Source organism: Curtobacterium sp. PhB136 (assembly GCF_004346855.1).
In the GTDB taxonomy this organism is placed as follows: Bacteria; Actinomycetota; Actinomycetes; order Actinomycetales; family Microbacteriaceae; genus Curtobacterium.
Map to the genome: position 1 here is coordinate 1 of NZ_SMGH01000009.1, position 110,105 is coordinate 110,105.

Consider the following 110,105-nt stretch of genomic DNA (forward strand, 5'->3'; position numbering starts at 1 on the left):
CTGCATCACTACAATCACCACCGACCACACACCGGCCTCGGCGGCCAAACCCCATCAGATCGCGTTCATAACCTCACGGGGAACTACATCTAGCGCTCCCGCACCGCTCAGAGTGCGGTGTCGGGGCGCTTGCTCGTCCGGTCGTGCGTGCTCGTCGTGCTCGTCGTGCTCGTCGTGTTCGCCTCTGGGTCGTCCTTGCCGCGGCGGCGCCACGGCAGTTGACGCTGCCGCGGGGCCTTCGGGGCCTTCGGATCCAGCAAGAAGGGGAAGTGCGCCGGCGGCAGGCCGAAGCCCGTCCGTGATGCCTGGATCACCTTCCGCCCCAACGCGTGGTTCCCGAGTCCACCGACCGCGGCACCGATCCCGAACGGCAGCGCGCGGCCGAGCATCGACGTCCCCTGTCGCGCGGCGAACCGCTTGACGAACGAGTCCCGGACCTGCTTGCCGATCCCCGTCACCGCCTGCTGCGGGAGCGAAGACGTGACCATCTCGCCCCAGAAGGCGGTTCGCACCTGCCCACCGGCTGCCTGGCCCGCGAGCTGCTTGATGAGCTGGGTACCTGGCGTGCCGAGGATCATCGCCATGACCAGCGTGCGAGAGCGCTCCGGGTCGTCCAGGGCGATGCCGTGCACCTCGGTCACGGACTGCGCGAAGAGCGCCGTCGTCTCGAGGAAGCCGACCGTCTCCGCCCCGCTCAGTCCGAAGCTCGCCGCGATGCCGATGCCGGGGACCACCGCACTCGCACCCACTGCTGCGCCGCCCGTCGTCACCGCCGTCAGGTAGTGGCGTTCGAGGATCTGGATCACCTCTGCCGGGGAGGCGTTCGGGTTCCGCCGCCGGATGCCGTTGACATGCGCGACGACGACCGGTCGCTGCACGTCGAGGACGCGGTCGAGCCACTTGGCCCAGCCCTTCGCCGTCGTCGGGAGTGCGGTGTCCGGGGCCGTCTGGTCGACGGGGGCGAGCGGCAGCGGAACGATCGCCTGGTCCCGCTGGTCCGACCGGTTGTTCTGCTTCGGGGCCATGCCGCCACGCTACGCCGGGCATGTGGGAGGCTCGCTGGGTGGCTCCAGAACACGCACTCGACGCTGTCCGCCGCGCAGCGGGCTTCCGAACGGTCACCGAGGTCGCAGCGCTCGCGCCCGGTGTCCTCGTGCTCGACCCGGGGTCGGTGCTGATCGGGCTCGGCGTCTCGCTCGGCACCGGTGTCGTGCTGTACCCGGGAGCGGTGCTCGAGACGCGCGACACCGGCACGATCGAAGTGGCGGCAGGCGTGCGGGTCGGACCCGGACCGGTGACCATCGTGGCGGACGGCGCATCGGTGTCGGTGGGCGCGGACGCGGAGCTCGGGCCGGGCGGAGTCACAGTCAGCGCCGTGTCGGCGGACGTCGTGGTCGGTGCCGGTGCTCGTCTGCGCGGTGGTGCCGTCGTCGAGGGACCGGCACACCTCGGGCCGGGCGCGCAGGTGCTCGGCACCGTCGCCGCTCGGGACGTCGTCCTGGAGGGTGGTGGGACCTTCACCGAGCCGGATCCGGACCGGCGCGCGGCCGTGCTCAAGGGCGCGGGGCGGGTCCACGGCGTGCGTGTCGCGGCCGGTGAGGTCATCGCCGCCGGTACCGTCCCGCACACCGTCGAGCGGCAACGCAAGTACCACCCCGCGGCGCCGTCGCTGCCCTGAGCGCAACCCGGGAACGGGGCACCAGCGCGGCTCTGACCGCCCGCGTCGCTCCGGGGTTCAGCGGCACGGGATGCCGGCGCGGGCGAGCTTCGCACGGACCACCTCCGGGTCCATCAGGTCGGCCCACGTCAGTCGCACGAAACCCCGGACACCGTCGAACGAGCGGACGAAGTCCTCGCGTTGCTTCTCACGCCAGTGGGCGTCGGCGGTCGAAGCGCCAGCGAGCATCGCCGTGTCTTCGTACTTCGCGCGCCCGTCGACCTCGACGACGACACCCTGGTCCGGGAACCAGAAGTCGACGACCGCGCGCCGGTCCCCGGGGCGGGCGAACTCGTGCTGCTGGATCGGCTCGGGGGCTCCGATCTGTCGGAACCGCACCCGGCAGATCGACTCCGCGGGCGACCCCGACAGTGCCGACCCCATCTCGACGGCCGTCCGTGCTCGTGCATGCGCCTTCGGCCCCACCCACGACAGCTCGTCGACGAGCATGTCCGGGAGGACGAGCCGCCGGGCGAGTGCGTGATCGAGCATCGGGAGGGACGACGCCAAGGGTTCGGTGGCCGCGACGTCGGTCAGCGTCCGAACGAGGGACGTCACCGGGGCGCCGCAGAAGTCTCCGTCGCCGGTGACCGGCAGGCCGTCGTAGCGCCTGGTCACCGACGGACGAGGTTCGTCGGTGTGCACTCGAACGAACCGTGTCGTGTCGGGGTTCGAGCGTCGGGGATCGCTGACCTGGACCTTGTCGGGCGGTGGGGCCACGAAGGGCAAGCCGTACACGGCTGCAGCAGAGACGTGGGAGATCCGCCGTGGCGCAGTGATGTGCGGCGCTGTCGCGCGGACGAGCAGGAGATGGCGTTGTTCCGGACGAAGTGCGGTGAGTTCTTCGGGCCGGACCAGCACGCCGGGACGTACCGCGGTGAGGTCCCCTCGGCGCACGCTGCGTTGCATGGCTCGCCGCTCGGCGCTCTCATGGTGGGCGGTCCGGATGAGCGGGATGGTCAGAACTGGTGCGTGCATGCGGACACGATCGCGCCGTGGAGCTGCCGTCTGTCGTCCGTCGGTCGATCTGTGGATGATTCGCCGAGCCTCCAGGCTGTGGAGGGGCGGCCCCTGTGTCGGGCGCGACGAATGCGCTGTCGTACGACGATGCGTTTGTCGTCCCGGTGCGCTTGCAACGGTTGCTCACGCGGCTGAGCGATGAAGTCGCTGTCGTGCGACACCGAGGTCGTCGTTCGGGGGCGAGGGCGCGGGCGCGGGCGAAAGTGGGGCGCGGGCAGGGGCGGGGCCGAGCGGGGCGACCGCGCGGCCCGGGTACCCACGCCCCGACGCCAGGCGGACGGGTCCCACCGAGTGTCATGGACAGGGGAGTGCGGTGTCTCCCGGCCGCCCAGCGCGTGCAACTTGCGACAACGGAGACGTCGTACGACAGCGAGTTCGTCGGTGTCGAGCGCGTGCAACTGTTGCGGCCGCGGGACAGCGACACAACCGATGTCGTACGACAGCGAGCGTGTCGTTCCGAGTCGGGAGGAGAGCGAGCGCAGCGGGAGGCAGCGCACCGGGCAGCGCAGCGCGCAGCGCAGCGCGCAGCGCAGCGCAGCGCGCAGCGCAGCGCGCAGCGCGCAGCGCAGCGCCGCTAGCGCCGCGCGAGCTCCGCGCGCAGCGGCTGGTCCTGGTCCTCCAGGATGAACTGGGCGCCGACGCCCGTGCGGGCGTTCACCACGACGGGGGCGAGCAGGTTCACCGTGGTGCCCGCCGCACCGGGGTTCGCCACGACGAGCAGCATCGCGTCAGCGGGATCAGCGAGCCCGATGGACGCGGCCTGCGCGTCGGAGAGCGACGGCGCGTACGAGGGCAGGTGCGACGCCGCGTCGAGCAGGAACAGCCGCGGGTCGGTGACGCCGGACGCCGTGACCCCGGCGCCGACCAGCGTGAAGAGCCCGTCCGCCCCGGCGACCGGGACGAGCGTGAACGACACCAGCGGCTCGAGGCCGAACGGCGCGACGGTGAAGGTCAGGGGGATGTTGCTCATGAGAGGTAGTCCATCAGGGTCGGCTGGAGCACCTTCGCGGTGACGGCGAGGGCTGCCTGGTAGTTGGTCTGCTGCACCTGCAGGTCGAGGACGGCCTTCGCGAGGTCCTTGTCCTCGATCGAGGACCGCCGGGACTCCAGCGAGACCGCACCGGACGCCAGCGACGACTGCGCCGTGAGTGCCGCGGCGTGCCGGACACCGACGTCGGCCTGGACGCCGCGCACGGTGGCGATGTGCGCGTCGACGTCGTTGAGTCGGGGGTTCACGTTCACGCCGTTCTGCAGGTCGGAGACGATGGAGTCGATCATCGAGAACACCGACGAGGACCCCGATCCGAACACGTCGGTGCCGGGCGTGTCGACCCGCAGCGTGGTGCCGTCCCCGATGCGCCGGTCGACCGGCGCCGTGGCCGACGACCACCCGGAGCCGGGAGTCGACGGGGTGCCCGCGTCGTAGGCGACTGCTGCGGTGGAGGACCCGGCGAAGACCGAGCGGGTCCCGTACGTGGCGTTCGCACTCGTCGCGAGGTCGGCGGCCAGCGCCTGGAACTGCGTGACGTAGGCGTCCCGGTCGGTGTCGCTCATGGTGCCGGTGTTCGCCGCCTGCACGGTGAGGTCGCGGACCTTGGACAGCACCGAGTAGACGTCGCCGAGCGCGCTGTCGGTGTTCGCGAGCCACCCGACGGCGTCGTCCGCGTTGCGGGTGTACTGCGCGTTCGCAGCCTGCTCCTTGCGGACCTGCATCGCCGACGCGGTGCCGACGGGGTCGTCGGAGGGCTTGCCGATGTTCTTCAGCGTGGTGGCCTGGTCGGTGAGCTGCGCGAGCTTCGCCGCACCGGCCTGCAGCCGCGCGGTCGCGGCCGCCATGGACATCTGGGTGGTGACCCGGGTGATCATCGTCATCCCCTCCCGACGAGGCCGACGCGGTTGATGAGGGTGTCGAGCATCTCGTCGACGGCCGTCAGGACGCGCGCCGCGCCCTGGTAGGCGTGCTGGTAGCTCAGCAGGTTGACGTTCTCCTCGTCGAGGTCGACGCCGGCGCTCGACTGCTGCTGCGTGCGGGCGTTGGTGAGCGCGAGTCCGGTGAGCGTCGATTCCGACGTCGCCGACCGGGAGGCGGTGCCCACCCCCGCCACGAAGGTCGCCCACGCGCGGTCGGGTGCGTCCAGGGCCGCGCCGAGCTGCCCGATGGCGTCCGCGACCGAACCGTCGTGGTCGCCCGCCGCGTTCCGTGTCGCGATGCCGCTCGCGTCGGTGGGGACGACGGTGAGGCCCTGCGCTGCGGGGACGCCGGCGGTGAGGGCGAAGAAGTCGACGCCGGTGGTGCCGGCGGGGGTCGTGCCGGCGTGGTGCGCGGCGTTCACCTGCGCGGCGATCGTGGTCGCGACGGCGTCGTAGGCGGCGGACGCCTGGGCGAGCGCGCCGCCGGTGCCGTTCGTGTTCGCCGGGGCGAGCAGCGAGACGTTGCCGGCGATCGAGCCGCCGTCGAGGGCGACCGCGGAGCCGGAGCCGGACGCCCAGGTGAGCGTCACGGCCGAGCCGTCCCCGAGCCGGGTGCCGCCGCCGAGGGCGACGGCGCGGGCGTCGGTGCCCTGCACGAGCGGGTTGCCGCCGATGAGCACGTCGACGGTGCCGTCGGCGTTCGTCCGGGTGGTGCCGCCGGCGAGCGAGGCGATCTGCTCGGTGAGCTGGTCACGCTGGTCGATGAGCTCGTTGGCGTTCCCGCCGCCGGCGAGCGTGGCGCGGATCGTCCCGTTGAGGTCGGCGACCTGCTTCGCGGCGTCGTTGAGCTGCGAGACCTGCCCGGCGACGGTGTTCCGGACGCTCGTCCACTGGGCGTCGACGGCCTTCGAGCCGCTCGCGAGCGCCGCGGCGACGGTGTTCGCGGCACCGATGAGCGCGGTCGCCGCACCCGGGTCGTCGGTGTGCGTTGCGAGGTCGCTCCAGGCGGACCAGAAGTCGTCGAGCTTCGCGGAGACGCCGTCCGAGCCGGGCTCGTTGAGGCCGGTCTCGAGCTGGTCGAGCGCGGTCGCCCTGGCCGTGGCGTAGGCGGACGACCCGGCAGCGGCGCGGACGCCGGCGTCGAGGGTCAGGGACCCGAGGCGGGCGATGCCGTCGACGGAGACGCCCTGTCCCGCGAGAGCCGCGGTGCCCCGCATGAACCCGGTCTGGACGGTGGGGACGGAGGTCTGGGTGACGCGCTGCCGCGTGTAGCCGGTGGTGCCGGCGTTCGCCATGTTCTGGCCGGTGACGTCGATGCCGGCGCGGGCGGCGGTGAGGCCGGAGTACGCGGTCGCGAGCGAGCCGAAGGTGCTGACCACGGTGCTACAGGCTCCCGTCGAAGAGGCGCGCTTCGCCGGCGGCACGGCCGGAGGACCCGGTCGCGTCGTAGGTCGCCGCGTCGCCGACGGTCCCGGCGAGGGTCTCCTCGGTCGCCTGTGCCGCGGTGCGCAGGAAGCGGTCGTTCTCGTCCCGGAGGGCGCCGATCTGCGTGGTGAGTTCGAGCATGGCCTGCAGGTGGGCGGCGAGGATCTCGCCCCATGGGCCGTTCGGCGCCGCTGCGACGACGTCACGCAGGGGAGCTGCGGGGTCCACGCCCCACTCCTCGGCGACGGCGGCGCTCTGTGCGCTGCGCTCGAGGCCGGTGGTGCGGAGCCGTTCGAGCACCTGCTCGACCTCGCGGCTGGCGTGCGACACCCAGCGGGAGCGGCCCGCGGCGAGCAGCAGCTGCTCCTCCTCGAGCTTGAACGTGAGCAGTTCGAGCAGTTCTCGTTCGCGCCAGAGCACGGCGGACAGGTCGTTCACGCTCATCATCTCCTCCCGGTGTCGGTCATCCTGTGGACACCGAGGACTATCGGCCGGGTCGGGAGCGCCGTAAGCGCGGCGGTCCGCCCGCAGGGCGTGACCCCTCCTCAACGGGGGTCAGGAACGAGCGTTCTCCGGCTCGTGTCCTCCCAAATGCCGACCGGGATTGCCCCGTCGTCCCCCCGCACTGGGGACGCCTGCGGGGCTGCTCAGGGGATTGCCAGCCGATACATTCAGAACCGCACCCCGGGGGACAACCCGGAGCGCGTCACAGGGGCGCAGGTGCACCGCTCGGAGGGACCCGGGCGGTTCTTCGGCGTACCACCCGGCCTCCACGCGGCCGGTGATCGTCGTGCCCACGCACAGGGTGGGCCCCAGGGACGGGGTCAGTCACAGCGAGACGACCAGGGGAAGCGCATGGACCGCACCGAACGCAACGCGATGATCACCGAGCACCTCCCGCTCGTGGGGTACATCGTGTCCGACGTCCGTGCCCGCGCCACCCACCTCGACCGCGACGACCTCGCCGCCGTCGGCTCGCTCGCACTCGTCACCGCCGCCGACGCGTTCGACCCCACCCTCGGTGTCCCGTTCGGCGCCTACGCCCGGACCCGGATCACCGGTGCGATCGCCGACGACATGCGCTCGGCGGACTGGGCGAGCCGCGGCACCCGGAAGCGCATCCGCGAGGCGCTCGCCACGCAGGAAGCGCTGTCCTCCCGGCTCGGCCGCAGCGTCTCCGTGCAGGAGATCGCGGACGCGATGGGCGTCGACCGCCAGACGGCCGCCGACGCGATGAGCGACGCCGGACGCACCGTGACCCCGATCGACGAGACCGTGCACGACACCGTCGCCGCGGAGATCCCGATGCCGGGCGACGACCTCGTCGAGACCGAACGCCGTCGCTACCTCCGCGCCGCCGTCGAGGCGCTGCCCGAACGGATGCGCTTCATCGTCGAGGCCGTGTACTTCGGCGACCGCTCGGTCACCGAGGTCGCCGCCGAGCTCGGGATCACGCACTCCGCCGTGTCGCAGCAGCGCTCCGAGGCGATGCGCCTGCTCCGCGACGGCCTCGCCACGCACTACGGCGACGGGGGAGCCGTCCCCGAACCCGCCTCGCGCACCACCGCCGCGCGCCGGAGCGCCTACCTCGCCAAGGTCGCGGCGAACGCCGCGGTCGGCGTCGCCCGCGCCGTGCAGGACGTGGCATCCGGCCACCAGGTGGTCGCGAGCTGAGACGTGGGGACCGACCCGGACGGAGAAAATCCGGGACGGTTCTCCTAACGCCTCCGGCCGCCCGGCCGACAGGCACCGTTGCCAGCCCACGGACGGGCCGGCGAAGACCCAGATTTCACGGAGGAAACCACCATGGGTATGTCCATCAACACCAACCTCTCGGCACTCAACACGTACCGGAACCTCAACTCGACGCAGAACGACCTGTCGAAGTCCCTCGAGAAGCTCTCGTCGGGTCTCCGCATCAACCGTGCTGCCGACGATGCGGCCGGTCTGTCGATCTCCGAGGGGCTGAAGTCCCAGGTCGGTGGCCTCACGGTCGCCGCCCGCAACGCGCAGGACGGCATCTCCGTCGTGCAGACCGCTGAAGGTGGCCTCACCGAGACCCACTCGATCCTCCAGCGCATGCGCGACCTGGCGGTGCAGGCCGGCAACGACTCGAACAACGAGGACTCGCGCACGGCGATCACCACCGAGGTCGGGGAGCTCTCCAAGGAGCTCACCCGCATCTCGCAGTCGACCAACTTCAACGGCATCAACCTGCTCGACGGCTCCGCCGGCACGGACGGTGTCCTGAAGTTCCAGGTCGGCGCCAACGGTGACGCTGCGAGCCAGATCGACGTCGACCTCTCGAAGGCGAACGTCAGCGACGTCGCGACCGCCGTGGGTGCCCTCACCTTCGACAGCGCCGACAACGCGCAGGCCGCGATCACCGAGATCGACAAGCAGATCAAGTACGTGTCGTCGGCTCGTTCGAACATCGGTGCCATCCAGAACCGCTTCGACCACGCCATCAACGTGACGAACGTGGCCAAGGAGAACCTCACCGCTGCGTCCTCGCGCATCACCGACGTCGACATGGCGGAGGAGATGGTCAAGTACACGCGCGACAACATCCTCAGCCAGGCCGGCACGTCGATGCTCGCGCAGGCGAACCAGAGCACGCAGAACGTCCTCTCGCTGCTCCGCTAGTCGCGTCGTGCCGCTCTCCGGGACAGTTCAGGCGTCCCGGGGAGCGGCACACCGCACCGCTCGTGCGGCACGCCCACCGGCGTCGCCCTGACCGTGACCCCAAGGAGCCACGATGACCACGTCGTCCGTGTCGTCGACCAGCGGTAACTTCGCCATCGACGGACTCGTCTCCGGCCTCGACACCACGAGTCTGATCAACTCGCTCATGTCGATCGAGACGGTGCCGCAGACGCTCCTGAAGAACAAGGTCACGACGACCAACTCGTTCATCTCGTCGCTGCAGACGATCAACTCGTTGGCCCAGACCCTCGCGACGAAGGCCACGGCGGCCGCGAAGGCCTCCTCGCTCGACGTGTTCAGCGCCACGAGCTCGAACGCCGCCGTCACCGTGGCCACGGGGGCGAACGCCAGCGCCGGGTCGCTGAGCTTCACCGTCGCGTCCACGGCAGCCGCGCAGGTCGGGGTCACCGCGGCGATGTCCACCTGGTCCGCCGACGCCCAGCCGATCACCATCACGAAGGCCGACGGCACCACGACGACGGTCACGCCGAAGTCGGGCTCGCTCGACGACGTCGCCTCCGCGATCACGAAGTCCGGCGCCGGGGTCACCGCCACGAAGGTCGCGGCCGGCACGGACACGGACGGCACGAAGCTCTACCGCCTGCAGCTCACGTCGACCACGACGGGTGCCGCCGGCGCGTTCACGATCTCCCGCGGCACGGCCGACGACGTCGCCGCCGGGACGGCGACGAACGTCCTCACCGAGATCGGTGCGGCCGTCGTCACGCAGGCGTCGGACGCCTCGGTGACGCTGTGGGCCGGCACCGCCGCCGCACAGACGGTGACGAGCGCGTCGAACACGTTCACGGACCTGGTCCCCGGCCTCACCGTCACGGTCACGAAGCCGACGACGGACCCGGTGACGGTGACGGTCGCCCAGGACACGACCCAGGCCCAGGCCGTCGCGTCCGGGCTGGTGGACGCGATGAACGCGATCACGTCGTACTACAACTCGAACACCAGCCTGACGAGCACCACGAGCGCGACGACCGGCACCACGACGACCACGGCGGGCGTGCTCCTCGGCGACGCCACCACGCGCGACGCCGTGCAGCGCCTCACGAGCACGATGTCCGCGCCGGTGAACGGCAAGTCCCCGTCCTCGATCGGCATCTCGATCACGAAGGACGGCGACTTCACCTTCGACGCCGACGCGTTCCAGAAGGCCCTCGCCACCGACCCCCAGGGCACCCAGGACATCCTCTCCGGGCTCGCGACGACGGTCGGGTCCGCGGCGACCGCCATCTCGGACAAGTACACCGGCTCCATCACCACCGCGATCACCGGACAGCAGTCGGTGGTCAAGGACCTCAACGACCAGATCGACCGCTGGACCGACCGCCTCGCATCCCGCAAGTCGGCACTGCAGACGCAGTACGCGGCGCTCGAGACCAGCCTCAGCAAGCTCCAGTCGCAGTCGAGCTGGCTCACCAGCCAGCTCGCGAGCACCTCGAGCTGATCGGGAACCCCATGACCTACGACAACCTGGCCCAGCGCCGCCGCGCGCAGTACACGAACGAGGCCGTCCTCTCCGCGACGCCCGCCCAGCTCGTCACGCTGCTCTACGACCGGCTGCTCCTCGACCTCCACCGTGCCGAGGCCGCGCAGGTCGCGAGCAACTGGGACGGCGCCCGCGAGCAGCTCCTGCACGCACAGGCCATCGTCGGTGAGCTCTCCGCCACCCTGCGCATCGACGCGTGGGACGGTGGCGAGGGCCTCCTGGCGATCTACAACTACGCGTCGACCTCGCTCATCACCGCGAACGTGCACCGTGACGTGCAGGCCACCCGCGACTGCATCCGCATCCTCGACCCGCTGCGCCAGGCCTGGCACGACGCGGCCGCGTCGATGCCGGCCACGCCGGCGCCGGTGCAGCACACGACGGGTGGGGCCCTCGGTGTCGCCTGAGCAGGACCACGCGCAGGTCACCGCTTGGGAGGCCGTGCTCACGTCCCTGGAACAGGCGGCGGTCGGCGACGACCCGACCCCCTGGCACGAGCCGGCCGGGCTGGGTCGGATCCCGCGGGAACTGGTGGGTCGGGCCTCCCGGCTGCTCGCCGCACAGCGGGACCGCATCGCGGTCCTGGAGCAGGACCGGCGCGCGACGCTCGACCACCTCGGCGCACTGCGCCAGGTCGACGCGACCCGTGAGCCGCAGCGCGCGGTCTACCTCGACGCTTCCGCGTAGCCCCGCGCGCCCGCCCGTCGAACCGCGCGTAGGAAGTTGAATCGCGCGTAGGAAGTCGAATCGCGCGTAGGTGGTCGGAAGTTCCCACCTCCTACGCGCGAAACGACCACCCTCGCGCGGGGCGGAGAGTGGGAACGCGCGTGGCGAGTGGGAACGCAGGCCGGGAGCGACCCCGTGCGCGTAGGAAGTCGAATCGCGCGTAGGTGGTCGGAAGTTCCCACCTCCTACGCGCGAAACGACCACCCTCGCGCGGGGCGGGGAGTGGGAGCGCGCGCGGGGAGTGGGAGCGCGCGCGTACCCCCGTTCGGGGCAAGCACTAACGGCACCGGAGCAGCGCTCCGATAGCCACATCCGAGCACGGATCGCTCGACCACCCGGCCACGGATCGGCCACCACCGCACGGTGACATCGCACAGGGACGATGCCGCCATGACGAGGGGACCCTCCGTGTTCGATTCCGTGACGTCGGCGGCGCTGCAGAGCGCGCTCGACGGCCTCTCGATGCGCCAGCGCGTGATCGCGAACAACATCGCGAACATCAACACGCCGAACTACCACGCCGAGAAGGTGCAGTTCGAGGACGCCCTCGCGAAGTCGATCGTCGACGGGAGCGGCAGCACCACGCCGACCGTCGCCCGCAGCCTCGAGCCGACGAACACGAACGGCAACAACGTCGACCTCGACGAGGAGACGCTCTCCAACGTCGACACGGTGCTCCGGTACCAGTTCGCCACCCAGGCGATGAACTCCGAGCTGACCAGCGTCCGTGCGGCGATGCGGACCACCTCGTGACCACGTTCGACGCGATCGGGATCGCGAGCACCGGCCTCACCGTGCACCGGAAGTGGCTCGACGCGATCTCCGACAACATCGCCAACGTCAACACGGTCAAGTCGATGGACGACTCCGCCTTCCAGGCCCGCTACGTCGAGGTGCAGGAGGGCAACGGCGTCTCCGGCGCCTACGTCAAGGGCGCCGCGTTCGGCAGCGCCGCCGGCCGCGTGACCTACGACCCGGACAACCCGCTCGCGAACGAGGAAGGGTACGTCCGGATGCCGGACATCGACCTCGGCACGCAGATGGCGGACCTCATCATGGCCCAGCGCGGCTACCAGGCGAACGCCGCCGTGGTCGACCGTGCCAAGACCGCCTACGAGGCGGCACTGCAGATCGGGAAGAACTGATGCCCATCGACGGCGTGAACGGTGTGACCACCAACGCGATGACGAACGCGATGACGTCCGTCACCGGGACGAGCAGCGACACCGCGACGACCGGGACGACCGGCACCGACGGCAGCGGGTTCGCCGCCTCCCTCGGCAACGCGGTCGACGGGCTCCAGCAGCTGCAGAGCGACTCCAAGACGCTCGCGCTCAAGGCCGTCACCGGCAACCTCGACGACATCCACGACGCCACCATCGCGTCCACCCGCGCGCAGGTGACCCTCGAGCTCGTCGCCGCCGTCCGCAACAAGGGCGTCGACGCGTTCAACGAGATCATGAGGATGCAGGCCTGATGCCCGCCGCACTGCAGAACGTCTTCGGCCGCCTCGGCGCCTACGTCAAGGGCTTCTCCGCCGCACAGCGCACCATCGCGATCCTCGTGGTCGCGGCGCTCGTGCTCGGCGGGTTCGCGCTCGTGTCCTGGCTCGGCAAGCCGTCCTACGCGCCGCTGTTCACCGGTCTGGCCGCCGCGGACGCGAGCTCGGTCACCGACCAGCTCACCACCGACGGGGTGCCGTTCCAGCTCACTGACGGCGGCGCGACGATCCTCGTCCCGCAGTCGTCCGTGTACACCGAGCGACTGAAGGCCGCGTCGAACGGCCTGCCGTCGTCGAACGAGGGCGGGTACTCGCTGCTCGACAAGATGGGCGTGACGAGCTCCGAGTTCCAGCAGGACGTCACCTACAAGCGGGCGATCGAGGGCGAGCTCGCCAAGACGATCTCCGCGATGGACGGCGTGCAGACCGCGACCGTGCAGCTCGCGATCCCGGAGAAGTCCGTGTTCGTGTCCGAGGAGAAGGACCCGACGGCGTCGGTGTTCATCGCCACGAAGAACGGCACGCAGCTCACCACCGACCAGGTCCAGGCGATCGTGCACCTGACCAGCGCCGCGGTCGAGGGCATGCAGACCACCGACGTGTCCGTCGTCGACGCGAAGGGGCAGACCCTCTCCGCCGTGGGCACCGGCGCGACCGGGACGGGCTCCGACCAGGCCGCCGACTACGACGCCTCCACGTCGAAGAAAATCCAGGACCTGCTCGACACCACGCTCGGCACGGGGAACGCCAGCGTCGTGGTGTCGGCGACGATGAACCAGAACACCGCGACCCGCACGGCGGAGTCCTACGCGACCCCGACGTCAGGTCCGGTGGCACTCAACGAGTCCTCCACGACCGAGCAGTACGGCTCCGGATCGGGCGCGGCCAGCGGCGCGACGGGCGTGCTCGGCCCGGACAACATCGCCGTGCCGAACGGCACCGCCACCTCCGGCACCGGCGACGACGGGTACGTCAACGAGTCCGCGACGAAGAACAACGCCGTCGACCACACCACCGAGACCACGCAGATCCCTGCCGGCTCCCTCGACCGCCAGACGATCTCCGTCGCGCTGAACTCGAAGGCCGACTCGGTCGCGAACGCGAACCTGCAGAGCATCAACGACCTCGTGGCCGCCGCCGCCGGTGTCGACACGGCGCGCGGCGACCAGGTCAAGGTCGCGATGATGGACTTCGACTCCAGCGCCGCCGACGACGCCGCGAAGGCGCTCAAGGCGCAGCAGGCCGCCGACCAGCAGGAGGCGCTCTGGTCCTCGATCCGCACCGCCGGCATCGTCGTCGGGATCGCGCTGGCGCTCATCGCGCTCATCGTCTTCCTGGTCCGCCGCGGCCGTCGCCAGGAGCGTGAGAGCGTCGACGTCGGCGAGCTCGACGCCTTCGGCAGCGCCTTCGAGCTGCCGCTCGCGGTCGACGCCGCCGATGCCCGCGCCGGTCTGCTCGCCGGTGGTGCCGGGGACGCCCCGACCGTCGCTCTGCCGACGCTGCCCCACGACGACGCCCCCACCGAGGTGCTCACCACCGACGAGATCACCGCCGAGCGTCGCCGCCAGGACATCTCGAACCTCGCCGAGCGCGACCCGAAGCGCACGGCCGAGCTCCTCCGCGGGCTCCTCGACGACCGGACGTCGGTGTGAACGCCCCCGCCGCCGGCCCCGCCGACCGTGCGCTGACCGGCGCCCAGAAGGTCGCGCTCATCCTCATGCAGATGGAGACCGACCGCGCGGCCGAGGTGATGAAGCAGTTCTCCGAGCTGGAGGCTGAGGAGATCTCCGCCGAGATCGTCCGGATGCGCCGCGTCGAGGACGCCGTCGTCGACAAGACGCTCACCGAGTTCCACCGGATGACGCTCACCGGACGCACCCAGCGCCGCGGCGGCAAGGAGACAGCGCTCGGCCTGCTCGAGGCGTCGTTCGGCGCCGAGCGTGCCGCCGGCGTGATGGACCGCCTCGCGTCGAACCTCGCCGGGCAGTCCTTCGACTTCCTCGACGACGCCGAGCCCGGCCAGGTCATCACCCTCCTCGAGGGCGAGCTGCCGCAGACCATCGCCCTCGTCCTCGCCCACCTCAAGCCCGCACAGGCCAGCGCGGTGCTCGCCGGGGTCGACGAGCGCGCCCGCACCGACGTCGCGCAGGCCTTCGCCACGATGGGCACCGCCACCCCCGAGTCCGTCGGGATCGTCGCCGGCGTCCTGCGCCAGCGCGCCGGCGCCGTGGTCTCCCCGCGCGAGAGCGTCGAGGTCGTCGGTGGCATCGCGCCCCTCGTCGACATCATCAACCGCTCCGACGTCGCCACCGAGAAGGCCGTCCTCGACGGGCTCGAGGCACGCGACCCGGAACTCGCCGAGGACATCCGATCGCGGATGCTCACCTTCGAGGACATCGTCAAGCTCGAGTCGCGCGACATCCAGCAGGTGCTCCGCGGCATCGACTCGAAGGTCCTCGCGACCGCCATGAAGGGCGCTGCCGGACCGGTCGTCGAGACCATCCGCGCGAACGTCTCCGAGCGCAACCGCGAGCTCCTCGACGACGAGCTGCAGGCGATGGGCCCGGTCCGTGTCTCGCAGGTCGAGGAGGCACGCGCCGAGGTCGTCCGCTCCGTCCGGGAGCTCGAGGCGCAGGGCGTCATCACCGTCCACCGCGCCGAGGAGGACGAGCTCGTTGAGTGACACCACGTTCGAGCGCCTGGCGTTCCCCGTCGTCGCCGACGCCGGGCTCCAGGACCGCGTCGCCAGCGCCGAGGTGCGCGGGCACGCCGCCGGGTACGCCGCGGGACTCCGCGCCGCGCACGCCGAGACCGCTGCGCTCCGCGCCGAGCTGGACGCCCTGCACGCGCACCGCACCGCGCAGCTCGAGGCCGAGTCCGCACGACGCCTCGCCGTCCTCGGCGCGATGACCGACGCACTCGTCGCGCGCACCGTGCCGGTGCTGGAGTCGGCCGAGCGCTCGGTCGTGGAAGCCGCCGTGGAACTGGCCGAGGCCGCCGTCGGGTACGCGATCCGTGCCTCCCGTCCGGTGCTCGACGCGCCCACGACGACGACCGGTCTGGAGGCGCGGGTCGTCCCCGGCGCCGAGGCGACGGTCCGCCGCGCCCTCGCCGCCGTCGACCACACCGTCGCGATCGCCGTCCGGCTCAGCCCGGCCGACGCCGCCGCCGTCAGCGGGCTCGACCTGCCCGTGCCGGTGCGCGCCGACGCGTCGCTCCGCGACGGCGACGCCGTCGTCGACCTGCCGGACGGTGTCCTGGACGCCCGGATCGACGCCGCGTTGGCCCGCGCGAAGACCGCACTCGGGGTGACCGCATGACCGCCACGCTGCTCCGTCCCCGCGGACTCGACGCCGCCGTCGCCCTCGCCGCACCGCAGCGTGTCGGTGTCGTGACGAGCGCCGTCGGTCTCGGGCTGACGATCGCCGGGCTCGACGCCCGGATCGGCGAGATCGTCGTCGTCGGGCGCGAGGACGGACCGCAGACCACCGTCGAGGTCGTCGCCACCGATGCCTCCGGGGTCCGCTGCATGCCGCTCGGCCGCCTGACCGGGATCACCGCGGGCACGCCGGCCCGTCCCACCGGACGCCCGGTGCTCGTGCCGACCGGTCGCGGACTGTTCGGTCGCGTGCTCGACGGGCTCGGGCGGCCGATCGACGACCGCGGGCCGCTCGACGCCGATGCGTGGGTGGACCTCGACCACGCCACGCCGAACGCGATGGCGCGCACCCGGATCGACACGCCGATGCAGCTCGGCGTCCGCGTGCTCGACACCCTGACCACCGTCGGCCGCGGGCAGCGCATGGGCCTGTTCGCCGGGTCCGGCGTCGGCAAGTCCTCGCTGCTGTCGATGATCGCCCGGGGGAGCGACGCCGCCGTGAACGTGATCGCCCTCGTCGGGGAGCGCGGCCGCGAGGTGCGCGAGTTCCTCGAGGACGACCTCGGACCCGAGGGCCTCGCCCGCTCCATCGTCGTCGTGTCGACCTCCGACGAACCCGCGCTGATGCGCCTGCGTGCCGCGTTCGTGGCCACCCGGATCGCGGAGTCCTTCCGCGACGCCGGCCAGGACGTCGTGCTCATGATGGACTCGCTCACCCGCGTCGCGATGGCGCAGCGGGAGATCGGGCTGTCCGTGGGCGAGCCGCCGGCGACCCGGGGCTACCCGCCGTCGACCTTCTCCGTGCTCGCCGGGCTGCTCGAGCGCGCCGGGACGGACCGGGTCGGGAGCATCACCGGGCTCTACACGGTGCTCGTCGACGGGGACGACCACAACGAGCCGATCGCGGACGCCGCGCGCAGCATCCTCGACGGACACGTCGTGCTCGACCGGAAGCTCGCCGTCACCGGGCACTTCCCGTCCGTGGACGCCCTGGGGTCGATCTCCCGCGTGGCGTCGAAGGTCACCTCGCCCGCCGAACGCGCCGCCGCGACCGGGCTGCGGAAGGTGATGGCCGCCAGGAAGGCCGCGCAGGACCTCCTCGACGTCGGCGCGTACCAGCGCGGCTCGAACCCGCTCGTCGACGCGGCCGTCGACCACCAGGACGCGATCGACGCGTTCCTCCGCCAGGGCATGGACGAGCGGGCCACCGCCGCCGACTCCTGGCAGCGCCTCGGCGCGCTCGTCGCCCGGCTCGGAGGTGTCTGATGGCGCGCCGCTTCCCCCTCGCCGGGCTCCTCCGGCTCCGGCACGCCGAACAGGAGCGTGCCGCCGCAACACTCGCCGCCGCGAACGAGCGGATGCGCGACGCCGCCGACGCACGCACCGCCGCCCGCCGCACCCTCGACGACACCGCCTCGGCGATGCCCGTCGAGGACGCCGCGACCCTCAGCGCCGTCGCCGCCGCACGGGCAGCGACCCGCGGGATGCTCGAGGAGCTCGACGCCGTCGTCCGCACCCGCCGCGCCGACGCCGACCGGGCGCAGGGCGAGTACAACGCCGCACGCCGGTCAGCCCTCGGACTCGAGAAGCTCGAGGAGCAGCACACCGTGCAGGCCACCGCCGAGGAACTCCGCACCGAGCAGAACGCCCTCGACGAGATCGCGGCACGCAGCCGCGGGGAAGGCGGTGCGCGATGAGCCTCGACGCCGTGCTGAGCCGGATCTCCGAGATCCGCTCCCAGATCGACACGCTGCAGAGCGGCACCGCCACCACGAGCAGTGCCGCCTCCGCCGCGTCCTCCGCTGACTCGTCGTCCGCGTTCGCCGCCGCCCTCGCCGCGACCGGCACCGGGACCACCGCGACGAGCACCACCGCGCCGGCCACCTCCGTCGACGCCGGGCAGGGCACCGTCGCCACGGGCAGCGGCGCCACCGGGGACGACGTCGTCGCGGACGCGAAGAAGTACCTCGGCGTCCCGTACGTGTTCGGCGGCACCACGACGTCGGGCATGGACTGCTCCGGGCTCGTGCAGACGGTGTTCAAGGACCTCGGGGTGACCATGCCCCGGGTCGTCCCGGACCAGGCGAAGATGGGCACCGAGGTGGGTTCGCTCGCCGACGCGCAGCCCGGCGACCTGATCATCCCGAAGGGCGAGGGGCACGTCGTGATCTACGTCGGCGACGGCAAGGTGCTGCACGCGCCGCACCCCGGCAAGGACGTCCGGATCGTCGACAACTGGTACAAGGACTCGGACATCGCCACCATCCGGCGCATCGTGCCCTCGGCCCAGGACGCCGCCGCGACGAAGGCCACCGCCGCCACCGCCGCGACCTCCGCCGCCGGATCGGCGACGGACCTGCAGACCGCCGCCCTGATGTCCCTGCTGCAGTCCGGGAGTGCCGCATGAGCATGACGATCGCCACCAGCACGCCCGCCGCACCGAGCCGTGGTGCGTCGAGCAGCGCCGACGCCGCGGCGACGGGCTCCGGGTTCGACGCCGCGATGTCCGCGGTCGCCGGCGAGCAGCCGGGGCGCGGACGTCCCGATGCTCGGCACGCCGCCGGCACCGGCACGGGCACGGACCGGCGGGCGACCGCTGGCCCACACGCGGGCACCGCGCACGCGGCCGCCGCGGGTTCGGCATCGGACGACGACCGGACTCCGGCGGACTCGACGGCCACGGGCACGACAACGGCTCCGACCACCGGTAACGCCACGGCCGCGACGCCGTCCGGGCTGACCGCGCTCCTCGGCCTCGCACCGGTGCCCGCTGCTGCCGCTGCCGCTGCCGCCGCTGTCGCCGCCCAGCCCGGTTCCGCGCTCGCGGCGACCACGGGGGACACGTCCACGGTTGCCCCGACGGCGACCGACTCGGCTTCCGGCACGGGGACCGCGGCCGGCACCACGGCGGTCGGCACCCTCGACGCGGTCGCGGCCTCGGCAGGTGCCGCACCGACCGACGCAGCCGTGACCGCCCTCGGCACCGCCGATCTCGCGCTCGCTCCCGCAGACACCGCGCGTCCTGCTTCGCCGGCGCTCCGCCCGGGAGGCCGTGGTCCGGCCAGCACCGCCGCGACCACCACCGCCACGGCGGACGCCGGGGCAGCCTCGGCCGCCGTCGGGCGCGCCGGAGCCCCGGCCGGCAGCGACACCGCGACCACGACCCCGACCGCGGCCGGCGCCGGCGGATCGGAGCACGCGGCCGCGGCCGCGCAGACGTCCGCTCCGGCGACCGCGACCGCGACCGCCACGTCGGCGACGGCGTCGACCGCGACCCCGGCGACCCCGGGCGGCACGCCCGTCCCAGCCGCACCCGCTCCGACCACGACCGTCACCCCGGCGACCGACGCCGCAGCGGTCGGACGCCAGGCCGCCACCACCGACGCGACGGGCGCGACCAGCGCGACCGGGGCCCGAGCAGCCGGCCGCCCGACGGACGCGGGCGCGCCCGCCCAGGGCGATCCGAGCCTCCCGGCCGGTGGGACCACACGCGCGCCGGACGTGCCGTTCGCGCTCCCGACCACGCCGACGACCGCCGCCCCGGCGACCACCCCGACCGCCGCCGCGTCCCAGCCGGCCGCGCCCGCGCCGCTCGCGCAGCAGCTCGCCCGACCGGTGTTCACGCTCGCGCAGGCCGGGGCGGGGGAGCACGTCGTCACCGTCCAGGTGGTGCCGGACACACTCGGGCCGGTGACGGTCCGCGCGCACGTCACCGCGCAGGGGATGCACGTCGAGCTGTTCGCCGCCTCCGACGCCGGGCGGGACGCGGTGCGGCAGGTGCTGCCCGACCTCCGCCGCGAGGGCAGCGCCGTCTCCACGACCCTCGACCTCTCCTCCCAGAACCACCCCGGCCAGTCCGGGTCGGCCGGCCAGTCGACTGCTCGCGACGGGCGCCCGACCGGCGACCGTCTCGTGGTCGACGACCGCCGGGAGGCTCGACCCGGCACCGCGCACACCGCGCGGCCCGCCACCACCACCGTCCGCACCGCGGGACTCGACGTCCTCGCCTGACCGGCTCACGACAAGGAACTCACCATGCCCATCGACGGGATCACCGGCTCCGTGGACCAGGCCGCGCAGGCCGCCGCCCTCGCCGCGAACAGCACCGCGCAGAAGTCCCAGACCATGGACTCCGAGGTGTTCATGAAGCTGCTCGTCACGCAGCTGCAGAACCAGGATCCGTCGTCGCCGATGGACACCAACCAGATGATCAGCCAGCAGACGCAGCTCGCGATGATGGAGCAGATCACCAACCAGACCACGACGGGGAACGAGAACTTCTCGCTGCAGATGCGCATCGCTGCGGCGAACCTCGTCGGCAAGCAGGTCAGCTACACGGACGCCACCACGGGGACCTCGGTCACCGGGACCGCGACGGCCGTGTCCTACGCGCAGAGCGTGCCGACCGTGACCGTGAACGGGAAGGAGGTCGATCTCGACGTGATCTCCGGTATCAAGACCGCCTGACACCCCTCGTTCTTCCTTCCCCGTTCTGACCTCCTCGTCCTGACTTCTTCGTCCTGACGTCTTCGTCCTGACTTCCTCGTTCTGAAAGGAACACGTCATGCTCCGCTCGCTCTACTCCGGGATCTCCGGCCTCCGTTCCCACCAGGAGATGCTCGACGTCACCGGCAACAACATCGCCAACGTCAACACCGTCGGCTTCAAGGCGTCCTCGACCGTCTTCCAGGACACCCTGTCGCAGATGACCCAGGGCGCCGGCGGACCGCAGACCGGCGTCGGCGGCACCAACCCGGCCCAGATCGGCCTCGGCGTCCAGGTCGCCGGCGTCTCCACGAACTTCGCCCAGGGCTCGGCCCAGGCCACCGGCAAGGCGACCGACCTGATGATCTCCGGCGACGGCTTCTTCGTCACCCGCCTCGGCAACGACACCGTCTACACGCGTGCCGGTGCGTTCGACTTCGACGCGGACGGCCGCCTGGTCAGCTCCGACGGCAAGATCGTCCAGGGCTACCCGGCGACGAACGGCGTCGTCAACGACGGTGGCCAGCTCACCGACATCGTGCTGCCGCTCGACGCCGCCGCACCGGCCGTGAAGACCTCCGCCGCCGCCGTGACGGGCAACCTGCCGTCGGAGACCGCCGTCGGCGACACGATCACCCGCGACGCCACCGTCTACGACGCGAACGGCGCCAAGCACACGCTGTCCCTCGCCTACACGCGCACCGCCGACGGCTGGAACGTCGAGGCCAAGGACGGGCAGGGCACCACCGCCACCTCGTCGATCTCGTTCGGCACCGACGGGGCGATCGCCTCCGGCGGCACCGTCGCGGTCGGCGGCATCACCGTCGACATGTCCGAGCTCACCGGGTTCGCCGCGCTGAACACCTCGTCCATCGCGTCGCAGAACGGGCACGAGGCCGGGTCGCTCCAGGGCTACTCGATCTCGAAGGACGGCACCGTCGTCGGGACCTTCTCCAACGGGGCGTCGCTCGCCATCGGGCGGATCGCCCTCGCGACGTTCGCCAACCCGGCGGGGCTCGAGAAGACCGGGGCCTCCGGCTACCGTGCCACGGGCAACTCGGGCCAGGCGTCGATCGGTGCGCCGGGGTCGGCGGGGGTCGGGCAGCTGGCGTCCGGGACGCTCGAGATGTCGAACGTCGACCTGTCGCAGGAGTTCACGAACCTGATCGTGGCGCAGCGCGGGTTCCAGGCGAACGCGCGCATCATCACCACGTCCGACGAGGTGCTGCAGGAGCTCACGAACCTGAAGCGGTAGGGCGGGCGGCGCCGGCGCGCTGGCGCGCTTGTGTGGCTCGGCTTCGCACAACCGGGAACAGTCCGCACCACGGGAGTCCGTGGTGCGGACTGTTCTCCGTTGTGCGACGGGAATGTCTCGTCTCCGCCGGACGTCGTACTCGTCACCACATGCGAAGGAGCAACCGATGAGCCACGAACTCGACCGGACCACGACGACCCTCGACGACCGCGACTGCTGGCCGGCGCCGCGCGCCCTGCACGACGAGCCGAAGCCGCACTTCGGGCGGTACCTCGGGCTCATCAACGCGCAGGACTGAGGCGGCGTCTCGCCCGCTCGGCGGCCGCGCGGCCGGGGGGACCCGCAGCCCAGCCCGGCGGCACCCGCTCGGCGGCATCTCGCACAACCGGAAGCAGTCCGCACCACGGAAGTCCGTGGTGCGGGCTGCTTTTGGTTGTGCGGCGTACCGGGCAGTGCGCACTACCAGCACGCGGCGGCCGAGGTCAACCGTCTGCGCAAGTTGTCTATTACACCTATGATCTCGGGGCAGCCGAGATCCGGCTGGGCGCCCCAGGGAACGGGCGCCACCAGTCACGACAGGGAGTGACAGCTCATCATGCGCAACGGCACCAAGAAGCGGGCGACACTCGCCGCCGCCGTCCTCAGCACCGCGCTCGTCGCGGTCTCGCTGGGTTCGGGCACCGCTGCCTACGCGGGGGTCACCGCCCCGGTCGGCAACGTCGGGAAGTTCAAGCAGTCGTTCGTCGAGAACTTCAGCACCACCGCAGCCGCGAACGGCGCGTTCGCGAAGACCTACAAGAACTCGTGGCAGCCCTACCCGGACGCCGGGCAGTACTCCTCGGGCTCGCAGATCAGCTCGCACGACGGCCTCATGGACGTCAAGCTCGACGGGGCGAACGGCGCAGCCGGGACCTTCGGGACGCCGACCGGCGCCTGGAGCCACGTCGGCGGCAAGTTCACCGTCCGCGCCAAAGCGACCGGCGGCGACGGGAACGGCGCGGCGTTCATGCTGTGGCCGTCCTCGAACACCTGGTCGGACGGGGAGATCGACTTCCCCGAGGGCAACTTCGAGGCGACGCCGATGGCGTTCCAGCACTCGATGACCCCTGGTCAGGAGGCGAACTCCACCATGATCTCCTCCGGCGTGAACTGGCGTGCCTGGCACACCTACTCCGTCGAGTGGATCCCGGGCAAGTCGATGACCTACTCGGTCGACGGCAAGGTGATCCGGACGACCACCACGGACGTGCCGACCACCGCACACCGCTACATGTTCCAGGTCGGGAACTGGGGCGCCTCCGGGCACCTGTTCGTCGACTGGGTCAGCACGTACGACTACGTGGGCTGATCAGCGCTCGTCGCACTGAACGGAGGCCCCCGGGATCATTGATCACGGGGGCCTCCGGGCATACCGTGTGCCCATGGCAGACCTCGTCCTGAAGATGTCGATCTCGATCGACGGGTTCGTCGCCGCGGCGCGACCCGACTCGGACTGGATGTTCCGGGGGAGCACTCCGGACTCCGCGGCCTGGGTCCGGGACGTCCTCGCGGGAGCCGGGACGCACGTCGTCGGGCGCCGGCTGTTCGAGACGTGGATCGGCCTCTGGCCCACGTCGGAGAGTCCGATGGCGGCACCGATCAACGATGCGCCGAAGGTCGTCGTCACCCGGCAGGCCGACTTCGACCTCGCCGGGCTGAGCGCCGGGATCTCGCCGTCGAGCGGGCCGGCGAGCTGGGCGGAGACCCGTGTGGTGACCGAGCTCGGCGAGATCGAACGGCTCAAGGCCGAACCGGGGGACTACCTCCTCGCGCAGGGCGGGGTGTCGTTCGCGCGGTCGCTCATCGCGGCAGGCCTCGTCGACGAGTACCGTTTCGCCGTGCTGCCCGTCGTGCTCGGGAGCGGGGAGGCGCTGTTCGCGGGGCTGCCGGGCGAGCTCGACCTGCAGCTCGTCAGCTCCACCGTGTTCGCGGGTGGTGCGATGGGGAACGTGTACCGGCCGTAGGCTCTCCCGGGTGGAAGCACCGTTGCCCTCCGGTACGACGCGCCGACGCGTCGAACTCCGGCTCGTCCGCCCGTTCCTGACGTGGTTCGCCCGCCCGACCGTGACGATCGACGGTGTCGGGCACCCGGCGCAGTGGGGTGACGGCACCTGGGCCGTGCCCGACGCCGGCGGCACCGTCATCGGCGTGTACCTCTACAACCGCCTCTGGCGGTTCGGCACCGCGACGGTCGTGGTCCCCGCGGACGGGGCCGCGGACGCCTTCGAGTACCGGGGTGGGCTCCTGCCGGTCGGTCCCGGACGGCTCCGCGTTCGCCGGTAGTGGGGTGCCGGCGCCGTCAGGGGACGGTGCTCACGTCGCCCGTGCGAAGGACCGGAGCGCCTCCGCGTAGTCGTCCGTGGCGTCACGGGTCTCCGCAGTGACGAGGAGCGCGTGGTCGCCGATGCGCCGGGTGAACCGGCCACGGCACGGGATGACGACGACGTTCCGGAGACCTGCTCGCCACGCCGGTACCAGGGCTTCGAGCGCGTCCCGCTCCGGCTCGCGGCGCAGCCTCGACGGCGCCGTCTGCTCCTCGAAGCGTGCGGTCGTCCACGCGTCGTACGCGCTCGTGAAGGCGTCGTCCCCGAACGCATCCCGCCAGGAGGGGCCGAACAGCCCCGCGAGCAGCGCCTGCCGTTCGGGAGAACCGGGCGGCGTGCTGTCGAGCCGGTCGAACACGCGCGGGTCGCGCTCCTCGGCGACGTGCGTGAGGCAGGCGCGCCACATGTCCGGCCAGGCAGCGGACCAGGAACGGCGGTCGGTCGCATCCGCCGGCGGTTCGACTCCGGGGGTCGCGACGAGCCATGGGGGCAGGTCGTCACCCTCGACGTCCAGATCCCGTGCCTCCCGGATCCAGAGCAGCTCGAACAGCGAGTGCGAGCTGTCCTCGATGGTGATGACCATGTCGTGCGGCCAGGGGTCCCCGGGCATCGGTGTCGACGAGATCAACGTCTCCCCCCTCATCGTCCTCGTTCAGGGAACCACGGGAAGGAGGGCCTGACAAGGCGTTCACTCGTCGTGCCTCGAGCCATGGCGCTGGTGGGCTCCCGATGGCTAGCATTCGGCATGGCCACGCAGAGCCCGTTGGGTGCGTACCTCCGAGCACGTCGCAGCCTCACCGCGCCCGCCGACGTCGGGATCACGGTCGACGGTCAGGTGCGCCGGGTGGTCGGGCTGCGCCGGGAAGAAGTCGCCATCCTGGCCGGCATCAGCACGGAGTACTACCTCCGGCTCGAGCAGGGGCGGGAGGCGCGACCGTCGGACCAGGTCCTCGACGCCCTGGCCAGAGCGCTCCTGCTGAACGACGCCGCCCAGGCGTACCTCCACGAACTCGCGCGTCCGGCGAAGACCACGGCGACGGACGCCGCGCGTTGAGACGACGTCGACGAGGACGTGCGCTGGCTGATCGAGTCGTGGCCCCGCACCGCCGCGGTGGTCCACAACCGGTACCTCGACGTCCTCGCGACGAACCGGCTCGCGCCGGCGCTCAACCCCAACTACCGGATCGGCGTGAACAACCTCATCTCGCTGTTGACGGACCACGGCGAACGCGCCCTCCACGAGGGGTGGGAGGCGCTCTGCGCGCGGACGACCGCGCTCGTCCGGTCGATGTTCGGGCAGCGGCTCGGCGATGCCCGCCTCACCGCCCTCGTGGCGGAGCTCTCCGCGCGCAACACGCACTTCCGGGATGCGTGGCAGCGCAACGACGTGTCGACGTCGTCCAGCGGTGAGCACGTGCTGCGCCATCCGCAGGCCGGGCGTCTCGTCCTGCACTACGCACGGCTCCCGCTCCCCGGGACGGACGGTCAGAGCATCTGGCTGTACCAGGCAGAACCCGGGACGCCCAGCGCTCTGGCGCTCGAGACCCTGGCGCTCGCGGCACCGGTCGTGTGATCCCGTGCGCTTCCCTGGTAGGAGCGGGGACAGGCAGCGCCGCCCGGATCGCCCTACGGTCACGTGATGGACCTCCACCTCACCGGCAAGGTCGCCGTCGTCACCGGGGCGAGCAAGGGCATCGGTCTCGCGATCACCGAGGCGCTCGTCGCCGAGGGAGCACGGGTCGTCGCGGGTGCCCGCAGCATCACCGACGAGCTCGTCGCACTCTCCGACTCCGGGCAGGTGCTCGCGGTCCCGGTCGACCTCTCCACCCCGGACGGCCCCGCTGAACTCGTCGCTCGCGCAGCGCACTTCGGCGGTCTCGACGTCCTCGTCAACAACGTCGGAGCCGTCACGCCCCGGACGGACGGGTTCCTCGCGGTCAGCGACGAGGACTGGTCGCGCACCCTCAACCTGAGCCTGCTCGCACCCGTGCGCACCACCCGAGCCGCCATCCCCCTGCTGCTCGAGCGCGGCGGCGGCAACGTCGTCACGATCGCCTCGGTGAACGCGTTCCTGCCGGACCCCGGTGTCATCGACTACTCGGCGACGAAGGCCGCCGTCTGGAACCTCTCGAAGTCCCTCTCCAAGGAGTACGGACCGCAGGGCATCCGGTTCAACACGATCAGCCCCGGACCGGTGTCGACGCCGCTGTGGCTCGGCGACGGCGGCGTCGCGGCAACCGTGGCCGCGGCGATGGGCGTGACGCCCGAGGAGGCGCGGGAACGGATCATCGCGGAGGGCGGCGGGTTCTCGACCGGTCGCTTCACCGAGCCGGCCGAGGTCGCCGACCTCGTCCTCCTCCTCGCCAGCGATCGTGCCGGCAACGTGACCGGCGCCGACTTCCTCATCGACGGCGGACTGACCAAGGACCTGTGACCGCCCCGCGGACGTCGCCGGGCGCACCACCCACGAAGGAGCAACCATGTCGAAGACCCCGGTCGTGTTCATCCACGGCCTCTGGATCCACGCATCTGCCTGGCAACCGTGGATCGACCTGTTCGCCGAACACGAGTACGACGCGATCGCGCCGGGGTGGCCCGGCGACTCGGACACCGTCGCCGAGACGCGCGAGGATCCCGACCGGCTCGACGACGTCGGGATCGAACAGATCTGCCGGCACTACGCCGAGATCATCGACACCCTGGACACGAAACCCATCGTGATCGGGCACTCGTTCGGCGGTCTCATCGCCCAGGAGCTCCTCGCGAACGGGTTCGCCGTCGCCGGGGTGGCCATCGATCCGGCACCGATCAAGGGCGTCAAGATCCTGCCCTTCTCGCAGCTCCGGTCGGGCTTCCCCGCGCTCGGGAACCCGAAGAACAAGCACCGCACCGTCGCGCTGACCGCGAAGCAGTTCCGCTACGCCTTCGGGAACGCCATCAGCGAGGAGGAGTCCGACGCGCTGCACGCCGCGTGGGCGATCCCCGGGCCGGGTCGGCCGCTGTTCGAGGACGCGGCCGCGAACTTCTCACGCAACTCCCCGGCGACGGTCGACACCCACACCGCAGGGCGTGGGCCGCTGCTGCTGACGTCCGGAACCGAGGACCACACCGTCCCCGAGTCGGTCACGCGCGCCGTCGTCCGCCTCTACGGTGACAACCCCGACGTGGTCACCGAGTACCGGGAGTTCGAAGGCCGGGGGCATTCGCTGACGATCGACAGCGGCTGGCGCACGGTCGCCGACGCGACGCTCGACTGGCTGGCGGCGCAACGGCTCGAGGGTGCCGACGACCAGGTGACCGCGCAGTAGTCGCGCGGACGGTGCCGCGTGCCCAGCCAGCGGACGATCCTCGCCGTCGCGATCCTCGCCTCCTTCGTCGCCTTCCTCGACGGCTCGATCGTCAACGTCGCACTGCCCGCCATCGCCGACGAGCTCGGCGGCCGGGTCGGCACCCAGCAGTGGGTCCTGGACGCGTACCTCCTCGCGCTCGGTGCCCTGATCCTCCTCACCGGGTCGCTCGCGGACGCGTTCGGCAAACTGCGCGTCCTGCGGACCGGGCTCGTCGTCTTCGGCCTCGCGTCCGTCGCCTGCGCGCTCGTCCCGACCGCTGGGCTGCTCATCGCCGCCCGAGCCGCGCAGGGGATCGGGGCGGCGTTGCTCGTGCCGAGCTCGTTGGCGCTGATCACGGCGGCCTTCCCCGGCGACTCGCGGGGACGGGCGATCGGGACCTGGACGGCGTGGACGAGCACCGCGTTCGTCGTCGGACCGCTCCTCGGCGGCGCGCTCGTCGACCTCGTGGGGTGGCGATCCGTCTTCGCCATCAACGTGATCCCGATCGTGGTGACGCTGGCGCTCCTCGGCCGGTCGAGCGATCCGGAGCGCACCGACCGACGCCCGAGGATCGACGTGCTCGGCGCCGCCCTGGTCGCAGTGGGTCTCGCCGCTCTGGCGTTCGGTCTCATCGAGCAGCAGGGCGCCGGCTGGGGGAGCCCGGTCGTGGTGGTGTCCCTGGCGATCGGGGTCGTCGCACTCACGGCCTTCCTCGGGTGGGAGCGCCGCGCCCCGGAGCCGTTGCTGCCGATGGCGCTGTTCCGGATCCGGGACTTCCGGTTCGGCAACCTCGCGACCACCGGCATCTACGCGGGGGTGTCGCTCGGACTCCTCGTCGTCGTGCTCTTCCTGCAGGAGGTGGCGGGCTGGCCCGCCACCCTCGCGGGGCTGGCCACGTTGCCGATCGCGGTCGCGTCGCTGCTCCTCGCGCGGTTCGCCGGTGTGCTCGCCGGGCGCTTCGGGTCACGGGTGTTCGTGACCGCCGGGTGCGGGATCAGTGCGTGCGGGTTCCTGCTGATGCTGAGCGCCCGCCCGCCGGTCGACTTCCTCTGGCAGCTCCTGCCGGGGCTGCTCGTCTACGGCGTGGGCCTGGCGGTGACGGTCGCGCCGCTCACGACGGCGGTGCTCGCCGCGGTGCCGGCCGAGCGGGCCGGTGTCGCTTCCGCGGTCAACAACGCGGTCGCCCGTGTCGCCGGTCTCGTCGCCATCGCGTTCCTCAGCACGATCACCGGGCCGGCGATCGACACGGCCGGGTTCCACCGGACGCTCGTCGTGACCGCGTGTCTGTTCGCGGCGGCGGCCGTCGTCGCCGCGCTCGGGCTCAGCCGGCACGCGTCGGCGGCTCCCGGGGCGGGAGCGCCGGCGGCGGTCCCGGCGGACGCGACGGCGAACTGCAACGACCGCGCCGTCCCCGCCGGGCTGCACGTGCCGAGCACCCGAGCGCGCCCGTGACGGTACGGTCGGCGGTGTCGGCGGCCCCGACCCGTTCGGTGCCCGTGAGTGAGGTGGTGCACGATGCCAGACGACCGTGACGACCGTGACGACCCGGAGCGTGTGACACCGCTGCCCGAGGCGATGACCGGACGCGCGAGCCCGGCGAAGGCCGCGGAGGGGGACGAGCCCGTCTTCGCCTACCTCGCCTCGCTCCCGCAGCCGCAGCGCGGGATCGCCGAGGCAGTGGACGCGCTGGCGGCCGCCACACTGCCCGAGCTGCACCGCGCGGTGAAGTGGGGCATGGCGTACTACGGCGTCGGCGAGGGCTGGTGCTTCAGCTGCGGTGGCTTCGCCGGGGACGTCAAGGTGATGTTCATCAACGGGGCGACCCTGCTCGACCCGGTGCCGCCGATCACCCCGATCGGGATGGGCAAGGCGACGCGGGGCGTGGAACTGCGGACCGCCGACGAGCTCGACCCCGAGCAGGTCGCCGCGTGGATGCGTCAGGTCACCGCCGTCCCGGGCATCGGCGGCAAGCGACGCTAGCGGCCCAGCCCGCCCAGCCCGCCCAGCCCGCCCAGCCGGCGCAGCCCGCCCAGCCGGCGCAGCCCGCCCAGCCGGCGCAGCCCGCCCAGCCCGCCCAGCCCGCCCAGCCCGCTCAGTCGGGCAACCGCTCGGCGAGCCCCGCACGCTCCGGCGCCGCCGGGAACGGATCCGCGAAGTACTGCGTCTCGTGCACGACCAGGTCGCCGACGAACTCCATGATCGACACGGTCCGCGTCGGCACCGCGTCGTAGGTGATGACGCACTCGCTGACCCAGAGCGGGCCGCTGCCCACGATCCGGCGGACCGCGAAGTGCCGCTCGGCCGGGTGTCCACCGCGCTGTGCCGCGATCCGCTCGCGTCCGCGGAACCGCTCGCCGGACTGCGGGTAGTCGAGGACCGCCTCGTCGGCGTACATCGCGTGCTCCGCGGTGACGTCACCGCGCTCCGACGCGCGCCAGTGCTCCTCCACGATCGCCCGGCGGTCGGGCGCACCGTGGAGGTCCGTGCCGACGACGTCGTCGAGGTCCATGTGCACAACCTAGGACGGGGCGGGCTCGATCACCAGAGCGGGGCGGCAGCGGCGCGAAGACGGCTCCAGGTCACCCCTTCCGGGTGGGGCAGACGGCCGCGGAACGCAGTGGGATGCTCGTCATGAGCGACGCAGTGACGACCAGCGGCATCGATCGATCCCTCCTGACCAAGGCGTACCTGTACGGCTTCCCCCTGGTGTTCAACCTGGAACAGGTGCGGCGCTACGTCCGGACCGGGATCGGCGCGGTCCCGGCGGCACCGTGGAACACGTTCGGGCATGCCCGCACGCTCGCCGGTCCCGCCGACACCTTCGTCACCATCAACAACGACACCCTGTACTCGATGGCGCAGATCGACCTCAGCGTCGGGCCGGTCCGTCTGCGTGTGCCGGACACCGCCGGTCGCTACTACGTGCTGCAGTTCGTGTCGGCGTGGACGGACAACTTCGCCTACGTCGGACACCGGGCGACGGGGACCGCCGCGGGGGAGTTCCTGCTCGTCCCACCGGGCTGGAGCGGTGACGCTGCAGATGCGTCCACGGCCGATGCCGACCTCGCCGCGACGACCGTGATCCACTTCCCGACCACTGTCGCGTCCATCGTCGGGCGCTGGGCGGTCGCCGACGGTGACGACCTCAGCACCGTGCACGCGCTGCAGGACGCCACGACGCTGACACCGGTGGCCCCGGCTGCCGTTCCGGTCGGACTCGCCGAACCGGACGCCGGCGTCCCCGATGCGGTGGCGTTCCTCGAGGAGCTGCGCGTCTGGTCGCAGCAGTTCCCTCCCGCAGCGCGCGACCACGAGTTGCAGCGCTCGTTCGGCCCTGCCGGCATCACCGCGCCCTCGAGTCCCTACCTCGACCTGCCGGAGGCGACGACCGAGTCGCTCGCCGACGGGATCGCTGCCGGACACGCGGCGCTGGAACACGCACTGTCGTCGGGAGCGAGCCCGCAGGTCAACGGGTGGAAGCTCACCCTGCACGCCTTCGACTACAACCTGGACTTCTTCGAGGTCGGTGCCCTCGACGACGAACGGTTCGAGATCGCCGACCCGGAGCTCCGGATCGTCGAGCGAGCCGCGGCCGCGCTCGGTGGCCTGTGGGGGAACCACGCCTACGAGGCGGCGTACATCATGACGTACGTGGACGACCACGACGAACAGCTCACCGGCAGTCGGACCTACGCACTCCGCCTCGACCCCACGCCGCCGGTCGGTGCGTTCTGGTCGCTGACGATGTACTCGGTCCCCGACTACTTCCTCGTCGCCAACCCGATCGACCGGTACTCGGTCGGCGACCGCACACCGGGGCTGGTGCGGGACGAGGACGGCGCGCTGACGATCACGATCAGCCACGAGCCACCCGCCGACCCGAACGCGAACTGGCTGCCGAGCCCGGCGGGGGACTTCCGTCCGATCCTCCGGATGTACGAACCGGACGACGCGGTCCTCGACGGGGAGTGGACTGCGCCGCCGATCGTCCGGCGGACCTGACCCCGGCGGACCTGACCCCGGCAGATCTGACCCCGGCGGACCTGAACCCGCCGGCCCGGCCCGGCGTCAGGCGGTCGCCGAAGACCGACGCGTGCGGGCGCACACCATGCCGACCCCCACGAGCGCCGCAGCGATCACCGTCAGCACCACGCCGGCGACGGTGATCCCGCCCTCGAACGTCGCGAGCCGCTCCGGCGTCCACGACGTCGTCGCGATGCTCCCGGACACCAGCGCCGCGAGGATCGTGCCGATCGCCGCGATGCCGACCCCGTTCGCGATCTCGCTCGCGGTGTCGACCAGTGCGGCCCCGACGGACGTCCGGTTCGCCGGCAGCCCCTGGATCACGTTGTTCCCGGCCACCACGCCGACCACCCGCATCCCGGCGGCGACGAGCACGATCGCGACGACGATCCACCCGTACCCGGCGCGGCCGCCGACGGCGAAGACCGCGAGTCCGGCGACCACGGCGCCGGCGCTCATCCACGCGGCCCGCCCCAGTCCGACCCGCTGGACGAACGGCCCGACGAACCGCCCGCTCGCGAGCAGCACGACGACCTGCGGCAGCATCGCGAGCGCGGCCAGGGACGGCGCCCACCCCCACGCGAACTGCAGCTGCAGCGTGACCATGTAGGACAGTCCGGACACGGCCAGCCCGGCGGCGGCCTTGTAGGCGAGTCCGCTCGCGACGAGCGGGCGGGTGAGCAGCGTCAGGTCCAGGAGCGGCTGGGCCGCGGTCCGCTCGCGGAGCACGAAGGCGACGGCGGCGAGCAGGGTCACGGCCACACCGGTCCAACCCGGCCAGGAGGCTGGGCTCGCCTCGACGAAGAGGGTCGGGGTCACGAGTGCCCCGACCAGGGCCGTGGTCCCGATCACCGCGCCGGCCACGTCGATCCGGTCGGGATGGAGGTCCTCGGCCCGGTCGGCGGGGACGCCGAGCCGGATCCCGACGAACGCGAAGAGGGCGATCGGCACGTTCACGAGGAGGAGCGCCTGCCACGGGGCGACCGCCAGCGCGAACCCGCCGGCGGTCGGGCCGATCGCGAGGCCGACGAGCCCCGCGGTGGAGATCACGGTGAGCGCGCGGATGCGGAGCGACTCGACGTCGAAGAGCCGGAACGCCAGGGCCATCGACCCGGGCGTCGTCATCGCCGCGGCGATGCCCATCACGACCCGGACGGCGATGAGCTCACCGGTGGTCGTGACGAGGGCGGTCGCGAGGCTCGCGAGCCCGAGCAGGACGAGCCCGACGAGCATCACGCGCCGACGGCCGAACCGGTCGGCGACCGCGCCGAAGAGGAGCATCAGGGCGCCGAACACGACCGAGTACGAGCCGGTGACCCACTGCAGTGCGGTGGTCGACGCGTGCAGGTCACGGCCGATCGTCGGCAGCGCGACGTTGAGCACCGAGTTGTCGAGCATCTCGAACAGGAAGACGGCGGACAGCCCGGTGAGGGCGACCCAGGCGTCCTGGAGCCGAGGGGCGGTGGGGGTACCGGTGGAGACCGGGGTACGGGTGGACACGTGCACTCCTTCGATGAAGAAGTGGCGACTCGTCCGAGACCGCGTGTACTTGCCCTGCCGGCGAACCAGCGAGGCCTTTTGCCCTCTGCCAGAGAGGCTAGGCCCAGATCGCCCGGTTCACAACCCGAAGCCACCGTCCGACGTGAGGACCTGCCCCACCATCCAGCTGCCGGCGGCCGTTGCCAGCCACCCGATGAGCTCCGCCGGGTCCGCCGGCGTCCCGACACGACCGAACGGGGTGCTCGCGATGTACGCGTCGAGGTCCTCGAGCGAGCGATCGGTCGTCTCCGGGTCCATGTAGCCGGTGTTCACCGGGCCCGGGTTGATCGTGTTGAGGATGATCCCGAGTTCCAGGAGCTCCGCCGCGACCGTCGCGGTGACCCCGGCGAGCGCCGCCTTGCTGGCGGCGTAGGCGACCTCGCCGCGCATCGCGCCGGAGATCTGTCCGGAGGTCATCCAGAACACGTGTCCCTGCGCCTCGGCGTACGGGCCGTTGCCGACGATCCGGTCCCCGGGTCGCCGCGGTTCCTCGGGCTCGGGCGCTCGGAGTCGCGCGAACTCGGCGGTGAGCAGCAGCGTCGAGCGGGTGTTGACGTCCCAGAAGGCGCTGAGCCGTTCGGGCGTCATGTCCAGGATGCTGCCGTCGTCGCCGCTCTTCGCGTGGTTGCAGACGAGCACGTCGAGCGTGCCGGTCAGCGCGGTCGCCGCGCCGATGACCTCGGGGATGCTCGCGGGGTCGGACAGGTCGGCCGCGACGTCGGCGAAGCGCGCGCCCTCGGTGAGGTGTTCCCGGACGCCGGTGCGGACGGCGTCGAGGTCGTCACCGCCCCAGGGGAGGTCGAGGTCGTGCGGGCGGTGGTGGTGGATGACGACGCTCGCGCCGAGGGACGCGAGCTTGGTGGCGACGGCGAACCCGATGCCCCGGCGCCGTGAGACACCGGTGACGAGGGCGGTCTTGCCGTGCAGGGGAAGGTGTGCGGACATGGTGAACCTCTCGATCGCGCCCGGGACGGCGCAGGGATGGGAATCGGGGACGGTTCAGCGGCACTGCATGAGGAATACCCTAGCGGCGGACCGGTGAGGTGACCATGTCGAAGACGGTGCTCTACATGTCCATGTCGCTCGACGGCTTCATGGCCGGACCGAACGTGCGCGACGACAACGGGCTCGGCGACGGCGGTCCGCGACTGCACGAGTGGGTGTTCCCGCCGGAGGGCGAGCTGAACACCCGCGTCGTGGCGGAGTTCATGGCGACCGGCGCGGTCGTCGCCGGCCGCGGCACCTTCGAACCCGCCGGTGGCTGGGACGGCGACCACCACGACGGCGTCCCGATCTGGGTCCTCAGCCGGAACCCGGACCCAGCGTGGGCGGGGCGCTGGCCGCGGGTGCACTCCACCGACGACGTCGGGGAGGCGTTCCGCGCGGCGCGGGACGCAGCCGGGGACCGGGACGTCCTGGTGCACGGCGCGACCGTGGCGCAGCTCGCGATCCGGGCCGGACTGCTCGACGAGATGGAGATCCACCTGGTCCCGGTGCTCTTCGGCGGGGGACGGCGACTGTTCGAGCACCTCGGCGTCGGGCAGCGGGAGCTCGAACGCGTGCGGGTCCTGGCCGGCGAGGGCGGCGTCACGCACCTCCGTTACCGGCTGGCGTCCGATCCCTCGTAGCCGGCGGTGGTGAGCGGACCGGATGCCATGGTCGCGACCAGGAGACGGACGGGAGGCCCGGTGCCAGCTGGCACCGGGCCTCCCGTCCGTCGTGCAGCGCGTTCAGCGCGTTCCGGACGTCACTCGGTCGTCGCGACCCAGTCGATCAGCAGGTGGCCGGAGGCACCCCAGTTCCCGACCTGGAACATGTACCGGTGCGGGGTGGTCGGGACGTCCTTCGTGAGCGTCTCGAGGACCGTGCCGTCGACGCTGTAGGTGACCGACTTCCCGGGGACCCAGTCCACGGTGTACGTGTGCCAGTCGCGCCACGAGACGCCGGTGCCGACCTGGGCGCGGTCGGCCTCCTGCCCGGGGACCATCGAGTGCTGGAAGGCGGAGGGGACGTCCTCGAAGTTGCCCTCGGGGAAGTCGATCTCGCCGTCCGACCAGGTGCCGGACGTCGGCCACAGCATGAACGCCGCGCCGTTGCCGTCGCCGCCGGTCGCCTTCGCGCGGACCGAGAACGAGCCGCCGACGTGGCCCCACGCCCCGGCGACGGAGCCGAACGTGCCGGCGGTGCCGGAGCCGTTGCCGAGCGTGACGTCCATCACGCCGTCGTGCACCGAGACGGTCTTGCTCGGGGCGTAGATGCCGGACGTGCCGTCCGGGTACGGCTGCCAGGACTGCGGGTACGCGGCCGCGACCTGGCCGGTGGCGGCGTCGGTGTCGAAGGTCTCGACGAACGAGGCGTCCGGGGCGTCGGCGGCGCCGGTGTCGGTGCTCGCGTCGGTCTCGGGGGCGGCCGTCGCGCTGGGCTGCGGCGTCGTCGTGACCGTCGGGGCGATCGGCTGGCCGGTCGCCGTGGCGGATGCGGACGGGGTCGGGTCTTCCGAGGGCGTCGCCGTGTCGCTCGGTGTCGGCGTGGTCGTCGGTGTGCTCGGCGCCGAGGGGGAGGCCTTCGGTGGGGCGTGGTGGTGTCCGCGGCCGCCCCACCAGGTGTGGGCGGAGGCGGCGGTCGGGACACCGATCACGAGGGCAGCGGTGGTGGCTGCGGCGACGAACACGCGGCGGCGGGTCACCGGGCGGTCCGTTCGGGCATGGTGGCGGGGGTCGTGTCACGCATGGGCGTGCACGTGCTTCGAGTCGAGATGTCGGGCTCCTCGTGGGCTCGGGCGCGGGAAGCGGGCAGGTTCGGACACGTCGTAGTGGGTGACGCGTCCCCGAACATCTTGCCTCATCTGTGCCCCGTTCGGGGGCCGTCACGCGATCCGCGGCCCCGCAGTCCGGCGCGACGGGCTCACTCGCGCGGCGCTCGGATCACGCCGCCGCTGTGCACCGGACGCACCTCGACGCCACTGCCCGGGGTCCGTGCGACCGGGTTCGTCGCCGCGATGCGGACCGCCTCGTCGAGGTCGGTCGCCTCGATGACGTAGAAGCCGGCGACGATCTGCCCGGCGTCGACGAACGGCCCGGGCGTGGATCCCTCGACGCGGACCGACACGGCGTACTCCCGCGGGGTCAGTGCGTAGGCGACGAGCATCGAGTCGGCGGCCAGGAGCTCGCCGGCGTGGTCGTCGCACTCCTTGATGTCCTCGGGCGTCGCGTCGGGCGCGTGGGCGGAGTCGGGTGCGTAGATCAGGGCTGCGAAGAGCGGCACGTCATCGTCCTTCCGTGATGGGTGATTCCTACACCCCTCCGGCATCGCCGGTTGCGCGCGCCCGCTCGTTGATCGCGAGGATCACCGCGGTCTTCGCGTCCGCGTAGTCGTTCATGTCGTCCCAGTGCCTGCGCAGCAGGGCGCGCTTGGTGTCGGCGTACAGCGCGCGGTCGGCCGCGTCCCGGCGCAGGTGGTCACGGAGGAGCAGGTACTCCTGCACCGCAGCGTCACCCCGCTCGTAGACGTGCACGTGGACGTCACGTGCCGGGGTGCGGACGAGCCGGTGCCCGGGCTCCCGGACCCGGAGTTCGTAGCCGGCGGCGAGGAGCGGGTCGAGGTATCCCTGCTCAGCGGTGATGTCGTCGACCTCGACCACGATGTCGATGATCGGCTTCGCGGCCAGCCCGGGGACGGACGTCGAGCCGATGTGCTCGACGTCGACGTCCGTGCCCGCCAGTGCTCGGCTGATCCGCTGCCGATGCTCGGCGTACACGTCCGGCCACCGCTCGTCGTACTCGTGGAGCTCGACCGCGACGGGCTCGGGGCCGCCGACGACATCGACCGTGGTGACGTCCTCGTGCGCGCTCATCGGGGCATCATCCCAGCAGGGACGCGCGTGCTGCGTCGACGCCGTGTCGCTCGAGCTGCCAGTCCGGGCGGACGAAGTCGTCCCGGGCCACGCGGACACGGACCTCGTCGACCGTCTCACCGGGTCGGGTCTGCGACCGCGTGACGCCGTTCCGCTCGTAGCCGAGCTTCTCCGAGACGCGGAGCGAGCCGTCGTTCCACGCGGCGGCGCTCGACTCGGCCCAGTCGGCGTCGAGGTCGTCGAACGCGAAGGTCAGCAGTGCCGCCCGCATCTCCGTCCCGAGTCCGACGCCCTGGTGCGCTGACGCGAGCCAGGAGCCGCTCTCGACCGTCCTCCGCGCACCGAACCGGCGCGCGTGCAGCTCCTGGACACCGATGGGGGCGCCGTCACGGAGCACCGTGAAGGACACACCCCACGAGTCCGGAGTCACTCCGGCGCGGAGCTTCCAGTGGTACTGCGCCAACGACCGTGCCAGGGCATCGGGTTCGGCGTCCGTCCACGGGACGCCGAACGGCATCCGCGCCGGATCGTGCACCCCGGACAGCGCTGCCTCGACCAGGCCGGGCAGGTCCTCGTCCCGCACCGGTCGGAGCTCCAGTCGCGGCGAGACGAGCCGGAGCCCGAACAACGGCCACACGTGTGCAAGGTCCATCGACCAACGATACGAGGCCCGCGCGTCCCGTGACGGCGCGCCCGCGTGGGCACCTAGCCTGATGGGATGACCGACGCCCCAGCCGCATCCGTTCCCGCCGACGATTGGGAAGCGCAGGTCGCGGCGCTGTGGTCGGATGACTCGCTCGGCGACGAGGAACGGCTCGGCGCGATGCGCGATCTCGCTGCTCGCGCGCCGCACCCGGCACTCGGCGCGTTCGAACTCGGCGGAGCGTTCGACTCCGCGGGGCACGAGGCCGAGGCCGACGTGCAGTACGCGCGCGCCACGGCCGACGGCCTCGGCACGATCGACCCCGAGCGCGCCGCCCAGCTCGTGGTGCAGCACGCGTCGACGCTGCGGAACCTCGACCGCGTCGACGAGGCGATCGCGATGCTGCGCGACGCACCCGCCCATCCCGCGACCGGTGCTGCGCCGCGCGTGTTCCTCGCCCTCGCGCTGCACAGCGCCGGCCGCACCGACGAGGCGCTCCGTGTCGCGATCGAGGCCGTCGAACCGACGCTGCCGAGGTACCACCGCTCGGTCCGCGCGTACGCGGCGGCCCTGACGGACGGGTAGTGCGCCGGATGGGGGCTCGACGTGTTGCGCTGGTCGCCGGCGGGTCGGTGATCGTGGCCGCCGCCGCGGTGGCCGCGCTGCTCGTGTCGGGGATCGTGTGGCCGACGCGGGTCGCGGCGCTCCGGTACCCGGTGCAGGGCGTGGACGTCTCGGCGTACCAGGGCGCGATCGACTGGCCGGTGCTCGCGCGGCAGGACATCGACTTCGCCTACGTCAAGGCCACCGAGGGCGCTGGCACGCAGGACTCCCGGTTCGCGGCGAACTGGTCAGCTGCCCACGAGACGGACCTGCTCGTCGGGGCGTACCACTTCCTGAGCATCGACAGCTCGGGCGGTGCGCAGGCCGCGAACGTCTTCGCGACCGTCGATCGCCGGAGCGGTGACCTCCCGCTCGTCGTCGACGTCGAGTGCTACGCGGCCTACTGCGACGCGCCGCCGTCGCGGGCCGAGGTCCGTGCGGTGCTCGACCCGCTGCTGGCAGCGGTGGAGCGGCACTACGGACGCCCCGCCGTGCTGTACGCGACGCGGGACTGGTACGAGCGGTACCTCGCGGACGCCTACCCCGACAACCCGATCTGGTTCCGGTCGGTCCTGACCGCACCGCACATCGACGACGGCCGCGACTGGACGTTCTGGCAGTGGTCCGCCCGCGAGCGGCTCGACGGGTACGACGGCGACGAGGCGTTCATCGACCGGAACGCGTTCAGCGGCAGCCGGGCCGACCTCGACGCGATGCGGCTGCCGTGATGGACGCGTGGCAGGACCCGGGCGACGACGTCGACCTCTTCCCCGAACGCACGGATCGGGCCGCCGGTCCGGACGGCACCGCGTCACGGCTGCCGCTGATCATCGGGTGGACGGCCGCGCTCGTCTCATCAGTGGTCAACGTCGTGCTGCTGGCCGACACGCGGTCGCCGAGTGCCACGGCGATGTTGCTGGGCGGTGCCGTCCTGGCACTGGTCGCGATCATGGTCGTAACCGTGTGCGGCACGTACTCGAGTCGGGACCGGTGGTGGCTCGTGCTGGCGGGAGTGGTGCTCGCCTTGTCACCCGTGGTCGGTGTGGCGTTGGCTTCGATGGACGCCGCTAGCGTGCACTGAGCTCAGCGAGGACCACGCGTGTGATGCCGGCCCTGTCCTGACCCCCGCGGTCGATGAGGAGCGAGCGCATTCCGGCGGCTCGGGCGCCGTCGATGTCGGTCTTCGGGTCGTCGCCGACGAACACGCAGTCGGCCGGCGCCACGAACAGCGCGGTGGCCAGCGCGGCGAAGGCACGGGGATCGGGCTTCTGCACGCCGATCGACTCTGACACGCAGATCGCGTCGAACTCGTCGGAGAGCCCGATCCGATCGAGCTTGTCGCGTTGCTGCGATTCGATCCCGTTCGTCAACAGGCCCACTCGGTATCCCGTCGACCGGAGTTGGCGCAGGAGCGACCGGCTGTCCGGGAACGCCCGCCAGGCACCCCGGTAGGCGCGCAGGTACTCCTCGAACAGCGCATCCAGGTCGTCGTCGCCCGTCGGCAGCTCGACGCCGAGCGGTGGGAGGACGGCACGGAGCCGCGCCCGGCGTTGCTCCTGGAAGCTGATCCGCCCGCCCCGCCAGCGTTCGAACTCCCGCTGTTCCGCCGTGAACCAGGAGGTCACCGCCACTTCGGTCGGCTCCACGCCGAGCGATCGGAAGAAGGACTCGACCCCGTCTCGCGCCGACCCGAGGTGGTCGAAGAGCGTGCCGTCGAGGTCGAACCCGACGGCGCTCACGCCGACCAGAGCCATCGCAGCGCGTCCGGGAGGAGTACCCCACCGTGGTTCGGACTGTGACCACCGTCCCCGACGACGAGACGGACGTCGTACCCGGCTCGCGCCAGTGCCGACGCGGTGTCGAGGTTCTCAGCGAACCAGTTGTCCTCGCGCTGGTCCCAGTCCAGGTCGCGGTGTGCGGCCTGGAGGAAGATCTTGATCGCCCGCGCGTCCCCGTTGGCGAGCAGCGACGGGTACGGATTCCCCCCGGGCATCTGCGCGAAGCTCGCGTTGAACGTGATGACACGCCCGAAGCCGTCCGTCCGCCACCAGGCTGCGGTGAGTGCCGCGTTCCCGCCACTGCTCCCACCGCAGATGCCGCGCATCCTCGGGTCCGACGAGATCCGGAAGCGCGCTTCGACGAGCGGCAACACCTCGTCGAGCAGGAAGTCCGCGTACTCGGAGTCGAACGCGTCGTACTCGGCGTTCCGGTGCTTGGTCGCGACGCCGTCCGCGTTGCGCATGCCTGGGTCGACGAACACACTGGTCATCGCGGCGATGTCGTCCGCTGCGGCGAGGTTGTCGAGAACAGTCCCGCCGCGGACATCGCCATCGGGGTCGAGGTACCACCAGCCGTCGTTGAAGACCATCACCGCGGTTTCGTCCTCAGCTGACAGCCCAGCCGGCCGGTGCACCCAGATCCGGCGGGACGTGCCCGGGAAGCGACGGCTCGGCGGCATGTGCAGCTCGACGACCGTCCCCGGCGAGACCCCTGCGCGCGGCGCCGAGTCCGGGCCGTACTCGTAGGTGACGTCGACCTGGGAGGTCGGGATGGGGGAGTACCGCACCGTCGTGGCCACGCGTCGACTGTACCGAGCGGTCGTGCGAGGATCGAGCCGTGGGGGAGAAGATCGTGCTGCCGGCCGGGGCTCCGGAGCGGGTGGAACTGGAAGCAGGGGGCTGGACCGTCGTCGCCCGGTCCTTCGGGGCGCAGCTGGATGCGGACCGGATCGACCACGCGAGGCTCAGTGCGCTCGTGTCGCGAGCAGCCGGCCCCGTGCGTGAGCTCGACGCCGGCGACGTCGACGCGGTCCTGCGACTCGACGCCGTCACGGCGGACGACTACCCCGGGAGCATCGCCACCCAGCACGAGCCGCTCGACCGCTCGACGGCGATGCCGTCGGACTCGCGACGGGCCTTCGGCGCCTTCGCGACCGACGGGCCGCTCGTCGCGATGACCTACGTCGACGTGGACGGAGCCGCTGCTGAGACCGGCTTCACGGTGGTACACCCCGGGACTCGACGTCAGGGACTCGGTGTCGCGGTGAAGGCCGCCTCGGTGCTGCAGCTGGTCGCGGACGGGGTCGCACGATTCCGGACGGGTGGCTCACTCGAGAACACCGGCATCCTGCGCGCGAACGACGCGCTCGGCTACGTCCGCGACGAGGAGTGGGTCACCCTCGAGCGCCGCTGAGGCAGAAGAGCGAGGACGTTTCGTCAGCGACGGTGACGAATCCGGTTCTGCGAGCACGGGAATCCTCGACCGGATCCGTCAAACAGGATTCGGAACCTGCTGCTCCGCCGGCGTCGTCACGGCGTTCGGGGGCGTGACCGATCAGGTTCACGATGTCCGGCCCGCGCGAACCGGATCGGTCATCCCGCGATCTGAACGTGCGTGCCCGTCAAGCACGGGTGCGCTGCAGGAGTCGATCGCACGCGAGCACCGCGGCGCCGAGCAGGGCACCCGCGACGGCCCAGACCGCCACGGTGAGCGCGATCCCCGCCGGCGGCAGCGCGGTGACGGAACTGGCGAACCCGCCGGACGTCGGGAACTCGGTGATCGGCGCCGTGAGTTCGATGACGGGGAACATCACCCCGGTCACCGCCGAGACGAACGCCGCACCACCCGCGGCGACCGCGGCGAGGGGGACGAGGAGCACCGGGCGCCGGATCCACGTCGCGACCGTCGCCACCATCAGCCCGAGCAGCGCGCCGGTTGTGACGCCCCACACCCAGTCCTGGTCGAGGGGGACCCGACCGAATCCCGCGCCCACGAACGTCCCCGAGCTCGGCAGGCCCGAGAACCAGGGTGCGTTCCCGCGCCGGAGCCACCAGCCGAGGAGCCCGGCCGCGCCACCGAGCACGGTCGTGAGCGCGATGCGTCGGACGGTCGCACCCGTTGGCCGGTGGACGGGACGCAGCACCGCGGCGAGCGACGCAACGGTCCCGCCGACTGCTCCGACGGCGGTGAGGACCAGCGTCGCCGTGTTGAACACCGTGCTGTCCAGCGGCAGGAACATCAGGTACCGGGAGGGAAGGACGTCCGCGACGTAGCCCCAGCAGCAGAACGCGACCAACGCGAACGCGACGAGGAGCAGCTTCCGGGGGCCTCCGGTGCGCGAGAGCACCGGGGTGAACGGGGCGACCAGTGCTGCGAGCACCGTGCCGACCGCGGTCGCGACCAGGACCAGCGCCGGACCGAGGGCAAGCGCCCCGACGACGAGGAACCCCGTGTCGTTCCGCCCCGCGGCGGCGACGAACACGGCGACCGCCAGCCAGAGCGCTGCCGCGCCGACGATGCCGGCTCGGTACCCGGTGAGGGCGCCACGGCCGATGATCCTGCTGCGCATCCGACCATCCTGGCCGATGACCAGCCCCGCCACGGTCAGGCCGGCAGGACGATGACCTTTCCGGACACCCGCCCCTCGCTTGCTTCGGCGTGCAGTTCCGGCAGGGCGGTGAGGGGGATGCGCCGCGTGACCTCGACCGTGAGCGCGCCCTGGTCGACGAGCGTCGCGAATTCTGCGAGGCGGTCGCGGTTGCTCAGCACGAACACCGTCACCGACCGCACCCCGCGGGACGCGTCGTCCGGAGCGGCGATCCACGCCGTGGTGCTGACGACGACGCCGCCGTCCCGGACGAGACCGACGAGCGCCACGAACTGGTCGGGCTCGATCGGGGCGAGGTTGAGGAGCACGTCGACCTGATCCTCGACGGCGGCGAGGAGATCCGTCGCCGTGTGGTCGACGACCTCGTCCGCCCCGGCTGCGCGCACCGCGTCGATGCTCCGCGGGCTCGCAGTCGCGACGACGTGCACGCCGGCACGCTTCGCGAGCTGGACGGCGTACTTGCCGACGACACCACCGGCGCCGACGACCAGCACGCGTTGCCCGGCCTGGAGCCCTCCGTCGTCGAACAGTGCCTGCCACGCGGTGAGCGCCACGGACGGCAGGGCGGCCGCGTCGGGGAGCGGGATGCTGGTGGGCGCCGCCGTCAGGACCGATGCCGGAGCCACGACGAACTCGGCCGCTCCGCCGTCCAGCTCCATCGGGAGGAAGCCGAACACCGCGTCACCGACGGCGAGCCCGGTGGCGTCCGGACCCAGCGCGTCGACGGTGCCGGACACGTCGTAGCCGGGGACGTGGGGGAGGACGACCGGGATCGGGAGGAACCCGGCCCGCATGCCGTTGTCCGCCGCGTTGAACGCGGACGCGGCGACGCGGACGCGCACCTGACCCGCACCCGGCACCGGCTGGGGGACGTCCTCGATCCGCAGGACCTCGGGACCGCCCACCTCGTGGAACCGTGCTGCCTTCATGATCTGCTCCGTTCACTTGTGCTTCGAGTTTGAAGCAACTGACACCGACGCTAGCACTGCTTCGAACTCGAAGCAATGGGTAGGATGAGGTCATGGAACTGACGCCCACGCAGCTCTCGGCCTACTTCGCCTTCACGGAGGTCAGCAGCCTGCTCCGCCACGCGGTCGAGCGACAGCTGCGCGACGTCGGGGATCTCAGCTACGTGCAGTTCCAGCTCCTCGCGCGCCTCGGCGACACACCGGGCGGGCGGCAGCGGATGACCGACCTGGCGGACGGCGTGGTGATCAGCCGCAGCGGACTCACGTACCAGGCGCAGCTGCTCGACCAGCGCGGACTCGTCACGCGGGCGCCCTCGCCCGAGGACGAACGGAGCACCGTCGTCGCGATCACCGACGCCGGTCGGGACGTCCTCGCGGCGGTGTTCCCCGGCCACGTCGAGACCGTGCACAGCCTGCTCTTCGCGACGCTGTCGGACGCGGACGCCGACGACCTCGCGCGGATCCTCGGCCGGGCGAGCGAGCACCTCCGCGCCATCCCGCCGCGCTCAGCCGCACCCCGCAGGCGGAAGTGACGTCCTCGGCGAGCCGTCAGTCGTGCTGCGCGGAGTCCCACCAGTCGAGCACCCGCGTGCCGATCAGCGTGAGCCACGGCGACGCCTCGCCCGGCGGGACGTCCTCCGCGAACCAGACCCGGCCCGCGTGCACGCCGTCCTGCACCCAGCGTCCGTCAGCGCCCCGGGCGTCGCGGACCAGCTGGACCGCGTCCGCGAGTCGCGGGTCCGGAACGGTGCCGTCGACGAGCGCGGCGGCGCGGAAGTGGTCCAGCGCACGCAGCGCGCTGTAGACCCACCGGAACGGGTACGTGAAGTGCGCCGTCCACGGTCCGACCGGTTCGCCCGTCGACAGGCGGCGGAGCAGGTGTCGTTCGAGCAGGTACTCCTCACCACGGTGCCGTGAACGCCGGAGCGCATCGTTGCCGCCGGTCAGCTCCTCGTGCGCGAGCAGCCCCTCGATCACGTTGAGCGTCGAGTGGAACGAGGACCGTGTGGAGCCCTCGACCCACTCGCAGTTCCAGCCCCCGTCCTCGAGCTGGTGCGCCGGCAGCCACTCCGCGAGCCCGTACACATCGGCCCCGAGCCACGCCCCGTTCGCGAGCGTGAACCCGTTGATGCAGCAGTCGTCCTCGCCGTTCCAGTACGGCGCGTCGTTGTACTCCCAGCGGCTGTTCCGGGCGAGGAGCTCGGCGGTCCCGGCGAGTGCCGCCGCGTCGACACCCCACCGGCGCAGCGCGTTCAGGGACCAGGTGGTCGCCGTCCACGGCTGGCCCTCGGCGTCGTCCACGTCGCCCTCGACGTCGTGCCCGGCGTCCTGCGCCGGGAAGTACGCACCGCCGGCCCACTGGCCGTCCTCGTCCTGCAGCGCGAGGAGCCGCGCCCCGAACCCGGTGGTGGGCACGGTGGCGCGGGTCGCGCGCCATCGCTCCTCCGGCGCACGCAGCACGTCTCGCTCGACCTGCCAGCGCACCGCCGGGTCGGTCTCCAGCAACCAGTCGACGAGGGCGGGTTCCGCAGCCATGGACGGAGGCTACGCCGGACGGGAGGCTCGGTGCCAGGCCGATCCGAGCCTCCCGTCCGCCTGTCGGTCGCGTCTCGTCACCATGCCGGCCGGACTAGCGCTCGGTCGCCGCCCGCAGGATCCACGTGCGGAACTCGACGGCGAAGTGCTCCAGGTGCTGCTCGACGACCCTTGGTGCACAGGACGCCGGCAGCGTGACGGAGAGCCGGGCGGTGAAGCCGTCGGGCTCGTCGACGAACGTGTTCGCGATGGAGCCGATGACCGTCCCGTCGGCCAGCAGCATGTGCGACCGTCGACCAGCGGGTGGCTCCGCGACGGGGAGCTCCTGCTCGACGACCAGGCTGTCGTCCCACGGGTGCATGAAGAACGAGCACACGTACTCGTCCAGGGTCTCGACGATGTTCACGTGCCGCCCGGGGTCCGCGTGGATCGCGTAGTGCTCGGGGTGGCCCGCGAGCATCACGTCCTCGCGGGCGAACGCGGCACCGAGCCACGCGCCGAACTCCGCGGCCGTGATGCCGCGCGCACGGAGCGTGGTCGTGCCCGTCGTCTCCTCGCCGCAGGAGCGTTCGAGGTGGCCGCGGAGGAACGCGTCTCCCGCGGCGATCTCGTCGGCCAGGAGCTCGAGGAGCCGCGCGCGTCCCGCCTTCCGCTTCAGGAGCGCGAGTGCCCGGCGGGCGGAGAACAGCTCGAAGCCGTCGATCGTGGCGTCGGTGTCCTCGCCCGCCAGGCGGACCGTGGCGGCGGTCACCGCGCTGCCCGGACGGGGAGCTGCAGGTACGAGGCGTGGTCGCCGCCGGTGTGCACGACGTGCGCCCCGGAGTTCGCACCGACGTACTCGCGGATGGCCGGCATCAGCGTGCCGAGGAGGTTCCGCGAGCTGACGATGAACCGCAGCTGTTCCCCCGCGTGGAAGCGCAGCCCGACCGGGAGCAGGTCGATCTCGATCTCGGCGATCTCGCCCGGGGCCAGCTTCTCGACGCGGTCGAAGGTGTGCGCGGGGACGTCGTCGGTCATCAGCGCCTCGTCGAGGTGCCGGGCGGACACGCGGAGCCTGCCGTCGGAACCCTTGTAGCGGAGGATCGTCGCGCCGTGGTCGGTGAGGTCGTGTGCGATCGCGGACTGGTTCGGGGCGGTGAACGCCTGCAGCGGCGTGCCCCACCGGTCGGTCTTCTGAACGAGCACGAACAGGTCCATGTCGTCGGCGCCGCGTGCCTCGACGAACAGGTGCACCTTCGGGTGGCCGACCAGCACCGTCTCCTCGTCGAACCGGGTGAGGAACGAGACGGCGTCCGGGTTCGCGTCGACGGCGTACGACGCCTCCGCCGCGTCGGACGGCGCGCTGGTGGACAGGGTCCGGGTCCGTGCGTCGAGGAAGTACTTCGTGGAGGTGGCGTCGGACGGCGGGAACGAGTCGGCGGGGACCGCGACCTCGTCGCCGCCCTCGAGGTCGAGGACCGAGTACCGGACGGTGGGGGTCCGCTCCCACCCGTTGTCGACGCCCTTGAGGAAGTGGTCGAAGAACCGGCGGAGGTCCTCGACGTTCGCCTGGTCGTAGTAGTCCGGCCACTCCTGGCCGTTGTGGATCCGGAGCCACTTCTCGGTGCTCGCCATCCGGCGCCAGGCGCGGAATGTGCCAGCGGTGTGCAGGGTGTTCGAGTAGCTCGCGACGACGTACGCCGGGACGGCGATCTTCGCGAAGTCGGGGATCTTCTGCTCCCAGAGGTCCGTCATCAGCGGGTACGCCTCGACTTCGGCGAGGATGTCCTCCTTCTGGCCCTTCCCGAAGAAGCTGCCGTCCTGGAGTTGCTGCGCGAACCCGGTGTCGGGCATCCCGCCGCGCATCACGAGGTCGCGGTAGACGTCGCTGACGCCTTCCCACGGGTTGATCGCGACGAGGTGCGGGGGCTGCTCGGCGGCGGCGAACCACTGCGAGACGGCGAGGTAGCTCGTGCCGCTCATGCCGACCTTGCCGTCGCACCACTCCTGCTCGGCGAGCCACTCGATGACGTCGTACGCGTCGCGGCCGTCCTGGCGGTCCCAGAGCACGCTGTCCCCCTCGGACTGGTCGATCCCGCGGTGGTCGACGTTGCAGATCGCGTAGCCGTGCTCGACCCAGTACGCCGGGTCTGCTCCTTCGAACTTCTCGAGCCCGGACACGGTGCTGTTCGGCAGGCCGACGAGTCCGAACACGCCCATCACGCTGGGGGAGGTGCCCTGTGCCTTGCCGTAGGGGCTCCACGCGAGGATCACCGGGACGGGGGTCGGCGCCGTCCCGGTCGTGGTCGCGGGTCGGAAGACGTCGACGTGGATGGTGGTGCCGTCGCGGAGCTGCATCGCGACGTCCTTGTCGAACACCGTTTCCACCGGCAGCGGCGCGAACTGCGGCGCGATCCTGAACCCGGCCTGGAGCGTGCGGGTGCCGGGCTCGAACGGGGTGAGCACGCCGGTCCGGGCTGCGGGCAGCGGCGTCGACGGGGTCGTGATCCTCTGGTCGGTCATCGTGATCTCCTTCGTGCGGGAGTCCTCCGTGGGCTCGTCGTCGTGGCGAGCGTACGTCCGATCCCGCCGAAACTCAACAGGCGTTGAGAACGGATTCCGACGTCGGGTAGATTCGGCGCATGACCTCGGAGAACCAGCCAGCGCAGGCCGGCCGCGTCGGGCGTCGTCCCGGTTCGTCGAGCACGCGGACGACGGTGCTCGCCGCCGCCAGCGCGCGGTTCGCCAGCGACGGCTTCGCCGCGACGACGATCCGGCGGGTCGCGGCGGACGCCGGGGTCGACCCGTCCCAGGTGATGCAGTTCTTCGGGTCGAAGGACGACCTCTTCGCTGCGGTGATGGCCGTGCCCGCGACTGCGCTCCGGCGCTTCGACACGGCGTTCGAGGGGCCGGACGAGCGCCTCGGCGAGCGCGTCGTGCGGGCGTTCCTCGAGGCGTGGGAGGGGCCGGTCGAGGAGTCCGAGCCGCTGATGGCGATGCTCCGCGGGGCGGTGGTGAACGACGAGGCCAACAAGCAGCTCCGGGACTTCATCCAGGCGCGGCTCGTCGCCGGGGCGGGGCGCGGCGGGACCGAGGTGGCCGAGGACCGGGCGCTCCGCGCCGGGCTGGCTGCCGCGATGCTCGTCGGGATCGTGACCGGCCGTCGGGTCATCGGCGTCCCGACGCTCGTCGAGGCCGACCACGACGCCGTCGTCGCCGTGGTCGGGCCGGCGATCCAGCACGTCCTGGTGACCCCGGCCGACTCCTGAGGCGTGGCCGCGGGGCGCTCCCGGGTCAGGCGCGGTCGTGCAGGGTGACCTGGTAGCCGTCGGGGTCGGCGAAGGTGAACGTCCGGCCGAACGGGCCGTCGATCGGCGCCGAGACGATCGTGTGCCCGTCGGCGACGAGGGCGTCGTGGATGTCCTGCACGTCGGTGGCGTGCAGCCAGATCGCCGCGCCGATGCCCGGCTGCGGCACGGACGCGAGGTCGGTCCCGGGCACGATGTCCCGCAGCGCGAAGGCGATCGGGGTCGTCTCGAACACGACGGCGTGCGGCGGGCCCGCCTGGGAGCGGACGAGGCCGAGGTACTGCTCGTAGAACGCCTGCGACGCGTCGAGGTCGCGGGTCTGCAGGGAGATGAAGTCGGGACCGGTGACCGGCATGGTGTGCTCCTTCGGGTGGTGTCAGTCTTCTGACACGAGGCAACCTATGTCAGACTACTGACATGAGTCAAGACGGAGCGGCGATCGACCTCGAGACCTCGCTCGGCTACCTGCTGAAGGAGGCGTCGAGTGCACTGCGGGTCGCGATGGAAGCGGTGCTGCGGCCGCTCGGGCTGACCGTGACGCAGTACTCGTGCCTCGAGCTGCTCGCCCAGCGCCCCGGGTTGTCGAACTCCGACCTGGCGCGAGGCGCGTTCGTCACCCGGCAGTCGATGAGCGTGTTGCTGCAGGCGTTCGAGCGGGACGGCCTCGTGGTCCGGGCGGCCGAGCCCCCGGTCGGCAAGGCACTCCCGACGCGTCTCACCGACGCGGGGCGACGGACCCTCGGGCAGGCGAGCGCCGCGGTGCGCTCCGTCGAGGACAAGATGCTCACCGGCATGACGGGGGACGAGCGGACGGCGGCGTTCCGGAGCCTCCAGAGCATGATCCGCTCCCTGCGCTGAGGGCGACAGCGAGACCGGATCGCAACACTCGCTCGTCAGGAACGGCAGGAGACTGACACTGCATGGATAGGGGCGTCCTCAGGCGCCCCGTCCGGGAATCCGAGGCGTGGGTGAAGGTGACCCGCCACTGACGTACGGGGACGTGACCGGCGTGCTCCGGTTCGCGGTCGCCGCCGCCACGACCCCGGTCGCCACGCCCACGCCTGCGCCCACACCGACCGCGGTCGCGGCCGCCACCGGCACGGCGACCGGCAGCGGGACGGACACCCTCGCGTACACCGGCGCGGACGACACCGGCCTGCTCGCGTGGGCACTCGGCCTGCTGGCCGCCGGTGGTGGACTGCTGGTCTGGCGTCTGCGCCGACGCGCCTGAGACGCGACCGATCGACGGCCTGGAGGCCCGGTGCCGGACCGCACCGGGCCTCCAGGCCGTCATCCGGTTGCGACCACCGCCCGCGCGCCGACCGGCCGGACCGCGTCAGATGGTGACGACGTCGACGGCCCACGCCTCGACGGCGAGGCGCAGCGTCGCCGGCCCACCCGCGAGGATCGCGGTGGACAGGACGTCGGCCGTCACCACGTCGTCGGCGATCACCGTGACCTGCCGGTAGACGCGGTCCTGGTCGGTGCGCCAGACGTGCTCGCCGCGTTCGGAGGTCCCCGAGGTCGCGACGGCGCGCCGCGGGGCGGCCAGCCGGACCACGCGGAGGACCTCGCCGGCGCGGTCCGGGTCGGTGATGCCGGCGTTCCAGTCCCGGCCCGTGACCGTCCCGGAGACGAGCACGTCGCCGCCGACGTTGACGCACCAGTCCGCGTGCCCGGCACTCCGGAGCAGTGCACCGGCCCCCTCGATCGCCGCGGCCTTGACGATGCCGGTCAGGTCGACGCTGCGGTCCGCGCGGTGGGGCTCGAACGCCCCGCCTGTCGCGTTCCGCCACGCGATCGCCCGCGCGTACATGTCCCGGTGCTCGCTGCTCGCCCGGGTCAGCGCGAGCCGGCCGTCGGCGACCTGCGAGGCGGGGGAGTCGGGCCGGTACCGGCTGTACTCGGCGTCCATCCGGGCGAACAGGCGCTCGACGTCGTCGAGCACGGCGGGGGTCGCCTCCGTGCTGGCCCCGTCGACGTGCACGGAGGCGACGGTCCCCATGGTGTCGAAGACCCGGCGCACCTACATGCCCGCCTGGTCGAGTGCCGACTGCAGCGACTGGATGTACCCGTCGGAGGTGTACGTGGCTCCGCTGACCGTGTCGATCTGGGCGGACTGCGCGGTGAGGGCCTCCTGCCGGAGCACGGGCGCCGCCTGCGCACTGATCATCGACGAGCGCGGATCGTCGTCGGTGAGCTGCAGTGCCGTCACCTCGGTCAGCTTTCCGCCGGCGACGATCACCTCGACCTGGACGTCGCCGTACCGGGTGCTGACCGCGGTGCCGGTGTAGGTGCCGTCGGCGGCGGACGAGCCGGAGCCGGAGCTCGCGTTCTCCGTCCCCGAGGCGCCCGTGCCGGTGGTCCCACCGGCCTGGGTCGTCGTCTGCGTGGCCTGCAGGCTCCCGGCCCCGACGCCGGCGGCGATGATCCCGAGGGACACCAGCGCGCCCCCGATCACGATGCGTTTCCTCACCAGTCGAACCGCTCTCGGTGCAGGTGGTCGACGGGGAGCCCCGCGGCGAACGCGTCGCGTTCGACGAGGTCGCTCCACCGTCCCGGACCACAGATGTACAGGTCGGAGTCGGCGAGGTCGGGGAACACCGAACCCGCCCACACGCCGCGCGCCGTGTCGGACGCCGCCAACCAGCCGGCGGGGCCGGCACCGCGCGGGCCGATGCTCGCGAACACGCGGTGCCCGTGGAGGGCCGCCCAGTCGCGGATCTCGTCCCACAGGAAGGACTCCTGCTCGGACCGGCCGCGGAGGAGGATCGTGACGGCACCCGGAGGCGCGTCGAGCCGCTCCAGGAAGGCCCGCACCGGGGTGACCCCGATGCCGCTCGCCGCGACCGCGATCCGGGTGCTCGTCCGGGTCGCCTCGGTGAAGATGCCGTACGGGCCCGCGAAGCTCACCGGGGTCCCGTGCCGGAGCGCGGCGAGGTCCGCGCTGCCCCGGCCGAGCGCACGGACGGTGATCCGCATCGTCGTGTCCGTCGGCGCAGCGGACAGCGACAGCGGGTGCGCGTGCCACCAGGTCCCGCCCGTCCAGAACCGCCACATGAAGAACTGGCCGCCCGCCGCGCGCAGCCGGTCGAGGTCCCGCCCGCGGAGGTGCACGGACACCACGTCGGCGCCGACGCGCTCGATGCGGTCCACCGTGACGCCGTGCCGGAGGCTCCGGAGCGCAGGCAGCCCGAACCGGAACACCGCGACGGACCCGAGCGCGACGACGTAGAGGACCACCCAGTACACGCGCTCCCAGCTCCCCGCGGCGAGGATCCCGCCCGCGGAGAGCTGGTGCGGGATCGCGACCCCCACGGCGACGTAGGAGAGCAGGTGGACGGCGTGCCACGCCTCGTACGGCAGCACACGGCGGACCGCGACGATCGAGGTCCACACCACGGCGACGAACAGTGCGAGCCCGACGATCGCGAGCACCATGTCCGGGGTGTTCCAGAGCGCCACGGTCTCCGCCACGACGTTCGTGCCGTCCTCGAGCGAGTAGCCCACGATCAGGAGCACCGCATGTGCGAGGAGCAGGTACAGCGCCGGCTTGCCGAGCTTGCCGTGCTGCTGCATCGCGGCGTCGTGGCCGACGAGCCGGTCGACGAACGGCAGCCGCGCGGCGAGCACGAGCATCACGAGCACCAGGTCCGTGCCGACCAGCCCGGCGACGATCCCCGCGGCCGTGACCACGGGGTCGACGCCGGCGAGGTCGACGGTGCCGGAAGCCAGCCAGAGGGTGACGGCCATCGCGGCGGAGGCCCAGGCGGTGATGCCGAGCAGGTCCGCGACGCCGCGACGGCGTGCGACGCGGCGCCGGTACGGCCGGTCGTGGGGCAGCGGGGGCCGGCTGCGCGCCGGCGGGCGCGTGGTCGGGCGGGGGGCTGCGGCGGTCATGGGGTCGATTCAGCCGCGCGGCGCTATGGGGAGGCTGTGGTGCTGCCGTGGACTTGCCGCGCGGTTCGTGCCGTCTTCCGATGTCCCGGACGGCGCCGTCCGTAACGGTTGCGTAACGGCGCTTTGCGTCAAGACGTTTGACGTTCGTACGGTCACATCAATCGATTGACGAAGCCCGTCGATCGATCGACGTGAAGGAGCGCCATGCTGACGATGAAGGACATCGCCGCCCAGGTGGGTGTGTCGGTGTCGTCCGTCTCGCTGGTGCTCAACGACCGTGACGCCGGGCGGGTCAACCGCGATGTCGCGCAACGGATCCGTGAGCTGGCGGATGCGTTCGGGTACGTCCCGAACCAGTTGGCGCGGTCGCTGAAGTCGAAGCAGACGCAGACGATCGGGCTGGTGTCCGACCGGGTGGCGACCGTTCCGTTCTCGAGTGCCATGCTCGCCGGCGCGCAGGAGGCTGCCTGGCGTCGCGGGTACGTCCTGATGCTCGTCGACACCGGTGGGAACGAGGAACTGCAGACCCCGGCGGTGCAGTCGCTCCTGCAGCGCAACGTCGACGGGCTCATCGTCGCGGCGACGTTCCACCGCGAGGTCACGATGCCGGATGTCCCGACGTCGACGCCGGTCGTCCTGCTCGACGGACGTCCGGAGACGGACGAAGCCAGCGCCGACTTCGTCGTGCCGGACGAGGAGCGCGGTGCGTACGACGCGGTCACGCACCTCGTCGAGGCGGGACACCGGCGCATCGGGTTCTGCAGCGTCAGTGCCTACCCGATCGCGGACGCCCTGCGCTCCCGCGGGTACCGGCGAGCCCTCGCCGACGCCGGACTCCCGGTCGATCCGGCGCTCGTCGTGACCGCCGAGGACGCCGCGACCCGATGTGCGATCGCTCCTGCGCAGCGCCTCCTCGACCGGCCCACAGCAGCGCGACCGACCGCGGTCTTCTGCTTCGGCGACCAGATCGCCATGGGCTTCTACCAGGTCGCCAGGTCCCTGGGCCTCGCGATCCCTACCGACCTCTCCATCGTCGGCTTCGACAACCAGGAGTTCGTCGCCGAAGCGCTGGAGCCCGGACTGACCACCATGCAACTGCCGCACCGTGCCATGGGGGACTGGGCGGTCGAGCGGATCCTCGCCCGGATCGACGGCTCCGTACCGCGGTCGGTCGCTCCCGCCGGCATGCGCATGCACTGCCCCCTGGTGATCCGCGGGTCGGTCGCACCGCCGCGCGATCCCCCCTGATCCCACCCCTCCGTCTCGACCCACTCGTCCACGCCGTGCGCCCTGCACGTCGTGCTGGTCGAGCGCGCCTCGGCGCATCCCGAAACGCCATCAGCAAAGGAGCTGCACCATGCACCGAACACCACACCGCCGATCACTGCGCATCACTGCCATCGCCACCCTCGCCCTCGCCGTTGCAGCGCTGACCGGGTGCAGCAGCGCCGGATCGGCCTCGGGCGGCAAGACGTTCACGATCCTGCAGTACGAGGACAAGACGACCGCGCAGGGGCAGGGCTGGCAGCTCGCGCTCCAGATCTTCAAGAAGAAGCACCCCGACGTCGACGTCAAGTTCCAGACGACGAGCTTCGACGGGTTCCGGAAGAACGCGAAGCTCGTGCTCGGCGGCAACAAGGTCCCCGACGTGGTCGAGTTCAACAAGGGCAACGCCGACGGCGGTCAGTTGACCAGCCAGGGACTGCTGCAGGACCTCGACGACCAGGTCACGAAGTACGGGTGGGACGACAAGATCACCGGGTCGATGCAGTCGTTCGCGAAGTACGACCAGCAGGGCAAGGCCGGCAGCGGGAAGTGGTACGGCATCCCGAACGTCGGCGAGTACGTCACCTTCTACTACAACAAGGACAAGTTCAAGCAGGCCGGCATCACCGCCGAGCCGACGACCATGGCCGAGTTCGTCACCGACATGCAGAAGCTCAAGGGCGCCGGCACGACGCCGATCTCGTCCTCCGCGGCGGTGAACCAGGGCTTCAACCAGATGTGGATCTGGTACTCGCTCGTGTCGGCGGCCGCGGACCGGAAGCACATCGACGACTTCATGTTCCTCAAGGGCAAGGTCGACTTCTCCAAGGACCCGTGGAAGACCGGGACCGAGGAGTTCCAGGACTGGATCGACAAGGGGTACGTCGGGAAGGACCTGGGCGGCCTCAACTACGAGCAGGCGACGGTCAACTTCCTCAGCGGCAAGACGGGGATGCTCATCTGGAACAACGGCGTGTTCAGCCGGATCAAGGACCAGTCGACGTTCGGCTGGGGGTCCTTCACGCTCCCCGGTGCGTCCATGTCGATGGGCTCGTCCGGCCACCTCTGGGGTGTTCCCGCGAAGGCGGGCAACAAGGAACTCGCCTACGACTGGATCAACACCACGCTGAGCAAGCGCGTGCAGGACAAGATCGGCGAACTCGGTGGTCTGCCGCTCGCCGGTGACACGGACGCGATCTCCGACCCGGTGACGAAGGCGTACACGCAGCGCTTCGACGAGGTCGTCGCCGACGACACGCTCTCGTTCTACCCGGACTACCCGGTTCCCGGATTCCTGGACTTCATCCAGAACAACATGTCGGCGATGTCGAACGGCAACGAGACGGCGGACGAGTACCTCACCAAGCTGCAGCAGTTCTACGACGACGGCAAGAAGACCGTCAACCAGGGCTGAACCCGACCCCGTGGGGTGGGTGCCGTCGTGGCGCCCGCCCCACCTCCGAGGAGACCGCGATGACCGCACTCACGCAACGAACCACCGGATCTCCCGGCGTCCGACGCCGGGACCGCCAGCACTCGTACTGGTGGTACCTGGTGCCGATGATCCTCGGCACCCTCGCCATCGTCCTGCTGCCCTTCGCGATGAACGTCTGGTACAGCCTCTTCCAGTGGAAGGGCGGGCTCGCCCCGATGCGCTGGTACGGACTCGGCAACTACGTCGACCTGCTCGCCGACTCCCAGTTCTGGTTGGCGTTCAAGAACTCGGTCTTCATGATCGTCGGCATCGTCGTGGTGCCGACCCTGATCGGGCTCGTGCTCGCGGCGATGCTGTTCGACTACCTCGGCCGCGAGTTCGGACCGAAGGTCGCAGCGACGCTGCGCGCCATGTACTACCTGCCGCAGATCCTGCCGATCGCGGTCGCCGGGTTCGTCTGGAGCTGGGTGCTCGCGACCCAGAACGGGCTGCTCAACAGCGTCCTCGCCGTGTTCGGGGACAGCAATCCGCCCGACTGGCTCGGCAACCCGGACATCGCGATCTACGCCGTGATGCTCGTGCTCGTCTGGCTGCAGATCGGCTACCCGGTCGTGGTCTTCATGGCCGCGCTGCAGCGGGTCGACCCCGAACTGTACGAGGCGGCGTCGCTCGACGGCGCCGGGTGGTGGCGCCGGTTCACCGCGATCACGCTCCCGCAGATCCGGCCGGAGGTGTTCGTCGTGGTGATCACCGCCACCGTGGGCGCCCTCAAGGTGTTCGCTCCGATCCTCATCCTGACCGGTGGCGGACCGGAAGGCTCCACCGTCGTGCCGTCCTACTACTCGTACCGGAACTTCTTCGAGCTGTCGAAGGTCGGGTACGGCTCCGCCATCGCGACGGTCATGTCGATCGTCATCTTCGTCATCGCCGGCATCCTCATGTGGCTGCAGCGTCGCGATGCCGAGGGGAAGGAATCCGCATGAGCGCCCTCCTGTCCGATCCCACCGTGAGCACACCCGAGCAGCGCACGCCGGCTCCGCCGCGGCGGAGACGTGTGCGCAGGGGCCCTGCGCGATGGATCGTGCTGGCAGTGGCCGCGTTGTTCGCACTGCTCATGCTGGCACCCCTGCTGCTCCTGGTCCTCAACGCCTTCAAGACCGGTGCCGACTACTCCGCGCACGGCCCGCTGGCCCTGCCCCGGCACCTCAGCATCGAGGCGTTCCAGCAGTACCTCGAGATCGTCGACTACCCGCGAGCGCTCGTGAACTCGGTCGTGATCTCTAGTCTGGTCGCGATCCTCGGGACGGCACTCGCACTGATCACCGCCTACGGGATCGGGATCGGTCGGATCCGCGGTCGCGGGTGGCTGCTCGCCGTGTTCCTCCTGGCGACGATGCTCCCGCAGGAGTCGCTGATCTACCCGCTCTTCTACGGTGCACAGGCGACCGGCCTCTTCAACACCGTGTGGAGCGTGGTGATCGTCTTCACCGTCCTGCAGGCAGCGTTCGGCACCTACCTGCTCTCGAGCGTCATGAGCACGATCCCGGAGTCACTGCTCGAAGCGGCGGCCCTCGATGGTGCCGGTCGCTTCCGGATCCTCTGGTCCGTCGTCTTCCCGGTACTCCGACCCACGCTGTCCGTACTCGTCGTCTTCTTCTTCGTCTGGACCTGGAACGAGTTCTACATCCCGCTCGTGCTCCTCACGGACCAGTCCGCGCAGACCGTACCGATCGCCCTCGCGACCCTGCAGGGCCAGAACAGCATCAACCTGACCGCCCTGAACGCCGGGTCCCTGCTCTCACTGCTGCCGACCCTGGTCTTCTTCCTGATCTTCCAGCGCACCCTGAGCCGCGGCGTCACCGCCGGCGCGGTGAAGTGACCGCCCCGGAACCGACCACCCAACCGCTCTCGAACACCGGAGGCTCCATGCTCCCCACCATCACCGAACTCGCACCGCCCGCCGGCGTGCGGTCGCGGTCGATCAACGCCGAGAACCCCGCCGGGGCGTTCGGGGCCGCGGCGGCGGCGTCCTCCGCGCTCGGCCCGGGCCGGAAGGGCAGCGCGTGGTCGAGTCTGCCCGCCGGCGGCACGATCGACCTGGTCGACATCGACGGGCCCGGAGTGATCCGCCACATCTGGATCACCGTGGCGGACGCGACCGACGCCGGACCGTTCGTCCTCCGCGACCTGGTGCTCCGTGCCCACTGGGACGACGAGGAGACCCCGTCGATCGAGGTGCCCCTCGGCGACTTCTTCTGCAACGGCTTCGCGACCAGGGCCCTCGTCACGTCGGAGCCCGTCACGGTCGCGCCCACCGGCGGCATGAACAGCTACTTCCCGATGCCGTTCCGGAAGCACGCCCGCATCTCGCTGAGCAGCGAGCACGGCGCGGACCTCGAGCACGTGTTCTTCCAGGTCGACCTCACCACGGGCGACGAGATCGCCGAGGACACCCCCTACTTCCACGCGCAGTGGCGTCGGTCGAACGCGTCGACCGCACTCGGCGAGGACCACGTGATCCTCGACGGCGTGCAGGGGAGCGGGCGGTACGTCGGCACCTACGTGGCCCTCGCATCGCTGAGCAGGTTCTGGTGGGGCGAGGGCGAGGTGAAGTTCTTCATCGACGGGGACGAGGACCTGCCGTCGCTCTGCAGCACCGGACTCGAGGACTACGCCGGGGGCGCGTGGGCGTTCCAGGACGAGCTCCGCTCCGATCCGGAACCGGTCCCGCTCACCTTCAGCGCGCCGTACTTCGGGTACCCCTTCTGCAGCAGCAGGGACACCACCGGAGCGGCGACCTTCCTCCAGGCCACCGCGCCGATGCACGCGCTGTACCGCTGGCACCTGCCGGACCCGATCTGGTTCGAGCGTGACCTGCGCGTGACGGTGCAGCAGATCGGCACGTGGGACCACGGACTGTTCGAGCGTTCGGACGACATCAGCACCGTCGCCTACTGGTACCAGACGGAACCGCACCGCCCGTTCCCGGACCTGCCCGCCGCAGCGGGTCGCGTCCCGAGGTGAGCACGTGACGGACGGGAGGCCCGGTACCGGCCTGCACCGGGCCTCCCGTCCGCCCTGGGCACCACCGTCAGCCGTTCCTGGGAAGGTGGGCACATGAACCCCGTCGTCGTCATCGGTGAAGCACTCGTCGACGTGGTCGACCGGCCCGACGGCCGTGTCGAGCACCCGGGCGGCAGCCCGATGAACGTGGCGGTCGGGCTCGCGCGCCTCGGTGTGCCCGCCCGACTCGTGTGCGCGCTCGGCCACGACGAGCGGGGTGCGGTGATCCGCGCGCACGTCGGCGCGAGTGGCGTCGAGCTGGACGCGACCACGATCGACCGCACGTCCACCGCGGTCGCCACGATCGACGGGGACGGTGCTGCGACGTACGTGTTCGACCTGGACTGGCGACTGGATCCCGTGTCCGTCCCCGCGGGGACACCGATGGTCCACGTCGGGTCGATCGGTGCGGTGCTCGACCCGGGCGCCGCATCCGTGCTCGACGCGGTGCGGCGTCGCGCACCCGGGACCCTCGTGTCCATCGACCCCAACGTGCGGCCGTCGATCACGCCCGAGGCAGCGGCGGTGCGTCCCGCGCTCGCACCGCTGCTCGCCGAGGCGGACGTCGTGAAGCTCAGCGACGAGGACGCCGCCTGGCTCTGGCCGGACCGGGACGTCGATGCGGTGCTCGACGGACTGCTGGACTCCGGCGCGACGGTGGCCGCCGTCACACTCGGGGGGAACGGGTGTGCGCTCGCGAACGCCTCGCGCCGCATCGTCGTCCCGGCACCCCAGGTCGAGGTGGTCGACACGATCGGCGCGGGGGACTCGTTCACGGCCGGACTGCTCGACGGGGTCCTGGCTGCTGGGTCGACCTTCTCCGACGATCTCGAAGCGCTCGCTGCGCACGCGCTCGCTTGTGCTCGGGTGACGGTGTCCCGTCCCGGAGCCGATCCGCCGCGGCGGGACGAGCTGCCGGCCTGACCCGCGCTGCGCGGGTGGGCCTAGGGTGGCGGCATGTCGAAGGTCAGGGTGCACAACTTCGCGGTCTCGCTCGACGGGTACGGCACGGGGGCCGAGCAGTCGCTCGAGCGGCCGTTCGGCCACGCCGACGGTCGCCTCATGTCCTGGTTCGCGGCGACCGCGACGTTCCGCGCGATGCAGGGGGCACCGGGCGGGGACACCGGCCTCGACGACGAGTACGCGCGGGCCTGGGGTCCCGGCATCGGCGTGGAGATCATGGGCCGGAACAAGTTCGGGCCCGAACGGGGGCCGTGGACCGATGACGACTGGAAGGGCTGGTGGGGCGAGGACCCGCCGTTCCACACCCCCGTCGTGGTCCTCACCCACCACCCGCGCGAGACCCTGACGATGGCCGGCGGGACGACGTTCCAGTTCGTGGACGCGCCGCCGGCGGAAGCGCTGGCCGTTGCCCGCGCGGCCGCTCCGGGAACCGACGTCCGCATCGGCGGCGGGGTCGAGACGGTGCGGTCGTTCCTCGCCGCCGACCTGATCGACCACCTCCACGTGGTGGTGGTGCCGATCGTGCTCGGGCGTGGGGAGCGGCTGTGGGACGGGCTCGAGGGACTCGAGGACCGGTTCGACATCAGGACCGAGGCGTCACCGTCGGGCGTCGTGCACCTGACGTTCGACCGGCGGGGCTGAGCGCACCGCTGGTCTCCGGGCTCGCCGGTCTTCGGGTCGCCGGGCTTCCGGCTCGCCGGTCGTCGGGTTCTCAGTCCTCGGGGATGACCCGTTCGAAGCGTGACGTGTCGGCGCCGTCCGGGTCGGGCCCGTTGCGGCGACCGGTGTCGAGGGCGTCGACTGCGGCGAGTTCCTCGTCGGCGAGCGTGAAGTCGAACACCGCGAAGTTCTCCGCGATGCGACCCGGGTTCGTCGACTTCGGGATCGCGTTCCGACCCTGCTGGACGTGCCAGCGGAGCATCACCTGCGCCGGCGTCCTGCCGTGCGCTTCGGCGATCGCGCCGATCGTCGGGTCGTCCAGGACGCTCACCCGCTCGTCGCCGAAGCCCGGGTAGAACGTGATCCCGCCGATCGGGGACCACGCCTGGTCGAGGATGCCGTGCTCGGCGTCGGCGCGCTGGACGTCGGGCTGCGTGAAGTACGGGTGCAGCTCGACCTGGTTGAGCGCCGGGATGACGTCGGTCTGCTCGAGGAGGGAGCGGAGGTGGTGCGGCATGAAGTTGCTCACGCCGATCGCGCGGACCCGGCCGTCGGCGTACAGGCGCTCGAGTGCCCGGTACGCCTGCACCGTCCGGTCGAAGCGGTCGGGTGCGGGCTGGTGCAGGATCAGCACGTCGACCGTGTCGAAGCCGAGCTTGCGGGTCGCCTTCTCGAACGCGTGCAGGGTCTCGTCGTACCCGTAGTCGGAGACCCAGATCTTGGTCTCGACGACGATGTCGTCCCGGTCGACACCGGAGGCGCGGATGCCCTCGCCGACCTGGCGCTCGTTGCCGTACGCGGCGGCGGTGTCGATGTGGCGGTAGCCGACCTCCAGTGCGGTGCGCACCGCGTCGACCGTGTCCTCGGGGGAACTCTGGAAGACGCCGAAGCCGATCGGGGGGAGCTGGACGCCGTTGTTGAGCGTGATGTTGTCCATGTGTCTGACGCTAGGACCGCGACCGGCAGTGTGGAGGGCTCTGTCGGTACCTGTCTCCCCGGGGTGCCCTACTGCGCGTCGGCGCGCTGCCGGCCGGCGGCGGACGCGATCACGATCGTGATCGCCAGCAGCGCCGCGGGCACGAGCATCGCGACGCGCAACCCGAGGTGCTCACCGAGGAAGCCGAGTGCGGGCGGCCCGACGAGGAAGGCGATGTACCCGGCGGTGGCGACGACGGACACGCGCCGGTCGCCGTCGGTCGGGTGGTCGCCGGCCGCGGACACCGCCAGGGGGAAGCCGAGGGCGATGCCGAGCCCCCACACCACGGCGGCGCCGGCGGTCACGAACGGTGACGGGGAGACCACGACGACCAGCACCCCGACGACGCCGACCACGGCGCATGCGCGCACCACGGCGCCGCGGCCGAACCGGGTGACCAGCGGCGTCCCGGCGGAGCGGCCGATGAGCATGGCGAGCGCGAAGCCGGTGAAGACGAGGGAGCCGAGGACCTCCGGGGCGTCGTGGTCGCTCGTCATGAGGAGCGGGAGCCAGTCGCTCGCGGCACCCTCGGCGAACGCCATCGCCAGCGTGATCACCGCGATGAACACGAGCTGCATCGTGACGACCGACCTGCGGATGGTGGTCGTCGACCGCGGCGCATCGACGTCGACGGCGGGTTCCGCTCGGGGCAGCGGCCGGATGTTCGTCGCCGCGAACGCCGCGAGGCCCGCCATCACGAGCGCGGCGATCGGCAGGTGCACGATGACCGGGACGTGGGCGGCGGTCATCGCGATGCCGACGATGCCGCCCGCGACCGTCCCCAGGCTGAAGCACGCGTGCAGCACCGGGACGACCGGGCGGTCGGTGAGCCGCTCGACCGCGGCGGCCTCGACGTTCAGGCCGATCTCCGCGACCCCGGCGCCGAAGCCGACCAGGAACAGGCCGGCCCAGACACCCACGGTGACCTGCGCCGGCGCGGACAGCCCGACCAGCAGGATCCCGACCACCGGAAGGGCTGCGCCGGCCAGCACGAGTGGGCGGGTCCCGAGCCGGCGGATGAGCGCGCCGGCGCTGAGGATCCCGAGCATCGAGCCGATCGAGAGCCCGAAGAGGACGAAGCCCATCGCCTCGATCGACGCGCCGAGGTCCTCACGGACGGCCGGCGTCCGGGTGACCCAGGACGCGATGCCGAACCCGGTCATGGTCGACGTCGCGAAGAGCGCCAGACGGTGTCGTCGGGTCGAGGGCGGCGCCGCCGTGGTGTCCACGGCACCACTCTCCCACAGCGGGTCACGCTGCCGGGGGAGCGACCTCGTCGACGGCGGCCAGGCCGTTCAGTGTGCGGGGGTACCCGACGAAGGGCACCAGCACGGTGAGGACGTCGAGCAGATCGGCCCGGGTGTTCCCGACGTGCAGGTTCGCCGCGACGTGGCCCTTGACCTGGTTGTCGGCGCCGCCGAGCCCGACGAGCATCGCGAACGTCAGGAGTTCACGCGTCCGCACGTCGAGTCCGGTGCGTGTGTAGTGGTCGCCGAAGCAGTTCGCCGACAGGAACCGCTGGAAGTGCACGGCGTCCGCCGGGGCGTTCGCGTACATCGCGTCGACGCGGTCGCCCACGATCGCGGTCTGCTCGGCCCTGCCGACCTCGAACCGGGTCTCGGGCGTGGTGGTCGACTGGCCGGGCAGCGGCAGCTCGACGCCACGGGCGGTGAGGACCTCGTTCGTGATGTGCAGGAAGTCCACGACCCGGGCGATGCCGACGTACGCGACCGCCTGGTACACGACCTCCTTCACCTCGACCGGGGTCACCTCGTTGTCCAGTGCGGCCCCGAGCAGCACCCGGAACTCGTGCTGCGCGCCGACGGCGATCACGGCACCGAGTTGGACGACGAGCCGGTGGTGGCGGCTGATCGATGCCGCACGGAGCGTCTCGTCGAACGCGAAGTCGTCGAAGGAGACCACGAACTCGGGGTCGGTCTCGGCGAGCGTGGAGCGGTGGGCGGGGAACAGGGTGTCGTGCTCGCGTCGTGCGGCGTCGTTCGCTGGCATGTCCGCCACGCTACGAGTGCCCGGCCCCGCGAGGGGTGCTCTGCCGGTACACGGAACGGCCGGGCACAGCTCGATCGACGCGGCGCCGCCCGCGCACAGGCACCGCCTGCCAGGCTCTGAGGTCCATGGAACTCATCGCACCCGAACTCGTCGTCGTGCTCGCCACGGCGATCGCGGTCGCAACGGCCGTCTCCGGGCGGCTGCGCATCGCTCCGCCCGTCCTGCTCCTGGCCTTCGGCGCCGGCATCGCCTTCATCCCCGTGTTCACGAAGGTCGAACTCCCCGCCGACGCGGTGCTGCTCCTGTTCCTGCCCGCGCTGCTCTACTGGGAGAGCCTGACCATCTCGCTCCGGGAGATCCGCGCGAACTTCCGCGGGATCCTGCTCATGGGCACCCTGCTCGTCGTGCTGACGGCCGGCGGGGTCGCGACGCTCCTGCACCTGCTCGGGATGCCGTGGGGTCCGGCGTGGGTGCTCGGTGCGGCCGTCGCGCCGACCGACGCCACGGCGGTCGGTGCGCTGACACGGTCCCTGCCGCGGCGGAACACGACGGTGCTCCGCGCCGAGAGCCTCGTGAACGACGGCACGACCCTCGTCATCTACGGCATCGCGGTGGCGGTGACCGCGGGGGAGCAGACGCTCACCGTGTGGAACGTCTCCGGCATGCTGCTGCTGTCCTACGTCGGCGGCATCGCGGCAGGGCTGCTCGTGTCGTGGCTCGGGATGCTCGTGCTCCGACGCGTGGACGCGGTGCTGCTGGAGAACCTGCTGACGCTCCTGGTGCCGTTCGTGGCGTTCCTCGCTGCCGAGGCGATCGGGGCCTCCGGCGTGCTGGCCGTCGTCGTGGCGGGGCTCGTCGTGAGTCAGGTCGCCCCGAAGCTCGACCGCGCCGAGACCCGGCAGCAGGTCCGGTCGTTCTGGTCCTTCGCGACGTTCCTGCTCAACGGCGCGCTGTTCGTGCTCGTCGGGATCGAGGCGACGATCTCGGTGCGGGCGCTCGAAGGGCACGAACTGCTCGTCGGCCTCGGCATGATCGGGCTCGTCTCACTGGCCGTCGTGGTGCTCCGATTCGCCTTCCTCAACCTGTCGTGGGGCGCGGTCCGGCTCGTCACCCTGCGGACCGGAGGCTCACCGCGCGAAGGTCACCGCGACCGCGTGGTGAGCGGCTTCACCGGGTTCCGCGGCGCGGTGTCGCTCGCGGCGGCGGTCGCTGTGCCGCGGATGGTGGAGAGCGGCGCTGCGTTCCCGGACCGGGACCTCATCGTCTTCGTCGTCGCTGGCGTGGTCGTCGTGACGATCGTGGGACAGTCGCTCGTCCTCCCCGCGGTGGTGCGCTGGGCGGACTTCGGCGGCAGCCACGAGGTGGTCGAGGAGCGTCGGCTCGCGGAACGTCGGGCCATCGAGGAGGCGCTCGAGGCGCTCCCGAAGCTCGCCAAGCGCTCCGGTGTCGACGACGAGGTCGTGCAGCGCATCCGTGACGACTACGAGGGGCACCTGGCGCTCGTGCGGGCCGAGCAGAGCGACGACGACGAGCACCCGCTCCTGCAGCAGCGCGGCGCCGCGGTCGAACTGGAGCTCGCGCTCGTGCGGCTCAAGGCGTCGACGGTGCTCCGGATGCGGGACGACGGCGACATCGACGACCTCGTGCTCCGCCAGGTCCGTGCCGAGTACGACGCCGAGGAGACCCGCCTGCTGCGCCAGGGCGAGCGCGACTGACGCAGCACCGGCCCCGGCAGCGGCACCGGCGGCAACGCCGCGCCGCGCCGCGGCTCAGCGGCCGGCGCGCAGCGTCCCGCGGACGACGGAGTCGCCCGAGTGCGCGGGGTCCCCGTCGTCGGGCTCGGCGGACACGTCGACCACCGGGTAGCGCGACGGGTCGACGCCCGTCGGTACCGTGAACCGACCCCGGTCGCCGTCGAGGAACCCGACACTGACCAGGCCCGACAGGTCGCCGCGCATCATCCAGACCTCGCGGAGCGGTGCGTCCCCCTCCGCCGCGCGCGGGTCGACGTCGATCACGAGCGTGAGCTGCCCGTCGCTCCCGCGCTCCAACGCCGCGCTGCCCTTCGCGCCGGTCCACCCGGGGAGCGGCGCGAGCGCGGTGCGGGAGACCACGGCGGCGTCGGTGGTGGGCTGGTCGGGGCGGCTGCCGAAGGCGAACGCCCCGATGCCGAGTCCGAGCACGAGCCCGACGACCCCCGTCGCCGCGGTGACGAGCAGGACGGTGCGGCGACGGAACCGCGCGACACGGCGGCGCGGCGCGACGTCGGGCACGGCCGCACCAGGGGCGGGGTGCGCGACAGCGGCGGCAGGCGCAGCAGCAGCGGGCTGCTCCTCGAAACCGAGCTCGGTCGCGATGCGATCCCACACCCGGGGCGATGGCGGCTCGAGGTCGACCCCGTGCGAGGACTTCGCGAGCGTCACCACCCGCCGGAGGTCGGTCAGCTCGCCACGGCACTCGGCACACCCGGACAGGTGCTCCGCTTCCGCCCCGGAGGGCCCGACGTCGCCGATGGCGAGCAGCGCGAGGGTCTCCTCGTCGATGTGCGTCATTCGATCACCTCCAACCTCGTTCGGAGCCGAGCCAGTCCGCGACGGATGTGACTCTTGACGGTGCCGAGCGGCAGCCCGAGCCGTTCGGCGATCTCACGGTGGCTGAGTTCCTCGTAGAACGCCAGTCGCAGCACCGTCCGGGGGACCTCGTCGAGCCGGTCGAGCTCCCCGGCGACGAGCATCCGTTCGGCCAGTCCGTCGGTGTCGTCGGTCGTTTCGGGGGTCGTCGCCTCCGAGTCGGCGACGGCGTGGGCGAGCCGTGCACTGCGGGCACGGTCGGCGTGGGCGTCGGCGATGCAGTTCCGGGTGATCCCGACGAGCCACGCGCCGAGCGGTGCGCGTTCCGGATGGTAGGTGTCGCGATGCCGCCAGGCCCGGACGAAGACCTGCTGGGTGACGTCCTCGGCCGCTGCGACGTCCCCGAGGGACCGCAGGGCCAGGGTGTGCACGAGGGCCGACCACCGTTTGTAGACCGCCCGGAGGACGCGCTCGTCACCGCTGCCGAACGCGTCGGCGAGGTCGCTGTCGTCGGGTGTGGTGGTGGTCACGTCGTCGTGATGCCTTCCGGGGGCCACGGGGCTCCTGTCGCGATGCTAGTTCGTCGGCGTCGCGGTGACCACGAGGTTGCTCAGGTAGTGGTGCGTCGTCGTGTCGAAGTCGCCGCCGCAGGTGACGAGCACGAGCCGTCGTGTCCCGTCCCGGTCGAAGATGCTCGGCCATGGCACGCCGGTCTTCCGGAGCAGGGAGACCGTCGTGACGGCGTAGTGCGTGGTCGTGCCGGCGGCGTCGGTGAGGGTGATCGGCGTCCCGGCGGGGACGTCGACGAGGTGGGCGAACGGGCCGATCCCGTACCCGACCGCGTCGACGTGCGCGGCGATGACGGTGGACCCCGTGCCCGAGGCGGGGCCGGCGCCGTACCGGTACCACCCGGCGACGGCGGGGTCCGGCGGCAGGGCCATCGCGCCGGTCGCGTCGACGCCCTCCGGTCGGACCGGTTGGTCGATGCCGACCCGGTCGACGGTGATCCGCACCGGGGCGGCGACGGTGGGGACGTCGTCGGGGAGCGCGGCGTCGTGGCGGGGGACCGCTGATGAGAAGGCGGACGGCGCCGCCGACGAGGAGGCGGACGGCGCCGCCGACGGGACGACGGTCGGGAGCGGGTGCTCGCCGGGGACCCGATCCGCCGACGAGCACCCGGTGAGGCAGGCCAGGACGACGGTGGCGGCAAGGGGGATCGCCACCGCCGTCCCGACCCTCGTGCGCACGGTCAGGGCCGTGCGTTCCGTGCGGCGACGGTCGCGCGTCGTCGCAGGACCACGAGCACCAGCCCGGCGAGGAGGACGGCTGCGCCGCCGATCGCGAGCGGGGTGGTGTCGGAGCGGTTCGTCGCGACGAGTCCGGCGTTCCCGGCCGGCACGCCGTTCGGGTCACCGCCGAGTCCGGTCACGGTCTGGGTGGCGAGCGCCAGGTTCTTGTCGTCGAGGCTGCCCCAGGCGTACACGATGGTGTCGGCGCCGGCCTGTACGGCGACGTCCGCCGGGCCGATCACGGGAGCGGTCGTGCCGGTCGCGGCCACCGTGGCCGAGACGGTCCCGGCCGCCAGGACCAGTGCCTTCTCGTCCGGGTTGGCCAGGTTCGACACGACGGCCTTCCCGCCGGCCAGCACGTCGACCGCGGGTGCTGCGGCGACGTGCCGGACGACGAGCCGACCCTGTCCCGCGGGGACCGCGGAGGTGTCGTTGGTGAAGACGGTGGCGGTCGGGTCACCGTCGGCCTTCAGGTGGGCGACGGCGGTGTAGTTCCCGCCGGCGGTGAAGGAGACGTCGGCCGGGCCGATGATCGGCTTGGAGTCGTCGGTGGCGTCACTCGCGGTGATCGCCAGGGTGTGGGCACCCGCGGGGACCATCATCGGGCCGGCCATGGTGCCCGGCGTGAAGTCGTCGAGTGCGCGGGCGCCGTCGAGGTACACGTCGACGGTGGTGCCGGGGACGGCGTGCAGGACGGAGAGCGTGGCGTCGCCGGCAGCCGCCGTCGCGGCGGTCGCGGGGACCACGAGCGCGAGCGCCGTGAGCAGTGCACCGGCGCCGATGCCGGTGACGAGGTTCTTCCGCATGGTGTTCCTCCTGGATCGGGTGGAGACGTCGTCATCGACGCTCACCTCCACTACCGGCCGGGGACCCCGCCTGGATGCACCCGTGCACACGAACGCGCTTACGGCCACCGGGCTCCGGCCGATAGAGCGCACTGACCACCCACGGACGGGTGGTCGGACACCCTGCCCCACGGACGGCGGCGGGGACGAAGAACACCAAGGACGGGCCATGATCGTCGTCACACGACTCAACGGCAGCGGATTCGCTGTCAACCCCGATCTCGTGGAGCGCATCCAGGAGACGCCGGACACGACGCTCATCATGGTCGACGGCGCGAAGTACATCGTCCGCGAGTCGATGGCCGAGGTCATCGAGCGGATCGCCGCGTACCGCGCCCGCATCGTCACGATGGCCTACGGCGCCGAGCCCCGCACCGTGACCGGCACGACCGGCCCCCAGCCGACGCTCGCCCCGGTCGCCCCGATCCGTGCGCAGGACGGGGGTCGCTGAGATGGACATCGCGACGATCGTCGGCATCCTCCTGGCCTTCGGTGCCCTCTTCGGCATGGTCGAGATGGAGCACGTGGAGATCTCCGGGCTGTTCCTCCCGGCGCCGATGTTGCTCGTGTTCGGCGCCACCATCGGCTGCGGCATCGCGAGCACCACGCTGAAGGACGCCATCGCGAGCTTCAAGGCCGTGCCGAAGGCGTTCACCGGCAAGGTCACCCCGCCGGCGTCGGTCATCGACGACGTCGTGGGCCTGGCCGAGACCGCCCGCGCGAACGGGCTCCTCGCGCTCGAGCAGGAGGCCGACAAGCACGACGACCCGTTCATGAAGAAGGCGCTGCAGAACATCGCGGACGGCACCGACGGCGACGAGCTCCGGATCCTGCTCGAGGACGAGATCGAGTCCAACGCCGCCCCGGTCCGGAGCGCGAGCGCGTTCTTCATGGGCCTCGGCGGGTTCGCACCGACCGTCGGCATCATCGGCACCGTCGTGTCGCTGACCCACGTGCTCGCGAACCTCGGCAAGCCGGACGAGCTCGGTCCCCTCATCGCGAGCGCCTTCGTCGCGACGCTCTGGGGTCTCCTCACCGCGAACTTCCTCTGGCTGCCGATCGGCGGCAAGCTCCGCAAGCTCGCGCAGCTGGAGTCCGACCGCCAAACGCTCCTGATGGAGGGGCTCCTCGCAGTCCAGGCCGGCAGCCAGCCCCGCCTGCTCGGTGAGCGGCTCAAGGCGATGGTCCCGCCGGCGGCGCGCAACGACCCGGCGGCGGCCAAGGGCAAGGGCGGCAAGGGCGGGAAGAACGCCGACGACGCCGACGACCAGCAGCTGGCGGCCTGAGCATGAGCGCGAACCCCCGCGGGCACGGACGCGGTCGAGGTGGCCGGAAGAAGGGCGGCCACGACGAGGCCGAGCACCCCGACGAGCGCTGGATGGCGTCCTACATGGACATGATCACGGTGCTGATGTGCATGTTCCTCGTGCTCTTCGCGATGTCCACCGTCGACCAGCAGAAGTACATCGCGCTGAAGACGTCCCTCGCCACCGGGTTCGGTGAGGTAGAGACGAAGAAGGTCGACACCGCCAGCGGCACCGTCGTGAAGAAGAACGAGGTCACGGACGGCAAGGGCTACTCCGTCGACGACGCGAAGGCGGACCACTCCACGGCCGCGTCCGGAGCGGAGGACACCAACGCCGATCCCGCGTCGACGGTGGTGCCGGCGACGGCGACCAAGCAGGACGTCGCCGCAGCGGAGAAGGAGCTCGACGACCTGAAGGCGATCCAGGAGGCGATCACCGGGAACCTGGACGAGATCGGGCAGACCTCGAACGTGCAGTTCACGGTCGACGCCCGCGGGCTCATCGTCCGGCTCGTCGGCAGCGAGACGTACTTCGGCACGAACAGCGCGGACCTCTCCGACCAGGCGAAGCGGATCATGGACGCGATCGCCCCGGTGCTGAAGACCGCGCACCACGACGTCAGCGTCGAGGGGCACGCGGACCAGCGGAACTCGACCGCGCCGTACGCCACGAACTGGGAGCTCAGTGCGGCCCGCGCGACCGGGGTGCTCCGCGACCTGGTCGAGCGGGGCGGGATGCCGGGGGAGCACATCCAGAGCGTCGGCTTCGGGTCGAGCCGGCCGCTCGCGAAGGGCGGCACCGACGCGGACCTCGCACTGAACCGCCGGGTCGACATCGTGGTGCTCTCGAACCAGGACCAGGACGTCAGCAAGCTGATGCCGGCACTGGCCGCCGCGCAGGACGGAGCAGCGACGGGCTAGGGAACACGACCGCCCCAGAACGGGGTACAGCACTGACGGGTGGCACTCAGCGAACCGATAGACCCACCCGTGACCGAGACCCTGCCAGCGCCCGAGGTGTACGACTTCGCGCGCCCGTCGACGCTCGCCCGCGAGCACGCCCGGGTGCTCGAGCTCGCCTTCGAGACGTTCGCCCGGCAGTGGGGCACGCAGCTGACCGCGAAGGTCCGCGTCGTCAGCCAGGTCACCTGCGAGCAGGTGCAGATGATGACGTACGACGAGTACGCCGCGTCGCTGCCCGCGCTCACCGGCATGGCACTCCTGCCGATCGCCGACACGACCCCGAAGGGCGTGCTGCAGGTCCCGCTCGACGCCGCCCTGACCTGGGTGTCGCACGCGCTCGGCGCCTCGAAGCCGCTGCCGACCCCGGAGCGCACCTTCACGCCCATCGAGCAGGCCCTGGTCCGGAAGATCGTCGAGGACGCCCTCGACGACCTCCGCTACTCGTTCGGCGGGCTCCTCGCCCACGACGTCACGGTCGGCGGGTTCCAGTACAACAGCCAGTTCGCCCAGGCCGCCCAGAAGGGCGACCTGATGATCGTCGCGTCGTTCAGCATCCGCGTCGGGGACCGGATCGCCCCCGGCACGCTCGCGCTCCCGGCGGAAGCGATCCTCCCGCAGCTCGGTGAGGCCGCCGCGTCGGTGTCCGCCGCCGACGCCCGCGCGCTCCTCGACGCGCAGCTCGCCGGTGTCCCGGTCGGCGTCTCGCTGCGCCTCGCCCCCGCGACGGTTCTGCCGTCGCAGGTCCTGCGCCTCGCCGTCGGCGACGTGCTGCCGCTGCCGCACCCGCAGCACCGCCCCCTCACCATCACGGTCGACGGCGAGCCCGTCGGCACCGCCGCCGTCGGCGCGAACGGGTCGCGCCTCGCCGGGATCGTCGTCACCACCACATCGGAGCCCCTCGCATGACCGCCACCACCACCCTCCACTCCGGTGCCGCCGAGGCACTCGTCGCGCAGCTCCCGACGGCGGCTCCCCTCCGCGCGCTGACCATGCCGGGAGGCTCGACCCCCGCCGTCCTGGAGGCTGCGGTCGACGGTGTGGTCGCGTCCTTCGTCGGTGGCCTCTCCGCGGACGTCGCGGTGGTCCTGACGGACCTCGACGCGATCGCCGCGGCCGGTGGCACCGACCACGGTCTGGTCGCCGTCACCGACGTGCTCCGCCCGTCGCTCGAGGCCGCCGCGTCGGTCCTCGGCGTCGGGGTCCTCGGCGAGGCACGCCGCGAGTCCGCCGCGTCGCTGTTCGCCGACCCGGAGACGGTCGTCTTCGAGCTCACCGCCGGTGGCCTGCCCGGTGGCTGGTTCGCCATCCGGATCCGGGAGAACGGCACCATCGGCACGCCCGCGGCGCCGGCGGCGTCGATCCCGACCGGGAACCTCGGCCGGATCAACAACGTCGAGATGACCCTGACGGTGGAGATCGGCCGCACCCGGATGTCCGTCCGCGACGTCCTCGGCATGGAGCCGGGCGCCGTCGTCGAACTCGACCGGTCGGCCGGCGCGCCCGCCGACGTCCTGCTCAACGGCCGGCTCATCGCGCACGGCGAGGTCGTCGTCGTGGACCAGGACTACGCCGTCCGCATCACCAAGATCCTCGACGTCGCCGAGACGGTCTGATCCGTCGTGGACACGCTCGTCATCACCCTCCGCGTCGCGCTCTCGCTCGGCGTCGTGCTCGCCCTGATGTGGGTGCTGCACCGCCGCGTGTCCAAGGGGCAGCTCGGCCGGACCAAGGCGAAGGGCCGTCGGTCCGCCGCCGTGGAGGTCGTCGCCCGGCAGGGGATCGGCGGCAAGGCGAGCGTCGTCGTGGTGGACGTCGAGGGTGAGCGCCTGGTGCTCGGCGTGACCGAGCACGGCGTGAGCCTGCTCACGAGCGGTGCCGCGCCCGCGCCGGAACTGACCATCGTCACGGGTCCCGTCGTGCTGCCGAGCGTGCCGCGACCCGTCGCGCCGGAGCCGACCGCCCCGGCCGCGTCCGCCGACGCGTTCCGTGCCGAGCTGGACAAGCAGGACCAGGCCGCACCCAGCCTCCCGTCCGATCTCCCGATGCGTCCCCGCAACCGCAACCGGCGCGCCGTCGCCGTCCCCACTTCCGCGCAGCTGCAGGGCTCGATCCTCTCCGTGGACACCTGGCGCCAGGCGGCTGCCGCCGTGCGCAACCGGCGGGCCGGGTGACCGCCGCGCGGACCGGGCGTCTGCTGCTGCTCGCCGTCCTCGGCGTGGCGATGGTCGCCGGGTTCCTGATGCTGACAGCGACCGGTGCGCACGCGGCCGGCGTCGTCGAGCCGACCGCGCCGGCCACCCCGACCGCCCCTGCCACGGGCGGCTTCTCGGTCAGCGTGAACGGTCCGGACGGCGCGCCGTCCTCCGCCGTCGTGACGCTCATCGGCATCACGCTGCTCAGCGTCGCACCGGCGCTGCTGCTCATGATGACGTCGTTCACGAAGATCTTCGTCGTCCTCGCGATGACCAGGAACGCGCTCGGTCTGCAGTCGATCCCGCCGAACCAGGTGATCGCCGGGCTCGCGCTCTTCCTGTCGCTGTTCGTGATGGCACCCGTGATCGGGCACATCAACGACGACGCGCTGCAGCCCTACCTCGCCGGGCACCTCGACTTCCAGCAGGCCGTCGACATCGGCACGAAGCCGCTCCGGACGTTCATGCTGCACCAGACGCGGGACGAGGACCTGGCGCTGATCACCCGTGCCGCGGGACTCGCGAACCCGAAGGACATCGACGCGGTCCCGATGACGACGGTGATCCCGGCGTTCATCATCTCCGAGCTCCGCAGCGCGTTCATCATCGGGTTCGTCATCTTCATCCCGTTCCTCGTCATCGACCTGGTGGTCTCCGCGGCGCTGATGTCGATGGGCATGATGATGCTCCCGCCGGTGATGATCTCGCTGCCGTTCAAGATCCTGCTGTTCGTGCTCGTCGACGGGTGGGGGCTCATCATCAAGTCGCTCATCGAGAGCTACCAGGTGGTGCACTGATGGACCAGCAAGCCGTCATCGACCTCGTCCTGCAGGCGCTCCTCGTCGCGGGGAAGCTCGCCGCCCCCGTCCTCGTGACGTCCCTCGTGGTGGGCTTCGCCATCTCGCTCTTCCAGTCCGTGACGCAGATCCAGGAGGTCACGCTCTCCTTCGTGCCGAAGGCCCTCGCGGTCGCGATCGCGCTCGTGGTCTGCGGCAACTGGATGATCTCGGAGATGATCGGGTTCACGCACTTCGCGTTCGACCAGATCCCGAAGCTCCTCGGGGTCGGCTGATGGAACTGGCCATCGACTTCGACTCCCTCGAGGGCACGATGCTGGCCGGGGTCCGGATGATCGCGTTCTTCCTCATCGCACCGCCGTTCTCGTACAAGGCGTTCCCGAACACCGTGAAGCTCATCCTCGCGCTGGGGCTCGCCATCGGCGTCGCACCGCGGGTGACCGCCGGGTACGTCTCGCTCGACACGGGCCCGTTCCTCGTGGCCCTCGTCACGCAGCTCGTCGTCGGTCTGGTCCTCGGGTTCCTCGTGTACCTGGTGTTCGCGGCCGTGCAGTCCGCCGGTGCGCTCATCGACCTGTTCGGCGGTTTCACGCTCGCGCAGGCGTACGACCCGCAGTCCCAGGTGAACGGTGCGCAGTTCACCCGGCTGTTCCAGATGGCGGCGCTCGCGCTGCTGTTCGCCTCGGGTGGGTACCAGCTGATCGTCGGCGGCCTCGTCCGGTCGTTCGACGCGGTGCCGCTCGTCACCTCCGACGGGCACGTCGGGTCGTTCGCGCTTGGTGGGGTCGCCGGCCTCCTCGTCGCCGCGCTGTCCCAGATGTTCCTCGCGACGCTGCAGATCGCCGGCCCGCTCGTCGTCGTGCTCTTCCTCGCCGACGTCGGCCTGGGGCTCCTCACCCGGGTCGCGCCGGCGCTCAACGCCTTCCAGATGGGCTTCCCGATCAAGATCGGCCTGACCGTCATCTTCGCCGGGGCGCTCTTCATGGCGCTGCCGTCCGTCGTGTCCAGCCTGACCGGTGACGCCGTGCAGGCGATCACGGGGAGGGGGTGAGCATGTCCGACAGTGGTGAGAAGTCCGAGAAGGCCACATCCAAACGGATGAAGGACGTCTACAAGAAGGGCCAGCTCGGCCGTTCCCAGGACCTCGGCGCGTGGATCGGCATCGCCCTCGCGGCGCTCATGGTCCCCGCGACCATCGGCCGGGCCGCGGCGGCCGGGCAGTCCCAGCTCGACGGCGTGCGGCTGGTCATCGCGGACCCGACGATCGGCACGATGCGCGGGGTGTTCGACGACGCGATGGGCTCGATCGGCGCCACGATCGGCCCGATGCTCCTCGTGGTGCTCATCGGCGTCACCGCGACCGCGGTCGCGCAGGGCGGCGTGCACTTCCGTTCCCTCGCCCCGACCCCGGAGCACTTCGACCCGATCCAGGGCATCAAGCGGGTGTTCGGCACGCAGGCGCTGTGGAACGGGCTGAAGGCCCTCGTGAAGACGGCCGTCGTCGGCCTCGTGCTCTGGTTCGCGGTGCAGGGACTCGTCCCGGTCCTGATGACCAGCGGCTCGCTGCCCCTGTCCGCCGTGCTCTCCGCCGCCGGCGCCGGTGCCGGCACCCTGCTCCGTGCGGCGATCGCCGCCGGGCTGGTGCTCGCCGCGCTCGACGTGTTCGTCGTGATCCGCCGGAACCGGAAGCGCACGATGATGACCAAGCGTGAGGTCAAGGACGAGAACAAGTCCGCCGAGGGCGACCCGCTCGTCAAGGGGCAGCGCCGCTCCCGGCAGCTCGCGATGAGCCGGAACCGGATGATCCAGGCGATCCCGGGCGCCGACGTCGTGATGACGAACCCGACGCACTACGCGGTCGCGCTCAAGTACGAGCCGGGCAAGTCCGCGCCCCGCGTGGTCGCGAAGGGCGCCGGTCCGGTGGCGTCCCTGATCCGCGAACGCGCCGAGGACGCACGGGTGCCGATCGTCCGCGACGTCCCGCTCACCCGGGCCCTGCACGCCGCGTGCGAGCTCGGGCAGGAGGTCCCCGTCGACCTCTACACGCCCGTCGCCCGGGTGCTCTCCTTCGTGATGGCGCTCAAGGCGAAGGGGGCAGCAGCCGGTACCCACGCTCCGCCACGGCCGACCACGCCGGACGAGGTCGCCACGGTCATCGACCCGGCCACCCTGACCGGGGACCTCCGGCCCCGCAAGCTCCGTCCGTCCCGCACGACCCCGTCTCCCGAAGAGGTGCCAGCATGAACCGCAAGGACCTGCCGAAGCTCGCCGTCCCGGTCTTCATCGTCGGCATCATCCTGCTGCTGATCCTGCCGGTGCCGTCGTTCCTGCTCGACTTCCTGATCATCTGCAACATCCTGCTGGCGCTGGTGATCCTGCTCACGACGTTGTTCGTGAAGAAGCCGCTCGACTTCTCGGTGTTCCCGTCGCTGCTCCTCGTCGCGACGCTGTTCCGGCTCGGCCTCAACGTCGCGTCGACGCGGCTCGTCCTCGGCGAGGGCTTCGCCGGCGACGTCATCCAGGCGTTCGGGCACGTCGCGGTCTCCGGCTCGATCATCATCGGCGCGGTGATCTTCCTCATCCTCATCGTCATCCAGTTCGTCGTCGTGACGAAGGGTGCCGAGCGCGTCGCCGAGGTCGGCGCCCGCTTCACCCTCGACGCGATGCCGGGCAAGCAGATGGCGATCGACGCGGACCTCAACGCCGGGCTGATCACCGACGCCCAGGCCAAGGAGCGCCGCGCGTCGGTGTCCGCCGAGGCCGACTTCTACGGCGCGATGGACGGCGCGTCGAAGTTCGTCAAGGGCGACGCGATCGCCGGCATCCTGATCATCGTCATCAACCTCGTCGGCGGCATCGCGATCGGCATGCTGCAGAACGGCCTCTCCGTCACCGACGCGCTCTCGAAGTACGGCATCCTGACCATCGGCGACGGGCTCGTCACGCAGATCCCGGCGCTCCTGATGGCCGTGTCCACGGGCATGATCGTGACCCGCTCCGGCGCCGAGTCGGAGATGGGCTCGTCCGCGGCCGCGCAGCTCGGGCAGTCCCGGAACGCGCTGATGATCGCCGGCGTCGCGGCGATCGCGATGGGCTTCATCCCCGGGATGCCGATCGTGCCGTTCCTGCTCGTCGGCGCGACGCTGCTCTTCACCGGGTGGCGCATCGGACAGAACGCCGCCCGGGCGGAGCAGACGGCCGCGCAGCAGGAGGCCCTCGCCGCTGCGGCACCCTCCGGCGACACCCCCGAGGACCTCATCGAGCAGATGCGCGTCCACGCCCTCGAGATCCTCCTCGCACCCGACCTGGTCGACATGGTGTCCGGCGCGTCCGACGACCTGCTCGGCCGTGTCCGGGCGCTCCGCCGGAAGATCGCGCTCGACATGGGCATCGTCGTCCCGCCCGTCCGCACCCGCGACAGCATCGACCTGCCGCCGTCGACGTACGCGATCCGGATCGCCGGCGTCGAGGCCGGCCGGGGCACCGCGCCCGCGCGGAGCGTCCTCGCCCTCGGCGACCACCTCGACGGGCTGCCAGGCGACGCGACCGTCGAGCCGGTGTTCGGCCTCGCCGGCAAGTGGGTGCCCGCCGAGCTCCGGCACGCCGCGGAGATGACCGGCGCCACCGTGATCGACCGCGTCTCCGTGCTCGTCACCCACCTGCAGGCCGTGATCGGCGACAACGCGGCACGGCTCCTCACCCGCGAGGACGTCAAGGTGCTCGCCGAGGGCGTCAAGCAGGTCAACCCCGCCGCCGTCGAGGAACTCGTGCCGGGCATGCTCTCGATGGCCGAGCTCCAGCGCGTCCTGCAGGGGCTCCTCGTCGAGCGCGTCCCGATCAACGACCTCGGCCGGATCTGCGAGGCGCTGACGCTCCGTGCGAAGGTCTCCACCGACCCCGAGGGACTCGTCGAGGCCGCCCGCGCCGCACTCGGCCCCGCGCTGCCCGCCCGGCACCTCGACAACGGGGTGCTCCGCGTGATCATGATCGACCCGCTGCTCGAACAGTCCATGCTCGAGGGACTCCGACCCTCCGAGCAGGGCACCCAGATCGTGCTCGACGCGCACCGCATCGAGCAGGTCCTCGGGTCCGTGCGGGACGCCGTCCGGAGCGTCGAGGAGCAGGGGCTCTCCGCCGTGCTCGTCTGCGCACCGCAGCTCCGCCCCGCCGTGCACCGCATGGTGTCCGCGCAGTCCAACGGCCTGCCCGTGCTCTCCTACCAGGAGGCCACGGCAGCGGGCTCCACCATCGAGACCGTGGGAGTGGTCCGTGCCGCCGACCCGATTGCAGCGTAGCGCCGCGACGCTCGAGGACGTCCGCGAGGCCGTCCGCGCCGAGTTCGGCCCCGGCGCCCGCATCGTCGCCGCCGAGCGCGTCACGAGCGGTGGCATCGGCGGGCTCTTCCGGAAGGCCCACGTCGAGGCCACCGTCGAGGTCCACGACGCCACCGACGTCCCCACCGCCCGGGTCGCGATCGCGGACGGGCCCGCGAAGCGCGTCGGCATCGCCGCGCTCCTCGCCGACGCCGAGGAGACCGAGGCACGGATCGCCGCGTCCTCCGGGACGTCGGCGACGCGGGCCGACGCCTTCGCGTCGGTGCTCGACGGGTTCGTCGCGGACGGGATCGCGCCCGCGGTTCCTGCCGCTGCTGCTGCCGCTGCTGCCACCGCCCCCGGCCCCGGTGCGGGGCCGGATCGTTCCGTGGAGGGCGATCCGGGCCTCCTGTCCGATGCGCCGTTCCGGTCTGGAGGCACGGCCGGCGTCGACGACGTCACGTCACCTCGTGCGTTCGGTGCGTCGGCCGCGGCGCGGACGCCGGTGCCGGCGGTCCTGTCGGCCGACGGCGACCTCGTCGTGCTCGTCGGCCGCGCCGGTGACGTCGACGCTGCTGCTGGGGTGTTCGCCGCGCGACACGGACTCCGCGAGACCGATGCCGCGGACCGTCGCGGGGGGATCCTGGCGCGGGCGGACGGGGTCCGGCTCGGCCACGCGCTCCTCGGGGTCGCGACGTGGGACGACGCTCGCACGCTCGACGGGCTCGCGCCGGACCAGGTGTGGGTCGTGGTCGACGCGGGGCGGAAGCACGAGGACAGCCTGGCGATGGTGGACGCGGTGGCATCCGTGGTCACCGTGGCGGGGGTGCTGTCGATCGGGGGGTCCGAGACGGCGTCGCCGGAGTCCGTCCACGGCCTCGGCCTGCCGGTCCGCACGCTCTGACGCCGTGTGGGACGCGCTCGCCGCGCCGCACTGTGGCTAGGCTGAGCGGGTGCTGGTACTCACGCGGAAGGTCGGCGAGCGGATCCTCATCGGTGACGACATCGTCATCACGGTCCTGGACTCCCGAGGGGACGGTGTGCGCATCGGCATCGATGCGCCCCGTGGCGTGAAGATCCAGCGCGAAGAGGTCGTCCGTGCCGTCGCCGAGGCCAACGTCGAGGCCGCGCAGGCTGCCGGTGACGACGCCGAGGCCCGCCTGCGTGCCGCGCTCGGCGGTGCGGCGGGGCCTGCGGCACCGTCCTCGCCGTCGTCGTCGACCGACTGACGTCGTCGTCGTCGATCGACTGACATCCGTTCGCGCCCCCTGACGAACACCGCGCCCCGGTGTGCCGGGGCGCGGTGTTCGTGACGGGGCGCGAGGCGGCCGTGCTCAGGGGCGGGGCTTCTTCTCCTGCTCGGGGAGCCGTCCGGCGGCGCGCTCGGCAGCGAACCAGGCTTGTGCCTCGTCCTGGCGGGCCTGCTCCTCGCCGAGGGCGATCGGTGCGCGGACGTGCCCTGGCTCGTAGCCGAACGTGTCGAGCAGCTGCGGCACGAGCGGCCGGATGCGCGCGATGAGCCGGTCGATGTACGCCGAGACGGCCCGAGCGCGCTGCGACGACAGCCGGCCGTGCACCAGGTACCACTCGAGGTGCTCCTCGAGCAGCCCGAGCGCGAAGAGGTCGCGGAGCCAGACGAGCACCCGGCGGGTGTCACCATGGGGAACCTCGTCGATCGCGGCGGTGAACGCGTCCCACTGCATGAGTTCCGCGTGCGCCTTCGACGCCTCGATGAGCTCGTGCTGGGACCGGTTCAGCAGGAGCGCCTGCCGTGCACGGTCCTTGCCGGCGGTGTTCAACCGCATGCCGATCTCGGCGACCATGGTGTCGACACGGCCTGCGAGGAGGTCGCGCTGGGTGCCGGGGTCGCGGAGGTCGGCGACGCTCGCGGCGAGCGAACCGCGGTCCTTCGCCGCCTGACCGAGCCGGCGGACGCCGCTGGCGTCGGCGAGCTTCGACCCCACCTGGGCGGCGACGAACTTCGCGGTCGAGGCGGCGTCGCGCGGTGCGCGCTTCCGGAAGTCGGTGAGCAGACGCTTGCCGACGAGTTGGAGCAGCACGGTGTTGTCGCCCTCGAACGTCACGTACACGTCGAGGTCGGCGCGGAGGCTGGTGAGCCGGTTCTCGGCGAGGAAGCCGGCGCCGCCGCAGGCCTCGCGGCACTCCTGCAGGGTGTCCAGGGCGTACCAGGTGGACATCGACTTGAACGCCGCTGCCTGGGTCTCGAGGTCCTCGCGGCGCTCCGGGGTGTCCATGCGGCCGCTGAACACGTCGTCGAACGTGCGGAGCAGCTGCTCGTGCGCGAAGGACTGCGCGAAGACGCTCGCCAGCCGGGGGATGAGGCGGCGCTGGTGCTGGCCGTAGTCGAGCAGGACGCCCTCGGTGCCGCCGCCGGTCGGGAACTGGCGACGCTGCATCGCGTAGGTGAGCGCGATCTGCAGTCCGATCTTCTGCGCGACGACCGCGGCGCCGTCGAGCGACACGCGGCCCTGCACGAGGGTGCCGAGCATCGTGAAGAAGCGGCGTCCGGGGGAGTCGATCGGTGAGGAGTAGGTGCCGTCCTCGGCGACGTCGCCGTACCGGTTCAGCAGGTTGGTGCGGGGGACCCGGACGTGGTCGAAGTGCAGCCGGCCGTTGTCGATGCCGTTGAGGCCGCCCTTGACGCCGTCGTCCTCGCCGCCGATGCCCGGCAGGAACTCGCCGTCGTCGTCGCGCAGCGGGACGTAGAACGCGTGCACGCCGTGGTCGACGCCCTGCGTGACGAGCTTCGCGAACACGACCGCGGCCTTGCCGTGCAGGGCGGCGTTGCCGATGTAGTCCTTCCACGCGCCGCGGAACGGCGTGTGCACGACGAACTCCTGCGTCTCCGGGTCGTACGTGGCGCTCGTCGCGATGCTCTGCACGTCGGAGCCGTGGCCGGTCTCGGTCATCGCGAAGCAGCCGGGCACGTCGAAGTCGATGATGCCGGGCAGGAACTCGCGGTGGTTGCGCTCGGTGCCGAGGTGGTGGACGGCGGAGCCGAAGAGACCCCACTGCACGCCGGCCTTGATCTGCAGCGACGGGTCCGCGGTGGTGAACTCCTCGAACGCCGCGATGTTGCCGCCGTGGTTCGACTCGCCGCCGAACTCCTCCGGGTACGGGCGCTGGATGGCGCCGGCCTGCTGCAGGATCCGCAGTTGGTCGAACGCGCGGGCGCGGTGCTCGGCGATGGTGAGGCCCTCGACCTTGTGCAGCGCCGGGTCGAGCACGAGGCGCCGCGATGCCCGGCGGTCCTCGGCCCAGCGACCGAGGAGGTGCTCGGCGAGCAGGTCGACGTCGATGCGCACGTCCGTGTCGGTGCCGGCCGTCGGTGTCCCGGCTGCCGGATCGCCCGCGGCGTCGGCCTTCGGGGTCCCGGTGCGGGTGTCGGCGGTGGTCTCGGGTGCGGTGTCGACCATGTGTTCGGTCCCTCCTGAACGGCGATGTTGCTCCGGTCCACGCTATGCACCGCGCCCGAGAGCCGCACGAGAGGGGTGCGCGGGCCACAACCGCTCACCGTTCCGGTCCGGAACAGATCGTGGGAACCCTCCAAAGGCGGATGTGCGAGCGGTCCTCGACGATTGGGCGCGCCCCTCGGATGCGGGGCAGACTGGCTGGCATGTCAGGCACCACCGCCCCAGGGCACGATGTGAAACCACGACGGACCTTCTTCGGCCAGCCGTTCGAGCTGTCCACCCCGTTCGCCGTCGAGCTCTGGGAGCGCTTCTCCTTCTACGGGATGCAGGGCATCGTCCTCATCTACATGTACTACTCGGTCGCCCGCGGCGGCCTCGGCGTCGACGAGCACGTCGCCACCGGGATCATGGGCGCCTACGGCGGCGCCGTGTACCTGTTCACGATCATCGGCGCGTGGGTCGCCGACCGGCTGATCGGTGCGGACCGCACGCTGTTCACCAGCGCCATCGTCGTGATGTGCGGCCACATCGCCCTGGCCCTGCTCCCCGGGGTGACCGGCGTCGGGGTCGGCCTCGTGCTCATCGCCCTCGGGTCCGGCGGGCTCAAGGCCACGGCGACGACGATCGTCGGCGGGCTCTACTCGAAGGAGGACCCGCGCCGCGACGCCGGGTTCTCGCTGTACTACCTCGGCGTCAACATCGGCGCGTTCTTCGGGCCGATCCTCACCGGGCTCCTGCAGTCCTCGCTCGGCTTCCACTTCGGCTTCGGTCTCGCCGCGGTCGGCATGGCCGCCGGCCTCATCCAGTACGGCATCCGCCGACGGAAGCTGCCCGAGGTCGTCCGCCACGTCACGAACCCGCTGCCGAAGCGCCGGTACCCGATGGTCGGCGTGCTGGTCGCCGTCGGCCTCGCGATCGTCGTCGTCGCGGTGCTCACCGGGCTCCTCAACGTCGACAACCTGCCGACCGTCGTGGTCGCGATCGTCATCGTCGCCGCGATCACGTACTTCATCGTGATCCTCACGAGCGGCATCACGAAGGACGAGCGCTCCCGGGTGCTCGCCTTCATCCCGCTGTTCATCGGCAGCGCGGTGTTCTGGTCGCTGTACCAGCAGCAGTTCACGGTCGTGACGATCTACTCCGACCAGCGCCTCGACCGGACCATCGGCGGGTGGGAGATGCCGGTGTCGTGGGTGCAGTCGATCAACCCGATCATGATCATCGTGCTGTCCGGGGTGTTCGCGGCGATGTGGACCAAGCTCGGCAAGCGCCAGCCGTCCACGCCGACGAAGTTCGCCCTCGGCACCGGGATCATGGGCATCGCGTTCCTGCTGTTCCTGCCCTTCGTCGGCACCGGTCGGAACGGCACGCCCGTCCTCGTGCTCGTCGGCATCCTGCTCGTCTTCACGATCGCCGAACTGCTGCTGTCGCCGATCGGGCAGTCCGTCGCCACGAAGCTCGCACCGCCGAAGTTCCAGACGCAGATGGTCGCGCTGTTCTTCCTGTCCGTGTCGCTCGGCACCGCGGTGACCGGCGTCCTGTCGAAGTACTACGACCCGCAGAACGAAGCGCCGTACTTCTCGATCCTCGGCCTCGTCGCGGTCGTCGTCGGCGTGCTCTTGCTCGTCGCCGCCCGCCCGGTGCTCCGCCTGATGCGCGGGATCCGGTAGCCTGAGAACCGCCACATCGGCCTCGAACCTGGGAGACACATCATGCTGGAGCTCGTCGGAGCAGTCGTCATCGGCATCGGCGTCATCGGTGGCGTGTTCACGTGCATGGCCATCGCCGCCATGCTCAAGAGCGGGTCCGAGGAGTACTAGGCCCTAGCTCACGTCCGGTTCCACCGGGACCAGTTGACGACTCAGGACGGTCGCGCGCTCGAAGGGGCCGCGGCCGTCCTTCGTGTACACGGGCTCGTCGAAGGCGACGGTCCACGACAGCGGCTCGCCGACGCCCGGGTAGCCGACGATCTGGTTCCCGCCGGGTCCCACGACGACACCGACCAGGTCACCTGAGCCGTCGGCGTCCACCCACTGCTCGCCGCCGGTCGTGGCGTCGACGACGCGGACGAGCGCCCCGATCCCGAGCGCCCCGGGGGACTCGTCGCCAGCGGGGGTTCGGCGCTTCCGGTTCCACATCACGCCTCGACCGTACGGCACGCCTCGACCGTACGGCACGCCTCGGTGAGATCGCACTTCGTGTCGGTGTCGCCCAGCGAAGGCGACAGGAAGTGCGATCTCACCAGTGGCCGGCTGGTGCCCACCCGCCCGTCAGGCGGACGCGCGGACGATCTCCGTCACGGACGAGTGGCCCGTGTCGGGGTGCTTCCGCATCGACAGCAGGCGCTCCATCGAGGGCTCGAGCGCGGTGACCTTGTCGAGCGGTGCACTCACCACGAGCTGGAACCCGAGCCGGAGCCACGCCGTCACGGCACGCCCGGCGAACTCCGAGTCCGCCTTGATGAACGCCTCGTCGAGGAACACCGGCGCGAAGCGGGGCCGCGGCCGGGTCTCGTCGCCGAGCTGGTAGCGCAGCGCCGCCCCCACGATGAACGCGACGAGCTCCTGCGTCTCGCCGCCGGACTTGTCGCCGAGGGACGAGTACACGCCGAGGTCGTTGCCCGCGGTGTCGTAGCGGACCGCGGTGATCTCCATGTGCCGCCGGACGTCGAGCACGGCGTCGCGCTGCGAGGCCCGCGCGCCACGGGGTGCGGACGGGTCCTGCCGGATGACCGCCATGAACCGCCGGAGCCGGCGGAACCGGGTCTCCAGCACGTCGTCGGTCAGCTCGGTGTCGACCGAGGCCGACAGGGCGCGGAGTTCCCGACGGAACTGCGTGACGTCCTCGCGGGTGACCCGGCGGATCACGATCTTCAGGCGGTCCCGGTTCGCCCCGAACGGCAGGTCCCGGAGGATCTCGTTGACCGGCTCGAGGCGCTCCTCGATCTCGACGACGGCGCGGTCGAAGGCGCCGGCGAGCGGGACGAGGTCCTCGCCGCTCCACTGCGACAGGCGTCGACGCCACTCGCTGCGGCGCGCGTGCAGCCCGGTCGCGACGATCTGGTCGAGGATCGCGCGGTAGTCCGGGTACGAGGCGACGCCGGTGCCGAGGTTCGGGTCGGGCCAGGCGTCCTGGTACCGCTGGAAGGTCATCGTCAACGCGTTCGAGGCCGACGCGGCACCGTCGAGCGCCTGCGACAGGCGTTCTTCGAGCCGCCGCCGGAGCCGGCGGGTGGCGTCGTCGAAGCCGTCGACGCCGTCGGGCGCGCCGACCTCGTCGAAGGTCTCGGCCAGGAGCTGTGCCTGCTGGTCGTCGGGGAGCGACGCGGGGGAGTCGTCGAAGCGCGCCAGGATCTCCGCGGCGGCGTCCTGCCCGTCGACGAGCACGGCGTGCCGTTCCTCGAGCCGCTGCACGGTGAGGCGCGCGGCCGAGCGACGATCCGCGGCCTCGTCGAGGGAGGTGCGGAGCCGCGCGACCGACGCCCGGAGCGTCCGGAGCCCGTCGTCGGCGGCGAGCAGGGCCTCCCGCTCGGTGGAGAGCCGGTCGAGCGACGCCTCGACCCCCGCGACGTCGATGCCCTCCCAGGTGGTGTCGACCAGGTGCTGGTGCGCCGCACGGAGCTCGTCGAGCGCGGCGATGTCCTGCGCGACGTCGGTGCGCCGGGCCTCGAGCGTCGCGAGGTCCTGCGCGATCGCGGCGAGTTCGGTCTCGACGGCGACGACGCGGGCCTCGTTCGTGAACCCGATGACGTTGGCCTGCCGACGGTCCCCGTGGGCACCGCGTCGGCCGTCGCGGAGCTGTCCGGACTCGGTGACCCGTCGGCCCCCGCCACCGAGCTCCGATGCGGAGGACACACAGCGGGCGTCGATCCGGTCCGACTCGATGCGGGAGCGGACCCACGTGCTGAACGGGGAGTCCTTGATCGCGAGCTTGCCGGACACCATCGCCCGGTCGCCGTCGACGTCGAGGTGCGGGCCCGACGGCACGCCCTCGAACTGCACGCGGACCGGGATGCGCAGGGCGTCGATGGCCGCGCTGAAGGAGTCGAGCTGGTCCTGGTCGACCAGGAGCGTGCGGGCGACGGGCGCGAGCACGGACTCGATCGCCGTGCGCCAGCGCTCCTCGCCGGGCAGCACGTCGAGGAGCTCCGCGACGAACGGCAGGTCGGCGGGGTCGAGTCCGGCGGCCTGGGCCATCGCGACGCGGGCCTCGTGCATCGGCAGCGGCATCGCGCCCTGCCGGTGTTCGAGCGACTGCCGCTCCTGGCGGAGGGACCGCTCGCGGTCGAGCAGCGGGTACTCCTCGCGGGTCAGTGCGTCCCGTCGAGCGTCCAGCGAGGAGCGAGCCGCGTCGAACGTCCCGAGGAACTCGTGCGAGGCGCGCTGCGCCGCGACGAACGAGGACTCCGAGGAGACCGTCACGTCGAGCGGAGCGGTCCGCGTGTCGAACGTCGCACGCGCCCGGGCGACCACGTCACGCTCCCGCGTCCGCCGGTCGATCCGGTCCTCGAGCTGCGCCAGCGCGTTGCCGCCGGAGTCCCGGAGCCGGGCCTCGGCCTCACGCAGCTCGATCTCGACGGCGGCGTGCCGGGCGGAGGCCGCCTCCACCTCGGCGCGCCCCGCGGTCCGGGAGCGGCTGTTCCGGGCGACCTCGTCGTCCAGGAGCTCGCGCTTCCGGGTCGCGGTCCAGTGCGCGAAGGGCGACACCTCGGACCCGGTGGCGATCCCGTCGAGCGCCGCGGCGGCCGAGCGGGACCGCTCGATCTCCAGGTGCAGCTCGGTGATGGGGGCGAGGATCCGGACCTTCCGCTCCTCGGTGTCCATCGCCTCGTACGCCTCGTCGAGCGCGGAGAAGTGCGCGAGCGCACGGTCGGCGGCCTCGTAGGTGCCGGGCGTCTCGAGCACGAGCGACTTGTACAGCGAGTCGACCGTCGGCATGTGCTGCCCGGCCTGGATCCGCGCGAGCAGGCGCATCGCCCGGTTCCCGCCACCGGAGTCGCCGATCCCGAGCCGCGTCTGCAGCGTGTACGCGAGCTCCTGGTACGTGTCGCGGATCACGAGCCCCGGGACGCGTCCGGTCAGCTCGAGGTGGCTGAACCGGGACGGCACGAAGTCCTCGAGCCGCCGCAGGTCGAAGTCGTCGTCGACCGTCGCCATGGTCATCTGGATGTCGCCGACGCCGCGCGCCCGCTTCGGCACGATGTACGCGCGGAGCACGGTGAAGCGTCGCTCGTCGTCGTTGAGGAACGTCACCGCCACGGCGCCCCACGTCGCGGTGTCGTCGCCGCGCAGGTTCACGTCCCGCAGGGCGCCGGACTCCGGGTCGCGCCGCGTGTCGATCTTGCCCCGCAGGTACGTCAGCAGGTTGCGCTGGTCGGCGCTCCGCGCACGCCCGGTGGTGGCGTCGTTCGACGCGCCGTTGAACGGCACGTCGGACGGCATCATCACCGCGAGGTACGCGTCCATCAGCGTGGACTTGCCCGTGCCGGACGCGCCGGAGATCAGCGTCGCCGCACCGGACAGCTCGATCTGGCGGTGGCCGTGGAAGCCGCCCCAGTTCACGACCTGCACGGACTGGGCGCGCCACTGCGCAACGGTGTCGAAGAGCGCCGGCATGCCGGCGGTGTCGATCCGGAAGTCGGTCACGCGGACTCCTCCTCGTCGTCGTCATCGGCCTGGAGGCTCGGCTCGGCTCCCTCAGGCGCGTCCACCGGTGCGGTGGTCGCGTTCGACGACGCAGTACTCGCCAACCACGTGTCCAGTTCCAGCAGCCGCTCCAGGGGGAGCAGGACCTCGACGACGCTCGCCACCCGGAAGCGGTCCGGGTCGCTCGTCTTCAGCAGGACCCGCGCGGTGATCAGGCGCTCGATCGCCTTCGCGACCCGGCCCTCGTCGCGGGTGCGGTCGGTCGCGGTGGCCGGTCGGAAGCCAGCCACGTGCCCGAGGATCTCCGACCGGTCGACGACGACCTGGTCGGGGCCCGGCCGGGTGTCGGCGCGGAGCCGCATCCGGAGGTAGACCAGGACGATCGTCTCCTCCCGCGTGTACGGCACGTCGCGGAGCAGCGTCGGGAAGCCGCGGCGCTGGCTCTCGGAGCGGGCCTGGCGCTTCCACGCAACCTCGCGGTCGCGGTCGACGTGCAGTTCCAGGAACAGGTCGTTCAGCCGGGACCGCAGTTGCCCCTCCGCATCGAGGACCGCGCGCCACTCGTCGGCGTGCGTCCGCGCGCTGACGTAGGAGTGCCGGAGCAGCGCGACGAGCGCGCGGCGCTGCGGTTCGTCGAGGCGACCCTCGTCGCCCTCGAAGAGGGCGAAGCTCGACTCGTCGCGCTCGTCCTCCTGCGGGACGGAGGCGGACTCGTCGAAGGGATCGATGCCGTCGAACGCGTCCGTGTCGTCGACGTGGGATGCCGTCGTGTCGGTCACCGGGCCTCCAGGGTGGTGCTGTCGTCGTCTGCCGGACGGTCCTCGGTGAGATCCGCCGTGGGCATGGTGAAGGTGACCGCCGTGCCGTCCGGGCGCACCGTGTGGTGCGGGACGGCGGTGACGGCGGTCTCGAAGTCGGTGTGGCCGGTGAGCAGGTGCGCGAGGCCGAACAGCTCGACCGGGCGACGCTGCTCCGGCGGCAGCGCGTGGAAGGCGCCGACGCTCGTGCCGGCACCGGCGGAGCGCAGCGCCTCGCGGAGCTCGACGAGCAGGGGGCCACCGTGGCGCCGGAGCGACTCGACGTCGATCTCGTCGAAGACGTCGTCGTCGGGTTCCTCGATGGGCGGCGGGACCGCCTCGGTGTCGGGGTCGTAGAAGCGTTCGCGGAGCGTGCCGACCTCGGCGACCGGGGGGAGGAGGCCGAGCGGGATGCGCTCCCGCGCACCGCCGGACTCCATGAGCGCGGCCATCCGGCGGTTCACGCTGCGGAGCACGGCGTCGAGCTCGCGGTCCCGGACGACGTCGTGCGCGACGATCTGGTCGCGGAGCGTGCCGGTGAGCAGGCGGCGCTGCGCGAGGACGTCCTCGATGCCCTGCCGGAGGATCACGACCGTGTTGCGGAACGTGCGGCGCTCGGCGGTGCTGAGCGACTCCGCGAAGGGATGGTCGAGGATCGTCGCGATGTCGTCCCGCAGGCGGAGGAGCAGGGCGTCGTCGCGGAGCAGCTCGAAGGCGCCCTCGAACGCACGGCCCTCCGGCGTGGCCTCCATCAGGGTGTCCGTCCGCGCGAGGTAGTCGTCGAGGATCTCGCCGATCGGACGGACCTCGTTCCGGAAGTCCTCCACGATCTCGCGGTGCATCTTCGCCACCGCTTCCTCGACGCGCTTGAAGTCGCTCGGGAGCTGGCGGATCAGGTCCGTGATGTTCGTGTAGCCGTCGCGCATCCGGTCGTCGTCCACCGCGGTGGGCTCGTCCCCACTGGCGAGACGACCACGCTCGGCCTGCAGCTCGGCGATCTGTGCGTCGAGCCGGCGGATCTGCACGTCCGGGTCCGGCTCGGCGCGGGCGGCCCAGCGGTGCACGGCGTCGACGATCATCGCCAGGCGGCTCTCGCTGATGAGCGCCCGGTCCGAGGAGAGGGCGTCCACGAGGCTCAGCGCTTCGAGGGCGTGGCTCGTGAGGGAGTACTGCTCGTCGCCGTCGGGGGAGTTCGAGCGGACGAGCCACTGCGCGGCGACCCATTCGCGGCAGAGCGTGCGGCCGGTCGGCCTGGTGTCGGGCTCGTCCTGTTCCTGTTCCTGTTGCTGCTGCTGCGTGTGCTGCTGCTGCTGCTGCTGCGTGTGTGCCTGCAGCCGGGCGACGTGCTCCTCGACCTGCAGGTGCATCCGGTCGGCGGGGACGTACTGCACGTCGCGGTCGAACACCGTGCGGAAGACGGCGAGCACGACCGCGCTCGTGGGGCGGGACATGAGGCGGAGCGTCGGGCGGTCGAGCACCGCGCGGACGCGGGAGTACTCGAGGTCGACGTCGGTCATGCTGCCCTTGCTGATCGGGTGGGTCGGGGGATGCAAAGAGCCCGACGCGATTGCGCCGGGCTCTTTGTGCACTGCAGGTGTTCTTGCAGTGGGTGGTTCTTCAGGCCCTGAATGGGCACGTGGGCGATACCAGACTCGAACTGATGACCTCTTCGGTGTGAACGAAGCGCGCTACCAACTGCGCCAATCGCCCCCTGCACTTGCGTGCGGATCGATAGTAGCGGATGTCGGCGGTGGTGCCGAACCGCGTGTCGCTCCCGCGCGCGTCGTGCTGCCCGGCGTGCTGCCCGGCGTGCTGCTGCGCCTGCGGTTCCGCAGTGTGCGAGCTTCCGTACACCGTGGGGCCCCGCGTGCCTCGCACCCTGTCCGGAACCTCGCACACTGGGTGCCGCGAGCCGCCGGCGAGCCGCCGGCGAGCCGCTCGCGAGCCGCCCGCGAGCCGCCCGCGAGCCGCCGGATCCGCATGAACTCGGGGGACACGCCCGGTGGACGGGGAGGATTTTGGAGAAACCGCTCGGAGTCGGATACAGTTTACGAGTCGCCGCGAGAGCGGGTCACGACATGCGGATGTGGCGCAGTGGTAGCGCATCACCTTGCCAAGGTGAGGGTCGCGAGTTCGAATCTCGTCATCCGCTCGAGTGCTGGTTCCCCCGGGAACCGGCTTCTCACCAGAGGGTATCCCACCGTTCGGGTACTCACGGAGACGTGAACCTCGATGGTGGGGTGGCCGAGAGGCTAGGCAGCGGCCTGCAAAGCCGTCCACGCGGGTTCGAATCCCGTCCCCACCTCAAGTTCCTGCAGTGACCTCGGTCAACGCAGCGACTCTCTGGGCGATTGGCGCAGCGGTAGCGCGCTTCCCTGACACGGAAGAGGTCACTGGTTCGATCCCAGTATCGCCCACCACGAAACCCCCGACAGGACTCCGGTCCGGTCGGGGGTTTTCTCGTTCCCGCCGCAGCTCAGCAGCAGTCGCACGTGTCGACCTCCCGCTCGCCGATGAGCGCTGCGACGGGCTGCTTGCACGCGTCCCCCCGCCAGGCTTCGAGCCCCTCCCGCACGGCGACGACCACCACGACGAGCGCAGCGACCGGATCGGCCCAGGTCCAGCCGACGAGGGTGTTGAGCAGGAGGCCGACGAGCACCGCGGCGGACAGGTAGCTGCACACGAGCGTCTGCTTGGAGTCGGCGATCGCGGAGGCCGAACCGAGCTCCTTGCCCGTCCCGCGCTCCAGCATGCTGAGGAACGGCATGACCGCCAGGCTGACCGCGGTGAGGACGATGCCGACGGCGCTGTGCTCGGGTTCGCGGAGCCCGGTCAACGTCAGGACCGCGTCGACGCTGACGTACAGGGCGAGGGCGAAGAACGAGACGGCGATGACCTTGAGTGCGGTCCGCTCCCGTGCCTCGGGGTCACGGCCGGCGAACTGCCACGCGACGGCTGCGGCGGAGAGGACCTCGACGACGGAGTCGAGGCCGAACCCGATCAGCGCGGTCGAGGACGCCACGGTGCCGGCAGCGATCGCGACGACCGCCTCGACGACGTTGTACGCGATCGTCGCGGCGACGATCCACCGCACGCGACGCTGCAGCAGGAGGCGCCGGGCGTCCGGGTCCGGCGTCCCGAGGCGCACGGTACCGCTCACGCTCCGACTCCGCAGCAGAGCGGGACGTCGCATCCGGCATCGGTGCACCCGGCGCCGTCGTCGACCGCGAGGACCACGTCGACGAGCGCTTCGAGCGCGCGCGTGAGGTGCGGATCCGCGATCTCGTAACGGGTGCTGCGTCCCTCGGGTGTGGCGACGACGATGCCGCAGCCGCGCAGGCATGCCAGGTGATTCGAGACGTTGGTGCGGGTGAGCCGGAGCTCGTCCGCCAGGCGTGCCGGGTAGCCGGCCCCGTCGAGGAGGCGGAGCAGGATGCGTGACCGCGTCGGATCGGCGAGGGCTCGTCCGAGCCGGTTCATGACGTCGAGGCGTGATGCGGCGGTCAGCATGGCGTGACTGTACAGCGGCGGCTGACCTGTGTCGATCGCTGCGCTGGAGTCTCAGAGGTCGACGGGGAAGGTGATCAGCAGCACCGCGCCGACGACGGTCCCCGCGATCGCCGTCAGGAGCAACACGTCGCGGAGCCGATCATTGAGCTCGCGTTGCGACATCGCGGTGAGGAACAGCACCAGGGCGAAGAGGACCGTGAGGATGGAGTAGTTGTCCGCGCGGTGGTTCATCTGCAGCGCGACGTCGAACCGCTGGTCCGCGCGGTGGTTGAGCGCCGCAGCGTGCGCGCTTCCCTCGGGGACGTAGGACTTCTCCGCGAACGGCCCGGTGTCGGCGCGTCCGTCCGCCTGCCACGCGTCGAAGGCGGTGCGGAGTTCCGGCGTGAAGCGTTCCTCGACGTAGTTGCGGAGGGTCGTGTCGCCATCGGCGTCGGCGAGCACCCACTGCACCCAGATCGTGAGGTCCCACTGGCGGGCGTCCCGAGCCTCGGAGGACGCGTCCGCCGCTTGGACACGCGCACTCGACGCCTGGCTGAAGGCGATCGACATCTCGCCGCTCCACTTCGACGCCTGGAAGCCGCACCACGCGGTCAGGACAGCGGTGACCGACAGGATGATGACGGTGACGAGCTCGCGGCTCCCGCGCCACCGATCGCGCTTGCTGACGGACTCGGTCACCGTTCGCTCCTCTCTGCGCGTCGGACCGGTCAGTCCTCGCGCCCGCCCTCGTCCGTGATCCGACGCGTCACGCGTTCGCCGGTCACCGGGTCGACCGTCACCGTGTACGTCGACTCCACCCGGCGCCGTCGGACGCGGCTGACGATCCCGAGGACGAGCACCAGGAACCCGGCGACGAGGAGGATGTAGCCGATCAGGTTGATGTCGACGCGCGCGAGCTGGAAGTCCAGCGCGAACGCCATGATCGCGCCGACGACCATGAGGAAGATCCCGCCACCGATGCTCATGCTGGCTCCCGTGCTCGTCGTGGTCATCTGCGTCAGTCCACGGAACGGCACCCGCCGACCGCCCGCATCGCCCGGGCCGGGTGAGTTCGTCCGGTGTCGAGCGTCACCCTGGTCGGGTGGTGTCGTCGCCGGCAGGGTGCGGTAAACCGGGCGGCACGCAGAACGGAGCCGCCATGACCGATCTCCTCGTCATCACGTTCCACGACGACGCCCGGGCGTCTGCCGCGTACGAGGACCTGCGATCCCAGGAGCAACTCGACCTCGGAGGCATCGCGCTCGTGCACGTCGACGAGTCGGGACGGATGCACGTCGAGACGCCGGGTCGCGGGGCGGTGCGGGGTGCGCAGGCAGCCACGAGCGCGGTGTTCGGTGCGCTGATCGGTCTGGTCTTCTTCGTCCCCGTGATCGGACTCGTCATCGGTGGAGCGGTCGGCGCGCTGTTCGCCGGGCTCGACCGCACCGGGGTGGACGCCGCGTTCCGTCGGCGTGTGCAGGACGAGGTGCATCCCGGGACGAGTGCGGTGGTCGTCTACGGAGACGCCGGGGCCGGAGGCGCCGTCATGGACGCCGTCGAGCGCCACGGCGGTACGGTCCTGCGCACGACCCTGTCAGACGCAGACGAGCGTGGGATCGCGCACGATCGCTCGCACCGGGACTGATCGGCCCGCGGCGACGTCAGGGCCGGTAGTCGTCGTGCGGCGGGCGCTGCTGCATCGGCGCCGGCCCGTTGCTCGTCGTGCCGTTCGCGCCGAGCGCTCCCAGCACGCCCGCCAGCACCTGGATGCACAGCAGTGCGGTTCGTCCAGCCCACCTCAGGATCCCCATGCCCCGACGATAGCCGTCGCTGTGTCAGGTCGTCGGGACCGGCCGGGTCCGGACCGGCGCGAGCTCCGCCGTGAGGACGGTCGCGACGATCGCGCCCGCCGCGATGATCGCCGCCAGCACGACGATCTGGAAGCGCCCGGCCTCGAGCGGTGAGACCCCGCCGAAGATGGCTCCGACGAACGCGCCCGGCAGCGTGACGAGCCCGGTCGTCCTGGTCTGGTCGGTCGCCGGGACCATCGCGGCGTGCACCGCGCGGCGGACCAGGTCGACGGTCGACTGCCGCGGGGTCGCACCGAGCGCGAGCCACCCCTCGACCTCCTCCCACCGGTCGTCGGCCAGCTCGACGAAGCGTCGTCCGGAGAGGGTCGCGGTCGTCATCGCGTTGCCGATCACGATCCCGCCCACGGCGAGCACGTAGCGCGGGGTGAACGCGATGGCGCCGGTGACGAACACGACACCGAGCGCGACGACGATACCGGCCGCCATCGCGAGGACGACGGGCAGGAACCGTGTCCGCAGGGTGCCGAGACGTCGAGCGGCCGTGGTCGTCGCGACGCCGAACATCACCAGGAGCGCCACCACGATCCAGAACGGGTCGCGGATCACTCCCGTCAGGACGAGGCTGATCGCGGCGAGCTGGAGTGTGCCGCGGAGCACGGCGAGTGCTGGTGCCCACGGCGCGGGCGCGCGGGTGACGAGCAGCACCGCGGTCGCCACGGCGACGAGGACGAGCACGCCGAGGAGGGTCCACACGACGGTGCTCGGCTCGATCACCCCTCGAGCCTGCCACGACGGGGCACTCAGCGCTGGTGGCTCCGGGCTCGGCGGCGTGCGAGGAGGCCGATCATCCCGAGGACGAGCAGGACCACGGTGGCGGCGAACGGCACGGCCAGCGACACCCCGGTCCAGGCGAGCCCGCCGAACTGGTCTGCCGTCGCGGAGCCGACCAGCCCGACCGGGCCGCCCTGGTCGATCGTCCTCGCGGACGGGGCGGCTCCGCCGCTGCCGGTGTCGGAACCACCGTCGTCACCCGTGCCGTTGCCGCCGGAGGGTGTCGGCGTGGTCCCCGCGACGGTCCAGGCGCCGCCCGCGTCGTTGTCGGTGGGGGAGGCCGCCGGGTCCGTCTCGAGGGTGGGGACGACGAGCGGGCTGGTGCGTTCGACGACCTCGTCATCGTGTCCGTCGCCGTCGAGGTCGCGCACCGGTGCCGGAGCGACGTAGGCAACCACACGGAGGTCTGCCGGCGCGTGCTCCGTCACACGGACGGTGACGGTGACGGGCGGCGCGTCTTCACCCGCGGCGAGCGGGTCCTCGGCGGTCGCCGTCGTCCCGTCGAAGCGGTACCCGTCGCCGGTCATCGACACCAGCGTCACTCCGTCGGGGAGCAGCTGCGTCACGGTCCACCCGGACGGTGCTGCACCGGGTCCGTCGTCGTGGGCGGTGAGCCTCCACGACACGGTGTCCCCGGCGTGCAGCGGGACGTCGGTCGGGGTGATCGCGCTCTGGGTCAGCGCGAGGTCGATGCAGTTCTCCGGGTACAGCACCGGGGCCACCGCCAGTTCGTACACCGTGGCCCCGCCGCCGTCGTACGAGAGCGCGTCGTCGAGGTACCCCGTCGCCCGGCACGGCGACCCCCAGTCGTTCGGGTCGCCGTGGTCGCGGGCATCCACTGCCACGGGGCCCGTCACGTCCGTCGGTGCCACCGTCCGTGCCGCGGCGCCGAAAGCGGCGACGTCGGCACTGTCCGCGCCGACCACGGCGTTCGGGAACGTCCGGATCGCGACGGAGTCGGCGGGGAAGGTGTTGCCGACGACGAGGACCGGGTCCTGCAGCGTCCGGCGCTCGGCGCTGTCGCTGCCGGCCGGCGACCCCACACGGATCCAGGTGCCGGACCCGCTGAACCGGTTGTCGCGGACCTCGATCCCGGAGGACGAGTACGAGCCGGGATCGGCACCGTCCTCGTACGTCGGCACCACGACGACCGCCGTCGCGTCGGCGCTGGTCTGCGTGACGGTGTTGCCGCTGATGACGACGTCGTGCGCCGGCGCGGCGGTGATGACCGCCGGCTGGCCAGTCACGACGTTGTCCGTGAACCGGACGTCGCGCGTCCCGGCCGAGAGGTTCACGCCACCGCGGTTGTCGGTCATCGTGCTGTCGTGGATGACAACATCGTGGCTGATGCCGTCGGCGGGGACGGTGACGACGATGTTCCCCACGGCTCCGTTGTCACGGAAGACGCTGGTGCCGATGTCCAGGTCGGCGCTGCTCCGGGCGTAGACGCCGTACTCGGAGACGTTCGCGACGGTGACGTCGGTGACGTCGGAGCCGACCGTGGACGAGTAGAACACGCCGTAGGAGCCGCCGTCGATGCTCGCGTGGGACACGTTCACGCGCTCGGAGCCGTAGGCGCGGAGGATCGCGGCGCCACTCGTCGGCGTCAGCCCCGGCTTCCCCGTCACGGCGACGGTGCTGACCGTCACGTCGCTGGACTCGTGGGTGATCACCCCGGCGCCGGCGATCTCGGCCACGACGTCGGTGATCCGGGTGTCCGTCACACCGAGGAGGGTGACGGCGTTGGAGGCGTTCGGAGCGCCGTCGACGGTCAACCGCTCGATGGTGATGCCGGTCCGGTCGCTGTCGGCGTCGATCTGCGAGGTGGTGCCCACGCCGTAGAGCATCCCGGTGACGTCGGCATCGCTGACGGTGACCCGGCCGGCGTTCTGGGTGTTGATCCCGGTGCCCGGAGCCGACGCTGTGATGGTCGCGTCGGTGATCCTCGCACCCTGCGTCGACCCGAGCGTGACGCCGGTCGTGACGTTCCTGATCGTCGGCGTGACGATCCGCGGACCCGTCCCGGTGTCGCCGACGTTCGTGAACACGCCGTACGCGAACGAGTCGATGGTCGGCCGGGTGATCGTGACCCCCGTTGCGAGGTAGAGGTTGATGCCGGTCGACGCCGCGGCCGCGGTCCCGGTCACGTCGGCGCCCGTGATCGCCGCGCGACCGGTGCTCCCGAGCGAGATGCCCTCCCGGCTCACCGCACTGATGGTCGGGTCGGTGATGGTCGGGCCGGCGGCGGTGCTGGTGTTGGCCGTCCCGATGCCGCGTGCGAACGAGGAGACCCGCACATCGCTGACGACGGACGCGCTCGCGTTCTGCAGGTCGATGCCGGTGCCGAGTGCGCCGGGACCGGTGACCGTCGTGCTGGCGACCTCCGGGGCCGTCGCCGTTCCGAGCGCGATGCCGGTGGTCGCTGCCGTGATCGTCCCGCCGCGCACGGCGATGCCGGACGCGGTCGACGTCGACGTCACGCCGACTCCGGTGGCGACGCCGGAGATGGTGGGGTCGGTCACGGTCGCGGACCCCGTGGTCAGGTTGACGCCGAAGGCCGAGGCCTGGCCGCCGCCGTCCATGGTGAAGTCCGCGATCGTCACGCCCGTCACGCCGGCGCCGAGCTGCACACCGGTCGGGCGGAGCACGCCGTTCGGGTTGCTCACCCGCAGGTCCGCGAGGGCGACACCGCTCCCGGTGACGGAGAACACGGGCGTCGCAGACACCCCGAAGCGGACCGTACTCGCGGCGGTCAGCCCGCCGGCGCTCACCGTGAACCGAGCGAACAGCGTCGAGTCCGCGGCGGACGCGAGCGTGACGCGGCGCTGCACGGTGAGCGCGGTGGTGAAGGCGTAGTCGTTCGGATCGAACGACACCGTGCCGCCTGCGGGCGCGGCGTTCAGCGCTGCCTGCAGCGTCGACAGCGTGCTCTCCGACCGCTGCGCCGGGGTCCCGACCCATGCCATCGGCACCGTGTTCGCGTTCGGGACCAGCGCCTGCGTCGTCGGCGGGGCTGCCGCCCGGACCGCAGCCGAGCGCGGTGGATCCGGTGCCGATGAGCGTGCCGGTGCCGGGGCCGACGGCGGCGTCGGAGTCGGTGTCGGTGTCGGTGGCGACGTGGGTGTCGACGTCGGATCGGGCGAAGGCACCGGAGAGGGTGTCGCCGTCGGCGCAGCGGCTGGCGTCGCCGACGGCGAGGAAGTCGCCGTCGGTAGCGGTGTCGGTGTCGGTGTCGCTGTCGCGACGGCGCCCACCGGCATCTCCTCGGCAGCAGCCGACGGCCCCGCGGCGGTCATCCCCATCGCGACAGCGACCCCGAGGGCCGCAGCCAGTGCCGTGAACGAGCGCGCCCTCGTGCGGATCCCCATGGGGCACTCTCTCCGCACCGCGACGCCGCTGTCCATCGCCCGTATCGGGTGAAACGCGCCGCGGCGCGCCGCCGTGCGCCGAGCACCGTCCTGATCGCGGTCGCGACGCTGGTCGCGGTCGCCACACCGAGCCTCCCGTCCGCCCTGTCCCAGGCGACGTCCGCCGTCACCGCGACGTCCGTCGCACCACGTGGCGGTGCCGCCGCTCCGCCGCACCAGAACCCGATCACCGCGTCGACGAGCGCGGACGGCCGGCACTTCGTCCAGGGCGGGACGTGGACCGCCGACCTCGGGGACGCGCCGCGGATCGGGCTGATCTCGCTCGGTGGTTCCGGGTTCACGAGCACGTTCGACGACCTCCGGGTGAGCACTGTCGCCCGCTGAGGGGGTTCGCAGGTCGGGGCGTGGGCCTCCCGCACCGCGTGCGGGAGGCCTAGGGTCGCGGTGTGGGGAACAACAACGCACCGGGTCGGCGACGCGGCGGACTCATCGGCATCCTCGTGGTCGGGGGCTACCTCGTGCTGCGCTTCGGCTTCCTGGCGTGGCGCGAGCACGAGGACGGCATGTCGACCGGAGCGGTGGCCGGGACGCTCGCGCTCTACGCGGTCGGGATCTTCGCGCTCCTCGAGATCGTCCTCGCGTTCCAGAACGCCACCGTGCGTCGGCGCGAGGCCGCGCTCGCGCAGCTGCACCCCGGTGCGCACCTGGCACCCGTGCTGCTGAAGAAGGACCTCGCGACGGAGATCCGCCGGACCGCGGCGATGCTCGGCACGGACCTCACCGGGGACGTGCCCCGGCGCGGGTCGGCGACGCTCGTCGCGGACCACAACGGCATCGGGCTGTACGCCGGCGGGAGCACCCCGCGGCTGCTGCTCGGGATCCCGCGGGCCGTGGTCCGTTCGGTCGGCAACGGGGAGACCACCGCAGCCGGTCGGTACGCGTTCGGCAAGGTCGACGCACTCCGGGTGGTCGTCGACAACGGGCAGTGGACGGCGATCGACCTGCCGCTGTACCGGACGGTGATCGGGTTCCCGAAGCACCTGCGCGGCGACGAACTGACCGAGCGGGTGCGTGCCGTGGCCGTGGCCGCCGGTGTCCGCGAGGACACCGCGCAGCAGGACTGGATGCGCTGAACGAGCACCCGGAACGGGTGAGGCGCGCAGGAGGCCGGTCGGGGACCATCGCCCCATGACGGAACTGACATCGTGGCGCCCGGGCGCCGCACGGACGACGATCGAGGACTTCATCGCGCGGGCGACGAGCGGGCCGGACGCGCTCGACCCGGCGGACCGCATCGCGGTGTTCGACAACGACGGAACCCTGTGGACGGAGAAGCCGGTCCCGACACAGCTGCAGTGGCTCGTCGCGCAGTGGGCCGACGCCGCGCGCAACGACCCGGAACTCGCCGGGACCCAGCCGTACGCAGCAGCCCTCGCCGGGGATCTGCGGTGGATCGGGAACGCCGTGGATGCGCACGCCGCCGGGGACGACACCGACCTGCGCCTGCTGCTCGGCGCGGTCGTGCACGTGACCGCGGGCATGAGCGTCGACCGGTACGGCGAACTGGTCGCGGACTTCTACGCCACCGCCGAGCACCCGGTGCTGCGCACCCCGTACTCGGCGACCGTGTACCAGCCGATGGTCGAACTCATCGCGGTGCTCCGGAGCCACGGGTTCGCCTGTTACGTGGTGTCGGCCGGCGAGCGGGACTTCATGCGGCCGATGACCGAGGTGAACTACGACATCCCGGCGGAGCGCGTGGTCGGGTCGGCGATGGGCCTCGAATACGTGGACGGGGAAGTGCGGTACGTCGACGCGCTCGCGTTCTTCGACGACGGTCCGGAGAAACCGGTCCGGATCTGGAGCCGCATCGGTCGACGTCCGGCCGTGGCGGTGGGGAACTCGGACGGCGACCGGGAGATGCTCGAGTACACGCTGCCCGGTGCCGCCGGACTGCGTCTGCTGGTCCACCACGACGACACGACGGGCCGGGGTGACGAGCCCTACGACCGCGGCGCGGAGGCGATGCTCGCCGAGGCCGCCGACCGCGACGTGACGGTCGTGAGCGTCCGCGACGACTGGGACACCGTGTTCCCGGCCTGAGTGCCGTCCTGAGCGCCGTCCTGAGCGGAGTTCGCCGGTGCGGATCCCGGTGGGGCGGTCCCCGGCGTCAGAAGCGCCCGAGTCCGTCGCCGACGAGCACCGCGCCGACGAGGAACAGGACGACGAGCGTCACCGCCCGCGAGTTCCGGCCCGACCAGGCTCGGATCTCCTCGAGCCGTCCGCGGGCGGAGTCGCCGCCCACCACGGCGAAGACGATCGGCCCGATGACCGTTCCCGCGGTGAGCACCGCGCTCACGGCGAGGAGCGCCACGGCGGGTCCCGGCGCGACGTCCGCCGGCGCGAGGACGATCCCCACACCGGCAGCGAGCAGCAGGGCCTTCGGCCGGACCGCGAGCACCGCGCCGACGGCGAACGCGATGCCCGGTCGCACGGTGCCGAGCGCCGCGGACAGGACGGTGCTCATCCGGCTCGGCTCGGTCCGCGCGGGGCGGGAGCACAGCACGGCGCCGGCCAGGACGGCCCCGCCGCCGAGCACCAGCTCGAACACGCCGAGGGTCGGGTCCTTGCCGAGGTGGAGGTCGGGCACGAGGACCGTCGAGAACAGTGCGGTCGCGACGAGAGTGGCCACGAAGACCGTCGCCACGTACCCGAGGGCGAAGAGGATCGCGGGGCCGAGTCGTCGCGCGCCGAGCAGGAGTGTCAGGACGCCGGCGATCGGGACGGAGCTCAGCGCACCCGCGATCGCGAGTGGCAGCACCTGACCGATCGCGGCGAGCATGGGCCGACGTCAGATCCTGGTGAAGTCGCCAGGGGTCCAGCTGCGCTCGAAGTACGGCTCGAGGGGCCCGTACAGACGCAGGTACGAGAACCAGTGCTGACCGGGGATCGTCTGCACCCAGTTGGACTCCCGGCCGGCCGGCGCTTCGGGGCCGAAGTGCAGGACGACCGAGCCGTCGGACTCGACCACGAGGTCCGCGTCACGACTGCCGCGGTCCCCGCGCTGCTGGGCGTTGTCGATGAGGCACCGGCTCGCCACGTCGTAGACGGTGACGGACCAGAAGAGCGCCGCGGGGACGTCGGGCGGAACGGTCAGGGTGTACGCGGCGCCGCCGTCGAGCCACGCTCCCTCGGCGTCGACGTAGGCGCCCAGGTACGCCTGGCCCTTCCCCGGGGTGGTGCTCTTCATCGCCGAGGAGAAGCTGACGGCCTCGTAGAACCACGACGCCCGCTCGAGCAGTTCGTCGTACCAGGGACCGCGCTGGTCGGAGCGCGACAGGACGACGGCGGTGTCCCACCGGCGATCCGGCCAGTACCGCGCGCCCGGGAAGCGCTTCGCGAACGTGTTGGCCTGCGCCATCCGTTCGCCGTCGGACGTCGCGCGCTCGAGGACGGCGCGGAGCCGGTCGTCGGGCGCGAAGGGCTCGCCCGGTGAGATCCCCAGCTGCCGCATCATCGCGAGGAAGAACCGGTCGCGTTCGTCGACCACCTCGGACTGGTAGACGGCGTGCAGCGACTCCCAGTACCCCAGTCCGCGCGGTTGGTCTCCGGACCACGGACGTCCTGCGGGCGAGACGAGTCTCGTGACCGGCGGGTCGTCGTGCTGGGACAGCGGGTGGACGCGCACCGCACCGGCCAACGCGGCGCCTCGGGCTGGGTCGGGATCGAGGGTGCGGAACCCGAACATGATGTTGACCCCGGTCGAGTGCACGACGTTCCAGGAGTCGTCGTGTGGCGGGACGCCCTGGCCGGGTCCGACGACGAGGGTCGTGCCACCGTGACCGGCGTCCGGGCCCATCTCGCCGAGGACAGCCACCTCGCGTTGCCAGAAGTCGGAGATCCCGCCGGCGGTCGGCCCGGGTGGCAGTTCGATCACGAGCGGACCGGTCGCCGACAGGTCGAAGAAGTTCAGGATGTACGGGGTGGTCGCGTTCGCGGTGATGATCCCGAGCCGGTCGCGGTACGAGACGTAGTGCACCAGATCGTGGTCCGATGCCCCGAAGACGTCTCGGTGCACCGCACTCCAGTGCGCGTACGACACGATCGGCAACGCCCAGAGGTAGGTGAGGCACGCAAGCTGGTGGTCGAGGTCGTCGAAGAGGCCGGGGATCGCTGCCATCGGCGGCAGGTCCGGTGTGCTGACCGTCGTCTCGTGATCGCTCATGGCGCCACTGTCGCGCTGCCGGTACGGGGCCGCATCACCCGGGCCGGGTGAGTGCCCGGCACGCCTGGAATCACCCGCTTGGGGTGGTCCTCCGGGTGTCCGGTCCCGGATAGACCTGGGCCCATCAACTCAGGGAGGGATCCGTCATGGACTTCTGGACCACATTCTGGGCGATCGTCTGGTACGCGTTCCTCGCGTTCACGTTCGTCGCCGCGCTGATGGCGCTGTTCTCCGTCATCGCCGACCTCTTCAGGGACCGCGAGCTCAACGGGTGGTGGAAGGCCGTCTGGGTCCTCTTCCTCGTCTTCGTACCGTTCCTCACGGTGTTCGTCTACCTGATCGCGCGTGGTCGCGGCATGGCGGAACGGAGTGCCGCGGCGACGCAGCGCAACCAGGAAGCCGCAGAGGGCTACATCCGTCGTGTCGCCGGCAGCTCGCCGTCGGACGAGATCGCGAAGGCCCAGGCACTGCTCGACGCCGGCACCATCACGCCGGCCGAGTTCGACGCGATCAAGGCGCACGCACTCGGTGCCGCGCGTCCGTCGGCACACGCGGCGGCGTGACACCGTGACCACCACCTTCGCGTACGGACCGGCCGAGGTCTTCGTCGCCGCGTACCGCGGTGACCTGCCGGACACCGCGGTGCTCGGTGCACTGACCGACCTCATCGCATCGGACACCGTGCGACTGCTCGACCTCCTCCTCATCACGAAGGCGGAGGACGGGTCCGTCCGGGTCCGTGAGATCGACGACGTCACACCGGTCGCGATCCCGGGCTCCTCGGGGCCGGTCGAGCTCGAGGCCCGCGGGCTCGCCGCGAACGACGACATCGACGAGGTCGCGGAATCGCTGGAGCCCGGCACGTCGGCGGCCATCGTCGTCATCGAACAGCTCTGGGCGAAGGCCCTCGCCGAGCGGTTCACCGACAGCGGGAGCCACCTGCTGTGGAGCACACGCGTTCCGGCACCAGCACTCAACGAGCTCGCCGCAGCGGCGCACATCGGCTAGGAGACCCCATGTTGTACCGACGATTCGGCAGACCAGGACTCCTCGGGCTCGCCGCCCGGACCGCGGTCGTCGCGGGGACCGCGTCCGCGGTCGGCGGCGCGATGCGGAACCGCCAGCAGCGGGCCGCGGACGAACGCGCCTCGGCCGACGCGTGGGACGCCGAGCAGACCGTGCCGATGGCGCCACCGGCTCCCGCGCAGGCCCCACCGGCCCCACCGGTCGCGCCGGCGCCCGCCGCGCCGGACCTGATGACCGAACTGGAACGACTCGGCCAGCTCAAGCAGCAGGGGCTGCTCAGCGACGACGAGTTCGCCGCCGCGAAGCAGCGACTGATCAGCGGCTGACGACCCCTCGAGACCAGACACCAGACACCAGACACCAGACACCACAGGAGGACATCCCATGGCAACGACGACCACCGCAAGCGACTCGACAGTCGGCGTCTTCGCGTCGAGCGACGAAGCGCTCGGCGCCGCGAAGGCCCTCAAGGACGCCGGGTACGGCGACGACGTCGTCTCCATCGTCGGGAAGGGCGTGAAGGACGACAAGAAGGTGCACGGCTGGATCCCGGTCGGAAACGAAGCAGGGACCTTCGGCGGCTGGGGCGCCCTCTGGGGAGCGTTGACCGGGTGGCTCCTCCTCGGGTTCGTCTGGTTGCCCGGCATCGGCTGGGTCGCCGCCGCCGGGTGGCTCGCGAGCACGCTCGTCGGCGCCGGCATCGGCGCAGGACTCGGCGCGCTCATCGGCCTGGCAGTCCCCGAGGAGGAGATCCCGCAGTACGAGGACGACCTCAAGGCCGACCGCTACCTCGTGGTCGTCCACGGCGACGCCGCGACCGTGGACGAAGCACACCGCATCATCGACGCCGCCGGTCCGGTGCGCGTCAACCGCTACACCAAGTGATGACCGCCAACAACCGAAGGAAACGACCATGGCAGACCTCATCGTGATCTCGTTCGAGGACGACAAGAACGCCGTCGCCGCGTACGAGGAAGTGCAACAGCTCCAGAGCGACCTCGTCGTCGAACTCGCGGGCCTCGCGCTCGTCCACGTCGACGACAAGGGCAAGACGCACGTGGAGACCCCGGGACCGGCGGGCAACGTCGGCGCCGGAGCCGCCGGCGGTGCCCTGTTCGGCACCCTCCTCGGGCTCCTATTCTTCGTGCCGTTCTTCGGACTGGTCATCGGCGGCGCGCTCGGCGCGCTGTTCGCCGGCCTCGACAAGACCGGCCTGAACGCGGAGTTCCGCGACCGTGTGAAGTCCGCCGTCGCAGACGGACGATCGGCAGTCGTGATCTACGCGACGAAGATCACCGAGGACAAGTTCGGCGAGGCGCTGTCGCGCTTCAACGGGACCATCGTGCAGACCTCGCTCTCCGCCACGGACGAGCACGAGCTCGCGCACGACATGACCGGCGCTCGCTGAGCCAGGGAGGGCCGGACCATGGGTGCGCTCATCCTCGGACTCATCGCACCGGCCCTCGGGATCCTGCTCAGCCCGCTCGCGATCATGGCGCTCGTCGCCGAGCTGCTGTCACGGCGGTACCGGGCGAACGGGATCGCCTTCGCCACCGGCTGGCTGCTCGCGACGGTCGTCGTCACCGGGGTCGCCGTGGCGGTCTTCACCGCGATCGACTTCCACCCCCGCACCGACGCTCCGCTCTGGGCGGGCGTGGTCCGCCTGGTCATCGCGGTCGTCCTGATCCTCACCGCCGTCTGGGTCTTCCGTCGCGGCGGGAAGGACCTGCAGAAGATGTCGGAGGCGTCCACGCCCGAACAGGTGGCGGCCGCGACCCCGCAGTTGCCCGGGTGGCTGCAGAAGGTCAGCGAGTTCTCGCCGGGACGTTCCCTGGCGCTCGGCTTCGGGATCTTCGCGGTGAACCCCGTCGATGCGTCGTGCGCGATCATCGCCGGCATCGACGTCGCCGGCGCTCCGGTCACCTTCGGCGCTGGCGCCGCGGTGGCCGTCGGGTTCGTCGTCGTCGCGGTCGTCCCGATCGTCGTCCCGGTCTGCTTCGTCCTCGCCCGCGGCGACGCGGCTGCACCACTGCTCGAAGGACTGCGGACCTGGATCGCGGGGCACACGAACGTGCTGAACGCCGCGCTCATCCTCGTCATCGGTGCCCTGCAGCTGCAGAAGGCCGTCTCTGCCCTGATCTCCTGACAGTGCCCCGAGAGGAACGCAGCATGACCACCATCGAGGACGAACTCGCCGCACTCCGAGCCGAGAACGCGACGCTCCGCGACCGGCTCGGGCAGCAGGAGACCCCTCGTCGACGCGGATGGGGATGGGCGATCCCGTCCGCCGCCCTGATCATCATCGGTGCGGTGCTCGCCCCGGTCGCGGTGATCACGACGTGGGCACAGCGGGAGGTGACCTCGACGGACGCGTTCGTCGCCACGTTCGGCCCGCTCGCGCGGGACCGTGCGGTGCAGACCTTCATCGCGAGCAGGACCGTCGACGTCATCGACGAGCGGCTCGACGTCGCCGGCCTCACCGGGACGGTCTTCGACGGGATCGCGCAGCTCGACCTCCCCCCGCGCGCCAAGAGCGCGTTGACGGCGCTCGAGGGACCGGCGACCGCCGGCATCCAGGACCTCATCAGCAGCACCGTCGACCGGTTCGTCGCCTCCGACCAGTTCGCGACGATGTGGAACGGGCTCCTCCGGACCGGGCACACCCAGTTGGTCGCGTCGCTCAGCGGCGATCGCAAGGCGGCGGTCGCGATCGGCGAGGACGGATCGATCGGCGTCCAGCTCGGCCCGGTGGTCGCCGAGGTGAAACAGCGCCTCGTCGACCGCGGGCTGACGTTCGCCGCCCGGATCCCGGCCGTCGACCGCACGATCGTCATCGCGACGTCCGACGCCGCGGTTCGCGCCCAGACGGCCTACACCCTCGTCCAGGTCACCGCGGCGTGGCTCCCGTGGCTCGTCGTCGCGTGCATCGGGATCGGCGTGGTGATGGCCAGGCGACGCGCCAGGGCCCTGACGCTCGGGGCGGTCGGCGTCGCCCTCGCGATGCTCGCCACGCTCGCGGCCCTCGGCGTGGGACGGGTCCTGGCCGTCCGGGCGTTGGCACCGGACCTGATGCCGCGGAACGCGGCCAGGGCGATCTACGACAGCGTTTCCGCGTTCGCACTGAGTGCTGCGGTCGCGGGCACGGTCCTCGCCCTGGCGGTCGCGGTGGTCGCGTGGTTCGGCGGGTCGACGGTCTCCGCGCAGTGGCTGCGACGCGGGTTCGGGAGCGGGGCGACGACGCTCCGCGCCTGGGCCGAGTCCCACGGGGTCAGCACCGGGCGGGTCGGCGTGGAGCTGTACCGCGCGCGGGTGCTCCTCCGCACGCTCGTCGCGCTCGGGGCGGCGGCGATCATCCTGCTCCACCGGCCGCTCCAGCCGGCCCTCATCGTGTGGACCCTGGTCGGTGCCCTCGTGGTGGTCGCCGTCCTCGAGCTGGTCGCCCGACCGCCGGAGGTCGGGGCCGGCACCGTGTCCACCGTCGGAACCGAAGGGAGCTGAGCGCCGTGCCGTTCTGGAAGCACCGATCCCGTCCCGCGGGACCCCCGGCGAGCACGAGCGACGACACCACGGAGCGCGCGCCGGGGGCGGGTCGGGGTCTCCGCATCATGGTCGGCCTCGCGGCGGCGGTCGTCATCGCCGTCGGCACCGCCCGGTTCGCGGGGATCATCAGCCCGACCGTGCTGGCCCTCGTCGTGACGATCTGCGTCCAGCCAGCCCGCGTCTTCCTCGAACGACTCGGGCTCGCGCGGAGCCTCGCGTCGGCGGTCGTCATCGTCGTGATCCTGGTCCTGCTCGTCGGGTTCTCCCTGGCACTCGTGGTCTCCGTCGCCCAGTTCGCGACGCTGTTCCCGAAGTACGCGGACCAGATCCACGCCTTCGAGGAGCAGCTCGGGCACTGGCTGACCTCGCTCGGCGTCGGACAGCAGCAGGTGCAGACGCTCCTGGCCGGGTTCGACCCAGGCAAGGTCGTCGGTGCGGTGTCGGGCCTGGTCGGCAGCGTCTTCGGGCTGGGGGTCAGCCTGGTCGTCGTCCTCGCGCTCATCGTCTTCATGACGCTCGACGCCGGGTGGGGACGACTCATCGCCGATCGGCTGCGCCCCGCCCGTCCCCGTCTCGTCGAGGCGCTGGCCGGCTTCACGGTGAGCGTGCGGCGGTACATGGTCGTGACAGCCGTGCTCGGCGCGGCGGTCGCCGCCCTCGACGCGCTGGCCCTGGTGCTCCTCGGGGTCCCGGGAGCAGCGCTGTGGGGACTCCTCGCCTTCATCACGGGGTTCATCCCGAACATCGGGTACTGGATCGGGATCATCCCCCCGGTGATCCTCGCGTTGCTCGCCAACGGGTGGCAGAACGCGATCGTGGTGATCGTCGTCTACGCGGTGATCAACGGCGTGATCCAGTCCGGGCTGCAGCCGCACATCGTGGGGTCAGCCGTCTCCCTCAACCAGACGATCGCGTTCCTCTCGGTCGTGTTCTGGTCGGCAGTCCTCGGGCCGATGGGTGCGATCCTCGCGATCCCGCTGACCCTGCTGGTCCGTGCGGTCCTCGTCGACGCCAACCCGGACGCGCGGTGGATCCGCCCCGCGCTCGGGGACGTCACGGGACTCGGCCCGCCCTCGCGGCGTGCGGCCAGACGAGCGACGGGCAACGCCCGCACGACGACGAAGGGCACACCGTGAACACCGCATCCCTCATCGGCGGACTCCTGCCCCAGGCGGTCACGATCGCCATCAGTCCGCTCCCGATCATCGCCGCGATCCTGATGCTCCTCTCGCCCCGCGCGAGGACGGTGGCCACGGCGTTCATGGTCGGCTGGGTGGCCGGCATCGCGATCGCGGTCATCGTCGTCACGCTGCTGTCCTCGTCGATCCCCGCCGCGGACCCGGACGCGTCGAAGCCGGTGGCGGGGATCGTGGAGCTGGTGCTGGGCGTCCTGCTGGTGCTCCTCGCGGTCCACCAGTGGCGGGGCCGACCGGCGCCGGGAACCACCGCGTCGCCGCCGAAGTGGATGGCGGCGATCGACTCGATGACCCCGGGCCGGGCCGCGGGGCTCGCGTTCCTGCTCGCCGCGGTGAACCCGAAGAACCTGATGATGGCGGTCGCCGCCGGCGTCTCGGTCGGGACCAGCGGCGCCGACGCGGCCCCGACCGTCTGGGCGCTCGTCGTCTTCATCGTGATCGCGTCGCTGAGCATCGCGGTGCCGGTCGTCGTGTTCCTGGTCGCCGGTGACCGGGTCGCCGGTGCCCTCGGCACCCTCCGGGACTGGCTCACCGCGAACAACGCGACGATCATGGCCGTCCTGCTCCTGGTGATCGGCGTGACGACCATCGGCAAGGGGATCGGGGCCTTCTGATGCGCATCCTCCCGGGACTCGACCGGCACTCGTGGCGCACCGAGGCCCTCGCCGGCATCACGCTCGCGGCGATCGCCATCCCGCTCAACATCGGGTACGCGCAGATCGCGGGCCTGCCGCCCACCGCCGGGCTCTACTCCCTCATCGTGCCGGGGGTGCTCTTCGCGTTGCTGGCATCGAGTCGGCAGCTCGTCGCCTCGCCGGACGCGGCCGCCGCGGCGCTCGTCGGGTCCTCGCTCGCGGGACTCGCGACCGCCGGCAGCGCGTCCTACGTGCAGCTCGCGCTGGCGCAGGCGCTCGTCGGGGCGGTCGTGTTCGCCCTCTGCGCGGTGCTGAAGCTCGGGTTCCTCGCGAACTTCCTGTCCGCGCCGATCCTGGTGGGGTTCGTCGGCGGCCTGGCGCTCGACATCCTGCTGAGCCAGGTGGCGAAGATGCTCGGCGTCAAGGTCGACAGCGGCGACGAGTTCATCCCACGGCTCGGTGAGCTGTTCGCCGGGCTCGGGACCGTGAACGTGTGGTCCGTGTGCCTCGCCGCCGGGTCCGTGGTGATCCTCATCGTGGGCCGACGTTTCCGCGCGGTGCCCTGGGCGCTCGTCGTGCTCGTCGTGACGACCCTCGTCCTGGTCGTGTTCCGCCTCGACGACGCCGGCGTGTCGGTGCTCGGGAACGTCCCGGCCGGACCGCCGACGTTCACGTGGCCACAGATCTCCTGGCACCAGTGGGTCCAGGTGCTCCCCAGCGCCGTCGCACTGACACTGGTCGCGATGGCCGAGGGGCTGCTCGTGGCCCGCCGCTACGCGGAGAAGCACGACCTCCCGGACGACGCGAACCGCGACCTCTTCGCGTTCGCGGCCGCCAACCTCGGTTCCGGGCTGACCGGCGGGTTCACGGTCGGGTCGTCGGCGTCCCGGACGGCGGCGATGGACCAGACCGGCTCACGCACACAGCTCCCGGCCCTCGTGGCGGCGGTGCTCACCCTCCTCGTGGTCTGCTTCGGGACCGCGCTGCTGCAGGACATCCCGTCGCCGGCCATCGGCGCGATCGTGGCGGTGGCCGTCGTCCCGCTGCTCGGCATCCGGGACTTCGCGCGCCTCTGGCGCCTCCGCCGGTTCGAGTTCGCGATCGCCGCGGTCTGCTTCCTCGGCGCGCTGCTCCTCGGGCCGATCATCGGCGTCGTGATCGCGTTCGTGCTCTCGTTGATCAACGTGATCCGGTCCGCCGCCAACCCACCGGTGGACGTCCTCGTGCCGGACGGGGAACCGGTCGACGTCTTCCGCGCGGCACGGGACGGGAGCGTCACGTCGGCACCGGGGGTCATCGTCCTCCGCTTCGCCGGACCGTTGTTCTTCGGCAACGCGCAGCTGTTCGCGAGCGCCGTGCGGTCGAGCGTGACGGCGGGGACGGCGGCGGGAGCGCACGCGATCGTGCTCGACTGTGGTGCCGTGACGGCGATCGACACCACGGCGGCCGACGTCGCCGCCGAGGCCTTCGCGTGGGCGCGCGAGAACGGCGTCGAGGTGGCGTTCAGTCGCGCGCGAGCGTCGACCAAGGCGGAGCTCGAACACTTCGACCTGGTGGGGGAGAGCCGGTTCTTCACGAGCAACCGCGCAGCGGTCGCCGCCCTCGGTCGCTGACGTCCCTCAGCGGAGTTGCCGGAGCTCGGCGATGTCGAGCCCGAGGTCGGCGAGCCGCGCCAGGAGCCCGTGCAACTGGGTCTGGTCGTCGAGGTCGCCGACCAGCAGTGTCTCGGCCGGACCGATCGGCAACAGCTCGAACTCCGGGAACGCCGCCGTCAGGGTCTCCGACAGCGTGTACGGCAGGCGGACCTCGTAGCGGCTCATCGTCACCCTCCAGCTCGTCGTGAGGCCACGATCATCCCGCCGGAGCGGGACTGCCCGGTTCCCCTGAACCGGGTGAGGTCCGGCGGATCAGAGCAGCCCGCGTCGACGCGCGGCGCTCACCGCCTCGGTGCGGCCGGTGGCCGAGAGCTTCCCGTAGATGCTCCGGAGGTGCGTCTTGATGGTGTTCACGCTGAGGTGGTGCTTCGCGGCGATCTCGGCGACCGTCTGGTGGGCGGGGAGCTCGAGCAGGAGCTCCTGCTCCTTCGGTGTGAGCGGGACCGTCGCGTCCGGGTGCTCCTGGCCGACGCCGATGCGTTCGTGCTCGGCGAGTGCGAGGACGTGGTCCGCGTACGGCTCGAGTGCGCCGTAGGAACCACGGTGGCGGAACACGAGCTGTGCGCCGGCGCCGCGACAGGCGAGGAACTCACGCGCGTAGCCGAACTCCTCGCTGACGTCGAGCGCACGCCGCACCCGCTCGGCGGACTCCGCGACGCGGCCGTGGACGCACGCGTGCGATGCGAGCGCCAGGTGTGCGTTGACGATGCTGCTCCCGGACCACGCCGCGTCGTCGCCGTCGAGCGTATCCACCACAGCGTGCTCGACGACGTGGTCGTTCCGGGTGCCGGCGAGGAGTCGGAGGGTGTTCAGCTCGAGGGAGTCGGGGCCGAGGACGTCGGCGAGCACGCGGCGGATCTCCGTCGCGGCCGGCGCACCGTGCAGCGCGGCGGACCAGCTCTGCATGCGCACGGCGACAGCGGCGACGATCCGCGGGTGGTTCCGCCCGTCGAACCGCACGAGCTGCACCAGTCGGGCGAGCGCGTCACGTGGTGCCGGCGACGCGTCGAGCGTCGCCACGAGCAGCAGCGCCCGGATGTGGAAGAGGAGGCCGAGCTCACTGCCGACGGGATCGGCCGCGTCGATGCGGTGGAGCGCCGTGAAGGACACCGGTTCACAGCGTGCGTAGGCGCGGGACGTGGAGACGAGCAGCGCTCGCGCGGTCGCACGGTTGTAGGGCGGCGTCGTGTCGAACGGGACCTGGTCCACCTGCGCTTCGTACGCACTCGCGGTGCGCCAGTCACCGGACCGGACGGCGAGGGTCGCGGCGGTGTCGGCCGCCACCAGGAACACCCACGAGTACCCCGCTCGGGAGGCTGCACCCTGGATCGAGCGCAGGAGCTGCTCGGCGTCCGCGCGGCGCCTCATGACGACGAGGCACCACGCGACCGCCGACCGGAGGAGCAGTGCGACGTCGAGCGACTCCACCGGCGTGCTGCGCATGAAGTCGCCCAGCTCGCGCAGGCGGACCGTCGCCGCGTCGGGATCCTCGATCAGGAAGGAGCCCAGCGCGATGACCACGGGCCGCCAGTGGTCGGCGACCTCCGGCTCCGCGGACGCGAGGAGGGCCGCCGCCTGCGCGAGGCGTTCCTCGGCGCCGATGCGGTCCGGGAAGGTGGGCACGTCCATGCCCACGCGGAGCGTGAGCGTCGCCAGCGTGTCCTGACTCGGCGGGAGTGCCCGGAGCGCGGTGCTCACGATCGCGGTCCTGCCCTGCATGAGGAGGGTTCCGCCGGAGTGTTCGATCT

Annotated in this window: 123 protein-coding genes and 4 tRNA genes (1 of these 127 running past the window's edge); 78 read left to right on the top strand and 49 right to left on the bottom strand. The window is 71.7% G+C overall.

The features are described from left to right. Positions 1–107: 107 nt before the first annotated feature. The gene (locus EDF27_RS15720) at positions 108–1,025 is read right to left on the bottom strand and encodes a hypothetical protein (RefSeq protein ID WP_207909650.1); all 918 of its coding nucleotides are present in this window, start codon (positions 1,023–1,025) and stop codon (positions 108–110) included. Positions 1,026–1,063: 38 nt separating this feature from the next. On the opposite strand from EDF27_RS15720, the gene EDF27_RS15725 reads away from it, so the two are divergent. After that, positions 1,064–1,678, top strand: coding sequence for a hypothetical protein (locus EDF27_RS15725; protein WP_123653281.1), 615 nt, complete (start codon positions 1,064–1,066; stop codon positions 1,676–1,678). 57 nt (positions 1,679–1,735) lie between these two features. On the opposite strand, the gene EDF27_RS15730 is transcribed toward EDF27_RS15725, so the two are convergent. The 5 genes from EDF27_RS15730 to EDF27_RS15750 all read right to left on the bottom strand — a co-directional run bounded on the left by EDF27_RS15730 (position 1,736) and on the right by EDF27_RS15750 (position 6,517). After that, a complete protein-coding gene (locus EDF27_RS15730; RefSeq protein ID WP_132049867.1) occupies positions 1,736–2,335 on the bottom strand; it encodes a hypothetical protein in 600 nt (199 codons plus the stop codon). A gap of 976 nt (positions 2,336–3,311) precedes the next feature. Next, positions 3,312–3,707 carry a flagellar assembly protein FliW gene (locus tag EDF27_RS15735; RefSeq protein ID WP_132049869.1) on the bottom strand — a complete coding sequence of 132 codons (396 nt, stop codon included), beginning with the start codon at positions 3,705–3,707 and terminating at the stop codon, positions 3,312–3,314. Beyond that, the gene (locus tag EDF27_RS15740) at positions 3,704–4,603 is read right to left on the bottom strand and encodes a flagellin (protein ID WP_165931533.1); all 900 of its coding nucleotides are present in this window, start codon (positions 4,601–4,603) and stop codon (positions 3,704–3,706) included. The genes EDF27_RS15735 and EDF27_RS15740 overlap by 4 nt, the downstream gene beginning before the upstream one ends. Before the next feature lie 2 nt (positions 4,604–4,605). Beyond that, the gene (gene flgK / locus EDF27_RS15745) at positions 4,606–6,027 is read right to left on the bottom strand and encodes a flagellar hook-associated protein FlgK (RefSeq protein WP_132049873.1); all 1,422 of its coding nucleotides are present in this window, start codon (positions 6,025–6,027) and stop codon (positions 4,606–4,608) included. Positions 6,028–6,031: 4 nt separating this feature from the next. After that, positions 6,032–6,517 carry a flagellar protein FlgN gene (locus tag EDF27_RS15750; protein ID WP_123653286.1) on the bottom strand — a complete coding sequence of 162 codons (486 nt, stop codon included), beginning with the start codon at positions 6,515–6,517 and terminating at the stop codon, positions 6,032–6,034. 411 nt (positions 6,518–6,928) lie between these two features. Between EDF27_RS15750 and EDF27_RS15755 the strand changes: the two genes are divergently transcribed. The 21 genes from EDF27_RS15755 (at position 6,929) to EDF27_RS15850 (ending at position 23,948) form a co-directional block, all read left to right on the top strand. Beyond that, positions 6,929–7,747 (top strand): sigma-70 family RNA polymerase sigma factor, encoded by an 819-nt coding sequence (locus EDF27_RS15755; protein WP_123703806.1) that lies wholly within the window; start codon positions 6,929–6,931, stop codon positions 7,745–7,747. Positions 7,748–7,879: 132 nt separating this feature from the next. Beyond that, complete coding sequence (locus tag EDF27_RS15760; protein ID WP_207909651.1) at positions 7,880–8,719, top strand: flagellin; 840 nt, start codon at positions 7,880–7,882, stop codon at positions 8,717–8,719. A gap of 112 nt (positions 8,720–8,831) precedes the next feature. Beyond that, complete coding sequence (gene fliD, locus EDF27_RS15765) at positions 8,832–10,238, top strand: flagellar filament capping protein FliD (protein ID WP_132049875.1); 1,407 nt, start codon at positions 8,832–8,834, stop codon at positions 10,236–10,238. A gap of 11 nt (positions 10,239–10,249) precedes the next feature. After that, positions 10,250–10,687 (top strand): flagellar export chaperone FliS, encoded by a 438-nt coding sequence (fliS, locus tag EDF27_RS15770; protein WP_132049877.1) that lies wholly within the window; start codon positions 10,250–10,252, stop codon positions 10,685–10,687. Next, positions 10,677–10,967, top strand: a complete 291-nt coding sequence (locus EDF27_RS19815; RefSeq protein ID WP_165931534.1) for a hypothetical protein — start codon at positions 10,677–10,679, stop codon at positions 10,965–10,967. Before fliS ends, EDF27_RS19815 begins: the two co-directional genes overlap by 11 nt. A gap of 447 nt (positions 10,968–11,414) precedes the next feature. After that, a complete protein-coding gene (locus EDF27_RS15780; RefSeq protein ID WP_123653830.1) occupies positions 11,415–11,759 on the top strand; it encodes a flagellar basal body protein in 345 nt (114 codons plus the stop codon). Further along, positions 11,756–12,151: a flagellar basal body rod C-terminal domain-containing protein gene (locus tag EDF27_RS15785; RefSeq protein WP_123653291.1), complete on the top strand. Its 396-nt coding sequence runs from the start codon at positions 11,756–11,758 to the stop codon at positions 12,149–12,151. The genes EDF27_RS15780 and EDF27_RS15785 overlap by 4 nt, the downstream gene beginning before the upstream one ends. Next, positions 12,151–12,483 (top strand): flagellar hook-basal body complex protein FliE, encoded by a 333-nt coding sequence (fliE, locus tag EDF27_RS15790; protein ID WP_123653292.1) that lies wholly within the window; start codon positions 12,151–12,153, stop codon positions 12,481–12,483. The genes EDF27_RS15785 and fliE overlap by 1 nt, the downstream gene beginning before the upstream one ends. Further along, the gene (fliF, locus tag EDF27_RS15795; protein ID WP_123653293.1) at positions 12,483–14,159 is read left to right on the top strand and encodes a flagellar basal-body MS-ring/collar protein FliF; all 1,677 of its coding nucleotides are present in this window, start codon (positions 12,483–12,485) and stop codon (positions 14,157–14,159) included. The genes fliE and fliF overlap by 1 nt, the downstream gene beginning before the upstream one ends. Next, complete coding sequence (gene fliG, locus EDF27_RS15800) at positions 14,156–15,190, top strand: flagellar motor switch protein FliG (RefSeq protein WP_123653294.1); 1,035 nt, start codon at positions 14,156–14,158, stop codon at positions 15,188–15,190. The genes fliF and fliG overlap by 4 nt, the downstream gene beginning before the upstream one ends. Continuing rightward, on the top strand, positions 15,183–15,827 hold the full coding sequence (locus EDF27_RS15805; protein ID WP_123653295.1) for a hypothetical protein: 645 nt from the start codon (positions 15,183–15,185) through the stop codon (positions 15,825–15,827). Before fliG ends, EDF27_RS15805 begins: the two co-directional genes overlap by 8 nt. Further along, positions 15,824–17,152: a FliI/YscN family ATPase gene (locus EDF27_RS15810; RefSeq protein WP_132049881.1), complete on the top strand. Its 1,329-nt coding sequence runs from the start codon at positions 15,824–15,826 to the stop codon at positions 17,150–17,152. The genes EDF27_RS15805 and EDF27_RS15810 overlap by 4 nt, the downstream gene beginning before the upstream one ends. Continuing rightward, the gene (locus tag EDF27_RS15815) at positions 17,152–17,583 is read left to right on the top strand and encodes a flagellar FliJ family protein (protein ID WP_132049883.1); all 432 of its coding nucleotides are present in this window, start codon (positions 17,152–17,154) and stop codon (positions 17,581–17,583) included. The genes EDF27_RS15810 and EDF27_RS15815 overlap by 1 nt, the downstream gene beginning before the upstream one ends. Further along, positions 17,580–18,293 carry a C40 family peptidase gene (locus EDF27_RS15820; RefSeq protein ID WP_132049885.1) on the top strand — a complete coding sequence of 238 codons (714 nt, stop codon included), beginning with the start codon at positions 17,580–17,582 and terminating at the stop codon, positions 18,291–18,293. The genes EDF27_RS15815 and EDF27_RS15820 overlap by 4 nt, the downstream gene beginning before the upstream one ends. Beyond that, positions 18,290–19,897 carry a flagellar hook-length control protein FliK gene (locus tag EDF27_RS15825; protein WP_132049887.1) on the top strand — a complete coding sequence of 536 codons (1,608 nt, stop codon included), beginning with the start codon at positions 18,290–18,292 and terminating at the stop codon, positions 19,895–19,897. Before EDF27_RS15820 ends, EDF27_RS15825 begins: the two co-directional genes overlap by 4 nt. 24 nt (positions 19,898–19,921) lie before the next feature. Continuing rightward, entirely contained in the window at positions 19,922–20,353 is a 432-nt protein-coding gene (locus EDF27_RS15830; protein WP_132049889.1) for a flagellar hook capping FlgD N-terminal domain-containing protein, read from the top strand. A gap of 97 nt (positions 20,354–20,450) precedes the next feature. Further along, positions 20,451–21,626, top strand: a complete 1,176-nt coding sequence (locus EDF27_RS15835; protein WP_123703784.1) for a flagellar hook protein FlgE — start codon at positions 20,451–20,453, stop codon at positions 21,624–21,626. A 166-nt stretch (positions 21,627–21,792) separates the two neighbouring features. Next, a complete protein-coding gene (locus EDF27_RS20285; RefSeq protein ID WP_279433195.1) occupies positions 21,793–21,924 on the top strand; it encodes a hypothetical protein in 132 nt (43 codons plus the stop codon). Between the two features lie 297 nt (positions 21,925–22,221). Further along, a complete protein-coding gene (locus EDF27_RS15840) occupies positions 22,222–22,974 on the top strand; it encodes a family 16 glycosylhydrolase (protein ID WP_132049891.1) in 753 nt (250 codons plus the stop codon). A 73-nt stretch (positions 22,975–23,047) separates the two neighbouring features. After that, positions 23,048–23,629 (top strand): dihydrofolate reductase family protein, encoded by a 582-nt coding sequence (locus EDF27_RS15845; RefSeq protein ID WP_132049893.1) that lies wholly within the window; start codon positions 23,048–23,050, stop codon positions 23,627–23,629. Between the two features lie 10 nt (positions 23,630–23,639). After that, on the top strand, positions 23,640–23,948 hold the full coding sequence (locus tag EDF27_RS15850) for a hypothetical protein (RefSeq protein WP_243698387.1): 309 nt from the start codon (positions 23,640–23,642) through the stop codon (positions 23,946–23,948). Between the two features lie 30 nt (positions 23,949–23,978). Here EDF27_RS15850 and EDF27_RS15855 read toward each other — a convergent pair whose 3' ends face one another. Further along, on the bottom strand, positions 23,979–24,617 hold the full coding sequence (locus tag EDF27_RS15855; protein ID WP_243698388.1) for a hypothetical protein: 639 nt from the start codon (positions 24,615–24,617) through the stop codon (positions 23,979–23,981). Between the two features lie 117 nt (positions 24,618–24,734). Between EDF27_RS15855 and EDF27_RS15860 the strand changes: the two genes are divergently transcribed. The 6 genes from EDF27_RS15860 to EDF27_RS15885 all read left to right on the top strand — a co-directional run bounded on the left by EDF27_RS15860 (position 24,735) and on the right by EDF27_RS15885 (position 29,298). After that, a complete protein-coding gene (locus EDF27_RS15860; protein WP_165931535.1) occupies positions 24,735–25,043 on the top strand; it encodes a helix-turn-helix domain-containing protein in 309 nt (102 codons plus the stop codon). An 18-nt stretch (positions 25,044–25,061) separates the two neighbouring features. Further along, complete coding sequence (locus EDF27_RS15865; RefSeq protein ID WP_132049897.1) at positions 25,062–25,562, top strand: hypothetical protein; 501 nt, start codon at positions 25,062–25,064, stop codon at positions 25,560–25,562. 66 nt (positions 25,563–25,628) lie between these two features. Then, complete coding sequence (locus EDF27_RS15870) at positions 25,629–26,423, top strand: oxidoreductase (protein WP_132049899.1); 795 nt, start codon at positions 25,629–25,631, stop codon at positions 26,421–26,423. Between the two features lie 46 nt (positions 26,424–26,469). Beyond that, the gene (locus tag EDF27_RS15875; protein ID WP_132049901.1) at positions 26,470–27,297 is read left to right on the top strand and encodes an alpha/beta hydrolase; all 828 of its coding nucleotides are present in this window, start codon (positions 26,470–26,472) and stop codon (positions 27,295–27,297) included. 18 nt (positions 27,298–27,315) lie between these two features. Then, positions 27,316–28,770 carry a DHA2 family efflux MFS transporter permease subunit gene (locus EDF27_RS15880; RefSeq protein WP_207909652.1) on the top strand — a complete coding sequence of 485 codons (1,455 nt, stop codon included), beginning with the start codon at positions 27,316–27,318 and terminating at the stop codon, positions 28,768–28,770. Positions 28,771–28,833: 63 nt separating this feature from the next. Further along, positions 28,834–29,298, top strand: coding sequence for a DUF1801 domain-containing protein (locus tag EDF27_RS15885; protein ID WP_132049903.1), 465 nt, complete (start codon positions 28,834–28,836; stop codon positions 29,296–29,298). Between the two features lie 112 nt (positions 29,299–29,410). Here EDF27_RS15885 and EDF27_RS15890 read toward each other — a convergent pair whose 3' ends face one another. Next, entirely contained in the window at positions 29,411–29,827 is a 417-nt protein-coding gene (locus tag EDF27_RS15890; protein ID WP_132049905.1) for a nuclear transport factor 2 family protein, read from the bottom strand. A 122-nt stretch (positions 29,828–29,949) separates the two neighbouring features. Here EDF27_RS15890 and EDF27_RS15895 point away from each other — a divergent pair, with 122 nt between their 5' ends. After that, a complete protein-coding gene (locus EDF27_RS15895) occupies positions 29,950–31,320 on the top strand; it encodes a DUF1254 domain-containing protein (RefSeq protein WP_132049907.1) in 1,371 nt (456 codons plus the stop codon). 66 nt (positions 31,321–31,386) lie between these two features. Here the strand turns inward: EDF27_RS15895 and EDF27_RS15900 are convergent, their stop codons facing one another. Continuing rightward, positions 31,387–32,841 carry an MFS transporter gene (locus EDF27_RS15900; protein WP_279433196.1) on the bottom strand — a complete coding sequence of 485 codons (1,455 nt, stop codon included), beginning with the start codon at positions 32,839–32,841 and terminating at the stop codon, positions 31,387–31,389. Positions 32,842–32,958: 117 nt separating this feature from the next. Further along, positions 32,959–33,825 carry an SDR family oxidoreductase gene (locus EDF27_RS15905; protein ID WP_132049909.1) on the bottom strand — a complete coding sequence of 289 codons (867 nt, stop codon included), beginning with the start codon at positions 33,823–33,825 and terminating at the stop codon, positions 32,959–32,961. Positions 33,826–33,929: 104 nt separating this feature from the next. Here EDF27_RS15905 and EDF27_RS15910 point away from each other — a divergent pair, with 104 nt between their 5' ends. Continuing rightward, entirely contained in the window at positions 33,930–34,508 is a 579-nt protein-coding gene (locus EDF27_RS15910) for a dihydrofolate reductase family protein (RefSeq protein WP_132050139.1), read from the top strand. A 119-nt stretch (positions 34,509–34,627) separates the two neighbouring features. Here the strand turns inward: EDF27_RS15910 and EDF27_RS15915 are convergent, their stop codons facing one another. The 4 genes from EDF27_RS15915 to EDF27_RS15930 all read right to left on the bottom strand — a co-directional run bounded on the left by EDF27_RS15915 (position 34,628) and on the right by EDF27_RS15930 (position 37,385). After that, positions 34,628–35,566, bottom strand: a complete 939-nt coding sequence (locus tag EDF27_RS15915; RefSeq protein ID WP_243698389.1) for a glycoside hydrolase family 16 protein — start codon at positions 35,564–35,566, stop codon at positions 34,628–34,630. 218 nt (positions 35,567–35,784) lie between these two features. Continuing rightward, positions 35,785–36,144, bottom strand: a complete 360-nt coding sequence (locus EDF27_RS15920) for a YciI family protein (RefSeq protein ID WP_132049911.1) — start codon at positions 36,142–36,144, stop codon at positions 35,785–35,787. Between the two features lie 28 nt (positions 36,145–36,172). Further along, positions 36,173–36,733, bottom strand: coding sequence for a GrpB family protein (locus EDF27_RS15925; protein ID WP_132049913.1), 561 nt, complete (start codon positions 36,731–36,733; stop codon positions 36,173–36,175). A 7-nt stretch (positions 36,734–36,740) separates the two neighbouring features. Next, positions 36,741–37,385 (bottom strand): GNAT family N-acetyltransferase, encoded by a 645-nt coding sequence (locus EDF27_RS15930; RefSeq protein ID WP_132049915.1) that lies wholly within the window; start codon positions 37,383–37,385, stop codon positions 36,741–36,743. A 66-nt stretch (positions 37,386–37,451) separates the two neighbouring features. Here EDF27_RS15930 and EDF27_RS15935 point away from each other — a divergent pair, with 66 nt between their 5' ends. Genes EDF27_RS15935 through EDF27_RS15945 form a run of 3 tightly spaced genes read left to right on the top strand, consistent with a single transcriptional unit; the run spans position 37,452 to position 39,060 of the window. Further along, positions 37,452–37,961: a tetratricopeptide repeat protein gene (locus tag EDF27_RS15935; protein WP_123703762.1), complete on the top strand. Its 510-nt coding sequence runs from the start codon at positions 37,452–37,454 to the stop codon at positions 37,959–37,961. A gap of 8 nt (positions 37,962–37,969) precedes the next feature. Continuing rightward, positions 37,970–38,707, top strand: coding sequence for a GH25 family lysozyme (locus tag EDF27_RS15940; RefSeq protein WP_132049917.1), 738 nt, complete (start codon positions 37,970–37,972; stop codon positions 38,705–38,707). Continuing rightward, the gene (locus EDF27_RS15945; protein WP_132049919.1) at positions 38,707–39,060 is read left to right on the top strand and encodes a hypothetical protein; all 354 of its coding nucleotides are present in this window, start codon (positions 38,707–38,709) and stop codon (positions 39,058–39,060) included. Before EDF27_RS15940 ends, EDF27_RS15945 begins: the two co-directional genes overlap by 1 nt. Here EDF27_RS15945 and EDF27_RS15950 read toward each other — a convergent pair. Further along, a complete protein-coding gene (locus EDF27_RS15950) occupies positions 39,047–39,733 on the bottom strand; it encodes an HAD family hydrolase (RefSeq protein ID WP_132049921.1) in 687 nt (228 codons plus the stop codon). The two genes, EDF27_RS15945 and EDF27_RS15950, sit on opposite strands and share 14 nt — an antisense overlap. Next, positions 39,715–40,557, bottom strand: coding sequence for an alpha/beta hydrolase-fold protein (locus tag EDF27_RS15955; RefSeq protein WP_132049923.1), 843 nt, complete (start codon positions 40,555–40,557; stop codon positions 39,715–39,717). Before EDF27_RS15955 ends, EDF27_RS15950 begins: the two co-directional genes overlap by 19 nt. Before the next feature lie 38 nt (positions 40,558–40,595). Between EDF27_RS15955 and EDF27_RS15960 the strand changes: the two genes are divergently transcribed. Further along, on the top strand, positions 40,596–41,171 hold the full coding sequence (locus EDF27_RS15960) for an acetyltransferase (RefSeq protein WP_132049925.1): 576 nt from the start codon (positions 40,596–40,598) through the stop codon (positions 41,169–41,171). 208 nt (positions 41,172–41,379) lie between these two features. Here EDF27_RS15960 and EDF27_RS15965 read toward each other — a convergent pair whose 3' ends face one another. After that, positions 41,380–42,327: a hypothetical protein gene (locus EDF27_RS15965; RefSeq protein ID WP_132049927.1), complete on the bottom strand. Its 948-nt coding sequence runs from the start codon at positions 42,325–42,327 to the stop codon at positions 41,380–41,382. A gap of 35 nt (positions 42,328–42,362) precedes the next feature. Then, positions 42,363–43,295, bottom strand: a complete 933-nt coding sequence (locus EDF27_RS15970; protein WP_132049929.1) for an NADP-dependent oxidoreductase — start codon at positions 43,293–43,295, stop codon at positions 42,363–42,365. A 92-nt stretch (positions 43,296–43,387) separates the two neighbouring features. On the opposite strand from EDF27_RS15970, the gene EDF27_RS15975 reads away from it, so the two are divergent. Next, positions 43,388–43,867, top strand: a complete 480-nt coding sequence (locus tag EDF27_RS15975) for a MarR family transcriptional regulator (protein ID WP_123653322.1) — start codon at positions 43,388–43,390, stop codon at positions 43,865–43,867. A gap of 16 nt (positions 43,868–43,883) precedes the next feature. Here the strand turns inward: EDF27_RS15975 and EDF27_RS15980 are convergent, their stop codons facing one another. The 3 genes from EDF27_RS15980 to EDF27_RS15990 all read right to left on the bottom strand — a co-directional run bounded on the left by EDF27_RS15980 (position 43,884) and on the right by EDF27_RS15990 (position 47,372). Next, complete coding sequence (locus tag EDF27_RS15980) at positions 43,884–44,870, bottom strand: squalene cyclase (RefSeq protein WP_132049931.1); 987 nt, start codon at positions 44,868–44,870, stop codon at positions 43,884–43,886. 94 nt (positions 44,871–44,964) lie between these two features. Then, positions 44,965–45,621 carry a hypothetical protein gene (locus EDF27_RS15985; RefSeq protein WP_132049933.1) on the bottom strand — a complete coding sequence of 219 codons (657 nt, stop codon included), beginning with the start codon at positions 45,619–45,621 and terminating at the stop codon, positions 44,965–44,967. Then, positions 45,618–47,372: a CocE/NonD family hydrolase gene (locus tag EDF27_RS15990; protein ID WP_132049934.1), complete on the bottom strand. Its 1,755-nt coding sequence runs from the start codon at positions 47,370–47,372 to the stop codon at positions 45,618–45,620. Before EDF27_RS15990 ends, EDF27_RS15985 begins: the two co-directional genes overlap by 4 nt. 119 nt (positions 47,373–47,491) lie before the next feature. Between EDF27_RS15990 and EDF27_RS15995 the strand changes: the two genes are divergently transcribed. Continuing rightward, on the top strand, positions 47,492–48,118 hold the full coding sequence (locus EDF27_RS15995) for a TetR family transcriptional regulator (protein WP_132049936.1): 627 nt from the start codon (positions 47,492–47,494) through the stop codon (positions 48,116–48,118). Positions 48,119–48,143: 25 nt separating this feature from the next. Here EDF27_RS15995 and EDF27_RS16000 read toward each other — a convergent pair whose 3' ends face one another. Further along, positions 48,144–48,512 carry a VOC family protein gene (locus EDF27_RS16000; RefSeq protein WP_123653327.1) on the bottom strand — a complete coding sequence of 123 codons (369 nt, stop codon included), beginning with the start codon at positions 48,510–48,512 and terminating at the stop codon, positions 48,144–48,146. 62 nt (positions 48,513–48,574) lie between these two features. Between EDF27_RS16000 and EDF27_RS16005 the strand changes: the two genes are divergently transcribed. Together EDF27_RS16005 and EDF27_RS16010 are read left to right on the top strand one after the other, a co-directional pair. Next, on the top strand, positions 48,575–49,015 hold the full coding sequence (locus EDF27_RS16005) for a MarR family transcriptional regulator (RefSeq protein ID WP_132049938.1): 441 nt from the start codon (positions 48,575–48,577) through the stop codon (positions 49,013–49,015). A gap of 106 nt (positions 49,016–49,121) precedes the next feature. Further along, positions 49,122–49,388, top strand: coding sequence for an LPXTG cell wall anchor domain-containing protein (locus EDF27_RS16010; protein ID WP_165931536.1), 267 nt, complete (start codon positions 49,122–49,124; stop codon positions 49,386–49,388). Positions 49,389–49,493: 105 nt separating this feature from the next. Here the strand turns inward: EDF27_RS16010 and EDF27_RS16015 are convergent, their stop codons facing one another. The 3 genes from EDF27_RS16015 to EDF27_RS16025 are packed head-to-tail and all read right to left on the bottom strand — an operon-like array spanning position 49,494 to position 52,057. Then, positions 49,494–50,162: an FAD:protein FMN transferase gene (locus EDF27_RS16015; RefSeq protein WP_132049942.1), complete on the bottom strand. Its 669-nt coding sequence runs from the start codon at positions 50,160–50,162 to the stop codon at positions 49,494–49,496. A 21-nt stretch (positions 50,163–50,183) separates the two neighbouring features. After that, positions 50,184–50,618: an FMN-binding protein gene (locus EDF27_RS16020; RefSeq protein WP_347812805.1), complete on the bottom strand. Its 435-nt coding sequence runs from the start codon at positions 50,616–50,618 to the stop codon at positions 50,184–50,186. Positions 50,619–50,629: 11 nt separating this feature from the next. Continuing rightward, positions 50,630–52,057, bottom strand: coding sequence for a ferredoxin reductase family protein (locus EDF27_RS16025; RefSeq protein WP_132049944.1), 1,428 nt, complete (start codon positions 52,055–52,057; stop codon positions 50,630–50,632). A gap of 204 nt (positions 52,058–52,261) precedes the next feature. Here EDF27_RS16025 and EDF27_RS16030 point away from each other — a divergent pair, with 204 nt between their 5' ends. The 7 genes from EDF27_RS16030 (at position 52,262) to EDF27_RS16060 (ending at position 59,426) form a co-directional block, all read left to right on the top strand. Beyond that, positions 52,262–53,305, top strand: coding sequence for a LacI family DNA-binding transcriptional regulator (locus EDF27_RS16030; protein ID WP_132049946.1), 1,044 nt, complete (start codon positions 52,262–52,264; stop codon positions 53,303–53,305). Between the two features lie 109 nt (positions 53,306–53,414). Next, a complete protein-coding gene (locus EDF27_RS16035; RefSeq protein ID WP_132049948.1) occupies positions 53,415–54,737 on the top strand; it encodes an extracellular solute-binding protein in 1,323 nt (440 codons plus the stop codon). Positions 54,738–54,796: 59 nt separating this feature from the next. Continuing rightward, positions 54,797–55,741 carry a sugar ABC transporter permease gene (locus EDF27_RS16040; protein WP_243698390.1) on the top strand — a complete coding sequence of 315 codons (945 nt, stop codon included), beginning with the start codon at positions 54,797–54,799 and terminating at the stop codon, positions 55,739–55,741. Positions 55,742–55,848: 107 nt separating this feature from the next. Next, positions 55,849–56,637, top strand: a complete 789-nt coding sequence (locus EDF27_RS16045; RefSeq protein WP_243698391.1) for a carbohydrate ABC transporter permease — start codon at positions 55,849–55,851, stop codon at positions 56,635–56,637. A 47-nt stretch (positions 56,638–56,684) separates the two neighbouring features. Then, positions 56,685–57,782: a glycoside hydrolase family 172 protein gene (locus EDF27_RS16050; RefSeq protein WP_132049952.1), complete on the top strand. Its 1,098-nt coding sequence runs from the start codon at positions 56,685–56,687 to the stop codon at positions 57,780–57,782. A 93-nt stretch (positions 57,783–57,875) separates the two neighbouring features. Then, positions 57,876–58,745, top strand: a complete 870-nt coding sequence (locus EDF27_RS16055; RefSeq protein ID WP_132049954.1) for a carbohydrate kinase — start codon at positions 57,876–57,878, stop codon at positions 58,743–58,745. Between the two features lie 33 nt (positions 58,746–58,778). Continuing rightward, positions 58,779–59,426 (top strand): dihydrofolate reductase family protein, encoded by a 648-nt coding sequence (locus EDF27_RS16060; RefSeq protein WP_132049956.1) that lies wholly within the window; start codon positions 58,779–58,781, stop codon positions 59,424–59,426. Between the two features lie 70 nt (positions 59,427–59,496). On the opposite strand, the gene EDF27_RS16065 is transcribed toward EDF27_RS16060, so the two are convergent. From EDF27_RS16065 to EDF27_RS16075, 3 genes are all read right to left on the bottom strand, one after another. Further along, positions 59,497–60,381: an aldo/keto reductase gene (locus EDF27_RS16065; protein ID WP_132049958.1), complete on the bottom strand. Its 885-nt coding sequence runs from the start codon at positions 60,379–60,381 to the stop codon at positions 59,497–59,499. A 68-nt stretch (positions 60,382–60,449) separates the two neighbouring features. Next, a complete protein-coding gene (locus EDF27_RS16070; protein WP_243698392.1) occupies positions 60,450–61,649 on the bottom strand; it encodes an MFS transporter in 1,200 nt (399 codons plus the stop codon). A 22-nt stretch (positions 61,650–61,671) separates the two neighbouring features. Beyond that, positions 61,672–62,430, bottom strand: coding sequence for a carboxymuconolactone decarboxylase family protein (locus EDF27_RS16075; protein ID WP_132049960.1), 759 nt, complete (start codon positions 62,428–62,430; stop codon positions 61,672–61,674). Between the two features lie 125 nt (positions 62,431–62,555). Between EDF27_RS16075 and EDF27_RS16080 the strand changes: the two genes are divergently transcribed. After that, positions 62,556–64,145 (top strand): Na+/H+ antiporter, encoded by a 1,590-nt coding sequence (locus tag EDF27_RS16080; protein WP_123703722.1) that lies wholly within the window; start codon positions 62,556–62,558, stop codon positions 64,143–64,145. A 54-nt stretch (positions 64,146–64,199) separates the two neighbouring features. On the opposite strand, the gene EDF27_RS16085 is transcribed toward EDF27_RS16080, so the two are convergent. From EDF27_RS16085 to EDF27_RS16100, 4 genes are read right to left on the bottom strand one after another with little or no spacing between them, the layout of a single operon-like run. Continuing rightward, complete coding sequence (locus tag EDF27_RS16085) at positions 64,200–64,982, bottom strand: anti-sigma factor (RefSeq protein ID WP_132049962.1); 783 nt, start codon at positions 64,980–64,982, stop codon at positions 64,200–64,202. Next, entirely contained in the window at positions 64,979–65,530 is a 552-nt protein-coding gene (locus EDF27_RS16090; RefSeq protein WP_132049964.1) for a sigma-70 family RNA polymerase sigma factor, read from the bottom strand. The genes EDF27_RS16085 and EDF27_RS16090 overlap by 4 nt, the downstream gene beginning before the upstream one ends. 45 nt (positions 65,531–65,575) lie before the next feature. Next, entirely contained in the window at positions 65,576–66,223 is a 648-nt protein-coding gene (locus EDF27_RS16095) for a class F sortase (protein ID WP_165931538.1), read from the bottom strand. A 26-nt stretch (positions 66,224–66,249) separates the two neighbouring features. Next, complete coding sequence (locus EDF27_RS16100) at positions 66,250–67,095, bottom strand: DUF4397 domain-containing protein (RefSeq protein WP_132049968.1); 846 nt, start codon at positions 67,093–67,095, stop codon at positions 66,250–66,252. A 208-nt stretch (positions 67,096–67,303) separates the two neighbouring features. Between EDF27_RS16100 and EDF27_RS16105 the strand changes: the two genes are divergently transcribed. From EDF27_RS16105 to csrA, 13 genes are all read left to right on the top strand, one after another. Then, complete coding sequence (locus EDF27_RS16105) at positions 67,304–67,585, top strand: flagellar FlbD family protein (RefSeq protein WP_123653345.1); 282 nt, start codon at positions 67,304–67,306, stop codon at positions 67,583–67,585. A gap of 1 nt (position 67,586) precedes the next feature. Continuing rightward, positions 67,587–68,420, top strand: a complete 834-nt coding sequence (locus EDF27_RS16110; RefSeq protein WP_123653346.1) for a MotA/TolQ/ExbB proton channel family protein — start codon at positions 67,587–67,589, stop codon at positions 68,418–68,420. 2 nt (positions 68,421–68,422) lie between these two features. Then, the gene (locus tag EDF27_RS16115; RefSeq protein WP_123653347.1) at positions 68,423–69,361 is read left to right on the top strand and encodes a flagellar motor protein MotB; all 939 of its coding nucleotides are present in this window, start codon (positions 68,423–68,425) and stop codon (positions 69,359–69,361) included. A gap of 69 nt (positions 69,362–69,430) precedes the next feature. Beyond that, entirely contained in the window at positions 69,431–70,309 is an 879-nt protein-coding gene (locus EDF27_RS16120) for a flagellar motor switch protein FliM (RefSeq protein ID WP_123653348.1), read from the top strand. Then, complete coding sequence (gene fliN / locus EDF27_RS16125) at positions 70,306–71,016, top strand: flagellar motor switch protein FliN (protein WP_123653349.1); 711 nt, start codon at positions 70,306–70,308, stop codon at positions 71,014–71,016. The genes EDF27_RS16120 and fliN overlap by 4 nt, the downstream gene beginning before the upstream one ends. Before the next feature lie 6 nt (positions 71,017–71,022). After that, the gene (locus tag EDF27_RS16130) at positions 71,023–71,574 is read left to right on the top strand and encodes a flagellar biosynthetic protein FliO (protein ID WP_132049970.1); all 552 of its coding nucleotides are present in this window, start codon (positions 71,023–71,025) and stop codon (positions 71,572–71,574) included. 50 nt (positions 71,575–71,624) lie between these two features. Further along, positions 71,625–72,392, top strand: coding sequence for a flagellar type III secretion system pore protein FliP (gene fliP, locus EDF27_RS16135; protein WP_243698405.1), 768 nt, complete (start codon positions 71,625–71,627; stop codon positions 72,390–72,392). Further along, positions 72,392–72,667 carry a flagellar biosynthesis protein FliQ gene (gene fliQ / locus EDF27_RS16140; RefSeq protein WP_123653352.1) on the top strand — a complete coding sequence of 92 codons (276 nt, stop codon included), beginning with the start codon at positions 72,392–72,394 and terminating at the stop codon, positions 72,665–72,667. The genes fliP and fliQ overlap by 1 nt, the downstream gene beginning before the upstream one ends. Further along, on the top strand, positions 72,667–73,443 hold the full coding sequence (locus EDF27_RS16145) for a flagellar biosynthetic protein FliR (protein ID WP_123653353.1): 777 nt from the start codon (positions 72,667–72,669) through the stop codon (positions 73,441–73,443). The genes fliQ and EDF27_RS16145 overlap by 1 nt, the downstream gene beginning before the upstream one ends. A gap of 2 nt (positions 73,444–73,445) precedes the next feature. Then, positions 73,446–74,636 carry an EscU/YscU/HrcU family type III secretion system export apparatus switch protein gene (locus tag EDF27_RS16150; RefSeq protein WP_132049974.1) on the top strand — a complete coding sequence of 397 codons (1,191 nt, stop codon included), beginning with the start codon at positions 73,446–73,448 and terminating at the stop codon, positions 74,634–74,636. Next, positions 74,633–76,687, top strand: a complete 2,055-nt coding sequence (locus tag EDF27_RS16155; RefSeq protein ID WP_123653355.1) for a flagellar biosynthesis protein FlhA — start codon at positions 74,633–74,635, stop codon at positions 76,685–76,687. Before EDF27_RS16150 ends, EDF27_RS16155 begins: the two co-directional genes overlap by 4 nt. Then, positions 76,662–77,609, top strand: a complete 948-nt coding sequence (locus EDF27_RS16160) for a hypothetical protein (protein ID WP_132049976.1) — start codon at positions 76,662–76,664, stop codon at positions 77,607–77,609. Before EDF27_RS16155 ends, EDF27_RS16160 begins: the two co-directional genes overlap by 26 nt. A 49-nt stretch (positions 77,610–77,658) precedes the next feature. Continuing rightward, positions 77,659–77,934 (top strand): carbon storage regulator CsrA, encoded by a 276-nt coding sequence (gene csrA / locus EDF27_RS16165; protein WP_123653357.1) that lies wholly within the window; start codon positions 77,659–77,661, stop codon positions 77,932–77,934. 105 nt (positions 77,935–78,039) lie between these two features. Here the strand turns inward: csrA and EDF27_RS16170 are convergent, their stop codons facing one another. Beyond that, positions 78,040–80,142, bottom strand: a complete 2,103-nt coding sequence (locus tag EDF27_RS16170; protein ID WP_132049978.1) for an acyl-CoA dehydrogenase — start codon at positions 80,140–80,142, stop codon at positions 78,040–78,042. 200 nt (positions 80,143–80,342) lie between these two features. Between EDF27_RS16170 and EDF27_RS16175 the strand changes: the two genes are divergently transcribed. Next, positions 80,343–81,809 carry an oligopeptide:H+ symporter gene (locus EDF27_RS16175; protein ID WP_132049980.1) on the top strand — a complete coding sequence of 489 codons (1,467 nt, stop codon included), beginning with the start codon at positions 80,343–80,345 and terminating at the stop codon, positions 81,807–81,809. Between the two features lie 153 nt (positions 81,810–81,962). Here the strand turns inward: EDF27_RS16175 and EDF27_RS16180 are convergent, their stop codons facing one another. The 5 genes from EDF27_RS16180 to EDF27_RS16210 form a co-directional block, all read right to left on the bottom strand. Then, positions 81,963–82,298 (bottom strand): hypothetical protein, encoded by a 336-nt coding sequence (locus tag EDF27_RS16180; RefSeq protein ID WP_123653360.1) that lies wholly within the window; start codon positions 82,296–82,298, stop codon positions 81,963–81,965. 111 nt (positions 82,299–82,409) lie between these two features. Then, positions 82,410–85,784 (bottom strand): SbcC/MukB-like Walker B domain-containing protein, encoded by a 3,375-nt coding sequence (locus EDF27_RS19820; RefSeq protein ID WP_165931539.1) that lies wholly within the window; start codon positions 85,782–85,784, stop codon positions 82,410–82,412. Beyond that, entirely contained in the window at positions 85,781–86,563 is a 783-nt protein-coding gene (locus tag EDF27_RS16200) for a DUF4194 domain-containing protein (RefSeq protein ID WP_123703704.1), read from the bottom strand. Before EDF27_RS16200 ends, EDF27_RS19820 begins: the two co-directional genes overlap by 4 nt. Next, complete coding sequence (locus EDF27_RS16205; protein ID WP_123703702.1) at positions 86,560–88,098, bottom strand: DUF3375 family protein; 1,539 nt, start codon at positions 88,096–88,098, stop codon at positions 86,560–86,562. Before EDF27_RS16205 ends, EDF27_RS16200 begins: the two co-directional genes overlap by 4 nt. Before the next feature lie 120 nt (positions 88,099–88,218). After that, positions 88,219–88,291: transfer RNA gene (locus EDF27_RS16210), tRNA-Val, on the bottom strand. Positions 88,292–88,661: 370 nt separating this feature from the next. On the opposite strand from EDF27_RS16210, the gene EDF27_RS16215 reads away from it, so the two are divergent. From EDF27_RS16215 to EDF27_RS16225, 3 genes are all read left to right on the top strand, one after another. Next, positions 88,662–88,733: transfer RNA gene (locus EDF27_RS16215), tRNA-Gly, on the top strand. Between the two features lie 82 nt (positions 88,734–88,815). Beyond that, positions 88,816–88,886 (top strand) — tRNA-Cys (locus tag EDF27_RS16220). A 40-nt stretch (positions 88,887–88,926) separates the two neighbouring features. After that, a tRNA-Val gene (locus tag EDF27_RS16225) sits at positions 88,927–89,001 on the top strand. 56 nt (positions 89,002–89,057) lie between these two features. On the opposite strand, the gene EDF27_RS16230 is transcribed toward EDF27_RS16225, so the two are convergent. From EDF27_RS16230 to EDF27_RS16245, 4 genes are read right to left on the bottom strand one after another with little or no spacing between them, the layout of a single operon-like run. After that, the gene (locus EDF27_RS16230; protein ID WP_243698393.1) at positions 89,058–89,741 is read right to left on the bottom strand and encodes a cation transporter; all 684 of its coding nucleotides are present in this window, start codon (positions 89,739–89,741) and stop codon (positions 89,058–89,060) included. Beyond that, the gene (locus EDF27_RS16235; RefSeq protein WP_132049984.1) at positions 89,738–90,091 is read right to left on the bottom strand and encodes a metalloregulator ArsR/SmtB family transcription factor; all 354 of its coding nucleotides are present in this window, start codon (positions 90,089–90,091) and stop codon (positions 89,738–89,740) included. The genes EDF27_RS16230 and EDF27_RS16235 overlap by 4 nt, the downstream gene beginning before the upstream one ends. Positions 90,092–90,142: 51 nt before the next feature. Beyond that, positions 90,143–90,769 (bottom strand): hypothetical protein, encoded by a 627-nt coding sequence (locus EDF27_RS16240; RefSeq protein ID WP_132049986.1) that lies wholly within the window; start codon positions 90,767–90,769, stop codon positions 90,143–90,145. A 29-nt stretch (positions 90,770–90,798) separates the two neighbouring features. Beyond that, positions 90,799–91,083: a DUF6458 family protein gene (locus EDF27_RS16245; protein ID WP_243698394.1), complete on the bottom strand. Its 285-nt coding sequence runs from the start codon at positions 91,081–91,083 to the stop codon at positions 90,799–90,801. A 146-nt stretch (positions 91,084–91,229) separates the two neighbouring features. Between EDF27_RS16245 and EDF27_RS16250 the strand changes: the two genes are divergently transcribed. After that, the gene (locus EDF27_RS16250; protein ID WP_132049988.1) at positions 91,230–91,715 is read left to right on the top strand and encodes a DUF1269 domain-containing protein; all 486 of its coding nucleotides are present in this window, start codon (positions 91,230–91,232) and stop codon (positions 91,713–91,715) included. 16 nt (positions 91,716–91,731) lie between these two features. Here EDF27_RS16250 and EDF27_RS19825 read toward each other — a convergent pair whose 3' ends face one another. The 3 genes from EDF27_RS19825 to EDF27_RS16260 are packed head-to-tail and all read right to left on the bottom strand — an operon-like array spanning position 91,732 to position 95,678. Continuing rightward, complete coding sequence (locus EDF27_RS19825) at positions 91,732–91,881, bottom strand: hypothetical protein (protein ID WP_165931540.1); 150 nt, start codon at positions 91,879–91,881, stop codon at positions 91,732–91,734. 24 nt (positions 91,882–91,905) lie between these two features. Further along, on the bottom strand, positions 91,906–92,655 hold the full coding sequence (locus EDF27_RS16255) for an ABC transporter permease (protein ID WP_123653368.1): 750 nt from the start codon (positions 92,653–92,655) through the stop codon (positions 91,906–91,908). 26 nt (positions 92,656–92,681) lie between these two features. Next, positions 92,682–95,678, bottom strand: coding sequence for a right-handed parallel beta-helix repeat-containing protein (locus tag EDF27_RS16260; RefSeq protein WP_132049990.1), 2,997 nt, complete (start codon positions 95,676–95,678; stop codon positions 92,682–92,684). Between EDF27_RS16260 and EDF27_RS16265 the strand changes: the two genes are divergently transcribed. The 4 genes from EDF27_RS16265 to EDF27_RS16280 all read left to right on the top strand — a co-directional run bounded on the left by EDF27_RS16265 (position 95,638) and on the right by EDF27_RS16280 (position 98,183). Next, a complete protein-coding gene (locus tag EDF27_RS16265; RefSeq protein WP_132049992.1) occupies positions 95,638–96,132 on the top strand; it encodes a hypothetical protein in 495 nt (164 codons plus the stop codon). The two genes, EDF27_RS16260 and EDF27_RS16265, sit on opposite strands and share 41 nt — an antisense overlap. Beyond that, positions 96,129–96,464, top strand: coding sequence for a hypothetical protein (locus EDF27_RS16270; protein ID WP_123653371.1), 336 nt, complete (start codon positions 96,129–96,131; stop codon positions 96,462–96,464). The genes EDF27_RS16265 and EDF27_RS16270 overlap by 4 nt, the downstream gene beginning before the upstream one ends. 62 nt (positions 96,465–96,526) lie before the next feature. Then, positions 96,527–97,213 (top strand): hypothetical protein, encoded by a 687-nt coding sequence (locus EDF27_RS16275; protein ID WP_123653372.1) that lies wholly within the window; start codon positions 96,527–96,529, stop codon positions 97,211–97,213. 55 nt (positions 97,214–97,268) lie between these two features. Next, the gene (locus EDF27_RS16280) at positions 97,269–98,183 is read left to right on the top strand and encodes an HAD family hydrolase (RefSeq protein ID WP_123653373.1); all 915 of its coding nucleotides are present in this window, start codon (positions 97,269–97,271) and stop codon (positions 98,181–98,183) included. Between the two features lie 67 nt (positions 98,184–98,250). Here the strand turns inward: EDF27_RS16280 and EDF27_RS16285 are convergent, their stop codons facing one another. Together EDF27_RS16285 and EDF27_RS16290 are read right to left on the bottom strand one after the other, a co-directional pair. Beyond that, complete coding sequence (locus EDF27_RS16285) at positions 98,251–98,922, bottom strand: GAP family protein (RefSeq protein WP_123653374.1); 672 nt, start codon at positions 98,920–98,922, stop codon at positions 98,251–98,253. 9 nt (positions 98,923–98,931) lie between these two features. Beyond that, positions 98,932–100,305, bottom strand: coding sequence for a DUF1254 domain-containing protein (locus EDF27_RS16290; protein ID WP_132049994.1), 1,374 nt, complete (start codon positions 100,303–100,305; stop codon positions 98,932–98,934). 146 nt (positions 100,306–100,451) lie between these two features. Between EDF27_RS16290 and EDF27_RS16295 the strand changes: the two genes are divergently transcribed. From EDF27_RS16295 to EDF27_RS16335, 10 genes are read left to right on the top strand one after another with little or no spacing between them, the layout of a single operon-like run. Beyond that, a complete protein-coding gene (locus EDF27_RS16295; protein WP_123703686.1) occupies positions 100,452–100,868 on the top strand; it encodes an SHOCT domain-containing protein in 417 nt (138 codons plus the stop codon). 4 nt (positions 100,869–100,872) lie between these two features. After that, positions 100,873–101,313, top strand: a complete 441-nt coding sequence (locus EDF27_RS16300; protein WP_132049997.1) for a DUF6325 family protein — start codon at positions 100,873–100,875, stop codon at positions 101,311–101,313. 8 nt (positions 101,314–101,321) lie between these two features. Next, complete coding sequence (locus EDF27_RS16305) at positions 101,322–101,657, top strand: SHOCT domain-containing protein (protein ID WP_132049999.1); 336 nt, start codon at positions 101,322–101,324, stop codon at positions 101,655–101,657. A gap of 58 nt (positions 101,658–101,715) precedes the next feature. After that, positions 101,716–102,216, top strand: a complete 501-nt coding sequence (locus tag EDF27_RS16310; RefSeq protein WP_123653379.1) for a DUF1269 domain-containing protein — start codon at positions 101,716–101,718, stop codon at positions 102,214–102,216. A gap of 28 nt (positions 102,217–102,244) precedes the next feature. Next, entirely contained in the window at positions 102,245–102,739 is a 495-nt protein-coding gene (locus tag EDF27_RS16315) for a DUF1269 domain-containing protein (protein ID WP_123703680.1), read from the top strand. A gap of 18 nt (positions 102,740–102,757) precedes the next feature. Next, a complete protein-coding gene (locus tag EDF27_RS16320) occupies positions 102,758–103,477 on the top strand; it encodes a GAP family protein (RefSeq protein WP_123653381.1) in 720 nt (239 codons plus the stop codon). A 23-nt stretch (positions 103,478–103,500) separates the two neighbouring features. Further along, on the top strand, positions 103,501–104,829 hold the full coding sequence (locus EDF27_RS19830) for a hypothetical protein (RefSeq protein WP_165931541.1): 1,329 nt from the start codon (positions 103,501–103,503) through the stop codon (positions 104,827–104,829). A 5-nt stretch (positions 104,830–104,834) separates the two neighbouring features. Next, entirely contained in the window at positions 104,835–106,007 is a 1,173-nt protein-coding gene (locus tag EDF27_RS19835; protein ID WP_165931542.1) for an AI-2E family transporter, read from the top strand. Then, positions 106,004–106,681: a GAP family protein gene (locus EDF27_RS16330; RefSeq protein ID WP_123653382.1), complete on the top strand. Its 678-nt coding sequence runs from the start codon at positions 106,004–106,006 to the stop codon at positions 106,679–106,681. The genes EDF27_RS19835 and EDF27_RS16330 overlap by 4 nt, the downstream gene beginning before the upstream one ends. Further along, positions 106,681–108,315: a SulP family inorganic anion transporter gene (locus EDF27_RS16335; RefSeq protein ID WP_123653383.1), complete on the top strand. Its 1,635-nt coding sequence runs from the start codon at positions 106,681–106,683 to the stop codon at positions 108,313–108,315. The genes EDF27_RS16330 and EDF27_RS16335 overlap by 1 nt, the downstream gene beginning before the upstream one ends. Positions 108,316–108,321: 6 nt before the next feature. Here EDF27_RS16335 and EDF27_RS16340 read toward each other — a convergent pair whose 3' ends face one another. Then, the gene (locus EDF27_RS16340; RefSeq protein WP_123653384.1) at positions 108,322–108,522 is read right to left on the bottom strand and encodes a hypothetical protein; all 201 of its coding nucleotides are present in this window, start codon (positions 108,520–108,522) and stop codon (positions 108,322–108,324) included. Between the two features lie 87 nt (positions 108,523–108,609). After that, a protein-coding gene (locus tag EDF27_RS16345) for a LuxR C-terminal-related transcriptional regulator (protein ID WP_123653385.1) crosses the window boundary here: on the bottom strand, positions 108,610–110,105 show its 3' portion. Its footprint extends 1,033 nt past the window's final position; the window shows 1,496 of its 2,529 coding nt (coding positions 1,034–2,529); its start codon lies beyond the right edge, outside the window — the gene reads right to left on this strand; it ends in the stop codon at positions 108,610–108,612.

What these genes read in the sequence shown, in the direction of transcription:
- EDF27_RS16335 (WP_123653383.1), top strand. Translation starts at nt 106,681, where the DNA reads ATGCGCATCCTCCCGGGACTCGACCGGCACTCGTGGCGCACCGAGGCC.
- EDF27_RS15890 (WP_132049905.1), bottom strand. Translation starts at nt 29,827, where the DNA reads ATGGACCTCGACGACGTCGTCGGCACGGACCTCCACGGTGCGCCCGAC.
- EDF27_RS19825 (WP_165931540.1), bottom strand. Translation starts at nt 91,881, where the DNA reads ATGGGGATCCTGAGGTGGGCTGGACGAACCGCACTGCTGTGCATCCAG.
- EDF27_RS15905 (WP_132049909.1), bottom strand. Translation starts at nt 33,825, where the DNA reads ATGTCCGCACACCTTCCCCTGCACGGCAAGACCGCCCTCGTCACCGGT.
- fliN (WP_123653349.1), top strand. Translation starts at nt 70,306, where the DNA reads ATGACCGCCACCACCACCCTCCACTCCGGTGCCGCCGAGGCACTCGTC.
- EDF27_RS15720 (WP_207909650.1), bottom strand. Translation starts at nt 1,025, where the DNA reads ATGGCCCCGAAGCAGAACAACCGGTCGGACCAGCGGGACCAGGCGATC.
- EDF27_RS15760 (WP_207909651.1), top strand. Translation starts at nt 7,880, where the DNA reads ATGGGTATGTCCATCAACACCAACCTCTCGGCACTCAACACGTACCGG.
- EDF27_RS15830 (WP_132049889.1), top strand. Translation starts at nt 19,922, where the DNA reads ATGCCCATCGACGGGATCACCGGCTCCGTGGACCAGGCCGCGCAGGCC.
- EDF27_RS16290 (WP_132049994.1), bottom strand. Translation starts at nt 100,305, where the DNA reads ATGAGCGATCACGAGACGACGGTCAGCACACCGGACCTGCCGCCGATG.
- EDF27_RS16285 (WP_123653374.1), bottom strand. Translation starts at nt 98,922, where the DNA reads ATGCTCGCCGCGATCGGTCAGGTGCTGCCACTCGCGATCGCGGGTGCG.
- EDF27_RS15945 (WP_132049919.1), top strand. Translation starts at nt 38,707, where the DNA reads ATGGACGCGTGGCAGGACCCGGGCGACGACGTCGACCTCTTCCCCGAA.
- EDF27_RS19830 (WP_165931541.1), top strand. Translation starts at nt 103,501, where the DNA reads ATGACCACCATCGAGGACGAACTCGCCGCACTCCGAGCCGAGAACGCG.
- EDF27_RS15825 (WP_132049887.1), top strand. Translation starts at nt 18,290, where the DNA reads ATGAGCATGACGATCGCCACCAGCACGCCCGCCGCACCGAGCCGTGGT.
- EDF27_RS16110 (WP_123653346.1), top strand. Translation starts at nt 67,587, where the DNA reads ATGGACATCGCGACGATCGTCGGCATCCTCCTGGCCTTCGGTGCCCTC.
- EDF27_RS15820 (WP_132049885.1), top strand. Translation starts at nt 17,580, where the DNA reads ATGAGCCTCGACGCCGTGCTGAGCCGGATCTCCGAGATCCGCTCCCAG.
- EDF27_RS16175 (WP_132049980.1), top strand. Translation starts at nt 80,343, where the DNA reads ATGTCAGGCACCACCGCCCCAGGGCACGATGTGAAACCACGACGGACC.
- EDF27_RS16085 (WP_132049962.1), bottom strand. Translation starts at nt 64,982, where the DNA reads ATGACGCACATCGACGAGGAGACCCTCGCGCTGCTCGCCATCGGCGAC.
- EDF27_RS20285 (WP_279433195.1), top strand. Translation starts at nt 21,793, where the DNA reads ATGAGCCACGAACTCGACCGGACCACGACGACCCTCGACGACCGCGAC.
- EDF27_RS15735 (WP_132049869.1), bottom strand. Translation starts at nt 3,707, where the DNA reads ATGAGCAACATCCCCCTGACCTTCACCGTCGCGCCGTTCGGCCTCGAG.
- EDF27_RS16170 (WP_132049978.1), bottom strand. Translation starts at nt 80,142, where the DNA reads ATGGTCGACACCGCACCCGAGACCACCGCCGACACCCGCACCGGGACC.
- fliQ (WP_123653352.1), top strand. Translation starts at nt 72,392, where the DNA reads ATGGACCAGCAAGCCGTCATCGACCTCGTCCTGCAGGCGCTCCTCGTC.
- EDF27_RS15940 (WP_132049917.1), top strand. Translation starts at nt 37,970, where the DNA reads ATGGGGGCTCGACGTGTTGCGCTGGTCGCCGGCGGGTCGGTGATCGTG.
- EDF27_RS16000 (WP_123653327.1), bottom strand. Translation starts at nt 48,512, where the DNA reads ATGCCGGTCACCGGTCCCGACTTCATCTCCCTGCAGACCCGCGACCTC.
- EDF27_RS16080 (WP_123703722.1), top strand. Translation starts at nt 62,556, where the DNA reads ATGGAACTCATCGCACCCGAACTCGTCGTCGTGCTCGCCACGGCGATC.
- EDF27_RS16100 (WP_132049968.1), bottom strand. Translation starts at nt 67,095, where the DNA reads ATGCGGAAGAACCTCGTCACCGGCATCGGCGCCGGTGCACTGCTCACG.
- EDF27_RS15980 (WP_132049931.1), bottom strand. Translation starts at nt 44,870, where the DNA reads ATGGCTGCGGAACCCGCCCTCGTCGACTGGTTGCTGGAGACCGACCCG.
- EDF27_RS16245 (WP_243698394.1), bottom strand. Translation starts at nt 91,083, where the DNA reads ATGACCACGACGAGCACGGGAGCCAGCATGAGCATCGGTGGCGGGATC.
- fliD (WP_132049875.1), top strand. Translation starts at nt 8,832, where the DNA reads ATGACCACGTCGTCCGTGTCGTCGACCAGCGGTAACTTCGCCATCGAC.
- fliE (WP_123653292.1), top strand. Translation starts at nt 12,151, where the DNA reads ATGCCCATCGACGGCGTGAACGGTGTGACCACCAACGCGATGACGAAC.
- EDF27_RS15910 (WP_132050139.1), top strand. Translation starts at nt 33,930, where the DNA reads ATGTCGAAGACGGTGCTCTACATGTCCATGTCGCTCGACGGCTTCATG.
- EDF27_RS16040 (WP_243698390.1), top strand. Translation starts at nt 54,797, where the DNA reads ATGACCGCACTCACGCAACGAACCACCGGATCTCCCGGCGTCCGACGC.
- EDF27_RS16005 (WP_132049938.1), top strand. Translation starts at nt 48,575, where the DNA reads ATGAGTCAAGACGGAGCGGCGATCGACCTCGAGACCTCGCTCGGCTAC.
- EDF27_RS15740 (WP_165931533.1), bottom strand. Translation starts at nt 4,603, where the DNA reads ATGATCACCCGGGTCACCACCCAGATGTCCATGGCGGCCGCGACCGCG.
- EDF27_RS16145 (WP_123653353.1), top strand. Translation starts at nt 72,667, where the DNA reads ATGGAACTGGCCATCGACTTCGACTCCCTCGAGGGCACGATGCTGGCC.
- fliP (WP_243698405.1), top strand. Translation starts at nt 71,625, where the DNA reads ATGGTCGCCGGGTTCCTGATGCTGACAGCGACCGGTGCGCACGCGGCC.
- EDF27_RS16015 (WP_132049942.1), bottom strand. Translation starts at nt 50,162, where the DNA reads ATGGGGACCGTCGCCTCCGTGCACGTCGACGGGGCCAGCACGGAGGCG.
- EDF27_RS15965 (WP_132049927.1), bottom strand. Translation starts at nt 42,327, where the DNA reads ATGCGCAGCAGGATCATCGGCCGTGGCGCCCTCACCGGGTACCGAGCC.
- EDF27_RS15885 (WP_132049903.1), top strand. Translation starts at nt 28,834, where the DNA reads ATGCCAGACGACCGTGACGACCGTGACGACCCGGAGCGTGTGACACCG.
- EDF27_RS15925 (WP_132049913.1), bottom strand. Translation starts at nt 36,733, where the DNA reads ATGAGCGCGCACGAGGACGTCACCACGGTCGATGTCGTCGGCGGCCCC.
- EDF27_RS16150 (WP_132049974.1), top strand. Translation starts at nt 73,446, where the DNA reads ATGTCCGACAGTGGTGAGAAGTCCGAGAAGGCCACATCCAAACGGATG.
- EDF27_RS16235 (WP_132049984.1), bottom strand. Translation starts at nt 90,091, where the DNA reads ATGCTGACCGCCGCATCACGCCTCGACGTCATGAACCGGCTCGGACGA.
- EDF27_RS15870 (WP_132049899.1), top strand. Translation starts at nt 25,629, where the DNA reads ATGGACCTCCACCTCACCGGCAAGGTCGCCGTCGTCACCGGGGCGAGC.
- EDF27_RS15995 (WP_132049936.1), top strand. Translation starts at nt 47,492, where the DNA reads ATGACCTCGGAGAACCAGCCAGCGCAGGCCGGCCGCGTCGGGCGTCGT.
- EDF27_RS15895 (WP_132049907.1), top strand. Translation starts at nt 29,950, where the DNA reads ATGAGCGACGCAGTGACGACCAGCGGCATCGATCGATCCCTCCTGACC.
- EDF27_RS16295 (WP_123703686.1), top strand. Translation starts at nt 100,452, where the DNA reads ATGGACTTCTGGACCACATTCTGGGCGATCGTCTGGTACGCGTTCCTC.
- EDF27_RS15845 (WP_132049893.1), top strand. Translation starts at nt 23,048, where the DNA reads ATGGCAGACCTCGTCCTGAAGATGTCGATCTCGATCGACGGGTTCGTC.
- EDF27_RS16280 (WP_123653373.1), top strand. Translation starts at nt 97,269, where the DNA reads ATGACGGAACTGACATCGTGGCGCCCGGGCGCCGCACGGACGACGATC.
- EDF27_RS16340 (WP_123653384.1), bottom strand. Translation starts at nt 108,522, where the DNA reads ATGAGCCGCTACGAGGTCCGCCTGCCGTACACGCTGTCGGAGACCCTG.
- EDF27_RS15810 (WP_132049881.1), top strand. Translation starts at nt 15,824, where the DNA reads ATGACCGCCACGCTGCTCCGTCCCCGCGGACTCGACGCCGCCGTCGCC.
- EDF27_RS16050 (WP_132049952.1), top strand. Translation starts at nt 56,685, where the DNA reads ATGCTCCCCACCATCACCGAACTCGCACCGCCCGCCGGCGTGCGGTCG.
- EDF27_RS16250 (WP_132049988.1), top strand. Translation starts at nt 91,230, where the DNA reads ATGACCGATCTCCTCGTCATCACGTTCCACGACGACGCCCGGGCGTCT.
- fliF (WP_123653293.1), top strand. Translation starts at nt 12,483, where the DNA reads ATGCCCGCCGCACTGCAGAACGTCTTCGGCCGCCTCGGCGCCTACGTC.
- EDF27_RS15950 (WP_132049921.1), bottom strand. Translation starts at nt 39,733, where the DNA reads ATGGCTCTGGTCGGCGTGAGCGCCGTCGGGTTCGACCTCGACGGCACG.
- EDF27_RS16320 (WP_123653381.1), top strand. Translation starts at nt 102,758, where the DNA reads ATGGGTGCGCTCATCCTCGGACTCATCGCACCGGCCCTCGGGATCCTG.
- EDF27_RS16260 (WP_132049990.1), bottom strand. Translation starts at nt 95,678, where the DNA reads ATGGCATGGGTCGGGACCCCGGCGCAGCGGTCGGAGAGCACGCTGTCG.
- EDF27_RS15750 (WP_123653286.1), bottom strand. Translation starts at nt 6,517, where the DNA reads ATGAGCGTGAACGACCTGTCCGCCGTGCTCTGGCGCGAACGAGAACTG.
- EDF27_RS15970 (WP_132049929.1), bottom strand. Translation starts at nt 43,295, where the DNA reads ATGAAGGCAGCACGGTTCCACGAGGTGGGCGGTCCCGAGGTCCTGCGG.
- EDF27_RS15840 (WP_132049891.1), top strand. Translation starts at nt 22,222, where the DNA reads ATGCGCAACGGCACCAAGAAGCGGGCGACACTCGCCGCCGCCGTCCTC.
- EDF27_RS16060 (WP_132049956.1), top strand. Translation starts at nt 58,779, where the DNA reads ATGTCGAAGGTCAGGGTGCACAACTTCGCGGTCTCGCTCGACGGGTAC.
- EDF27_RS16075 (WP_132049960.1), bottom strand. Translation starts at nt 62,430, where the DNA reads ATGCCAGCGAACGACGCCGCACGACGCGAGCACGACACCCTGTTCCCC.
- EDF27_RS16315 (WP_123703680.1), top strand. Translation starts at nt 102,245, where the DNA reads ATGGCAGACCTCATCGTGATCTCGTTCGAGGACGACAAGAACGCCGTC.
- fliS (WP_132049877.1), top strand. Translation starts at nt 10,250, where the DNA reads ATGACCTACGACAACCTGGCCCAGCGCCGCCGCGCGCAGTACACGAAC.
- EDF27_RS15755 (WP_123703806.1), top strand. Translation starts at nt 6,929, where the DNA reads ATGGACCGCACCGAACGCAACGCGATGATCACCGAGCACCTCCCGCTC.
- EDF27_RS16115 (WP_123653347.1), top strand. Translation starts at nt 68,423, where the DNA reads ATGAGCGCGAACCCCCGCGGGCACGGACGCGGTCGAGGTGGCCGGAAG.
- EDF27_RS16030 (WP_132049946.1), top strand. Translation starts at nt 52,262, where the DNA reads ATGCTGACGATGAAGGACATCGCCGCCCAGGTGGGTGTGTCGGTGTCG.
- EDF27_RS15930 (WP_132049915.1), bottom strand. Translation starts at nt 37,385, where the DNA reads ATGGACCTTGCACACGTGTGGCCGTTGTTCGGGCTCCGGCTCGTCTCG.
- EDF27_RS16310 (WP_123653379.1), top strand. Translation starts at nt 101,716, where the DNA reads ATGGCAACGACGACCACCGCAAGCGACTCGACAGTCGGCGTCTTCGCG.
- EDF27_RS16155 (WP_123653355.1), top strand. Translation starts at nt 74,633, where the DNA reads ATGAACCGCAAGGACCTGCCGAAGCTCGCCGTCCCGGTCTTCATCGTC.
- EDF27_RS16025 (WP_132049944.1), bottom strand. Translation starts at nt 52,057, where the DNA reads ATGACCGCCGCAGCCCCCCGCCCGACCACGCGCCCGCCGGCGCGCAGC.
- EDF27_RS16055 (WP_132049954.1), top strand. Translation starts at nt 57,876, where the DNA reads ATGAACCCCGTCGTCGTCATCGGTGAAGCACTCGTCGACGTGGTCGAC.
- EDF27_RS15875 (WP_132049901.1), top strand. Translation starts at nt 26,470, where the DNA reads ATGTCGAAGACCCCGGTCGTGTTCATCCACGGCCTCTGGATCCACGCA.
- EDF27_RS15835 (WP_123703784.1), top strand. Translation starts at nt 20,451, where the DNA reads ATGCTCCGCTCGCTCTACTCCGGGATCTCCGGCCTCCGTTCCCACCAG.
- EDF27_RS15975 (WP_123653322.1), top strand. Translation starts at nt 43,388, where the DNA reads ATGGAACTGACGCCCACGCAGCTCTCGGCCTACTTCGCCTTCACGGAG.
- EDF27_RS16205 (WP_123703702.1), bottom strand. Translation starts at nt 88,098, where the DNA reads ATGACCGACGTCGACCTCGAGTACTCCCGCGTCCGCGCGGTGCTCGAC.
- EDF27_RS15935 (WP_123703762.1), top strand. Translation starts at nt 37,452, where the DNA reads ATGACCGACGCCCCAGCCGCATCCGTTCCCGCCGACGATTGGGAAGCG.
- EDF27_RS16305 (WP_132049999.1), top strand. Translation starts at nt 101,322, where the DNA reads ATGTTGTACCGACGATTCGGCAGACCAGGACTCCTCGGGCTCGCCGCC.
- EDF27_RS15990 (WP_132049934.1), bottom strand. Translation starts at nt 47,372, where the DNA reads ATGACCGACCAGAGGATCACGACCCCGTCGACGCCGCTGCCCGCAGCC.
- EDF27_RS15815 (WP_132049883.1), top strand. Translation starts at nt 17,152, where the DNA reads ATGGCGCGCCGCTTCCCCCTCGCCGGGCTCCTCCGGCTCCGGCACGCC.
- EDF27_RS16065 (WP_132049958.1), bottom strand. Translation starts at nt 60,381, where the DNA reads ATGGACAACATCACGCTCAACAACGGCGTCCAGCTCCCCCCGATCGGC.
- EDF27_RS16105 (WP_123653345.1), top strand. Translation starts at nt 67,304, where the DNA reads ATGATCGTCGTCACACGACTCAACGGCAGCGGATTCGCTGTCAACCCC.
- EDF27_RS16035 (WP_132049948.1), top strand. Translation starts at nt 53,415, where the DNA reads ATGCACCGAACACCACACCGCCGATCACTGCGCATCACTGCCATCGCC.
- EDF27_RS15860 (WP_165931535.1), top strand. Translation starts at nt 24,735, where the DNA reads ATGGCCACGCAGAGCCCGTTGGGTGCGTACCTCCGAGCACGTCGCAGC.